The sequence below is a fragment of the Promicromonospora vindobonensis genome, from assembly GCF_042685865.1.
Lineage (GTDB): Bacteria > Actinomycetota > Actinomycetes > Actinomycetales > Cellulomonadaceae > Promicromonospora > Promicromonospora vindobonensis.
The window spans coordinates 56,644-170,187 of the sequence record NZ_JBHUOG010000001.1 but is presented as its reverse complement, the minus strand read 5'-3'; the positions used below and the strand labels follow the sequence as shown (position 1 = coordinate 170,187).

Sequence of the window (113,544 nt, the reverse complement as noted above, 5' to 3'; positions counted from 1 at the left end):
CATCGACGTCCGCAAGGCCCACACCCTGCTGCGGTCCGCAGCACAGCTCACCGCCACCGAACGGGCCGAGGCCATCGCCCGGTACCTGCCCCAGGCACCCCACCGAACCTGGAAATGGTTACAGACCCGGATGCTCGCGTTCGCCAAAGCCCGCCACGGCGCCGCCCAGACCGCACGCACGGAAGCACAACGCCGGTGCGTACAGCTGGACCGCGCCGAGAACGACATGGGCTGGCTGTCCGCCTACCTCCCCGCCGTCGACGCCGCCGCCGTGTGGGGTGTCGTGGACGACATGGCCCATCAGTTACGCCACACCACCGGTGAGGACCGCACCCTGGGACAGCTGCGCGCCGACTCCCTGACCGGCATCATCACTGGCCGCCTCCTCCCCGCCGACCGCTACACCGACACCACCGAGCCCGACGACAACGAGCCGGACGACACCACCAGCACGAGCACCGACCACGAGGTAGCACGCGACACCGACCACGGCACGCATCCCACCGCCGGCACGACCACGACCACGGGCGCGAGCACGAGCACGGGCACGACGACGGGCACGGGCGTCGACAGCCGAGCGACGGGCACCGGTGCGAGCAGCGGTCCGCACGACGATGCGGCGAGCGGCGCTGAGGACAGCAGCGTCGGCGGTGCAGGTACCGCCCACGAGGCAGCCGACGACACCGAGGCCGCCCACGCCCCCAGCACAGACACCGACGTGTCCGTATGCACCTGTGGTGGCCGGGCGCCCGTCCAGGTCGTGGTCCAAGAGATCGTGCGGCCGGTGCGGATCACACCGACCCGCCCCGTCGTACGCGTCACCGTCCCCGCCTCCACCCTCCTCGGCCTGGACGACGCCCCCGGACACCTGACCGGCTACGGACCCATCCCCGCCGACACCGCCCGCCTGATCGCCCAAGACGCCACCTGGCAACGCCTCCTGACCGACCCCGTCACCGGGATCCTGACCGACTACTCCACCACCACCTACCAACCCGGCAAGGTCCTCCGCACCGCGGTCGAGACCAGAGACGAGACCTGCACCTTCCTGTGGGGCTGCGACACCCCCGCCACCCGCTGCGACCTCGACCACATCCAACCCTTCGACCACGAACACAGGAACGAACGCAACGACAGCGGACAGACCAACGCCCACAACCTCCACCCCCTGTGCCGCAAGCACCACCTGCTCAAGACCCACGCCGGCTGGGGCATCGTCCGCGACCCCCTCACCGGCGTCACGACCTGGACCACCCCCACCGGCCGCACCCACACCCGACCACCCACCGTCCTGGACACCCACATCGACCTCGACCACATCGACCCCGACACCAGCCACGACCTCACCCTGCACGCCCTGACCGGCCAACACCTACCCCGCAGCTACCAGACCACCGAACCCGGAGCCGTACCGACCGACCCGACACCGACCAACCCCACAACACCGCACGACCCGGGCCAGCCACCCTTCTGACGGGCGGCCACGGTCGGTGAGCCCACATAGCAGCATCCTGATCCCAGGGTTCTGGCGGGATGGCTCGGCGTGGGGCGAGGTCGTGCCTCCGTTGGAGGCAGCCGGGCACACCGTGCGGGCGCTGACGCTCCCGGGCCTGGAGTCGGTGGACGACGGCCGCTCGGCCGTCCATCTGAGCGATCACGTCGACGCCGTCGTGGCTGCGATCGACGCGGTGCCTAGGCTCGCCAGGGTCGTCCTCGTGCGGTGGGGCACTCGGCCGGAGCCCAGGGGCGATCAATGAGGGCGTGCCGGCGGATGTCGTGGACCACGTGCCGCCGTCGTAGGAGGAGGACAGGGATGAGGACCTCGTGGGCCTCACCGACGAGTTGCGCGTCCGGTTCCGTGCGCGGGCGATCCCGCAGCCGGGCGCGACGGTGCACGAGAGCCGCACCATCAGGCCGATGCTGCGCTGCGGGCCATCCTGGCCACGATCATCGCGTGCGAGTTCCCCGGCGAGCCCATTGGCCATTGGCCCATGTTCACGAGACCGAGGGAACTGGCGGTCGGGGGAGCAGCTGGTGCAGGTTATCCGGCATGCCGCCGGCAGAACTCGCGCAGCGGACCGGTCGGAAGCACGTCGAGCAGCTCACGGTAGCGGCCTGCCGCTTCGTCGGTCCGGCCGGTGCGCCGGGCCAGGTCCGCGAGGGCGAGGCTGGCGTCCCGGGCGGCATACGGCGGTCCGTCGGCGACCAGCTCTTCGAGGTCGCGTTCGACCGGGCCGAGGTCTCCGCCGTCGCGCACGGCGAGCCGGCCCAGCACGACGAGGCGCGCCACCCGGGTCGCCGGGGACGGCCAGACGTCCAGCAGTGCGTCGTAGAGCTGAGCCAGCCGGGGCCAGTCCGTGTCGGCCGCGTCGCGAGCCGTCGCGTGCACCCCGGAGACTGCGGCCTCCAGGGCGAAGCGGCCCGGCGGGCGCTCAGGCGGCTCCGCTCGGGCGATCGCCGCCGTGGCGTCGCCCAGGCCGGCGGACAGGAACCGCTGGTCCCACGCCGACCGGTCCACCTCGTCGAGGGGCAGCGCGACGCCGTCACGCACGCGGCCGGGGCGTCGGGCCAGGCCCAGGCGGCATACGGCGCGCAGGCCGAGCACCTCCGGTTCGTCCGGGTACTGGGCGACGAGTGCCTCGGCGAGCGTCAGTGCGTCGCGGGCCGGATCTTGGGTGGCGTCAGCGGGCTGCATCGCGTCCCGCTGTCCCACGGTGAACAGGCCCGCGACGCAGGCCAGCACGACGGGCAGGCGGTCGGCGCGGGCGGGGCCGTCGGGCACCGCGAACTCGCCGCGGGCACGAGCCAGCGCGGACTTGGCCCGGGTGAGCCGTGCGGCGGCGGTGGCGTCCGCGACGCCGAGGTGGCCCGCGATCTGCCGGACCGTGAGCCCACAGACCACCCGCATCGCCAGGACCAGCTGTGCACCCGGTGCGATCGCGTCGTCGCAGGCGACGAAGAGCAGGGCGAGGCGGTCGTCGAGGTCGTCGCCGGGTTCGGCCGGTACGTCCACTGGGGCCACCTCCGGGCGGGCGAGCTGAGGCTGGATCCGGACGAGGACCGCCTGCCGGCGCACCGCGTCGAGCCAGGACCGGCGTCCGACCTGGACGCACCAGCCGACCAGGTCGTCGATCACGCCGTCGGGCTGCGCCGCGGCACGCGCGAACGCCTCCGCGGCGTACTCCTCACCGCTGTCCAGGCTCCGCGTGGTCACGGCGAGCGACCGCACCACCTGGGGCCAGGCGGTGCGGAACGCCGCGGGGTCGATCGGCACTCAGGAGCCGAAGGTCATGACCTTGCGCCACTCGACCACGTTCGTGCTGGGGACGAGCGCCGCGATCTTCCGTGCGGTGGCCTCGTCGCACTCGACGATGTAGTAGCCGGTGATCACTTCGTTGGTGTCCGTGAACGGTGCGTCGGTGTAGACGGGCTCGGCGCCGTTCCTGCCGGGCGTCACCCATCCGCCGTACTTGGCGTTCTGCAGGGCGTTGCTCTCGGTGATCTTGACACCCAGAGCGGCCACCGCCTCGCCGAAGCGCTCGTGGGCCGCCATGTCCTCGGAGAAGTCCTGCTGGTTCTGACCCTGCAGGTTCTCCGGGAGGTAGGCGTCCGAGTCCCAGTCGGTCTCGCGGATCAGAAATACCCAGTGGTCGGTCATGTCGAGCTCCTCGTCTCTGGAATGTTGACACGCCTTGGACGGGCGAGCGACGCCAGAATCGACAGTCTCGACAGAGTTAGTTCCGCCGGGTCAGCCGATCACTGCGACCGGCGCCGCGATCGGGGTGCCGGACCCGTCACGTCGCTCGTCCACGTCGGGCAGCTCGACCGGCTGGCCGCCGGCGCCGAGCGCACGTGGGGGAGTGGCGCCCACCCAGGCCAGGATGAGGCCGTCCTCGCCCTTGAGCAGGCGCTGGGACCGCACACCACCCGTCGCGCGGCCCTTGCCGGGGTAAAGCGCGAACGGAGTCACCTTGCCCGCGCCGGGCTCGACCCCCGGCAGCGAGTCGGCCGCACCGGCGATGGTCACGACGGTGGCGTCGACCCCGGCCGGAACCGCGCCGAAGAACACGACCCGACGGTCGGCGGCGAGCTTGATGCCGGTCATACCGCCTGCCGCGCGGCCCTGCGGGCGCACCGCGGAGGCCGGGAAGTGCAGCAGCGACGAGTCGTCGGCCAGGAAGACCAGCTCGTCGTCGTCCGACACGACGGCAGCGCCCACCACGGTGTCGCCCTCCTTGAGGGCGATCACCGGCCACTCGTCGCCCTTGGCGGGGGCGTCCGCCGGGGCGATGCGCTTGACGATGCCCTGCGCGGTGCCGACGGCGATGGTCGGCGCGTCCGGGCCGAGCGCGGTCACGGTCTGTACGGTCTCGCCGTGCTCCAGCTCCACGAGCTCGCTGACCGGGATGCCGCCGGACAGCGACGGCGCACCGTCGGTGGGCGGCAGTGCCGGCAGGTCCAGCACGGAGACGCGCAGCATGCGCCCGGCCGACGTCACGAGACCTATCTGGCTCCGGGTGGTGGCGGCCGCGTCGCCACGCAGGGCGTCGTGCGCCGCGCGGTTGCCGACGCGGGGCACCGGGACGTCGTCCGGGAGCCGCGCCAGCAGACCCGTCGCCGACAGCAGCACGCGCGTCGGCAGGTCCTTGATCTGCAGGTCCAGCGGATCGGGCTGGCTGCGACGGCCGTTCGTCCGCCCGTTGGCCGGTGCGACCGCGACCGAGCCGACGGACCCGCCCGCCGCGTCGAGCAGCACGGTGCGGCGCGGCGTGCCGTAGGTGCGGGCCACCTCGCCCATCTCGGTGCTGACGACCCGGCGCAGCAGCTTCTCGTCGCCGAGGATCTGCTCCAGCTCGGCGATCTCGCGGCGCAGCTCCTCGGCCTCCTTCTCCAGCTCGACGCGGGAGAACCGGGTGAGGCGGCGCAGCTGCAGGTCCAGGATGTAGGAGGCCTGCGGCTCGGACAGGTCGAAGATCTCGCGCAGGCGGTCGCGGGCGATCCCGGCGTCGTCGGACGTGCGGATCACCTGGATGACCTCGTCGATGTCGAGGATCGCGACGAGCAGGCCGTCCACCAGGTGCAGCCGCTCGACGCGCTTGTCCAGGCGGTGCTGCGACCGCCGTCGGACCACGGAGATGCGGTGGTCCACCCAGACCCGCAGCATCTCGAGCAGGCCGAGGGTGCGCGGCTGGCCGTCGACGAGGGCCACGTTGTTGATGCCGAACGAGTCCTCGAGCGGCGTCACGCGGTACAGCTGCTCCAGTACGGCGTCCGGGTCGAAACCGGTCTTGACCTCGATGACCAGGCGCATACCGTGCGTGCGGTCGGTGAGGTCCTGCACGTTGGTGACGCCCTGGATGCGCTTGGCCTTGACGCCGTCGGCGATCTTCTCGATCACCTTCTCCGGGCCCACGAGGTAGGGGAGCTCCGTGATGACGATGCCCTTGCGGCGCGGCGTGACGTTCTCGATCCGCGCCGTGGCGCGGGTGCGGAAGCTGCCGCGGCCGGTGCGGTACGCGTCGCGCACGCCCTCGAGACCGACGATCTTGCCACCGGTGGGCAGGTCAGGACCCGGCACGAACCGCTGCAGGTCCTCGAGCGTGGCCTCGGGGTTCTTGATCAGGTGCTGCGCAGCCGACACGACCTCGACGAGGTTGTGCGGGGCCATGTTCGTCGCCATGCCGACCGCGATGCCGGACGCGCCGTTGACCAGCAGGTTCGGGATGGCGGCAGGCAGCACCTCTGGCTGGGTGAGCTTGTTGTCGTAGTTCGGCACGAAGTCCACGACGTTCTCGTCGAGACCCGTTGTCATCGCCATCGACGACGCCGCCAGGCGCGCCTCCGTGTACCGGGGCGCCGCGGGGCCGTCGTCGAGCGAGCCGAAGTTGCCGTGCCCGTCCACGAGAGGCAGGCGCAGCGAGAAGCTCTGCGCGAGACGTACGAGGGCGTCGTAGATGGGGGCGTCACCGTGCGGGTGGAGCTTTCCCATCACCTCGCCCACCACGCGCGACGACTTCACGTGCGCGCGGTCGGGACGCAACCCCATGTCCGACATCATGTAGAGGATGCGGCGCTGGACCGGCTTGAGGCCGTCGCGCGCGTCCGGGAGGGCCCGCGAGTAGATGACGGAGTAGGCGTACTCGAGGAACGAGGCCTCCATCTCCGAGGCGACGTCGATGTCCACGACCTTCTCGTGGATCTCGCTCTCGTCGAGCGGCTGCGACGGCTTGCGCGCCATGGTTCGTGGGGCTCCTGGACTGTGGGGGTGGTTTCGGACAGGCAAACCGTACCGCGCGCCGCCGACACTCCGGTGGCACCTCGCTGACGTCGGGCCGGACCTCCCGTCGACATCGCACGAGGTCAGGGGCCGAGGCATGTGCCTTTTCGTGGCGTACCTGGCACTATTCGGGTATGCCCGAAATGCCGCTGGTCAGCAGGTCGACCACCCTGCCTGGGTGGCTGGTCCGCATCGGGCTCGCCTACGGCGTCGTCGGCCTCAGCGTCGTGCCCGTCCTGGTGCTCGGCGCCCTCGTGACCTGGTGGATGCAGTCCTGGCAGTGCGCCCAGCAGGAGTGGGGCTGCCTGGAGGAGGGCATCACCACGTGGGCCGGGCTCTCGGTGCTCGCCGCCGTGCTCCACATCGTCGTCTCGATGCGGTTCGGCCTCGGCGTGGTGCACGGCCTGGTGGTCGTGGCGGTCGCAGCGGTGTCGGCGAACGTGGCACCCGCACTCGGTGCGTGGCTCCTGCTCGCGGCGGGTCCCGCCGTGGCAGCCATCCTCACCGCGTCCGGCCCGAACCGCCGCCAGCGGCTGGTGCTCGTGGGCTTCGCCGTGATGCTCCTCGCCGGCATGGTGCTGGTGCGCTGACGCCGCCCGGACCCCGATCTGGATAGCCTTGGTCCCGTGGACCAGCCAGAACGGGTCGGCAGCGTGCGCCTGCCCTACTCGACGCAGTACCCGGTCGAGTGGGAGGCGGACGTGGTGCTGCGCGACGGGTCCACCACGCACGTGCGCCCCATCCGCCCCGAGGACGCCGACGCGATCCAGCGCTTCCAGATGGCCCAGTCGGAGCGCTCCACGTACCTGAGGTTCTTCGCCGCGCTCCAGCGCATCCCCGACCGGATGCTCACCCAGCTCGTCACCGTCGACCACGTGCGCAGGACGGCGCTGGTCGCCGTGCGGCCGGGGGCGGCGGACGGCGCCGACGGCGCCGACGGCGCCGACCCGACAGAGGACGTCGTCGGGGTCGCGCGCTACGACGTCACCGACGACCAGCCGGGGCGCCGCACCGCGGAGGTCGCGTTCAACATCGCCGACGCCCTCCAGGGCCAGGGCCTCGGGTCGGTCCTGCTGGAGCACATCGCCGCCGCTGCACGCGAACGGGGCGTGCACCGCTTCATCGCGGAGGTGCTGCCGCAGAACCGCGCGATGCTCGGCGTGTTCAGGGAGGCCGGCTACGCCGTCGAGCAGCACCTGGACGACGGCGTCGTCACCGTCTCCGTCGACCTCGACCCCACCGACCGGTCCCGCGAGGTCATGGCCGACCGTGAGCACCGCACCGAGGCGCGGTCCATGCAGGGCCTGCTCTCGGCCCGCCGGGTGCTCCTGGTCGGTCCGGCGCAGGGCGGCACCGTCGACGAGCTGCTCGCCGCGCGCGTCCGCGACGCGCACGCCGCCGACCCCGGCGACACCGAGCTGATGGTGCTGGGCGACGACGTGACCTGGGCGGACCTCGGCTCGGGCGGGTCGAGCGCGTCGGGAGAGGGCGGAGCCGCCGAGGTCGACCTCGCGGTCGTCGCAGCGCCTCCTGACGAGGTGCTCGACGCGGTCCGGCGCCTCCGCGGCACCGGCGCGCGGGGCGTCGTCGTGCTGTCGGCGGGCTGGGCCGAGGCAGGGCCCGACGGCGTCGCCCGCCGCCGCGAGCTGCTGCGCACCGCGCACACCGAGGGCATGCGGGTGGTGGGCCCTGCCAGCTACGGCCTGCTCACGAACGTCCCGGGTGCGAGCCTGCGCGCGAGCCTCGCCCGCACGTCCCCGAAGCCCGGCCGCGTCGGCCTGTTCAGCCAGAGCGCGCCGGTCGCCGTCACGGCGGCCGAGACCGTCAAGCGTCGCGGCCTCGGGCTGTCCACGCTGGTCTCCGCGGGACACCGTGCGGACGTGTCGGGCAACGACGTCATGCAGTACTGGCAGGACGACCCGCACACCGACGTCGTGTGCCTGTACCTCGAGACGCTCGGCAACCCCCGCAAGTTCTCGCGGATCGCGCGACGCCTCGCCCTGGTGAAACCGGTGATCGTGGTCGTGGCGGGCCGCCACGGGAGCGTCGTGCCGCCAGGGCACACGGTGCGTGCCACGCGTGCGCCGCGGCGGATGCTCGACGAGGTGCTGCGGCAGTCCGGCGTGATCCGCGCGGAGAACACGCACCAGCTCATGGACGTCGCGCAGGTCCTTGCGCACCAGCCGCTCCCGGCAGGCGGCAGGGTCGGGATCCTCGCGAGCTCGCCGTCGCTGGCGGCGCTCGTGGCCGACGCCGTCGTGGCGGCCGGCCTGACCGTCGTCGGGCCGCTGGAGCCGCTGTCCGCCGGCGCGCCGGACGACGAGATCTCCGCCGCCGTCGACGCCCTCTACGCCCCCGGCGCGTGCGACGCCGTCGTCGTCGTCTCGGTGCCCGTTGTGCTGCCGCGGACCGACGCGCTGGCCCGCGCAGTGGCCGACGCCGCCGCACGGAGCGGCCGGACCACCGTCGTCAGCGCGCTGGGCCTGCACGGCATGCCCGACGAGCTCGCGTCCGGCGACGTCCGCGTCCCGGCGTTCTCCACGCCGGAGGACGCGGTCTGGGCCCTCGGTGAGGTCGTGCGGTACGCGCAGTGGCGCACGCAGGACCACGGCGCACCGGTCCGTCCGGCGCTCCGGGAGGGGGTGTCCGACGGCGCCGCGCGCGCCCAGGCGCGGACGCTCGTCGAGGATCTGCTCCGCTGCGCCGAGTGGCCGGACGACGGCATGGTCCTGGACCAGGACGCGGCCGCCGAGCTGCTGGCCTGCTACGGCCTGACCCTGTGGCGCGCAAGGAGCGTGCGCACGGCGGACGACGCCGTCGCCGCCGCCGAGCAGCTGGGCTGGCCGGTGGCGCTCAAGATCGCCGCACCCGCGCTGCGCCACCGGGCCGACCTCGGCGGCGTGCGCCTCGACATCGCCGACGCGGAGGACCTCAGGGAGGACGCCGAGCGGATGCTCGCGGCGGCGTCGTCCCTGCTGCCGGCGCCCGACCCGGTGCTGGAGGTGCAGGCCATGGCGCCCACCGGCGTCGCGTGCGTGGTGCGGTCGGTCGAGGACGAGCTGTTCGGTCCGGTGGTGTCGTTCGGGCTGGCCGGCGACGCCGTCGACCTGCTCGACGACGTGACGCACGGCGTGCCGCCCCTGACCGACGTCGACGTGGCGCGCATGGTGCGCGGCGTCCGGGCGGCCCCGCGCCTGTTCGGCTACCAGGGCGCACCCGCCGCCGACGTCGCAGCGCTCGAGGACGTGCTGGCGCGGGTCTCGGTCATGGCGGAGGACCTGCCGGAGCTGGCGTCGCTCGAGCTGTACCCGGTCGCGGTGGCGGAACGCGGCGCGGCCGTGCTGCACGCGACGATCCGGCTGCGGCCGGCCGAACGCCGGACGGATGCCCTGCGAAGGGCGCTCCCGGGCTAACGGCGAAGGCCCCTCTCATGGGATGATGCCAACCGTGCCCCATGCCCCTACCGATGCCCGTGACGACCTGACCGCCCACCTGCACCGGGCCGGCTACTACCCGGAGCTGGTCGCGGACGTGCTCGACGTCGCGCTGGCCGACGAGGAGGTCGTGGCCCACCTCGTGCAGGCGGAGACCACGTTCGACTCGGAGGTGCGCCGCCACCTCACGGTCCTGGTGCTGACGCCGACCCGCCTGGTCACCGCCCACGTGGACGACCACTCCGGCGAGGACCCGGCCCGACCGGGCTCCGCATCGGCCACGACCGAGGTGGTGCCGGTCCGCGAGATCCGTTCCGTGGCGCTCACGCACGTGATCGCGGACCCGGAGCAGTACCCGCGGCGCGCCGCGACGCGAGAGGTCACCCTGGCGATCGGCTGGGGCGCGGTGTCCCGCGTCGACCTGGAGCCCGCAACGTGCGTGGACCCGAACTGCACCGCGGACCACGGCCTGACCGGCCAGGTCACGCCCGACGACGTGGTGGTACGGGTCTCCAGCGAGGCAGAGGGAGACGCAGCGGTCCGCGCGGCGGTCAGCTTCGCCGGCGCACTGTCCCGGGCCACGTCTGCGTGACGGCGCCGAACCTGCCCGACGGCCTGGTCGCGCCGTCCTACGACACCACGAGCCTCGCCGCGGTACTGCCGGCCGTCGCCGGCGCGCTCGGGCACGACCTCACCACCGCCACGGGCCTCGCCGCTGCGGGGTGCCGCACGGCGCTCGGCCTGCCCGACGCCGACCGGGTGGTGGTCGTGCTCGTGGACGGGCTCGGCATCCGCAACCTCGCGGAGCGCGGCGGGCACGCCCCGTTCCTGCGCGGCCTCCTGCGTGAGCGGGACGAGGCCGCCGCGACCCTCACCTCGAGCTTTCCCTCCACCACGGCCGCAGGCCTGAGCACCTTCGGCACCGGCACCGCTCCCGGCCGTACCGGCATGCTCGGCTACACCCAGCGCAACCCGGAAACGGGCCGGCTGGCGTCCCTCGTGCAGTGGCGGGAGCTCGGCGATCCGGCCGACCTGCAGCGCGAACCCACCGTGTTCGAGAAGCTCGCCGCGGTGGGCACGCGCGTCACGGCGCCCGGCCCGGGCAAGTTCGCCGGGTCCGGCATGACCCAGGCGGCGCTGCGCGGCCCTGCCTACGTCGCAGCGGAGACCTTCGAGCAGCGCGTGGACGCCACCGTCACGGCGCTGCGGCAGCCCGGGGACGCGCAGCGTCTGGTCTACCTGTACCAGGGCGACGTCGACAAGACGGGCCACGGGCACGGCTGGGACTCGTGGCAGTGGGGCGACGCGCTGGAGTCCACCGACCGCGAGCTGCGCAGGCTGCTGCGGAGCGTCCCGCGCGGCACTCTTGTGGTGATCACCGCCGACCACGGCCAGATCAAGGCCGACCTGGCGACCCAGTGGGACGTGGCCTCCGACCCGGCGCTGAAGGCCGGCGTCGCGATGGTCGGGGGCGAGCCCCGTGCCCTGCACGTCTACGCCGACCCGGCCACCGACCCGGCCGACGTCGCACGCCGGTGGGCCGAGCGGCTGGGCGAGCACGCCGTCGTCCTGCTGCGGGACGACGCGGTGGCGGGCGGCTGGTTCGGGCCGGTCGTCCAGCACGTGCTCCCAGCGGTCGGGGACGTGGTGGTCGCGATGACCGGCGCCGCGACCGTCGTCGACTCGCGCGTGCACTCCGCGAACGCGCGCGCCCTGCCCGGCGTGCACGGCTCGCTGACCCCGCACGAGATGCTCGTACCCCTGCTGACCGCCGTCGCATGAGCCGCCAAGACGTAAGGTAGCTCCGTGGCCGAGCTCGTCTTCTTCTCCGGGACCATGGACTCCGGAAAGTCCACCCTCGCCCTCCAGACCGACCACAACTACCGCGCCCGCGGGCGCGAGGGGCTGATCTTCAGCCGCGGTGACCGGGCGGGTCAGGCCAGGGTCTCCAGCAGGCTGGGGCTCGACGTGGCCGCCCACGAGGTGACGGACGACACCGACTTCTGGGCCGAGATCAGCAGCAGGCGCTCCAGCGGCGAGGCCGTCGACTACCTCGTGTGCGACGAGGCGCAGTTCTACTCGCCCGAGCAGGTGGAGCAGCTCGCGCGGCTGGTGGACGAGATGGAGATCGACATCTTCGCGTTCGGCATCACCACCGACTTCCGCACCCGGCTGTTCCCCGGCTCGGCCCGGCTCATCGAGCTCGCCGACCGCATCGACGTGCTCCAGGTGCAGTCGCTGTGCTGGTGCGGTGCGCGCGCCACGCTCAACGCGCGCACCGTCGACGGCATCATGGTCACCGAGGGGGAACAGGTGGTGATCGGCGACGTCGGCCGTGGCGAGGTCGCCTACGAGGTGCTGTGTCGCAGGCACCACATGCGCCGGATGACCGCACTCACCGCGCGCCGCCGCTCAGCCGACGAGTCGCTCTGGGGCTAGCCCGGCTAGACCTCCGGGCGCGAGCCGAACACGATCTCGTCCCAGCTCGGCACCTGCGCGCGTGACTTACGGCCGCGCTTCGCCGCCGGACGCTTGGGTGGCGCCGGGTCGGCCGGCGGCTTCTCCGGCACCTTGTCCGGCAGGGGTTCGGGCGCCTGCTCCTGCTCGGCCTGCGGCGCCGACCTGGTGTCCTGCCCCTCACCGGTGTCCGGCTGCTGCTCGCCGCCCGGCCCGGAGGCGGCGCCAGGGGCGGCGATCTCCCACTGGCTCGGCGCCTCCCACTCGAGGCCGGCGGGGGAGTCGGGCACCTGGACCGACGGCATCTTCGGGCGGGACGCGCCGCGCCGCGCACCGATGTCGACGACGGCGGCGGAGGGCTCCGGCTCCGGCTCGTGCTCAGGCGGCGCGTCAGGGCCGTCCAGGTCGAGCTCCATCATGTCGGGCAGGTCGGTGTCAGGGGTCTGGCGCCGCGCGGGGCGCTGTCCGCGCCGCTCCGACAGGTTGTCGAGCAGGAGGTCGGTGTCGTCCTGCTCCGGCGGGGCCGGCCGCGACGACGGGTGCTGGTTGCTGCGGTGCGGCGGCAGGGACGACACCCCGGCGAGGGCCGGACCGTCGTCGTCCTCCGGGAGGCCGAGCCAGCGCGCCTCGTCGTCGAGCGGCGTGACGAAGCCGCCGCGCGGCTCCAGGGACCAGCGGGCCACCCTCGGCCGCTCGGCGGCCTCGAACTCGACCTGCACCAGCCACGGGTGGGTGCCCTCGCGGGTGGCGCTCCACCGGGCGTCGGCGGGCCGCACACCGCGCGAGCGCAGGCGCTCGTCGGCGACCTCGCCGAGCGTGGTGGCGCCGTCGTCGTCCGTCAGGACGGCCTTGGCCCGGACCCGCGCGATCGAGTGCTCCCGCTCGGAGATCACCGGGTACTCGAAGCGCCGGACATGGTCGATCGGCAGACCCGACGCCTCGGCGAGGGCCTCACAGGTCTCGCCGGCGCGCAGGCGCGCCTGGATCTCGCGGGGGCGGAGCGTCGACTCCTCCTGGGCGCGGATCGACTCCATGCGGGGTCGGTCACCCCTGATGGCGGCACGCAGGGCATCGGTGATGGGCAGGGTGCTCTGGGCGCCGTCGCGCGCAGCAAGGACGAGTCGTTCACCGTCCTCGTGCAGCCGTACCAGCTCCAGCTCGTCCATGCCAGTCCTCCCGGGGTAGTCCTGTGGCCCGAGCCTGCCACCGCTGGGCGGCCGCGCGGCGCAGGCTCGTCGGTGTGCCGCCGGATAGTCGCCCGCCGAAGGGTGCGGCAGGATGGGTGCGTGATCTCACCCGCACTGCCCGAGCTGCCCGACGGCGTCACCGTCACCGCCCTCCGCGACCTCGCCGTCCGCCTCGCGACAGCCGCGGGTGCCCTGGTCCGTGAGGGTAGACCGGATCGCGTGGTGGTGGCGGCCACCAAGTCGAGCGCCGTCGATCCGGTCACGGTCATGGACCGCGCCTCGGAGGAGCTGCTGCGCGAGATGATCGCCGCGGAGCGCCCCGACGACGCGATCCTCGGCGAGGAGGGCGACGACGTCGCGGGCACCAGCGGCCTCACCTGGGTGCTCGACCCGATCGACGGCACGGTGAACTACCTGTACGGGGTCGCCTCGTGGGCCGTGTCCGTCGCGGTGGTGGCCGGTACGCCGGAACCCGCGACGTGGACGGTCCTGGCCGGGTGCGTGCACAGCGTGGCCGACGGCCGTACGTGGTCGGCAGGGCTCGGCGAGGGGGCCACGCGGGACGGCGCCCCCGTGCGCGTGGGGAGCGCAGGGTCCCTCGGCGCCTCGCTGGTGGGGACCGGCTTCGGGTACGACGCCGGGCGCCGCGCCGACCAGGCAAGGGTGCTGGCAGAGGTGTTGCCGAAGATCCGGGACATCCGGCGGCTCGGTTCGGCCGCGATCGACCTGTGCCTGCTCGCGGACGGTTCGATCGACCTGTACTACGAACGTGGGCTCAACCCGTGGGACATGGCGGCGGGAGCCGTGGTGGCCACCGAGTCGGGTGCCGTGGTGACCGGCCTGCGCGGTGGTCCTGCCGGCAACGCCATGACGGTCGCGGGACCGGCCGATCTGGTCGCGCAGCTCGCCGAGATCCTCGAGGCGGCGGACGCGGACGGAGCCGGATCCGCCGAGATCCGGTGATTATTTTTCTGACACGACTGTGGGAGAGCCGTCACTGCCGAAGGTGACCTGAACCCAGTCGACACCCTGTCAATGCAGGTCAGAGCGTACGTGACGGGGGTTACACCGGTAGATGTAGCGCGCCGATGCGAAATGGTGCACAATCCGTGGGCCGACTCGGGAACAAATCCGGGGCCGTGTGCATTATCTGCGCGTACACCCGCAACGGACGCCGTTTGACGGCGCGTGCGGTGACCCGGCCGGGGCGGCGTCGAATCCCCGGATGTCCCGAAACCTTCCGGCGCGACCACCTACCGACGGAGAACACCACATGGCAACTGACTACGACGCCCCACGCAAGACCGATGAGGATGTCGAGCAGGATTCGATCCAGGAGCTGCAGGCACGTCGATCTGACAAGTCCTCGGGCGTTGTGGACGAGGACGAGACCGAGGCGGCCGAGGGCTTCGAGCTCCCGGGTGCCGACCTGTCCGGCGAGGAGCTCGCGGTTCGTGTGCTGCCGCGACAGGCGGACGAGTTCACGTGTTCCAGCTGCTTCCTCGTGCACCACCGCAGCCAGCTGGCCTACGAGAAGTCCGGCCAGATGATCTGCACGGAGTGCGCCGCCTGATCCACCAGGCGTTTCGGCACTGACGACACGACCGGGCTGTCATGCATCGCGTGGCAGCCTTCGTCGTGTCCGGGGACGGGTCTCCCTCAGCTCTGCTTGTATCGCCTGAACCTGCGGTTCCGCTCCGGCTCAGTCGAGCAGCGCCTGCACCAGCAGCTGCGGGCGACGGGTGGAGATCAGCCAGTAGGGGGTGGGGTCGGCCGGGTCGTCGAGCGCGACCCGCACCCCGGTCCTCGCCCATGCGCGGAGGCAGACGTAGGCGCGCGCGTCGAGGCCAGGACCCAGCTCGTACCGCATCGCTGCGACGTCGAGGTCCTGCGCGGGGCCGAGCAGCGTGACCGGCACCCGGGCGCGCCCGGCGCGCAGGACGCCGTCGGACACCTCGACGACGGGGGAGGTCACGGCCAGGGCGACCGCCGACCCGACGCAGACCAGCAGCCCGGCCACGATCGCCGCGGGCACGTGCAGCGGCCACACCGCGATCGCCGCGATGGCGCCCAGACCGACCGTGCCGAGCCAGCCACCGGGACCGGGGAGAAGACGCTCGTGGAAGGTGAGGGTGGTCGCCGTCATGAGGACATCATTCCAGGCCCGCGCATGCGTCCGAGCACTCTTGCGGCGTCGCGCGCCGAGGTGGCGTACTCTTCCGGCGTGCCCACCCCTGCGCCAGGCGACGACGGCAGCACGGTCGACGTGCTCATCCGCCTTCTCGACGACGTCCCCGTCCCCTCCTACGCGCATCCCGGCGATGCCGGTGCCGACCTGGTGACCACGGTCGACGTCGAGATCCCGCCGCAGGGACGGGTGGTGGTGCCGACGGGGGTGTCCATCGCCCTGCCGGACGGCTACGCGGCGTTCGTGCACCCGCGGTCCGGGCTCGCGGCCAAGCACGGTGTCACCATCGTGAACGCTCCAGGGACGGTCGACGCGGGCTACCGCGGCGAGATCAAGGTCACGCTGCTCAACACCGACGCCGCCGAGGCAGTGAAGCTGGTCCGCGGCGACCGGGTGGCGCAGCTCGTGATCCAGCAGGTCGAGCGGGCACGGTTCCTGCCCGCCGAGACCCTGCCGGGCTCGCACCGGGGCGACGGAGGCTTCGGTTCCAGCGGCGGTTTCGCCGGGCGCTGAACGCCCGGTACCGAGCTGTTCCGACCGTCCCGGATCTGCCCCGGACGGGTCTAGTCTGTAAGTAACGAGTGGATAACGCTGTCGTGCGCGCCAATCGCGGGCGCACGCAGGACGACGAACGACGTAAGGAGCGTGGCTGTGGGTCTGTTCAGCCGACGAGGCACGGCGAATGAGCCCGCACCGGTCGAGTGGGCGTCGGTGGAGGCCGAGCAGCAGAAGCGGCCGCACGGACCCTTCGACCGGTCGCAGGTGGGGGAGATGGGTCCCCGCGTCGATCTCGGTGCGATCTGGCTGCCGGTGATGCCGGGCCTCGAGCTCCGCATGGAGATCGACAAGAAGACGCAGAAGGTGACGGGGGTGACGGCCGCGCTGGAGGGGTCGAACCTCCAGATCCAGGCCTTCGCCGCGCCGCGCACCGAGGGCATCTGGGACGAGATCCGGCACGAGATCGCGCAGTCGGTGGGCGGACAGGGCGGGATCGTCGACGACGTGCCCGGCGTGTTCGGTCGCGAGCTGCTCGTCCGGATGCCGGTGAAGGGCCCGGACGGGCAGGCCGGCCAGCGGCCGGCACGGTTCATCGGGGTGGACGGCCCGCGCTGGTTCATCCGTGGTGTCCTCGCGGGCAAGGCCGCGCTGGACGCGGAGGCGGCCAAGGCGCTCGAGTCCGTGTTCGCGAACATCGTGGTGGTGCGCGACCAGAGCCCGCGCCCGCCGCGCGACCTGCTGCCCCTGGCGCTGCCGAAGTCGGCGCGCAAGGATGGTGCACAGCCGGCAGCAGCAGTCGCCGGACCGGAGGGCGCCGTACCGCAGATGGCCGACATCGACCCGCTGCGCCGCGGCCCCGAGATCACATCGATCGGCTGACGAGGTGAACCACTGATGTCGCTGCGCTCCCGCATAGCGGAGTCGCTGGCCTCCAACGAACAGGTGCGGGACACGGAGGAGCGCGCCGACGCCTCCCGGAACGTCGGCTGTGCGGCGGTCACGTCCCTGCCGGTCCGCAGCCGCGGCAAGGTGGCCGGCGTGCTGCGCTCGGTGGTGCTGCGCCCTCGCGAGGGCGTGCCCACCGTGGAGGCGGAGCTGTTCGACGGTTCCGGCGCGCTGGACCTCGTGTGGCTCGGACGGCGGACCATCGACGGCATCGAGCCGGGGCGGCGTATCCGCGTCGAGGGCATGGTGTGCGACGTCGACGGGCGCCGCACCATGTTCAACCCGCGCTACGAGCTCCGGCCGCGTCCGGGCGAGTGACGTACCGCGCGACCGGGTGGATGAGCACCCGTGCGAGCACGGCACAATGAACCCATGAGCGAACCCGCACGTCCCGACGTTCCGCCGCAGCCCGCAGAAGCCCCCGCGCGCGGTGTGCGTGCCCTCGCCGGCGAGGAGTTCTCCGCAGCCCAGGCCATCGGTGGTGTCCGCGGCCTGGTGGAGGCGGTGCTGCCCGGCCTGGTGTTCGTGGTCGCGTTCGTGATCTTCACGGACCTGACGATCCCGCTCATCGCCTCAGTGGTCGCGGCGCTGGTGCTCGTGGTGGCGCGCCTGGTGCAGCGCACGCCCGTCACGCAGGCCCTCGGTGGCCTGCTGGGCATCGCCGTCGGCGTGCTCTGGGCGTGGACGTCGGGCGAGGCGGAGAACTACTACGCGGGCGGCCTGCTCGTCAACGCCGGCTACCTGCTGGTGCTGCTCGTCTCCATCGTCGTGCGCAGGCCGGTCGTCGGCTACGTCGTGGAGGCGCTGCGCGCCGGCCTGACGCCGGACGCCGTCAAGGCCGAGGCGAACCGGGCCGCCGAGCGTGCAGGGGAGAGCGACGGCATGTCGGCGAAGGACGAGCCGTCGCCGTTCGCCGCCCTGACCGCGTGGCGGGACGACCCGGCCAAGATGCGGACCTATGGACAAGCCACCTGGCTCTGGGTGGGCCTGTTCGCCCTGCGCCTCGCGGTGAAGACCCCGTTGTACTTCGCCGGCGACATCGCGTGGCTCGGCACGTTCCACCTGCTGCTCGGTGTGCCGCTGTGGGCGCTCGTGCTGTACCTGACCTGGTACGTGGTGCGCCGGCCGAAGACGGCGGCCGCCGCATAGCCCTGCCGGCCTAGCCCTTCGGCACCAGCAGCTCCTGCAGGGCGTCGGTGTCGGCGTCCGCTCCGGCGACCAGGAGCAGCTCGTCGCCGGCCTCCAGGGTGTCGTCGGGGCTGGGCACCAGCGGCCGGCCGTCGCGCACGATCGTCGCGAGGGTGACGTCCGACGGCCAGACCACCCGGCCCAGGCGCGTCCCGGCGACGCGGGAGTCGGCGGGCAGCGTGAGCTCGAGCAGGTCGGCGTGCGACTGGCGGAAGCTGAAGATGCGCACCAGGTCGCCCACCGCGACGGCCTCCTCGACCATCGCCGTCATGATGCGCGGCGTCGAGACCGCCACGTCCACGCCCCACGACTGGTCGAACATCCACTCGTTCTTCGGGTTGTTCACGCGCGCGACGGTGCGGGGCACCCCGAACTCCGTCTTGCCCAGCAACGAGAACACGAGGTTCACCTTGTCGTCGCCCGTGGCACCCACCACGACGTCGGCCTGCTCCATCTCGGAGGCCTCGAGCGCCGGGAGCTCGCACGCGTCGGCGAGCACCCACTCGGCCTCGGGGACCTGCGAGACCCGCATGGCCGAGGCGTTCTTGTCGATCAGGGTGACCTCGTGGTCGTGGCTCAGCAGCTCGCGGGCGATCGAGCGGCCGACGGAGCCCGCCCCGGCGATGACGACGCGCATCAGTCCTCCTCGGTGGTCGGGGCCGCGGTGAGGATCCGCTCGACGTCGGCCGAGGCGTCCGCCGTCATGAGCATGTGCAGCTCGTCGTTCTCCTGGAGCACGATGTCGGACGTGGGCAGCACCGCGGAGGTATACCGGGTCAGGAACGCGACGCGCGCGCCGGTGGCGGCCTCGATGGTGAGCACGGGCCGGCCCACCCACCGTCGGTGGTAGTCGATCTGCGCCAGCCGTACGGTGCCGGACGGGTCGCGGTACTCGTCGGTGGCGCCGAGCGGCAGCATGCGGCGCAGCACCTGGTCGGCGGTCCAGCGCACGGTGGCGACCGTGGGGATGCCCAGGCGCTGGTAGATCTCCGCGCGGTGCGGGTCGTAGATGCGGGCCACGACGTTGTCCACGCCGTAGGTCTCGCGCACCACACGGGCCGACAGGATGTTCGAGTTGTCGCCGTCGGACACGGCAGCGAACGCGTACGCGTCCTCGATCCCCGCCTGGACGAGCGTGTCGCGGTCAAAACCCACGCCGGTCACCTTCTTGCCCGAGAAGTCCGCGGGCAGGCGGCGGAACGCGTCGGGGTTCTGGTCGATGACGGCCACGGAGTGTCCGCGGCCCTCGATCTCCTGAGCGAGGCTGGAGCCCACGCGGCCGCAGCCCATGATCACGAAGTGCACGAACGGAACGCTACCCCCATGCGGGCGGGTGCGGAGCGCGCCCGGTCATGCGCGTCGCGCGCGCCGGTGCGCTGCCGACCATCCGCGGGCATAGAGTCTTCCAACGTGTCGGACATCGTCGATGCGGCCAAGCGACTACTCGTCGGCCGTCCCAAACGTAGCGAGAACCTGGGCCGCACGTTGCTGCCCAAACGGATCGCCCTGCCCGTGTTCGCCTCGGACGCCCTGTCGTCCGTCGCCTACGCGCCCGACGAGATCCTCCTGACCCTCTCCCTGGCCGGAGTCGCCGCCCTGGCCTTCTCGCCGTGGGTCGGCCTGGTCGTGGTCGCGGTGCTGCTCATCGTGGTGGCGTCGTACCGGCAGAACGTGCGGGCCTACCCGTCCGGCGGCGGCGACTACGAGGTCGTCACCACCAACCTGGGCCGGACGGCGGGCATCGGCGTTGCGTCCGCGCTGCTCGTCGACTACGTGCTCACCGTGGCGGTGTCGATCTCGGCGGCGGCGCACTACGCGTCGGCGGCGGTCCCGGGGATCCGCGGGCACGAGGTGACCGTGGCGGTCGTGGCGATCGCTGTGCTCAGCCTGGTCAACCTGCGCGGCGTGCGGGAGTCGGGCCGGGCCTTCGCGATCCCGACGTACTGCTACATGGCGATCATCGGTGCGCTGGTCGTCACGGGCGCGGTCCGCTACTTCGCGGGCGACCTGCCCCAGGCCGACAGCTCGGGGTTCGAGCTCACGGGCGAGGTCGCGTTCGACCAAGGGCTGGTCGGCATCGGCGGCGCGTTCCTCCTGGCCCGCGCGTTCGCGTCCGGCTGCGCGGCCCTGACCGGTGTCGAGGCGATCAGCAACGGCGTGCCGTCGTTCCGCAAGCCCAAGTCGCGCAACGCGGCGACCACCCTGCTGCTGCTCGGCGTCATCTCGTCGACGATGATCATCTCGATCCTGCTGCTGGCGCAGGCCACCGGCGTCCGGTTCGCCGAGGACCCGCACTCCCAGCTCACGGTCGACGGCGAGCCGGTCTCCGAGGAGTACGTGCAGATCCCCGTCATCGGGCAGCTCGCCGAGTCCGTCTTCTCCGGATTCCCGCCGGCCTTCTACGCGGTGTCCGCCGTCACGGGCCTGATCCTGGTGCTCGCCGCCAACACGGCGTTCAACGGGTTTCCCGTGCTGGGCTCGATCCTCGGCCGCGACGGCTACCTGCCCCGCCAGCTCCACACGCGCGGCGACCGCCTGGCGTTCTCGAACGGCATCGTGACCCTCGCCGTCGCGGCGATCATCCTGATCGTCGCCTTCGATGCCTCGACGACGCGGCTGATCCAGCTCTACATCGTCGGCGTGTTCGTGTCGTTCACGCTGTCCCAGCTCGGCATGCTCCGGCACTGGACCCGGGAGCTGCGCACGGAGCCGAACCCGGCGGTGCGCGGCCGCATGAAGCGCTCGCGCGTGGTCAACGGCATCGGCTTCGGGCTCACCGGCACCGTCCTGATCATCGTGCTGGTGACCAAGTTCACCCATGGTGCGTGGATCACGTTCCTGGCGATGGGAGTCCTGTTCGTCCTCATGCGGGCCATCCGCAAGCACTACGACCGGGTCCGTGACGAGCTCGCGCTCGACGACGTCTCGGCCGCCCGTGCGCTGCCGAGCCGGGTGCACGCCGTCGTGCTGGTCTCCAAGGTGCACAAGCCGACCATGCGGGCGGTGGCGTACGCGCGCGCCGCGCGGCCCAACGTGATCGAGGCCGTCACCGTCGGCGTGGACCGGGAGGACATCGACGGGCTCGTTGCCGAGTGGGAGGCCCTTGATCTGCCCGTTCCCCTGCGTATCCTCGACTCGCCGTACCGGGAGATCACCCGCCCCGTGCTCAAGTACGTGCGCTCCGTGCGCCGTGAGTCGCCGCGCGACCTCGTGATCGTCTACATCCCCGAGTACGTCGTCGGACACTGGTGGGAGCAGCTGCTGCACAACCAGTCGGCGTTGCGCCTCAAGGGCAGCCTCCTGTTCACGCCGGGGGTCGTCGTGGCGTCCGTGCCGTGGCAGCTCGCCTCCTCGCGCGGTCAGACGGGTCTCGAGGACGACACCTTCCTGCGCGGCAGGCGGCTGTAGGCGGGGGATACTGGGTGCATGCCCCGCAACCCCGACCGTCGCTCCGCGCCCGCCGACCCCTCCTCGGGCGCACGCCCGCGCCGTCGTCCGCAGCGCTCCCCGCGACCGGGCCGAGGCCGCAGCGTGAGCGACGTCCCCGCCCCCGAGGTGGGTCTCGAGGTCGAGCTGGAGATCGGCCCCGTCGCGCACGGCGGGCACTGCGTCGCCCGTCTCGACGGCCGGGTCGTCTTCGTGCGGCACACGCTGCCGGGCGAACGGGTCCGCGCCCGCGTCACCGAGGGTGGGCCGAGCTTCTGGCGAGCCGACGCCGTCGAGGTGCTGCAGGCATCGCCGGACCGGGTGGAGCCCGCCTGGCCCGCTGCGGGGCCTGACGGCGTGGGCGGCGGCGAGCTCTCGCACGTCGCCCTGCCGGCCCAGCGCCGCTGGAAGACCGACGTGCTCGTCGAGCAGCTGCAGCGCCTGGCCCGGATCGATCCGGAGTGGCTGGCCCGCGAGGTCACCGTCGAGGGTGCGCCGGGCGACGACGAGCGCCGCGGTCTGCACTACCGCACCCGGATCGACCTGGTGGCCGACGCGAACGGGCACGCGGGGATGCGCAAGCACCGCTCGCACGACGTCGTCGCGCTGAAGAAGATGCCGCTCGGCACGGCGGAGGTCGCGGCGTTCGCGGTGGCGGAGGACGTGTTCACGCGCACCTGGACGCCGGGCGCGCAGCTCACGCTGGTGTCGCCGTCCGACGGCGAGCCGGTGCTGCTGGTCGACGGCGAGCCGTGGCGCCGCGGGAAGCCCGACACCCGGCCCAACGCCCGCCGCTCCGTGAGCGAGTTCGTGGCGGGGCCGTGGGGTACGCATCGCTACCGCGTGGCCGCGGGCGGGTTCTGGCAGGTGCACCGCGAGGCGCCGTCCGTGCTGACGGGTGCCGTGCTGGAGGCGGCAGGCGCGACGTCGGGCGAGCTGGCCGGGGCCACCGTCCTCGACCTGTACTCGGGCGCCGGGCTGTTCACGCTGCCGCTCGCCGACGCCGTCGGGCCGGAGGGGCGGGTGATCGCCGTCGAGGGCGACGAGCAGGCGTCCAAGGACGCCCGCCGCAACGCGCACGCGGCCGGGCAGGTGACGCTCGAGGTGGGCACCGTGGAGCAGGTGCTGGCGGGTGCGCGGGGCGAGGAGAGCACCGTCCCGGACGCCGACGTGGTCGTGCTGGACCCGCCGCGGTCGGGCGCCGGGCGGGCCGTGGTCGACGCGATCGCCGCCAAGAACCCACGGCGCATCGTGTACGTGGCGTGCGACCCTGCTGCTCTCGCCCGGGACGTGGGCTACCTCGCCGCGCACGGCTATGCGCTCTCGCGGGTGCGGGCGTTCGACCTGTTCCCGCACACGCACCACCTCGAGGCGGTTGCCGTCCTTGACCGGAAGTCCTGACCTTCCGGGCGCACCGGACGGCCGGTCCGGCAGCGTGGACAAAACGCTCTCTTCGGGGCGCATAGGATGCGCCTCGTGAAGCGATGGCTGGTGGGTGGCGGGCTCGTGGTGGGCGTGACGGCGGCGTTCGTCCTGGCGGTGGCCGTTGGCATGCTCGTGGGCGCCGGTGGGCTCTCGGTCGGCGGCGGGATGACGACGGTCGCCGGTTCCGCGCCCACGCACACCCCCGCGCCTGCCCCCGCCCCGACGCCGCCCGGCCCTGCGCCGACCCCGACGTCCGCTCCTGCGCCGTCCGGGACGCCGGCCGTGGTGGGCGTCGATGCGGAGCCGCCCGTCGCGCTGTTCGTCGGCGACTCGTACACGGTGGGCCAGCGTGCGTCGTCCCCGGCGAAGCGGTGGAGCACCCTGGTCGCGCGTGAGCTGGGCTGGGTCGAGCGCAACGTCGCGGACGGCGGGACCGGGTTCGTGAGCAGGAACCCCGACAGGGGCCTGCTGTCGTACGAGGAGCAGCTGCGGTCCGTGCGCGAGCCCAGGCAGATCGACGTCGTGGTGATCGCCGGAGGGCAGAACGACTTCCCCGAGCTGCGCGAGACGCCCGCCGAGGTCTTCCGGGCGGTCGCCGACACGTACGAGCTGGCCGCACGACGCTTCCCGGACGCGCAGATCGTCGCCGTGGGTCCGTCCACGCCGTGGGAGATCGGGCTGGAGGCCCGCGCGCTGGACAGCGCCGTGCGTGCGGCGGCCGAGCGGCACGACGCGACGTACGTCTCGATGATCGACCCCGACGTGGTGCCCGACCGGCACGTCGACGCGGACGGCGTGCACGTCAACGACAAGGGTTACGGGGCCATCGCCCGCCGGGTGGTCGCGCAGATATCTTGACGTCAAGATATATGCGTTATGCTGGCCTGAGCAGCCCGGCTTAGGCTGGGTGAAGCCCCCTGGAACCCATGCGAAGGCTCCATTGCGCGATGACCGCGCCTGTGAGAGCCGACGCACCGTCAGCCCCGCAGAAGGAGCCACAGTGAGCACCGTGGACACGTTCGGATCGAAGGGAACGCTGGAGGTCTCCGGCAAGTCCTACGAGATCTTCCGGCTCAGCGCGGTCGAGGGAGCCGAGCGCCTCCCGTACTCCCTGAAGATCCTCGCCGAGAACCTCCTGCGCACGGAGGACGGCGCCAACATCACCGCCGACCACGTGCGCGCCGTCGCGTCCTGGGACCCCGACGCGCAGCCCGACACCGAGATCCAGTTCACGCCGGCGCGCGTGATCATGCAGGACTTCACCGGTGTGCCCTGCATCGTGGACCTCGCCACCATGCGTGAGGCGGTCGCCACGCTCGGCGGCGACGCCACGAAGATCAACCCGCTCGCCCCTGCCGAGATGGTCATCGACCACTCCGTGCAGATCGACGTCGCCGGCCGGGCCGACGCCTTCCAGCGCAACGTCGAGTTCGAGTACCAGCGCAACCACGAGCGCTACCAGTTCCTGCGCTGGGGCCAGACGGCGTTCAACGACTTCAAGGTCGTCCCGCCGGGCACCGGCATCGTGCACCAGGTCAACATCGAGTACCTGGCCCGCACGGTCATGACCCGCGAGGTGTCCGTCGACGGGGAGGCGCCTGTGCTGCGCGCGTACCCCGACACCTGCGTCGGCACCGACTCGCACACCACCATGGTCAACGGCCTGGGTGTGCTGGGCTGGGGCGTCGGCGGCATCGAGGCGGAGGCCGCGATGCTCGGCCAGCCGGTCTCGATGCTCATCCCGCGCGTCGTCGGCTTCAAGCTGAGCGGCTCCATCCCCGCCGCCGTGACGGCCACCGACGTCGTGCTCACGATCACGCAGATGCTGCGCCAGCACGGTGTGGTCGGCAAGTTCGTCGAGTTCTACGGCGAGGGCGTCGCCCAGGTGCCGCTCGCGAACCGCGCCACGATCGGCAACATGTCGCCGGAGTTCGGCTCCACCGCCGCGATCTTCCCGATCGACTCCGTCACCATCGACTACCTCCGCCTGACCGGCCGCTCCGACGAGCAGGTCGCGCTGGTCGAGGCGTACGCGAAGGAGCAGGGCCTCTGGCTCGACTCCGACACGCCGGAGCCGGTGTTCTCCGAGTACCTCGAGCTGGACCTGTCGACGGTCGTCCCGTCGATCGCCGGCCCGAAGCGCCCGCAGGACCGCATCGAGCTGACGAACGCGAAGAGCGCGTTCATGCGCGACCTGCCCACGTACGCGCCCGAGGTCATGGACCGGGTGGACGAGGCAGAGAAGGAGTCGTTCCCCGCGTCCGACTCGCCGGCCATCACGCCCAACGGTCGCAAGCACGTGCACGTCACGAACAGCGAGGGCAAGGAGTTCGAGCTGTTCCACGGCGCGGTCGCGATCGCCTCGATCACGTCCTGCACCAACACCTCGAACCCGTCGGTCATGATGGCCGCGGCGCTGCTCGCGAAGAACGCGGTGGAGAAGGGCCTGGTGTCGAAGCCGTGGGTCAAGACCTCCATGGCTCCCGGCTCGCAGGTCGTGACCAACTACTACGAGAAGGCCGGTCTCTGGCCCTACCTCGAGAAGCTGGGCTTCCACCTGGTGGGCTACGGCTGCGCCACCTGCATCGGTAACTCCGGCCCGCTCGACGAGAAGGTCTCCGAGGCGGTCAACGAGCACGACCTGTCCGTCGTGTCCGTGCTGTCCGGCAACCGCAACTTCGAGGGCCGGATCAACCCGGACGTCAAGATGAACTACCTGGCGTCCCCGCCGCTGGTCATCGCGTACGCCCTGGCCGGCACCATGGAGTTCGACTTCGAGCACGACCCGCTGGGTCGCGACGAGTCGGGCGCCCCGGTCTTCCTCCGCGACCTCTGGCCCACGCCGGAAGAGGTCGAGAAGACGATCGCCTCCTCGATCGACCGCAAGATGTTCGAGGCGGACTACGCCGACGTGTTCAAGGGCGACGAGCGCTGGGCCGCCCTGGAGACCCCCGAGGGCGACACGTTCGCCTGGGACCCCGAGTCCACGTACGTGCGCAAGCCTCCGTACTTCGACGGCATGGGCATGACGCCGGAGCCCGTCACCGACTTCCGCGGAGCCCGCGTGCTCGCCAAGCTCGGCGACTCGGTCACCACCGACCACATCAGCCCGGCCGGTTCCATCAAGCCGGACAGCCCTGCGGGCAAGTACCTCGCCGAGCACGGCGTGGGGCGTCGCGACTTCAACTCCTACGGCTCGCGCCGTGGTAACCACGAGGTCATGATCCGCGGCACGTTCGCGAACATCCGCCTGCGCAACCAGCTCCTCGCCTCGGAGAACAACGGTGCGGGCGTCGAGGGCGGCTTCACCTTCAACTTCGTGAAGGACGCGCAGGACACGATCTACGACGCCGCGCAGGACTACGCCGCTGCGGGCACCCCGCTCGTGGTGCTCGGCGGCAAGGAGTACGGCTCCGGCTCGTCGCGCGACTGGGCCGCCAAGGGCACTGCGCTCCTGGGCGTCAAGGCCGTCATCACCGAGAGCTTCGAGCGGATCCACCGCTCCAACCTCATCGGCATGGGCGTGCTGCCGCTGCAGTACCCGGCCGGCCAGAGCGCCGAGTCGCTGGGCCTCGACGGCACGGAGACCTTCGACGTCACCGGCGTCACCGCGCTCAACGAGGGCACGACGCCCGAGACGGTCAAGGTCACCGCGACCAAGGGCGACGGCTCGCAGGTCGAGTTCGACGCCGTGGTCCGTATCGACACCCCCGGTGAGGCGGACTACTACCGCAACGGCGGCATCCTGCAGTACGTGCTGCGTTCGCTGGTCGCCTGAGACTGACCGTTGCCGGCCGGACGCCCCGTCGCTCTTCGAGCGGCGGGGCGTCCGGCGTCTCGCGGCAGGGGGAGACGCGAAGTGGACCGCCTGCCGAGGCAGACGGTCCACTTCCCCTCAGGTCCTGCGTCGGTACCGACTACTTGCCGACGTCGGACTTCCTGGCGGCGTTGACCAGCGTCCTGCGGTCCTTCGCGTCGATCGTCCCGTCCGCCTCGAGCCGCTCGGCGATCTGGGTGACATGGCTGACGAAGGCCTTGTTGCTGACCCACAGGCCGTCCGCGTCCACGAGGTCGGCGATCGTGCACCCGTTACCGGTGTCCACGTTCGCCACCCCGCTGTCCACGCCGCCGATGATCACCGTCGGGCGCTCGTCGGACACCGGGCAGGCGTCGGTCGCGTCCCGCGAGACGGAGAACCGGAGGGTCCCCGTCCGGGTGACGTTCCCGGCGTTGTCGGTGGCCCGGTACTGCAGCGCGTGCGCCCCCGGGTCCGTGACGTCGAACGAGCCCGTGTACGCCCGGAAGATGAAGTCGTCGAGCGCGTACTCGATGAACGCGACCCCCGACTCGCCGTCCCGTGCGTTGATGGTCACCGTCGCCGAGTCGATGTAGGCGCCGTCGTCGTCCTGGTCACCGTCGACCTGCGCGGACGCGATCGGTGCCGTGGTGTCCGGCGGGTCACCGCCCCCGACGATGACCAGCTCCACCGTGCCCGGCTCCGAGACGTTGCCGTCGTTGTCGGTGGCCCGGTAGGACACCGTGTGCGAACCCGTGATGTCGACGACCACGGGGTCCGTGTAGGGCGTGTAGCCGGCGCCGTCGAGGTTGTACTCGACGGTCGCCACGCCCGATCCGGCGTCCTCGGCCAGGATCTGCACCGTGGCGGAACCGATGTAGGCACCGTCGGCGTCCTGCTCACCCGTGACCTGGGAGGTGACGGTCGGGGGAGTGGTGTCCTCGACCGGCGCCTCGACGACGGTGAACGTCGCCGAGCCGGGTTCGGAGACGTTCCCGGCGTTGTCGGTGGCCCGGTAGGTCACCGTGTGCTCACCTGGCGTGTCGACGACCACGGGGTCCGTGTAGGCCGCGTAGCCGGCGCCGTCCAGGTCGTACTCGACGCCCGCCACGCCCGATCCGGCATCCATCGCCGCGAGGTTCACGGTCGCTGACCCGACGTAGGCGCCGTTGTCGTCGAGGTCGCCGGTCACCTCGGCAGTGACGACGGGGGCCGTCGTGTCCTCCCCGTCGGCGGCCACCACCACGACCTGCACCGTCTCCGGTGCCGAGGTGTTGCCCGCCACGTCGGTCGCCCGGTGCTCCAGCGTGTACGTGCCGGGCGTGTCGAGGACGACGGGCTCGGTGTACGGGACGTACTCGCCGCCGTCGAGCGCGTACTCGATGCTCTCGACGCCGGAGCTGTCGTCCTCGGCGCTGAGGTTCACGGTGGCCGAGCCGATGTAGGCGCCGTCCGCGTCCTGCTGGCCGGTGACCTGTGCCGTGCTGACCGGGGCAGTGGTGTCGTCGCCCCCGCCGGCCTCGGTGACCACGAGCTCGCCGGCCATCGTGCCGTGGCCGGGGATCGCGCAGAAGTACCGGTACGTGCCAGGGGTCAGGACGACCTCTGCCTCGTACTGTCCGCCGTTGTTGTCGAACGGGTTGGCCAGGATGTCCAGGTCGACGTCGTGGTTGTACCCCGGCGTGCTGGTGTCGAACGTCAGGGTGTGCGACATGCCGATGTTGTTGCCGGTGGCCGCGCTGTTCTCGAAGACCACCGTGGTGGCCCCTGCGGTCGCCGTCGCGGGCGCCGAGGCGTACTCCGTGACGCTGGCGTCAGCGGTCCAGGTCAGTACCTGTTCCGCCGCTGCCTGCTCTGTCGCGGGGGCCTCGGCCGACCCGGCCGCCTGGGTGGCGGACGGGCTGGACGGTGCGTCGCCGCGGTACTCCACCGCGGCGGCCCCCGCCGGGGCCAGCGGCAGTGCCACGAGGGCACTGACCGCTGCCCCGGCGAGAAGCCGGGAGAGTTTCTGTCGGAACATGGGGGCGCCTCTCATCTTCTCGGACGTGGTCACAGGTCTCGCACCCGGATGTTGCGGAACTCCATGGCGTCGGCGTCGCTGTGGTTCTGCAGACCGATGAAGCCGCTGAGGAACTGCCGCATGTCGGTCGGCGGGTCACCGGCGCGCGAGGATTGCTTGCCCGGCGAGTTCTCGAACTCGTTGATCACCACGCCGTTGCGGATGATCGTGTACTGCTGGCCGACCACCTGGATCTCGTACTCGTTCCACTCGCCCTTGGGGGTCACCCCGGCCTCGGCCAGGCTGTTCGAGTCGAAGTTGTACACCGAGCCGGTCTTCTGCGGCTCGCCGCTCGCGCCGTCGTAGAGCTGGATCTCGTGGCCGCAGTAGATGGCCACCCAGGCCTCGGCGTCGGTCAGCTGACCGCACTCCGGGCGTTCGTCCTTGGGAACTCGCGGGTCGGGGAACCGGGTGAAGACACCGCTGTTGGCGTGCCCGTCACCGGGGGCGACGTCCTTGAACTCCAGCTTCAGCGAGAAGTCCTCGAGTTCCTCCCCGGGGTACCAGAGCATGCCCAGGCCGCCCTGGGCCTTGATGGACCCGCTCGGCAGGTGGTCGAAGTTCCCGCCAGGAGCCTGCCGCCAGCCGGCGAGCGACTGGGCGGTACCGTCGTAGAGCCACCGGTAGCCGGTGCTGCCGTCGGCGCCGATGCCGGACTCCGAGGCTGCCCGGAGCAGCTTCTTGTGCTCCGTGCGGGTGATGACCTTGTCGGCAAGGAGCTGGTCGGCCACGTCGGTCACGTGGTTGACGAAGCGGCCGTTGGTGTCGTACTCCTTCTCGTCGTTGATCAGGTCGTTGATCGTGCAGCCGCCCAGGGCGTCGTTCTGGACCCGGGTGTCGGTCTCCCCGAACCAGACGGTGTCCCGGTCGTCCGGGATGGTGCAGGTGGTCTCGACCGGTACGTCCACCGTGCTCGTCTCGCCGTCGGCGTAGGTCACGGTGACCGTCGCGTCGTAGCTGCCGACCCGGTCGTAGGTGTGCCGCGGGTTGGCCTCGGTCGACGTGGAGCCGTCCCCGAAGTCCCAGGCGTAGGAGACGCCGCCCGACGTGTCCCCGGTGAAGGCGACGGTGAGCGGGTCGCTCTGCACGCTGGCTCCGGCAGCGGCCGGTACCGGCGTGGCCGGTCCGCCCGTGTAGCTGATCCGGGTGAGCTTCTGGCGGTCGGTCAGGGAGAAGAAGCCGCCGCCGTAGTCCAGCAGGTACAACGCCCCGTCCGGACCGAACTTGGCGTCCATCCACTGGTCGACGCGGTCGTCGCCGTTGCCGCCCCGGATGATCTGGCGCAGGTCCTCTGCGAAGACCGGGGGACCTGCCTCCTCGACCGTGTCCGGGTTCACCGTGACGGCGATCCGGTTGTTGGAGTTCGACTGGTCACCGATGAACCACTTGTTGTCCCAGTAGGCGGGCCAGGCGGAACCGCTGTCGGTGTCCACCTCGGAGCGCTGGTAGGTGGGACCGTTCATCACGGCCTGACCGCCACCCCGCAGGTACGGCAGGGTGTAGGTCGCCTCGGAGTCCACGTAGGACGGGATGCCGTTCTCACCCTCCGGGAAGACCGGTCCGCCACCGCTGGGCGAGTACCAGATCATGTTGTCGCGCACCGGCGGCAGGTCGACCAGGCCGGTGTTGCGCGGCGACGTGTTCTTCGGGTTGTCGCAGTCGTACCAGCCCGTCAGGACGGACGCGTCCTCGTTGCTGCGGTCACGGTAAGGCTGCCCGTTGCCCATGCAGTAGGGCCAGCCCTGGTTGCCCGCCGACGTTATGATCGTGGCGGTCTCGTACTTCGCCGGCCCGAGCTCCGGGTCGGGCAGCCCAGCGTCCGGCCCGACCCATGCCGCGGTCAGCCAGTCGTTCTTCTTGTCGTAGGCCAGGCGCGAGATGTTGCGGACGCCCATGACGTAGATCTCCGGGCGCGTCTTGTCGCCCGGGTCGTCGGCCTCGGGGAACAGGTTCCCCTCCGGGACCGTGAACGTGCCGTCCGGCTCCGGGTGGATACGCAGGATCTTGCCGTTCAGGCTGTTCGTGTTGCCGGCGGTGCGGCGCGCGTCCTGGAAAGAGATGCCCGCGTACTCCTGGGTCCAGTTGTTGCCGGAGTAGCCACCGGAACCACCGGAGGAGTTAGCGTCACCGGAACCGATGTACAGGTTGCCGTCGTTGTCGAAGTCCATGCCGCCGCCCGCGTGGCAGCAGCTGTGGATCTGGGTCTCCCAGGACAGGAGGTCCTTGCGGGTCGACTGGTCGATGGTGTTCGCCTCGGCGTCGTACGTGAAGCGCGACACCGTCCGCTCACCGACGCGCCGCTCGGTGTCGATCGACTCGTGCGGCATCCAGTACAGGTAGATCCAGCTGTTCTCGTCGAACTTCGGGTCGAGGGTGATCCCCAGCAGACCCTCCTCGTTCTTGACCAGCTCGCTGCCGCTGCCACGGTTGCCCATGACGTCCAGCGTGGTCAGCAGCTTGGTCTCCGCGGACTCCGGGTCCCAGCGGTGGACGGTGCCACAGCCGAGCCCGACGTCCGGGTCCTCCCAGGACTCGACCGGGCCGGACGGGCACGCCGCCTTGCCGATGTAGAAGACGCCACCGTCGGGGGCGACCGTCAGCCCGTGGGGCTCACCGATCTGGTCGAGCGTGCCCGCGGTGTTCTTGACCGTCAGGCGCTCGGTCTTGTAGTTGTCCGCGATCGTCGCCTGGCAGTCGCCACGTGACATGCCGGTGGACCAGAGCAGACCGCCCAGGAGGTGGCTGCGGAACTCGTCCTCGGAGTAGCTGGCGGTGGTGCCGCCCATGCCGGTGTAGAACGAGCGGCCGCCGTCGTAGTCACGGCACCACGAGATGGGGTGGAAGGCGCCGTTGGCGCTCTCACCTGCGTCGTAGTCCCACTCCTGGACCTGCGCGACGGTGTGCACGTCGCCGACCGGGTTCGGCGACCAGTTGAGCCACCGGTCGGAACGGGTCCAGTTGAGGGGGAGACCGTCGTTGGCCGGGTGCTCGCGGTCGACGACGTTGACCGTCGCCTCCTGCACCTTGACCTCCGGCTCCGGCACGTCGTCGGCCGCCGCGTCGAAGAGCTGGATCTCGGCGAGCTGGGTGAGGTCGTCGCCCGCGTTCGCCGTGATGTCGAGGCGGTAGTGCTGGTAGGCCGTCTCGTTCTCGAACCGGTAGTCCATCGGGGTGAACCGGTCGGGGAACTCCTGGTCCGTCTGCGCGTCCAGGTCGGTCCACGTCTCACCGTCGGTGGACGCCTCCAGCGTCCAGCTCCGCGGGTCGCGGCCCGCGAAGTCGTTCGCAGAGGTGAGCGCGTACCGGGAGGCCACGACAGGCTCTGCCATCTCGAGGCTGATGGTCGCCGTCGACTCGAAGGCGAGCCACTTGGTGTTCGAGTCGCCGTCGATCAGGTTCTCGGCGTCCTCGTTCGGGGGGTTCTCCGCGGTCGCGGTCACGCTCGCGACGGCCAGCGGGTCCGGCAGGTTGCCGGCCGGCCGTGTGCCGATGAGGCCCGTGAACCACTGCGAGCGGGCCTGCACGCGTGCGGCGTCGCGGATGCCGAGGAACCCGCCACCGCCCTGCATGTACGCCTTGAGCTGGGCTTCCTGCTCGGTCGACAGCTCCACGCCGTCGGCGGAGAGGAAGACCACGCCGCGGTAGTTCGCGAGGTTCTTCGCGGTGAAGGCCTTCGGGTCGCTGGCCGTGTGCACGGTGAACCCGTGCTCGGCGCCCAGCTCCCTGATGGTCCTCGTGGCTGCCGCCACGGGGTCGTTCTGCTTGTCCGGTGCGCCGTGGAACACCAGCACGTTGACGTCCGCCGCGTCCTGGGACACGTCGAGGGCCGCCGGTGCGAGGGCCGCTGGTGCTGTGTCGACGGTGCTGCGCTGGGCCTGCGCCGGGACCGTCGCCAGCCCGACGACGAGGGTGGCACCTGCGACTGCCGCGAGGGTGCTGCGTACCGTTCTGCGCGGGGCCGCTGCCCCGTGGATCCTGCGTCTTCCTATCCGTTCCATCACTGCTGCTCCTTTGCGCGTGATCAATGCGTCCGGGGCTCGTCCCCGCCCGCGACGCCGTGTCGTCGCCGACGCGGCGTGTCCGGCGGTCAGTGGCCTGCGTGGCCCGCGTCGGTCTTGGTGGCGGACTCCGTGCTGCTGCCGGCGATGTGTCCGCCGTGCTCGTGGAACCGGTCGATGGCCTCCTGTGCTCCGTCGGGCATGGATCCGTCGGCGTTGCGGACCAGGAAGACCCCGGCCATCCCGCCGTCCGAGTGGAACTGGACGTGGCAGTGGTACATCCAGGCGCCGGCGCCGACCTTCTGCCCGGCCTTGACCTGGAAACCGAAGGAGGAGCCGGGGTTGAGGTCGGCGTTGTCCACGACCTGGCTGGGGTCGTCCGGGCCGGTCAGGTAGCCGGTCCGGTTGTTCGCCCAGCGGTGGGCGTGCACGTGGAAGGTGTGGAGCTGGTCGCCGTGCCCGATCGCGAGGAACTCGACGGTCTCGCCGAGGTTGGCCTCGAACATCGGGGTGTCGGGCGCCGACTTGTTGTTGATGGTCATGTCGTTGAACACGACGGTGAAGGTGCGGTCGGGCAGGATGTCGCCCTTGCGGCGCACGATGAGCCCGCCGTAGAGGCCGGCGCGCAGCCCGGCCGTTCCGTGCTCGCCGCCCAGCGCGTGGTCGTGGTAGTGCCAGTAGCCCGCGGAGCCGGGCAGCCAGTGGCCGTCGTCCAGCTGCTGCTGCGCGTGGGTGCTCCACGTGTAGGTGCGGGTCTCGCCGGGCTCGTTGAACGAGTCGTTGAACGGGCTCCCGTCCGACTCGGTCTTGTAGTCGACGCCGTGCGGGTGGATCGACAGACGCTTGTCGGTGTTGTTCACCAGCTCGATCTGGAGGGTGTCGCCCTCCCACATCTCCAGGAGCGGACCGGGGATGCTGGCCTTGCCGGGGGTGAGGCCGTAACCGTACTGGCCCCCGGGCAGGGGCTCCGCGAAGATCGTGATGTGCCGGGTCGTGCCCAGCGGTCGGATGGCCCCGGGGCCGACGGCTGCGGCGGTGTCGGCGCCGAGCGCCAGCACCGCCGTCGGCGCGACGAGACCCGCGAGGGTGCCGGTCAGGATCGAGCGGCGCGACAGGCCGTTCTTCTGGGATCGAATTTCAGCTGTGTTCTCAGACATGCGTCTCCGTTCGACACCGTCGGGCAGGCCTGTGGCCGTCCCGGCGAGGCAGGGATCAGGAGGGACTGGGGGGCTCAGGCGCGCGAGGCCGTAGGCGGCGACGCCGCGGGTGACAGCGGTGTCACGATTGTCACGAAGGTGGACCACATCGTCGTTCCCTCCAAGGACGTCGGCTCGTGACCGTCAACGGCGGCGGACACGCCCTCATGACTCATACGGCCGTCTTGTCGGTTAGACCTTAGATGGCTCGCATGCGTGTTGTGCACCACAAGGTGGCTTTGTGAACCTATGGGGACTTCTGTCGAGTGTCAAGCAAAAGATGAAGGAACAACGTCATACTTCCTCTATCCGTCTAGGTAAAGATGCGGCGCCCCGCCCCGCGTGAGTGCGGGACGGGGCGCCGGTGCGCGAGGGGCGACGGGGCCTACGGCGGCGGCAGGAGCACCCACGCCGCGGTGCCGAGCAGGACCGCACCGGTGAGCAGCCCGGTCAGCGGGTGGGCGAGCCCCGCCGTCGTGCGATGGCCCCGCGGGCGGGTGGTCACGCGGAGCGCCCAGCCGAGCGGCCAGGCCAGCACGGCGGCGAGAAACCCTGCGGCGGCGCCGAGGTAGAGGTCGGGCACGTCGAGGGTGTTGGCGATGATCGCCACCTGGATCGCCGTCGACACGGCGACGACCGTCGGGATCAGGTGGAGCCGCGGCTTCCCGGTCGTGACACCGGCCTTGGCGTCGTCCTTTGCCGCCGCGACCGCCCTGCGGTACCTGCTCGCGATGAGCCCGGTGCACCAGCGCGTCAGGGTGCCGTGGGCGAGGAGCGCCGCCACGTAGATGCTGACCACCTGCCCGGTCACCACGGTGCCGTCGGGCCAGGCGCCGACGGCGGCCAGGATGCCCAGGACCACGACGGCGACGGACAGCGCGACGCCGAGGTACGGGACGAGCCGCGTCACGGGGCCGGAGTGCCGGACGGTCCAGGCGAACCACAGGGCGGCCAGTACGCCGACCGCCGTCGCCGCGAGGGCGTGGTCGCTCACGTGCTCCATCGTCGTCCCCCCTGCGGCACCGGATCGGACCGAACCGGACGCAAGAATAGGGTGTTTTTGCAGGTCAGGGAAGGATCCATGCATCCGGGTGGTGATGCGCCGCTGCGCGCTACGCGGACGCCGGTGCCGCCAGGTGGTCCTGGATCCTGGACCGGACCGGTGGGTCGCCCAGGATCTTGTTGTGCCCCAGGCCGGTGGTGGTGAACAGCTCGCTCGACGCCGCGTGGGCCTCGTGCAGCTGCTCCGACAGGTGATGGGGGTTCACGCGGTCCCCGGCGTCGTGCACCCAGAGTGCGGGGACCGACGCGGGGACGGTGCGCCGGAGCAGGTCGAAGCGCTCGTAGACGTCAGGGTGGTCGGGCAGGGCGTAGCGCTGGGCGCCCGCCGCGAAGCGGTCCCGTAGCGCCCATGGGATCCCCGCCGTGCGGACGAACCCGTCGGTGGTGACGCGGGCCGACGTGAGGCCCGAGATCGCGGTGAACCGCTCGGCCTCGAGCCCCTCGTGCAGGGCGATCCCCGCGGCCAGGACCCCGAGCGAGTGCCCGATCACCGCGGCCCAGGGCGCGTCCTCGGCGTCGGACAGACGGCGGATGATGGCGAGGTCGTCCAGCCCGGTGCGCCGACGCCCGCCGGAGGCGCCGTGGCCTGGTGCGTCGTAGGCAACGGCCCGGAGTCCTGCGCCCGTCAGGTCCTCGATGATCCGCCCGAACGCCGACGCACGGGAGCGCCAGCCGTGGACCAGCAGGACTGCAGGGGCACCGGGCTCGCCCCAGCTGTACGTGGCGACCGTGACGGTTCCCGCCGTGTCGGCACGCGGGTCCCGGCCGCGGTGGGCCGTTGGGCGGTGTGCGAGCGGGGCCTGGCGGGCGGCGTCGTGGACGGCCCGGTCGGCGGGCCGGACCGGTGCCGGTGCGCCGGTCCTCCAGTAGAGAGCCGAGCCGAGGGCCACGGCGGCCGGCGGTGCGGCGCGGCCGAGGACGCGGAAGGTGGCGCGGGTCGCGCGCTGTGTCAGGGGCACGGGGACCTCCGGTGAGTGCGAACAATCTGTACGATCGTTCGCACACTATCGGATGTGCGAACGGTCGTACACTCTCTTTGTGGACGACTCGACCGACCTGCGCCGCGCCCGCGGCGACCGCACCCGCCGCGCCGTGCTGGACCATGCGGTGCAGGAGGCGTCTGTGCGCGGGCTGGACGCGCTGTCCTTCGGCGCGCTGGCGGCGTCGGCGCCCGTGAACAAGAGCGCGATCGCCGGGCTGTTCGGCTCCAAGGAGAAGCTGCAGCTCGCCGCCGTGGAGCGGGCGACGGAGATCTACGCGGAGCACGTGATAGCCCCGGCGCGGTCCGCCGAGCGCGGGCTGGCACGCCTGTGGGCGCTGGTGCTGGCCTGGATCGAGTACTCCCGTTCGCGCGTGTTCCGCGGCGGATGCTTCTTCCGCACCGTCGAGGTGGAGTTCGACATGCGCGAGGGTGCCGTGCGGGATGCCGTCGTGGTGGCGCAGCGGTCCTGGGAGTCCTACGTCGAGCGCCACGTGCGGACGGCGGTCGACGCCGGTGAGCTGGCCCCGGGCACCGACCCCGACCAGGTGGAGTTCGAGATCAACGCGCTCCTGAACGCCGCGAACGACCGCTCTCTCCTGTTCGCCGACGACCGCGTGTACGGGCGTGCCGAGCAGGCGGTGCGGGCCCTCCTGGCGGCGCACGGTGCGGACCCGGCCGTATTGCGGTGAGCCGGCGAACGTCGAGAGAGTTCGAATGTTTCAGACCTGTATAGATCTGGTTTCAGACCGTATACACCTGATCGTTACTCTCTGTTCATGGTGAAGTGGTCATGGTGATGTGGCACGAGGTTCCCGACGGCGCGTCCGAGCCGCCGGCGTCCGTTGCGCTCGCCACGACCCGCTGGGGCGCCGGGCCCGGCCGGGCCCTGCTGCTGCACGGCATCGGGTCGGCGGGCGCGACCTGGTGGCGGCTCGCGGAGGCCCTCGCCGAGGACGGCTACGAGGTGGTCGCCCCCGACCTGCGCGGCCACGGCACGAGCCCGCGCGCCGACTCCTACCTGCTCGCCGACCACGTCGCCGACGTGCGCGCCCTCGGCACCGGCTGGGACGTCGTGGTGGGACACAGCCTCGGTGGCCTGCTCGGTGCGCTGGCCACGGACGCCGACCGCCGGTTCACGCGCCGCCTCGTGCTGCTCGACCCGGCGCTCGACATCCCGGACGACCGCTTCGAGACGGGTGCGGTCGAAGAGATCGCCGAGGCCACCCACCCGCCGTCGGCCCAGGCGGTGCGGGCGGCGCACGTGGCATGGGACCGCCGCGACGTCGCGGCGGTCGCGGCGGCCGCGAAGGCCGCCGACGCCGGAGCGGTGGCCCACACCCTGCGGGACAACGCGCCGTGGCGGCACACCGACGTCATCACCCGGCTCGTGGTGCCGACGCTCGTGCTGGGGGCCGACCCCGCCCACGGTGCGCTGTTCCGGCCCCGCACGGGTGTCGAGCTCATGATCCGCAACCCGAGCGTGCGGGTCCGCGTCGTCGTGGGCGCTGGCCACGCGGTGCACCGCGACCGGCCCTCGGCGGTGGCGACCGCCGTCCGGTCGTTCCTCTGGTGAGACCTCCGGACGGGCGCTTCCACCGGCAAGCGGTTGTCTTCTCGCGAGGAGAGCCTTAACGTGCCTGTCATGGACCCGACGCAGGGCCCGCCGCGACCTACCAGCCCGACGATCTACGACGTCGCCAAGGCGTGCGGCGTGGCGCCGTCGACGGTATCGCGGGCCTTCTCCCGACCCGGCAGGGTGAACGCCGAGACGGCCGAGCGGATCCGCAAGGTGGCCGCCGAGCTGGGGTATCGCACCAACCCGTTGGCCAGAGGCCTGCCGACGGGCAAGACGTCGCTCCTCGCCCTGATCGTCGCCGACGTGACCAACCCCTTCTTCTTCCAGATCATCCGCGGTGCGGAACAGGTGGCCCGCAAGGCCGGGTACACGATGCTCGTCGCCGACGTCGAGGAGTCGATGGAGACGGAGCGGGAGGCGCTCGACCGGGTCATCCCGCTGGTGGAGGGCATCGTCCTGGCGACGTCGCGGCTCTCGGACTCGTCCATCCGCGTCGCCGCCAAGCAGCGGCCCACCGTGGTCCTCAACCGAGTCATGACCGACATCCCCAGCGTCGTCACCGACAACGCCCGCGGGATGCGCCGAGCGGTCGAGCACCTGGTCGAGCTGGGGCACACGACGATCATGTACGTCGCGGGACCGGAGGCCTCGTGGGTCGACGGGATGCGGTGGCGATCGCTGCGGGAGGCGACCTACGAGCTCGAGCTGCGTCCGCGCCGGATCGGGCCGTTCCCGCCGACGGTCGACGGCGGTCTCGCGGCTGCCCGCGCGTTCGGCGACAGCCCGACGAGCGCGGTCATCGTCTACAACGACCTCATGGCGATCGGGATGATGCGTGGCCTGACCGAGATGGGCACCCGCATCCCCGAGGACGTCAGCGTGGTCGGCTTCGACAACATCTTCGGTTCCGACTTCTGCACGCCGCCCCTGACGACGGTCGCGGCCCCGCTGCACAACCTCGGCGCCTTCGCGATCAAGACGTTGCTCGGCCGGCTGGGTACCGACACGCCACGAACCCTGCGTCCCGCGCTGCTCCCGTCCCAGCTCATCGTGCGAGGTTCCACCGCACGCAGGCACTAGCCCCGTCCGATCAGGCGCGGTCGATCCGCCCTGCCTCGCTCAGGACGGCGGCGACCAGGCCGGCGTCCTCGGCCAGCTCGGGGTCGAGCTCGCCGAGGACGCGAGGAACCGCCTCGTCGAGGCCGCCGGCAGCGAGCCCGACCAGCTCCGCCGCCCGCACGTCCGTCACGGAGGCGCCGGCCCGGAGGTGGAGGATCCAGGCGGCCAGGACGCGGGCCCCACCCTGCGCGAGCCGGCCGGCGGCCCGCTCGGCGCGGACCGTCGGGACGATGCGCACAGGGAGCTTCTGCGAGCCGTCGGCGGCGATCTGGTCCAGGCGGTGGCGGATGGCCGGGTTCCTGAAGCGGGCGAGCAGCGCCGTGCGATAGGCCGCGATGCCGTCCGCAGGGGCGGCCAGGTGGGCCGAGGCCTCGTCCCACCACTGCTCGACCCAGGCCAGGCAGACCTGGTCGCCCACGGCGTCCGCGACCGTGGTGTGCCCGCGCAGGAGCCCGCCGTAGGCGAGGAGGGAGTGTGCGCCGTTGAGCAGGCCCAGCTTGCGCGCCTCGAACGGCCGGACGTCGTCGGTGAACGTCGCCCCTGCCGCCTCCCAGCGCGGCCTGCCCGCGCGGAAGCTGCCGCTGAGCACCCACTCGCTGAACGGCTCGGTCACGACGGGGGACGAGTCCAGCACGCCCGTCGCGATGGCGACGGACGTGACGTCGCCGTCGGTCGGCTCCGGGGTGATGCGGTCGACCATCGTCGTGACGTAGGAGACGTTGTCGTCGATCCAGCCGGCGAGGGCCGGGTCGACGAGTCGCGCGGCCTCACGGACGACACGAGCGGTGGCGGCGCCGTTGTCGGGCAGGTTGTCGCACGGGACGACGGTGAGCGGCCCCGCCCCACCGGCCCGCCGGGCGGCCAGCCCCGCCACCAGCCGGAACGGGACGGTGCTGACGAGGGCCGACGGGTCCGCGAGCAGGGCGGCCAGGTCGGCGGCCACCCGGTCGGTGCCGGCGAGACCGCCGTCCGGCCCGCGGGAGTACCCCGCCTCCGTGACGGTCAGCGAGACCAGGACGACCTGCGGGTCGGCGAGGTACCGCAGCCAGGCGCCGTGGTCCCGCGCCGGGTGCGTCGCGGCGACCGACGTGATGACCTCGAAGTGGTCGCCGTCCGCGCCCCGCGTGTCGAGCGTGAAGAGCCCGTCCTGCTCGTGGAGCGCGTCGGCAAGGTGCGGGCTCCGCCCGGTGAACGCGGCGATCCCCCACTGGTCACCGTCCGGCGCGCGGTGGGTGTACCAGGCCTGGTGGGCCCGGAAGAAGTTGCCCAGGCCCACGTGGACGTGGCGTACCGGGGGAGCCGGCCGCGTGCGCCGCAGCGGCACGGGGGCGGCGTCGAGCGCGGTCACAGGCCGAAGACTTCCGACGGCTGCGTGGTCACCAGGTCGACGGCGGCGTCGAGGGCCTCGTCCTCGTCGAGGCGGCGTTCGGCGACGAGCCGGGCCAGGTATCCGCTGTCCAGCCTGCGCGCCATGTCGTGGCGGGCCGGGATGGAGCAGAAGGCCCGCGTGTCGTCGATGAACCCCGACGTCCTGGTGAAGCCCGCGGACTCCGTGACGGCGGACCGCCAGCGGCGCACCGCCTCCGGTGCGTCGAGGAACCACCACGGCGCGCCGACGTAGACCGAGGGGTAGAAGCCGGCGAGGGGCGCGAGCTCGCGGGAGAAGACCGTCTCGTCGAGGGTGAAGAGCACCAGCTTGAGGTTCGGGTGCGTCCCGAAGCGTTCCAGCAGGGGCCGCAGGGGGTCGGTGAAGTCGCCACGCAGCGGGATGTCGTGGCCGGTGTCCGGCCCGAAGGTGCGCAGGGTCGGCGTGTGGTGACCGCGGCGGACACCCGGGTGCAACGTCATCGTGAGCCCGTCCTCCGTGGCCATCCGCGCCATCTCGAGCAGCATGTGCCTGCGCAGCGCGACGGCGTCTCGCGGCGCGGCGCGGCCCGCTACGGCCTCGCGGTAGATGCGCTCGGCATCGGCCGGCTCGAGCGGGTCCGTCCGGACGTCCTCGTGGCTGTGGTCGCTGGAGACCGCTCCGTGCGCCCTGAAGTGAGCCCTGCGGGACTCCATCGCCTCGACCCAGCCCGCGAACCCCGTCGTGTCGGTCCCCGCGACGGAACCGAGGCGGGCCACGTCCTCCTGCCAGGTGGGCGAGCCGACCTCCAGGTAGCGGTCCGGACGGAAGGTCGGGACGACACGGCCCGACCACGTCGGGTCGTCGGCCAGCGCCCGGTGGACCGTCAGGTCGTCCGTCGGGTCGTCGGTCGTGGCAAGGACCTGGATCCGGAACTGCTCGAAGAGCGCGCGGGGCCGGAACTCCGCCCGGGTCAGCCGGTCGGCGATCTGGTCGTAGATCTGGTCGGCGGTGGCGGCGGAGGGCCGGACCGTGATGCCGAAGATCTCGGCCAGCTCGGACTCCAGCCAGTAGCGGACCGGCGTCCCGCGAAAGACGTGCCAGTGCGAGCACAGCAGCCGCCACGCCTCGCGGGCCGCCGACGGGTCGAGCCGGCCCTGCCCGACCCCGAGCTCCGCGAGCTGGACCCCCGACGCGTGCAGCAGGCGCGTCACGTAGTGGTCGGGCGTCACGAACAGGGCGGCCGGGTCGCTGAACGGCGTGTCGTGCAGGAGCACGGCGGGATCGACGTGCCCGTGCGGGGAGATGATCGGCAGCTCGCGCACCGCCGCGTACAGCCGGCGGGCGATCTCGAGCACACCGGGGTCCGCGGGCAGCAGCCGGTCGGCATGCAGGACAAGAGGGGCGGCAGGTCGGCTCATGCCGGCGAGTCTGTTCGGGGCCGGACCTGTCGACAACCGTTTGCCATCAGTTGTCGCGCTTTGCCAGGAGAGGTCGCCAGGAGAGCCGGTCGCCCCTGCGGCGAGAGTTAAGGTCGGGCAGTGAGCTCCTCCGCATCCGCACGCAAGCAGCTGGTCGCGCTCGCCGAGCAAGGTTTCGAAGGGCCCTGGCGGCACGCACGCGGTGACTTCTCCGGTGACGCGCGCCCGGCGTCGGTCCTCGTGCTGTTCGGCGTCCTGGACGGCCTCGCGGCCGACCGGGAGGACCACGACCTCGCGGTGCCCGCCGACCTCGACGTCCTGCTCCTCGCGCGCGCGAGCACGCTGCGCAGCCATGCCGGCCAGGTCGCGTTCCCCGGCGGGCGCGCCGACGACGGCGAGGACGCCGTCACGGCAGCCCTGCGCGAAGCCGTCGAGGAGACCGGGCTCGACCCGTCCGGCATCGAGGTGCTCGGTGCGTTCGACGCGCTGCCCATGCCGGTCAGCAACCACGTCGTCACGCCGGTCCTCGGCTGGTGGGCCCGCCCCACCCCCGTACGTGTGGTCGACGTCGCCGAGTCCGCACACGTCTTCCGCGCCCCCGTGGCCGACCTGCTCGACCCCGCCAACCGCTTCACCGTCGTCGCGCGCCGCGGCAACCAGACATGGCGCGGCCCGGGATTCCACGTGCACGACGGCGCCGTCACCCACCTCGTGTGGGGGTTCACCGCAGGGGTGCTGGACGCGATGTTCGACCAGCTCGGCTGGACCGAGGACTGGGACAGCACCAAGGAGCTGGGGCTCTCGTGACGTCCACCGGCCCGACGATGCCCGACGACCCGAACCTGTCCGACGCCCCCAGGAGGACCCGATGACCGAGGTGACCCGCGCCGCCATCCGCGCCGCCGAGACCCTGATCCGCCCGCACGTGCGGCACACCCCCGTGCTGGAGGTCGACCTGGCCGACTTCGGCCGGCCCGCGCACCCCGTGGCGCTCAAGCTCGAGCACCTGCAGCACTCCGGCTCCTTCAAGGCGCGCGGCGCGTTCACGAGCCTCCTGACCCGCGAGGTGCCCGACGCGGGCGTGGTCGCCGCCTCGGGCGGCAACCACGGGGCCGCTGTCGCCTACGCAGCGGCCCGGCTCGGCGTCCCGGCGACCATCTTCGTGCCGAGCGTGACCTCGTCGGCCAAGGCCGACCGCATCCGTGGCTACGGCGCAAAGCTCGTCGTGGGCGGCGACCGGTACGCCGACGCCCTCGCAGCGAGCGAGGAGTTCGTCGCAGGAACCGGCGCGCTGACCGTCCACGCCTACGACCAGCCCGAGACCCTGATCGGGCAGGGCACGCTCGGGCTGGAGATCGGCCAGGACCTGCCCGGCCTCGACACGCTCCTCGTCGCCGTGGGCGGCGGCGGGCTGATCGGCGGCATCGCCGCCTGGTTCCGCGGCGACGTCAAGGTCGTCGCCGTCGAGCCGGAGGGCGCGCCGACGCTGCACCGGGCGCTCGCAGCCGGAGAGCCGGTGGACGCGCCGACCGAGGGCATCGCCGCAGACTCGCTCGCCCCCCGGCAGGTAGGGCGGCACATGTTCCCGATCGCCCAGCAGTTCGTCGCCGAGTCGGTCCTGGTCACGGACGATGCCATCGCGTCGGCGCAGCGCTCCCTCTGGGACACGGCCAGGGTGGTGACCGAGCCGGGCGGCGCTGCGGCCCTCTCCGCGCTCCTGTCCGGCGCCTACGTGCCGCGGCCGGGGGAGCGCGTGGCCGTGCTGGTGTGCGGGGCGAACACGACGGCCGTGCGGTTCTGACCGCACCCTCGTGGCTCAGGCGCCGACAGCGACCGGGGCCTCCTCGTCCTCGTCCTGGCCGTCCTCGTGGTCGGGCCCGGCGACCAGGAGGTCGATGTGCACACCGAGGAGCGTCCCGTCGGCGGCGTGGGTGCTGACCACCGGGTAGAAGCCGTCGCCCCAGCCGGAGTGGCTGAGCACGACGTTCTCGCCGGCGGTGGCCAGCGGCAGGGTGACGTTGGCGCAGCCGTTCCGGTAGTGGTCCGGGTCGTCCTGGAGCGCGAACCAGGACTGCTCGGTGCCGTTGTCGAAGATGTCCTCGTACCAGTCGCCGTCCCGTGGCGGCATGCAGGTGATGACCGCCCCGGCGTCCGCGAGGGCGACCGTCCCCGCGTCGACGCCGACGCCGTAGAACTCGTCGGCGGTCGGCGGCTCGGCACCGTCCGGCGAGACGAGCCGCACGTCGGCGACGGGGGCGGCGTCGGAGACCACCAGGGACAGGTACGCCTCCCGCGGGTGGCTGCCGTCCCGGGCGTCCGAGACGTCGGCGACGGTGACCCGCACCGGGTAGGAGCCAGGCGGCACGGTGGCCACGAGGCCGTCGCCGAGGGTCACGTACGGGTCGGACGCCTCGACCCGGCCCGACGGCACGTGAAGGACGCCGAGGTCGTGCACCGTCTGGGGGTACGGCGTGCCGTCGGGCGTGCCGGAGCACAGGGCGAAGAGGGGCCTGAAGTAGGACATGCGAGGAACCTACCGACGCTCACCGACACTCAGCCGAAGAGCTGCTCGATCGCGTGCTCCCCTACCCCGACCATGATCGGGTGCGTGTCCGGGTAGGAGAAGCAGATGGTCGTGTACAGCAGGGCCCAGCCCCGCGCCCTGCGCCACATCCCGGCGTCACAGCCACGCCCGTCCCGCGCGTGCGTGTCGACCACGCGGCGAAAGCGGTCCCGGCCCTCCGCGTCGAAGACGAGCCACATCGCGCCGAGGTCCGACGCCGGGTCGCCGCTGGTCACGTCCCCGAAGTCGATCACGGCGGAGAGCCGGCCGCCGTCGGCCACCAGGTTGGCGGGGTGCGGGTCACCGTGCAGCCACACGGGGACGCCGTCGTACCCAGGGGCGTCCGCCGCGTCGGCCCACAGGTCGCGGGCGCGCACGTGCAACCGCTCCGGGAGCAGGTCGAGACGGTCGTCGAAGGTCGCCGACCGCTCCGCGACGGGGATCCCGCGGAACCTGTTCCCCGGGGCGTCCTCGGGAGCCGGCTGGTGCAGCGCCACGAACACCCGCGCCAGGTGCTCGGCCCACGGGGTGCGCTCCGCCGCGGGGACCGTGGCCGCAGGGACGCCGTCGGCCCACCGTACGACGCCCCACGGCCAGGGGTAGCCGAGCGCCGCGCTGGGCGCGCCGGTACGCACGGGGGCGGGCACGGCGACCGGCAGCCGCGGGGCGAGCAGCGGGAGCACGCGGTGCTCGTTGCGCATGAGCTGCGCCCCGAGCTCACGCCGGGGGAGACGCAGCGCGAGGTCGTCACCCAGCCGGACCATCACGTTGTCCCAGCCGTTCGCCACCAGCTCGAGCGGCCGGTCGGCGAGATCGGGATGCTGCTCCTCCAGGAGAGCTCGGGTGAGGTCGACGGTGACGTCGAGGTCGGCGGCGACCACGGCGGCCTCCTTTGTCCTGTACGGGTGTCCGGTGTGGATGTTCGGTGCCGGGCGGGCGGTCAACGGTACCGGTGTGCCCATACTGGAGCATGGCCACCACCTGGACCGACGGCGACCCCGTCGCCTACCTCGACGCCGTGACGCCCGCCGGCCGGCGGCGCGACGCGCGGACGCTGTGCGACCTCATGGAGCGGGTCACGGGCGAGGCGCCGCGCATGTTCGGCACGTCGATGATCGGCTTCGGCGAGTACCGGTACGTGTACGCGAGCGGCCACTCCGGGCACGCCCCTGCGGCGGCGTTCGCGCCACGGAAGGCAGCGAGCACGGTGTACCTCGCGGACGGCGTGGGCGCGCACGAGGACCTGCTGGCGCGGCTCGGCCCGCACACCACCGGCGTCGGCTGCCTGTACCTGAAAGACCTCGAGCAGGTCGATCTCACCATGCTCGAAGAGCTGGTACGCCGCTCGTTCGCCACGGTCACCGCAGGCACGTTCGGGCAGCGCGCCGCGGAGTCCTGAACGCGGCCGCGTTGACGTCAGGCCCGACCACGAGGAGACCCGGTGCAGCGACGCGAGATCGAGCAGTCCGCCGAGCAGGAGTACGTCGACGCCCTGTATGCCAGGCTCGACGGCGAGCTGGCGCGGGTCCGCGCGGACCTGGACTCCGCTGCACGCACCTCGTCGGGCGACCCGGAGGAGGCGTTCACGCGCGAGGTGCGCGTCGGCATGCTCACCCGCCGGGCGCGCACCCTCGAGGCTGCCGAGCACCACCTCTGCTTCGGCCGGATCGACCACGTCGACGGCCCCTCGCTGCGCATCGGCCGCACCGGCCTGAGCGACGGCGACGACCAGCTGCTCGTCGACTGGCGCGCGGACGCCGCCCGCCCGTTCTACGCCGCCACCGCAGCCCATCCGATGGGGCTGCACCGGCGCAGGCACCTCGGCCTGGACGGGCGCAAGGTCGCACGGGTCAGCGACGAGATCCTGGACGGTGCGGAGCCGGGTCCCGAGGACGTCATCGGCGACGGGCCCCTCCTCGCGGCGATCAGCGCGCGGCGCACCGGCCGCATGCGCGACGTCGTCTCCACGCTGCAGTCCGAGCAGGACGCGATCATCCGCTCCGCGCACCGCGGCGTCACCGTGGTGGAGGGCGGGCCGGGCACCGGCAAGACGGTGGTCGCCCTGCACCGCGCCGCGTACGTCCTCGCCGGGTTCTCCGAGGCCCGGGCCGACGGCGTGCTGGTGCTCGGCCCGGGCTCGCGCTTCCTCGACTACATCGCGGAGGTCCTGCCGTCCCTCGGCGAGAACGACGTGGTGATGAGCACCGTCGACCGGCTCGTCGCCGACGCCCTCGGCCTGGACACGCCACCCGGCGCCGGACACGAGCTGCGCCGCGCCGCCGGCGACGTCCGGCTGGCCGACCAGCTCGCCGAGGCCGTGCGGCGCTACCAGGCGCCGTCCGGCACCCTCGTCGTGGTCGTCGACGGCGACGCGGTCACCCTCGACGAGCACGCCCTCGCAGAGGCCCGCGACACGGCCGCGAGCAGCAGCCTGCCGCACAACCAGGCCAGGGCGCTGTTCAAGGACCTGGTCGTGGACTTCGTGGCCGACGAGGTCCAGGCCCGCGCCCGCGTGCTGCTCGCGAGGCTCGACGAGGACATCGAGGTGCTCACCGGCGGCGTGGACGTCGACAGGGCCGCGGCGAAGGACCTGGAGAGGCTGGGCTTCGGCCCCGACGCGGGCGGCGCCTTCGGGCATGCCGCCGCCGTGGCGGAGCTGGACCCCGGCGCGCTGCGGGCCGAGCTCGTCGACGACCTCGCGCTGGAACAGGCCGTCGAGTCCGCCTGGCCGCGGCTCACCGCTGGCGACGTCGTGCTGGACGTGCTCGACGAGCACACGGCGCTCGCCGTGGAGGCCGACGGCGCGTGGACGTCCGCGCACCTGCCGCTCCTCGACGAGGCCGAGCACCTGCTGAACGGCCCGCCGGCCACGATCTACGGACACGTGGTCGTGGACGAGGCCCAGGAGCTGACGCCGATGCAGTGGCGTGCGGTGCTGCGGCGCTGCCCCGGCCGCTCGATGACCGTGGTCGGGGACCTGGCCCAGGCAGGGCCGGCGACCGGCGCCGGGTCCTGGGCCGATGCGCTGGGCAGCGACCTGGCGAAGCGCGCTGACGTGCGCACCCTGACCGTCTGCTACCGGACGACGGCGGAGGTGCTCGAGGCGGCGGCCCCGCTGCGCGAGCTGATCGCGCCCGGCCAGGAGCCCGCCGTGGCGGTACGGCACGGTGCCCCGCCCCGTCGCGTCGCGGCGACCGGAGACCTGGTCCGGGCCGTCGTCGAGGAGGCGGCGGCGCAGGCAGCCGCCGAACCGGACGAGCTGGTCGCCGTCCTCGCGGCCGACGCGGCGGTCCCGGGGCTCGCCGAGGCGCTGGCGGGCACCGACGTCCGGGTCGTGCCGGTCTCCCAGGTGCGCGGCCTGGAGTTCGACGCCGTCGTGGTCGCCGATCCCGACGGGATCACCTCCGCCCGGCCCGGCGGTGAGCGCGACCTCTACGTCGCGCTGACCCGCCCGACCCAGCGCCTGGTGATCGTCGGCTGAGCCGGAGGTGAAGCGAAGGGTGAGGGGCGCAGCGAAGCAAGGCACTCGCCCGTAGTGGAACCGCGCCGACGGGGCGGGTCACCAGCTCGTGGCCTGCGGCATGCCCTCCTGGTAGCCGGCCGCCGACTGGATGCCCACCACGGCACGCTCGGAGAACTCGGCCAGCGACCTGGCTCCTGCGTAGGTGCACGAGGACCGCAGGCCGGACGTGATCTCGTCCAGCAGGTCCTCGACGCCCGGCCGTGCCGGGTCGAGGTACATCTTGCCGGTGGAGATGCCCTCCTCGTACAGGGCCTTGCGGGCACGGGCGAACGCGGTCCCCGCACCGGAGTTGCGGGCTGCGACCGCCCGCGCCGAGGCCATGCCGAACGAGTCCTTGTAGAGGCGGCCCGAGCCGTCCGACTTCAGGTCGCCCGGCGACTCGTGCGTGCCCGCGAACCAGGAGCCGACCATCACCTGCGACGCGCCGGCAGCCAGCGCAAGGGCGACGTCGCGGGGGTGGCGCACGCCGCCGTCGGCCCAGACGTGCTTGCCGAGCTCGCGCGCCGCGGCCGCGCACTCCAGGACCGCCGAGAACTGCGGCCGGCCCACGCCGGTCTGCATCCGCGTGGTGCACATCGCGCCGGGGCCCACGCCGACCTTGAGGATGTCGGCGCCCGCTGCCACGAGGTCGCGCACCCCGTCGGCGGTGACGACGTTGCCGGCCACCACCGGCACCGTCGGGTCCACCGACCGTACGGCCTCGAGGGCGGCGAGCATCCTGGTCTGGTGACCGTGCGCCGTGTCGACCACGAGCACGTCCACGCCGGCGGCGAGCAGGTCCTTCGCCTTCGTGGCGACGTCGCCGTTGATCCCCACCGCCGCCCCGATCCGCAGCGCCCCCGACGCGTCGAGGGCGGGGCCGTAGATCGACGAGCGCAGCGCGCCCTTGCGGGTCAGCACCCCGGCGAGTCTTCCGTCGCGCACCACGGGCGCCAGGTCGAGGCGCGCGGAGTGCAGCACGTCGAAGGCAGCCTCCAGCCCGCCGGGGCCGTCCAGGAGAGCGGCGTCCAGCAGCCGGGGCTCCGCGGACATCACCTCGGCGACCCGGGTGAACCGGTCGACGTCGGCGCAGTCCGACTCGGTCACGACACCGACGGGCCGGTCGTCCTCGACGACGACGGCTGCGCCGTGCGAACGCTTGCCGAGCAGGTTCAGCACGCTGTGCACGGTGTCGTGCGGCGAGACGATCACCGGCGTCTCGATGACCGGGTCCTTGGCCTTGACGTCGGCCACCACGCCGGCGACGACGTCGGCGGGTACGTCCTGCGGGATGATCGCCAGGCCGCCGCGCCGCGCGACGGTCTCCGCCATGCGGCGTCCCGCCACGGCGGTCATGTTCGCGACGACCACGGGGATCGTGGTGCCGGTGCCGTCGTCGGACGCGAGATCCACGTCGAACCGCGACGTGACGTCCGAGCGGGACGGCACGAGGAAGACGTCGCCGTAGGTGAGGTCGGTGGCAGGGCTCTGCTCGGGGAGGAAGCGCACGTTCACCAAGGGTAAAGAGTTCTTCTCGCCCTGCATATGAGTCCGGCCACATCGTTGTGGAGGTATCGCAGACAGGCGTGGCAGGCGAGGCTCTCGTGGCACAGTGGAGAGGTCGGTGCCCCTTAGAGTGGGGCCCCGATTCCCCCGCTGGGGGCACGACGAAAGGACGAGCATGGGCCTGCTGAGCGACATTCGTTCGCCCAAGGACGTCCGGGCGATGACGCCCGGCCAGATGCCGGAGCTCGCAGAGGAGATCCGCAGATTCCTCGTGGAGAGCGTCTCGCGCACGGGTGGCCATCTCGGGCCCAACCTCGGCGTCGTCGAGCTGACGATCGCCATGCACCGGGTCTTCGACTCGCCACGCGACTCCATCGTGTTCGACACGGGCCACCAGGCCTACGTCCACAAGCTGCTCACCGGCCGCCAGGACTTCTCCGAGCTGCGCAAGCGCGGCGGCATGTCGGGCTACCCCAGCCGCGTCGAGTCCGCGCACGACATCGTCGAGAACTCCCACGCCTCCACGGCCCTGTCCTGGGCGGACGGCATCGCCAAGGCCAACCAGGTACGCGGCAAGGACGACCACGTCGTCGCCGTGATCGGCGACGGCGCCCTCACCGGCGGCATGGCCTGGGAGGCGCTGAACAACATCGCCGAGAGCCGCGACCGCAAGCTCGTGGTCGTGGTCAACGACAACGGCCGGTCCTACTCGCCGACCATCGGCGGGCTCGCCAACCACCTCGACACGCTGCGCACCACCAGCGGCTACGAGGCCTTCCTCAGCTGGGGCACGCGCGCCCTGCACCGCTCCGGCCCGCCCGGACGCTTCGCCTGGCGCTGGCTGCACGGCCTGAAGAAGGGCCTCAAGGACGTCGTGGCACCGCAGGGCCTGTTCGAGGACCTCGGCATCAAGTACATCGGCCCCGTCGACGGCCACGACACCGAGGCACTCGAACGAGCCCTCGGCCGCGCCAAGGCGTTCGGCCGCCCCGTGATCGTGCACGCGATCACCGAGAAGGGCCGCGGCTACACCCCTGCCGAGGAGGACATCGCGGACCGGTTCCACTCGGTCGGCGCGATCCACCCGGAGACGGGGCTGCCGGTCGCCCCCAGCCGGTTCGGCTGGACCAAGGTCTTCGCGGACGAGATAGTGCAGATCGGCCGCCGCCGGCCCGACGTCGTCGCCATCACCGCCGCCATGCTGCACCCCGTCGGGCTGGCGCCGTTCCAGCAGCAGTTCCCGGAGCGGACCTTCGACGTCGGCATCGCCGAGCAGCACGCGGCGACGTCGGCCGCCGGCATGGCCTTCGCGGGGCTGCACCCCGTCGTCGCCGTCTACGCGACGTTCCTGAACCGGGCGTTCGACCAGGTGCTCATGGACGTGGCGCTGCACAAGGCCGGCGTCACCTTCGTCCTGGACCGCGCCGGTATCACCGGCGACGACGGCGCCAGCCACAACGGCATGTGGGACATGGCGATGCTGCGGATCGTGCCCGGCCTGCGCCTGGCCGCACCCCGTGACGAGACGACCCTGCGTGCTGCCCTCCGCACGGCTGTCGACGTCGACGACGCGCCCACCGTGGTCAGGTACCCCAAGGGCGCGCTCGGCGACGACATCCCGGCCGTCGAGGAGCTCGACGGCGTGGACGTCGTCGGGCGGTTCGAGGGCTCGACGGGCTCGACCGGCGGGCCGGCCCGCCGGGTGCTCGTGGTCGGCGTCGGTGCCATGACGGGCTGTGCCATGGAGACCGGCGAGGCGCTCGCGGCGCACGGCGTCGAGGTGACGGTCGCCGCACCGACCTGGGTGCTGCCGATCCCGGCGAACCTGGTCAAGCTCTGCGGCGAGCACGACCTCGTCGTCACGCTGGAGGACGGTGTGGTCGACGGCGGTGTGGGCGACATGCTCGCGCAGCGCGCGGGGGAGCAGGGCATCGGCGCGCCGCAGGTGCACGTGGGTCTGCCGGTGGAGTTCCTCGACCACGCGAGCCGCGACCACATCGTCAGGGCGCAGCGCATGACCGCGGCCGACGCCACGCGCGACGCGCTCGCCGCCCTGGCACTGCTGTGACCGGGACAGCGCGCTCGGTCGGTGTCGAGGAGGAGCTGATGCTGGTCGGGCACGACGGGAACCCGGTCCCGCGTGCCCGCGACGTGCTCGACAGCGCCGAGCCGGCCGACGGTCCGCTCGAGCACGAGCTCATGGAGGAGCAGCTCGAGACCGCCACGCCGCCGCTGACCACGCTCGAGGAGATCGCCACCGCGATCCGGGAGGGCCGCGCGGGCGCGCAGGCGGCGGCAGACCGGCACGGCGCCCGTATCGCGGCGCTCGGCACCTCGCCGCTGGTGTTCGACGGCACGACGGTGGACAAGCTCCGGTACCTTTCCGCACGCGCGGAGTTCGGGCTGACCGCCCGCGAGCAGCTCACCAGCGGTTGCCACGTGCACGTCGCGGTGGCCGACGACACCGAGGGCGTCGCGGTGCTGGACCGCATCGGGCCATGGCTCGCGCCGCTGCTGGCGCTGTCGGTGAACTCGCCCTACTGGACGGGTGTGGACTCGGGGTACGCGAGCTTTCGCTCCCAGGTCTGGTCCCGCTGGCACACGGCGGGCCCGACGCGGCGCTTCGGCACCCCGGAGGCGTACCACGCCGCGGTCGAGAGTCTCCTCGCGACCGGCACCATCCTGGACGAGGGGATGATCTACTTCGACGCCCGCCTGTCGGCCCGCTATCCCACCGTGGAGATCCGGGTCGCCGACGTGTGCCTCTCTGCCGACACCGCGACGCTGCTCGCCGCGCTGGCCCGCGGGCTCGTGGAGACGGCGGCGCGTGCGGCGGACTCGCCGGCACCCGACGTGCCGGTCGAGATCCTGCGCACCGCACTCTGGCGGGCGGGTCGATCGGGCCTCAGCGGCGACCTCGTGGACCCAAGGACCTGGCGGCCGGCCCCCGCGCACGACGTCGTCGGGGCGCTGGTGGACCACGTGCGTGACGCGCTGGTGGACCTGGGGGACCTCGACGCCGTCACCGAGCTGCTGGGCGGCCTCTGGTCCGGCGGGGACGGCGCATCGCGCCAGCGCTCGTGGGCGGCCGAGGCGGATGGCGATCTCGCGGTGGTCGCTCGGCGCGCCGCGGACGCGACGCTGGAGTGAGCTCTCACGAGGCTCCGTAGTTCCCGGCCACGTCCCCCACGGGCTTGCGCGGCTCGCTGACGAGCAGGGCTGGTTCGCAGCCGAACAGCAAGGCGATGATGCCGACCTGGTCCAAGGTCCAGGCGGTCCGACCTCGGAACCGGTAGGAGACCGCGGCCCTGGACAGCCCGACCTCGGCCGCGATCTGTCGCTGGCTGAGGCCCCGGCGGGCGGCCTCGAACCGGACGGCGGATGCGCACACGAGGGCGAGGCCGTCGCGCATCAGCGTGGGGGCCGGGCGGGGCTGGATCGAGGGCCGGTCCTTGTCCCGGTCGTCGTCCAGGTCGGGGTCGAGGGTGCCGTCGAACAGCGGGTCGAGGGCCAGCGGGTCGTAGTTGGTGCGTGCCATGTCACCAGCGTGACCTGACCGCCGGCCGGTCGCCCGCGGCTGTCCACAGGGCTGGAGGTCTGTGCGGGGTGAGGTAGACCCGCACGAGGGGTGTCAGGTGGCGTGAATTTCGTTCACCGGAGCCCCGCGTGGTTCAGCACAGCCGAACAATTCAGCTGATACGAACTTGTCGGTGCCCAGGTGAACGAAATTCACCGCACGTGGCACCCCTCGCCTGGTACATGTCGCCCCGACGCCGAGCCCGGATCAGCCCAGCCCCGACTGCTGAGGCGGTCGGTCCCGGGCCCTACTTCTTGGCGACCGCCCACCAGATGATCCCGGCGATCAGGAGCAGGAAGCCCAGCCCGCCGACGAGGAACCCGACCAGGACGACGAGCCCGCTGGAGCCGATCCCGGCGACGCTGTCCACGTTGAGGGGTCCGCTCACGGCGAGGCCGACGTCGGGGGAGGCCACGGCCCCGTCGACGACGAGGGTGTGCGGGCCGGTCTCCTGGGGTACGACTACCCCGACGGGGAAGACGGACCAGCCGTTGGTCGGCAGGGCACCCGTCTGGTCGGGGGGCTCGATGCCGACCGGTCCGTTCGGCCCCTCCGCGGTCACCGCGGAGGCGGGCAGGCGGGCCGACTGGTCCTGCGAGACCTCGAAGACGAGATAGGCGCCCTCGTCCGAGGCGTCGAACGTGAGGGGCTCCGTGCTCGTCTCGAGGGCGATGGCGTCGCTGCCCGCCGTTCCCTCGGTCGTGACGAGGTCGGTGGGGAGCAGGTCGGCGATCCCGCCGGCGGCTCCCACGACGCCGACGATGCCGGCGATCACACCAGCCACCAGGACGGCGACTCCGGTGAAGGTGAGGACCTTTGGCCCGGTCTTCCGCGGCCGGGGTGCCGGGGCGTACTGAGCGGGATACCCGTACTGCGCGCCCGTCGGGGGTGGCGGCAGCGCGGGTCCGGAGGCGTAGTCGTGCCCGGGTCCAACGGGTGGTGTGGTCATGATGGCATCGTGCCGGGGGCCCGGTGCTCCGCCAAGGAAAAGCCCGTGATTTCACCCGTGCAGCTCGCCGGCGCCGGTGCTCCCGGCCGGCTCTGGCGGAAGAGAAATCAAGTTGTTCAGGCCGGGGGGTACCGGCAACGGTAGGTGCATGGACCTCGCCAGCGCCTTCCCGCCGTTCGGCCTCCGGGTCGTCAGCGGCGACCTCGAGCTGCGCCTGCCCGACGACGCCGAGCTGACCCGCCTGGCCGACGTCGCACTGGCAGGCCTCCATCCGCCGGAGCGGAGCCCGTTCCTCGTGCCGTGGAACACCGGCGAGCCCGACACGGTGCGCAGGGGGTTTCTCCAGTACCACTGGTCGTCACGCGGCACGGTGTCGCCCCAGGCGTGGGCGCTGGAGCTCGCCGTCTTCCGGAGCGGCGAGCCGATCGGGGTGCAGAGCGTGGGGGCCAAGGCCTTCGGCGTGACGCGGTCCGCCGGGACCGGCTCCTGGCTCGGCCTGCCGCACCACGGCCAGGGCCTCGGGAAGCGGATGCGGCTGATGGCCCTGCACCTGCTGTTCGAGGGGTTCGACGCGGCGGACGCGACGACCGAGGCGTTCGACGACAACCCCGAGTCCAACGGGGTGACGCGGTCGCTCGGCTACGCCCCCAACGGCGTCGTCCTGCAGGACCGGCAGGGTGCGGCGGCGACCGAGAACCGGTACCGCATGACCCGCGAGGCGTGGGCGGCACGGCCGGACGTGCACAGGCTCGACGTCACGTTGGAGGGTGTGGCACCGGTCCGGGCGATGCTGGAGATGGATCCGCCGCCGAAGGCGCTTCAGCCGTAGATCGTGTCGGCGTACCGGGGACCGTAGTGCTCCTCGACCTGTTCGAGCGTCTGGTCCCGCCGCTCCAGGGTGTGGGCGAGCACGGCGCGGCGGGGCACGGTCTCCAGGTCCCACGTGTCGGGGTCCCAGGTCCTGGAGCGCAGGAACGCCTTGGAGCAGTGGTGGAAGACCTGTTCGATGTCGACCTCCAGCGCCAGCACCGGAAGGTTGCGCCGCACCTGGAGCTCGGCGAGGTACGGCGCGTCGCGCACGATGCGGGCCGAGCCGTTGACCCGCAGCGTGTCGCCGCGGCCCGGGATCACGAAGATGAGTCCCACGTGCGGATTGGCGAGCACGTTGAGGTACCCGTCGGTGCGGCGGTTGCCGGGCCGCTCGGGGATCGCGATGGTGCGGTCGTCCAGGATCCGTACCAGGGAGCCGGCCGGGTCGCCCTTGGGGGAGACGTCGAGGTTGCCCTCGGCGTCCGACGTCGCGACCAGGCACAGCGGCGACGCCGCGAGCCACTGCCGGTCGAGGTCGTGCAGCGCGGTGCGCACCTTGCCCGCCGCGGGTCCGAGCGGCGGCGGGATGATCTCGCGGAGCTCCTCGACGGTGGTCACGGGAGTCCCGCCGAACCTGTTCGGCCGGTCGCTCAGCTCGTTGGTCATGACCTCAACCTAATCCGGTGTGCGCTCAGCGACCAGCGACCGGGCACGTACGCCGCGAACGGGGCATGTCAGACCATCCGGGTACGCTCGCAGCGCCATGACCGAGCAGACGACCCTCCCCAGCCCAGCAGACGCCCCCGCCGGCCCGCCCCGGCCCTGGAAGGCCCGCGCGGCCCGTCGCGTCGTCGGACAGGCGCAGACGCTGCTCGACGACGCCCGGCTGCTCACCACCGCCGACGCCGGCCTCCGCGAGCGCGTACGCGACGCCTACACGGCCACGCGCGAGGTGCGCGTCCACGCCGACCTGCGCACGGTCGGCGTCGCGGCCCTGGAGGACCGGCGCAAGAAGCTGCGCGTCGCCGTCCTGGAGAAGGCCGGTTTCAAGCACGTCGCCCAGGTGCTCGTCGCCGGCACCGACCGCCTCGTCGAGGCGGGCATCGGCGCAGGCACCGCCAAGCTCGCCACGTCCGCCGCCCGCGAGCTCGCTGCCGACGTCGACGCCGAGCTGCGGTTCCGCATCGACGTCGACCCCGACGACCCCTACGCCACCGTGCTCGTCCAGTCCCTGTATGCCTTCGGGCTGGCTACCGACGCCAGGCACCGGCACCTGGACGAGGCGCGACGCGTGACCGCCGTCGTGCCAGGGCACCTCGCGCCCGCCGCTCTCGCCACCAGCGTCTGGCGGCGCCTGGTAGCCCCCGCCGACCGCAGGGTCGCCGCCTTCGCTGCGCTCTCCGCGCTCGCGGACCAGGTGGCGGCCGCGCGGCTGACCGACGACGCGCGAGCGGTGCGCGCCGCCGTCGGGCAGCCGCCGGACGGTGCGGAGGTGTGGGCGGACTTCGAGGCCCGGTCCGCCGAGTACTACGGCCTGCTGTCGCAGGTCGTCGACCTGGGCGACGACCACGAGGCCGCAGAGGGCGGCCTGCCCGCCGACGTCGTGCGGCGGGTCGAGGCGCAGCCCCTCGACCGCACGCTCCTGCGGGCCAACCTCCGCGGCTACCAGCAGTTCGGTGCGAAGTACGCGCTCGTGCAGCGGCGCACGATCCTCGGCGACGAGATGGGCCTCGGCAAGACCATGCAGTCCATCGCCGTTGCCGCGCACCTCGTCGCGACCGGCGGCACGCACGTGCTGGTCGTGTGCCCGGCGAGCGTCGTCACCAACTGGCAGCGCGAGGTCGAGCAGCACTCCGACCTGACCGCCGTGGTGATGCACGGCAGCGACCGCGAGAAGGCAGCGGCGGCCTGGCTCGACGGCGGCGGCGTCGCGGTCACGACGTTCGAGGTGCTCGGACGGCTCGACCTGCCGCACGACCTGCGGCCGGCGCTCCTGGTCGTGGACGAGGCGCACTACGTGAAGAACCCCGAGACCATCCGAGGCCGCGAGGTGCGGCGCTGGGCCGACCGGGCCGACCGCGTCCTGTTCCTGTCGGGCACCCCGATGGAGAACAAGGTCGCCGAGTTCAAGAACATGGTGGGCTACCTGCAGCCCGAGGTGGCGGGGCAGCTCGACCCCAACGCGGACCTGTCCGGGGCCAGGGCGTTCCGCCGGATCGTCGCGCCGGCCTACCTGCGACGCAACCAGGAGGACGTGCTCACCGAGCTGCCCGAGATGGTGCAGGTCGAGGAGTGGGAACAGTTCGGCCCGGTCGACGGCGCCGCCTACCGCTCCGCCGTGCTCGCCGGGAACTTCATGGCCATGCGGCGGGCCGCGTTCGCGGTGTCGGACGCCGCCGACTCCGCGAAGCTCGTGCGCCTGCGGGAGCTCGTCACCGAGGCGGTCGACGGCGGCCGCCGCGTGATCGTCTTCTCCTACTTCCTGTCGGTCCTCGAGCAGGTGATGGACCTGCTCGGCGAGCTCGCCGTCGGCCCACTGACCGGATCGGTGCCCGTGCCCGAGCGGCAGACGATGGTGGACGCCCTGTCCGACCCGGACGGACCTTCCGTGCTGGTCAGCCAGATCACCGCCGGGGGAGTCGGCCTCAACGTGCAGGCCGCGAGCGTCGTCATCTTCTGCGAGCCCCAGGTCAAGCCGACCATCGAGGCGCAGGCCGTCGCCAGGGCGCACCGGATGGGCCAGACCCGCACCGTCCAGGTGCACCGGCTCCTGGTCGAGCACTCCGTGGACCAGCGGATGATGGAGATCCTCGGTTCCAAGTCGGCCCTCTTCGAGGAGTTCGCCCGCCAGTCCGAGATCACCGACGCCGCGCCGTCGGCGGTGGACGTCGCCGCGCCGTCCGAGACCTCGCTGTCGCGCACCATCCTCGCCGAGGAGCAGGAGCGCCTCGGACGCACACCATGAGCGGACCATCGGCACCCTTTTGGGTGTGATAACCGGTTCGATCGGAATTGCGGTTCACTGACCTCGTGTCCCTGTTGACGCCACACCCCGGCACGGTCGTCACCCACGCCGGCTCGCCCGGACGGCTGCTCTCGCCGGCCCGCCGCATCGTGCCGTTCGTCGGCCGGACCGCCGAGCTGACCTCGCTCGTCGACTGGTGCCACGGCCCAGAGGACGTAGCGGTCCGGCTGGTCAGCGGCCCGCGCGGCGTCGGAAAGACGCGCCTGGCGCGTGAGGCGGCCCACCAGCTGGCGCACGCCGGCTGGACCTGCCTCGACGTGCCCGACGGCGCCGAACCCGCCGCGCTGGCGGCCGTGCCCGACGGCGCCCCCGCGCTCCTGCTGATCGACGACGCCGACACGCGCGGCCCGGCGCTCGCGGACCTGCTGCGTGCGGCGGCCCCTGGGCGGGCCGGGGCGCTGCGTGTCCTGCTGGTCGCCCGTGGCGCCGGGCAGTGGTTCAGCCGGCTCGCCGCGGACGACCTGACCGTCCGCGTGCTGCTGGAGCCCGCCAGGGACGGGGAGGACCTTGGTGCCGAGGTGGTTCAGGGCCAGGTCGACGCGCGGCTGGTAACGGTGTTCGTCGAGCCGTACGCGCGGGCGCTCGGGATCGCCCCGCCCCGGGTGGCCGTCGCGTCGGTCGCGGGCGGTGGCGCCAGGATGCTCGACCTGCACGCGGCGGCGCTCTGCGCCGTCATGCGCACGCAGGTGCAGCAGGGCGACGTACTGCCGGTCGACGTGTCCGACGCCCTCGACGAGCTGCTCGAGCACGAGCGCTGGACGTGGTTCCGCTCGGCGGAGGAGGCCGGCCTGCTCGGCGAGGACGGCTTCCTCCCCGAGGCCATGGACGGACTGGTGGCGGCCGCGACGCTCACCGGCGTGCGCACACGGGATGCCGCCGAACGTCTCGTGCGTCGGGTCGCCGCCGTCGTGCCCGGCGTGCGGCGGGGCGCCGAGCCCGACGTCGCGCGGTGGCTGGTCGACCTGGACCCGCACCGGACGCTGCCCGGACGGCTGGTGGACCCCCATCTGCTGGCCGAGCTGACCGGTACCCCTGGGCTGCTCGGCGCGTGCCTGGCCGGGGCGGGCGTACCCGTTGGCCGGCGGGCCGCCCTGCGCGCCGCCGGGCTCGTCGTGGAGCGCCTCGACGGACGGCCCGGCGACCTCGGCTTCGCCCTCGACCAGCTCGGCGCAGCGGTCGCCGAGCTCCCGGACGACGGTGACCTGCTGCGCTCCGTCGCCGGAGCGCTCCCGCGGCCGTCGCTCGCGCTGGGTGAGCTGCGCGCCGAGCTGACGCTGCGCGCCCTCGCCGCGACCCCGGCCGACGACGCCGCGCGCCGGGCCGAGGCGCTGTACGACGCCGTGACCGCGCTCGGCGAGCTGGGCCGTGCCGACGATGCCGAGCGGTACGAGCGGCAGGCCGTCGTGCTCTTGCGGAAGCTGGCCGAGTCCGACCCGGCCCGGTTCCGGCCACGGCTTGCTGCCGTGCTCGCGAACCTCGGCGCGACCTTGTCCGGCCACGGGCGGCCCCAGGAGGCGCTGCGGTACGCGGAGGAGGCGCTCGGCCTGCTTCGACGGATCGACGCCGGCCGCCCCGGTGTGGTCACGCTCGACCTGGCGATGGCTGAGTCGGACGTGGCCCGTGTGCGCGCAGAGCTGGGGCAACCGCCGGTCGAGCCCCGGCAGGGCTTCGAGGCGGGCAGTCCCTGGCGGGAGCTCGCCGGCCGCCGCCCCGGCCGGTCGGACCGGATGCTGGCCCGGTCCCTGACGAACGAGGCGCGGCGGCTGCTGGAGCTCGGCCGGGGCACGGCGGCGCTGCCGGCGGCCGCTGAGTCGCTGCGGATCCAGCGCCGGCTGGCCGCCGTCGCCCCGGACGAGCACCTGCCTGCCCTGAGCGACACGCTGCAGGTCATGGGCACGGTGCTCACCATCGGGGGCCAGGGCGAGGAGTCGCTGCCCTACCTCGAGGAGGCCGTCGGGATCCGGCGCCGGACCGCCCAGGAGAACCCTGGGCGGTACCTGGCGGACCTCGCGCACTCCCTCCTGGCACTGGGCACGCAGCTCTCCGGGCTCGGCAGGCGGGACGAGGGCCTCGCGCTGCAGCAGGAGGCGGTCGAGGTGCAGCGGCGGCTCGCCGTCCGTGACCCCCGACGGTACGTGCCGGAGCTCGCCGCCGCGTTGTCGTCGCTCGGAGTCACCCACGCCCGGCTGGACCGCACGCAGGACGCGCTCGATGTGGAGCGCGAGGCGACCAGGACCTGGCGCGAGCTCGTCGGCGCCGAACGGCACGCCTACGGGCCCCTGCTGGCGCAGTCGCTGATGAACCTGAGCGCGATCTTCGCCGTCCTCAAGCTCGGCGACGAGGCGGTGGCGCCCGCGACCGAGGCGGTGCAGCTCCTGCGTGCCCTCGCCGCGCAGAACCCTGCGAAGCACCGCCCGAGGCTGGCGGAGGCGCTCCGGACGCTGGCGCTCGCGCTGCACGACCAGGAGCGGTTCGACGAGGCGCGGCAGGCCAGGTCCGAGGCGGACGAGCTGGCCGGAACACCCGGATCCCCCGGCGGCGGCGCGGTCGCGATCGCGGTGGTTGCCAGGCGAAACCGATGCTCCAATATTAACTAGACTTGACTGATTTGTTGCCTTAGCATCGGATTACTGGTACCAGGTCGTGCGCGAATCCTGGGGGTGGTCCACATGCAACGTTTGGCTCGGGGAAGTCTCCTGGTCGTCGCGCTCGGTGCGACGTCGAACCTTGTTCTGACGTTCATTCCCGATGTGATGCCACGTCGGGTGGCGATCCCGATCGTCTGGTGCACGGCCGTCGCGACGGTGGTCATCGCCGTCGTGTACCTGTTCGAGCAGACCATCGCAGCCCGTCAGCGGGTGGAGCGGACCGCCGAGCTGGAGCGGGCACGCCTGCTGAACGAGCTGCGCCAGTACCGGGGCATCGAGTGGGTGAGCGCCGACCGCGAGCACCGGAACGCATCGCTCGACATCTGGAGGGCCGCGCAGCGGCAGGTGGTCGTCTTCGGCTTCGGCATGACGAGCGTCGCGCGCGACCCCAACCTGATCTGGGCGATGGTGAACCGGGGCGTGGACGTCGACGTCATCAAGGTCGACCCGGAGTGGCTCGTCGACCAGCCCGCGATCGCCGCGACCATCGACGGGTACTACGACCGGGACGAGGCGTTCATCGGGCAGGTGCGGCAGGCGCACCAACGGCTCGAAGGGCTGGCCCGGCAGATCAACGCCGAGGGCAGGGGCCAGCTGAGCATCCACACCTACCGGACGACGGTCCAGTACAGCGGCTCGATCCGGGATCCGGGCACGCCCGAGGCCTCCGGGTACGTGGAGTTCCACCTCTACCGGAAGTCCATCGAGCGGCTCGGCATCGGCCTGACGCAGTACGACGACGATGACGACCTCAATCCGCCGATCCTGCACCATGTCCTGCACTCGCTCTCGCTCGCCGTCGGGCACCCGGTGCCGACCGAGCGCCGTCCACCGGCTCTGGGGCGCGGCGACGAGGGTCAGGCGCTGGGCGAGGAGGGCGAGCGCCCGGGTGCGGCGGCATGACGGACCGCGGGGGATGGGCGCGTGGCGGCCTGGTCGTCGTGGCGCTCGGGTTGGCTTCCAACCTGGCTCTGACCTTTGTCCCTGACATCGTGCCCGACAGTGCGGCACAGGTCATCGTCTACTGCATGACGGCGGTGATCGTGGTCGTGGCGCCGTTGTGGGTGTACCGCGAGCTGGTCGAGTCGTCGCGCAGACGGGAGGTCGAGCGGCGGCGGATGCGGGGTATCGAGGCGGTCGGTGGCGACTACAGCCGGGAGGGCGACACGTACGAGGTGTGGGGCGCCGCCAAGCGGCGGGTGCTCTGCATGGGGTTCGGGCTGACCGGAATCTCCGCGGACGAGGACCGCATCGTGGAGGCCGTCGGGCGGGGGGTGCGGGTGGACTTCGTCATGGTGGACCCGCACTGGCTGCGTGAGCAGCCTCAGGTGACGGATCTGGTCGGTGCGTACTACGACGAACAGGTCTTTCTGGCGCGGGTGGAGAAAGCCCACGTCACGCTCAGGTCGTTGGCGAAGCGGCTCGACGGAACCAAGCCCGAAGGGTCCGTTCACGTGCATACCTATCGGTCCTGGACGCAGCACAGCGCGACGATTGCCGACCCCTGGTCGCCCGACCCCAGCGGGTACCTGGAATTCCATGTGTATCGCCGGCATGCGGCCTGGATTCGGCTTCGTGTGTCGGGGTTCGACGGACCTCCGGGTGACCAGCCCTATGTGTCGCACATCGTGCGCGAGGTTGATCGGTTGCTCGGATACCAGCTTGAAACGGCGTGACACCAAGCCGACATGTGGCACTATCCGGGGTGTGCCTTTGGAGAAAATTGCCCTGATCAGCGACGTGCACGGCAACCTCACCGCACTTGACGCGGTGCTCGATGACATCGAGTCGCGCGGGGTTGATCAGATCATCAATCTCGGGGACTTCGTCGGAAAGGGCCCGCGGGGCAGCGCGGCGGTCGATCGTTGCGACAAGGTGTGCGACATCAATATCCGCGGCAACTGGGACGACCGCCTGCCGGTGTGGAGCGACGAGTCGGCGGTCGAGATGACCTGGTGGCGCGACGAGCTGCGTCAGGACCAGCGTGACTGGCTGAAGGCGCTTCCCCTGAGCCATGACCTGCTGGTCAGCGGGCGGCACATCAGGCTCTTTCACGCGTCCGCGACCAGTCCGCACGTGCGGGTGCACGCCAAGCACACGGCCGAGGAGTTCGCCGGGATGTTCGCCAACACGGCGATGACGGGGGAGGGCCCCGTGCCGTCCATGGTCGGGTACGGCGACATCCACGACGCCTTCGTCGAGGTGGAACGCGGCCGCACGCTGTTCAACGTCGGCAGCGTGGGAAACCCGCTGGATGAGCCGGTCCCCAGCTACGCGATCCTGGAGGGGGTTGTCGACGAGCCCGGCCAGGCGCCGTTCGGGCTGCAGTTCATCCGGGTGCCGTACGACGTCGAGGCCGAGATCGCGGCGGCGGCGAGCCTCGGGATGCCGGCCCTTGCGCCCTACGCGGTCGAGCTTCGTACCGCGGTCTACCGCGGGTTCCAGGAGGTGTGATCAGGCCGGCCGGTGCACGACGACGTCGATCCAGAGCTTTCCGTCCGAGTCCGGGTCGACGACCACCCAGGGCTGCACCGGGACCTTGGTCCCGTAGATGTCGCGTGCGGCTTCCTGGACGAGCCACACGAAGTACTCGAGCGTGTAGTGGTTCCGCCAGCGGCGCGTCACCCGGCCGTCCGCACCGGCCTTCATCTCGAGGCCCTGCCGTGGGGACAGCGCGGCGGTCGTGGAGATCAGTGCCGTCCCGCCCGGCGCGACGTGGGCGAGCACCTTGCGCACGGCATCCTCGTCGGCCTCCGGCGGGAAGAGGTGGACGAACGCGGTGGCGAGGACGAGGTCGAACAGCGACCCGTCGAGCGAGGCGCCGGCACCGGCCTCGTCGACGTACCGGCCCGCCAGGAACTCGCCGTGCAGCAGCACCGGCTTGTTCGGCAGGGTCGGGTCCTGGCCCAGCTCGCGGGCCGCGGCGATCATCCGGGTCGAGAAGTCGACGCCCGTGACCGCGTACCCGAGCGCGGACAGGACCCTGGAGTGGGTGCCGTCGGCGCAGCCGATGTCCAACGCGGTCGGGTGCGCGCCCGCGGTCAGCTGCGGCAGGCGCTGCGTGAGCCATTTCTTGGCATTCTCTTGACGCACCCCGGTTGTGCCCTTGTACGTGCCGGCCAGCACGTCATAGGCGGCGCGATTGATGTCAAGAATCACCTGGAGATCGGGAGGGGCGCTACTACCGACGGCCGGAATCAGTACGGGCACTGCGGACGGCGCTGCCACCCATCCCCCTCGCGCGCGATGGATCGTTTCGATCCGCCAATTGACAGGAATCCTCCGCGCCGCATTCGGGACCGGCGGAATGGCGCTTATCGTGTCACACCTTGCGCGGCCGCGCGTTCACACGCTCGGCGGTGAGCGAGAGCAATCTCGGCGTTGAGCGAGAGCAATTGCCGCGACTGCGGGTCTCGCGGAGAAAAGAATCACCGATGGATAGCGAAACTCGCACCGATTCGACTGGACTCCGGCGGCATCGACGCGCAAGACTGGTCGTGTGAACGAAATCACATTGGAAGCTGAAGTCAACAGGCCGCACAAGGACCTGACCGCGCTCGAAGCGGCAAGGTTGCTGGGGGTGTCGAAGCTGCACGTCATCGATCTCCTCGAGGCAGGTGAGATCGACTACCACATGGTCGGGGCGGACCTCATGTTCAACGCAGCAGAGATCGCGTCCTACAAGTCGGACCGTGAGCACCGCGACTCGGAGTCCCTCGTATCCGCATGAACCCCGCGCGGCGGGCGCCCTGGCGCTTCCGCTGACGCAGTGCGTGCGCCTCGCATACCGAGGACGCCGCGCACCCTGACGCCTGGGCGCACGTTCGTCACCTGAGAACGTGCGCTCTTGTCGTGTCAGGGTCCAACCAGGTCGGGCCTCCAGCCACGTCAGGTCCAGCCCAGCGGCGCGAGGTCGCGAGGGCCGCCGGCGAGCAGCCCTGCGATGGTCTCGGCAGGAACCGGCCGCCCGCCCCAGGCGTCGACGCCGACGTTGATCTGCCGCCCACGCTGACGCCACGTGTCGTGCACGTGGCCGTGCACCACCCACCCGCCGTCGTCCACCGGCCGGTACTCGACATACCGGTCCTCGCCGTGGGAGTCACCCTCGAACGGGAAGTGCGACAGCGCCGCACGCTGCCCGCCCACGGCCACCGGACGGGGCCGGTCGTGGATCTCGGCGAAGCCTGCGGCCAGGTACAGCTCCCGAGCCGCGGCCCGGCGCTGCTCGCGGGCCTCCGGGTCGCCCTTGCGCAGGGCCCGGTCGCCCTCCCAGCAGCGGTCGTGGTTGCCCGGTACGAGGATCTTGCGCCCGGCCAGCCGTCCGATGCAGGCCAGTGACTCGCTGAGGGCGCCGAGGGCCACGTCGCCCAGCACCCAGACGGTGTCGTCGTCGGTGACCGTCTCGTTCCAGAGCTGGACGAGCCGGTCATTCATCGTGGAGACGCCGGGGAACGGGCGGTCGCAGAACCGAATGATGTTCAGGTGTCCGAAATGCTGGTCGGACGTGTAGTACGTAGTCATGTCGGAATGTATTCAAGCGGCTCCGCCCGGCCGGGGGAAGGGAACAGGGCGCAGGGGGACGGCCGTGCTGCTCGGGTCCAGCAGGAACGGCGGACGGCGAAGGGCGGGATGGGCCATGATCGGCAGGTGGACCTCGCCGTCGACCTCAGCCAGCGCACGGGGCGTACCGACGCCATCTACCGCGCGTTGCACACGGCCCTGACCGCTGGCCGGGTCCGGGCAGGGGAGCAGGTTCCCTCGACCCGCGACCTCGCCAGGGATCTCGGGGTCTCGCGCGCGAGCGTCGCAACCGCCTACGAGCGGCTCGTCGCAGAGGGTTTTCTGGAGACGCGGACCGGTTCGGGCACGTTCGCCACGGCGGCCGCGAGCGACACCCCTGCCGTGCGGCGCCGGGACCCGGGCGCCCTGCGTCCGCGTGCGGGCTGGCACTGGACCGCGCGTCCCACGAGCGGCGACGTGCCGGTCCCTGCCCATGACTTCCGGGTGGGCCTCCCCGACGCGGGTCTCTTCCCGTTCGACACCTGGCGCCGGCTGCTGGCGGCGGAGTCGCGGGCGGGCGGTCCTGCCGCCGGCTCGTACGCCGGCCCGGCGGGCCTGCCGCGGTTCCGGGAGGCCGTCGCCCGGTACATCGCCGGTTCCCGTGGGGTCCACGCAGGGGCGGACGACGTGATCGCGACGACCGGTGCGCAGCAGGCGCTCGACCTCGTGGCGCGGGTGCTGCTCGAGCCAGGGGACGTCGTCGCCATGGAAGACCCCGGCTACCCCGACGCGCGGGAGCTCTTCGCGCTGCACGGGGCGCGAGTCGTGCCAGTGCCCGTCGACGCGGACGGCCTCGTCGTGGACCGGATCCCGCCGCGAGCCCGCCTCGTCTACACCACCCCGTCGCACCAGTTCCCGCTGGGCATGCCGCTGTCGCTCGCCCGACGCCGTGCCCTGCTCGCGCACGCCGTGCGACACAGGGCAGCGGTGATCGAGGACGACTACGACAGCGAGTTCCGCCGCGCCCGCCGGCCGCTGGAGTCGTTGCAGGCCCTCGACAGGGACGGCCACGTGATCTACGTCGGGACCTTCTCGAAGTCGCTGCTGCCCGGCCTGCGCGTCGGGTACCTGGTCGCGCCGCCGTCGCTGCGCGACGCACTGCTCGCGGCCCGCCAGCTCACCGACGGCCACGGGGCCGTGCACGTGCAGGCAGCGCTCGCGCGCTTCATCGACGACGGACTGCTGGCCCGGCACGTCCGGAAGGCCTCAGCGCACTACGCGGAACGGCACGAGATCCTGCTGGACGCACTGGCGGAGCTTCCGGTCGAGCCCGTCCCGTCGGCTGCGGGCCTGCACGTGGCTGCCTACCTGTCCGGGGACCCTCCGGTGGACGCGCGAGCGCTGGTGACCCGTGCCCGACGGCGGTCGGTCGCGTGCGAGTCCCTCGCCGCCTTTGCGGTGGGTCCCCACCGGGACGGGGTGGTGCTCGGGATCGGTGGCGCGGTCACGAGCTCGATCCGGCCAGGCATTCAGGCGCTGGGTCGTCTGCTGGCACCGTGACGGCTGCCGCCGTCCGCGCCCGGCGTCGCCGCCACGTCGACCAGGCCAGACCGCCCAGCGCGGCGAGCACCGGCCCGGTCATGTGGGCCCCGGTCATGACGAGCAGCCCCAGCGCGGCCACCAGCGACACGGCCGCGCACCACCAGGCGATGCTCCGGCGGGGCAGGAGGCGCAGGGCCGCCGCCGCGCCGACCAGGTACAGGAGCGAGAACGTCGCGGAGGCCATCAGGACCACGACGTCGGTGGGCAGGCGCAGGGCGGCGAGCAGCGCGGTCGTCCCGAGGCCCAGCGTCGTGAGGACGGCCAGGGACCTACGGGGCGGCCGTTCCGGTCGGGCGGCCAGCCAGCCGGGGAGGCCACCGTCGCGAGCGAGGGCGGCGCCGATCCGGCTGCCGCCCGCGAAGTAGACGTTGATGGCGCCGATGGTCAGCAGCACGGCCAGCACCGTGGTCACGGGACGGGCGTGCGCACCGAACCCCAGCACCAGCAGGTCCGAGAGCGGAGCGGGCCCGGGCTCCGGACCGAGCACCGAGACCGTGGCGAAGGCGACGCCCAGGTAGAGCGCCCCCACGACGGCCACGGCGATCGCGGTGGCCCGCGGGATGTCCCGGGCCGGACGGCGGTACTCCGCCGACAGGGAGCCAAGGATCTCCCACCCGGCGAAGGCCCAGACCAACAGCGCCGCCGCCGAGCCGACCGCGGCCCAGCCGTGCGGCGCGAACGGCGCGAGGTGGCTGGGCTGTGCGTGCGGCAGCGCCACCACGACGGCGACGGCCAGCAGCAGCGCCACCGCCCCCGCGATGGCGAGCTGCACCGTGCCGGACACCCGCAGGTCGAACCAGTTCATCGTGGCGCACACCGCGATGATCGCGACCGTGGTGGCCAGGGCGGTGCCTTGCCCGCCGCCGGTCGCGTCGGCGACGTAGGCACCGGCGAAGCCCGCTGCGGCGGGTGCACCGACCGCGATGGTCGCGTAGAACGCCCAGCCGACCATCGTGGACGCCCGCTCGCCGAACGCGAGGCGGGCGTAGGTGGCGACGCCGCCGCCGTCGGGGTGCCGGGCACCGAGGGCCGCGAACGTCGTGGCGAGCGGGATCGACAGGAGGACGAGGGCCGCCCAGGCCACCAGCGAGGCGGGACCCGCCACGTCGGCGGCGAGTGCTGGGAGCGAGATGACACCCGTGCCGAGCATGGCGCCGAGGGTGAGCGCGGCGCCCTGCGGCACGCTGAGACCGTTCTGCATGACCATGACGCTATGCGCCCGGTGGACCGGTGAACGGGCCGATCCCGGGCCGGTCGTTCAGTCCGGTTCGGCCGGGCTGCCCGACCTCGACGGTGCTCATCGGTCGTCCACGGCTGCCGCCGGTGGACCGGTGGGGGCCGGGTCGGGCTTCGGCCGTGCACGCGCCTCCTCGCGCAGGTGATGCAGCCCTGCCGTGGTCGCGATGACGAACACCCGGTCCCGTGGCTGCAGGTAGCGGCCCTCCGACGGCTCGATCTGGTGACCGCCGCCACCGCTCTCGAACGTGAGCGTGTGGACCGCCAGCAGCCGGCTCCGGATCTCCTTCTTCCTGGTGTCGTGCCCCGTGGCGGCGGCGCTCCGGGCGCCGTTGTGGAGGTTGACGGAGTCGGAGTGCTGGCCGACGAGGCGACTGTGCTCGCCGATCTCGAGCTCGGCGAGCACCAGCACCCGGTCCCGGTACGGGATGGTCGCCTTGACCTCCTGGCCGATCATCGCGGCGGCGAACCACGGCGCGGCGAGGAAGGAGGAGCTGAGCCCGACCGAGTCGGGGATCTCTCGCCGGATGCGGCGGGACAGGTCCCTGTCGTAGACCCGCAGCACGGTGCGCAGCGGAGCCTGCTCGTCCTTCTGCCGCGCGATCGAGCGCGCGGCGAAGCCGATGCCGATCGTCGTGGCCCCGCCGCTCGTGACCACCACCACGGCCTGGGCGGTATCCACGTACGCGGCGTGCAGCGTCGCGGCCCGGCGGGCGTCGCCGACCACGACCGGGACGTCCCGAGCGCGGGCGACGGCGATACCGCGCGCGGACTCGTCGATGTCGACGGCGACCACCGGTACGCCACGCCGGTCCAGGGACCGCACGATGCGGGTACCGAGGTCGCCGAGCCCGATGACCACGACATGGCCGGCCATCGCGTGCAGCGGGGACCCGGTGTCGAGCAGGCGTTGGGTGCGCACCACGCCGTCGACCACCACACCGGTGACCCAGGGGATGACGGCGACGCTCACGATCGTCAGGACCACCTGGGTGGCCTTGACGACCGGCTCGGCGCCATGGTCGGGGTCGCTGCCTGCCAGCGAGGGCAGCACCGCCTCGTACAGCGCCCCTGCCCAGGTCGACCCGGTCGCGAGCTTGATCGTCGCCGCCCCGATGAGCACCACCACGAGCAGGACACCCGCTGCGAGCAGGAGGTTCCACCCCGAGGTGATCGCGAGGGTGCGGAGGTACTCGCCGAACCGGCGTCGGCGGCGCGGGTCCACCTCGTCCTCGTCGGGCTCGAGGTCGGCCCTGATCTCCGGCAGGACGTCGTCCTCAGCTGCGTCCGCCAGGTAGACCTTCGGTGTGGTCCGCGCGAGCTCGGCGGCGCTCGGCAGGGCCTCGACGACGTCGCCAGGACCGGTGGCGAACAGCACCATACGGGTGGGCACCGAGGTCTCGGCGTCGGAGACGACGAGCCGGCGGTGCCTTACCGGAAGGCGGATCAGGCGCCGCAGCGCGGCGCCGACGATCTCGGGGGCAGCGAACGCAGACGCGGACAGGACCGTGCAGCGGTCACGCTCCAGGTGCCGGCCGAGCGACTCGTCGAAGATCCGGACCACCACGTGCAGCTCGGGCCAGCGTTCGCGCAGCAGGAGCGCCAGGGCCACGTTGGCGCCGTCGTCCTGGTCGACGAGGGCCGCCGCAGCGGCGTGGCCGGCGCCGGCAGACGCGAGCGCGGCCTCGTCGACGCGTTCCGCCTCGACCAGGTCGACCCCCGTCAGGGCACCCATGTCCTGTGCGTAGCGGGAGGTGCGGTCCGGTACGAGCACCGTCACGGTGCCCTTGTAGCGCGTGCTGAGCGCCCGAGTGAGGCGGTAGGCGAGGGGATTGTCGCCGATGACGACGTAGTGCGCGTTGGTGCCCGGCCCGGCAGCTGTCATGTTCGAAGAGCGTAGCGGGACCCTCCGACAACGAGCGCTCGCTCGCCGTCGGAGGGCCGGGTGCTGCTGTGGTCCGCCCCCGGGTTCAGGAGGGGACGTTCGCCACCCCGTCGGGCAGGAACCGCTTGCCGAGGACCTTCTCGCTGTAGCCGGTGCGGTCGAGGTACGGCGTGATGCCGCCCGTGTGGAAGCCCCAGCCGGCGCCGAGGATCATCGCGAGGTCGATCTGCTGCGGGCCGGGCACGACGCCCTCGGAGAGCAGGAGACCGATCTCGGTGGTCAGCGCCGTGAGGACCGAGTCGAGCACGCCGTCGGCGTCGAGCACGCTCTGCCCGTTCCTGCCCGGCTCGCCCGGGCTGAGTGCTGGGCCGAAGTACTCCTGGATCGCCGGGTCGACCGGCTTGGGCAGGCCCTTGGCGGGAGCGTCGAGCACCACCCTGGTGCCGTCCTCGACGATCTTGGCCAGCCCGGGCGACGCAGGGATGCGGTCGCCGAGGTTCTCCCGCAGCGAGGTGAGCACGTGCTGCGCGACGGCGGGACCCACCAGGTCGGTCAGCTCGAAGGTCGGCATCGGGAAGCCGAGCGGGGCGAGCGCCCGGTCCGCCACCTCGACGGGCGTCCCTGCCTCGATGGCGTCGACGACCTGGCCCATCACGAGGAGCAGCAGGCGGTTCACGATGAAGCCGGGACGGTCGGCCGACATGATCGCCGTCTTGCGGAGCTTCTTCGTGATGGCGAACGCGGTGGCGAGCGCATCGTCGGAGGTCTGCTCCGCGTTGATCACCTCGACCAGCGGCATCTGGGCCACCGGGTTGAAGAAGTGGATGCCGACCACGCGCTCGGGGTGGGCCAGGTCAGCGGCCATCTCGGTGACGGACAGCGCCGAGGTGTTGGTCGCAAGGATCGCCTCGGGGTCGATGATGCCCTCCAGCTCGGCGAACACCTTCTTCTTGAGTCCCATGACCTCGGTGACGGCCTCGATCACGAAGTCGCACGACGCGAACTCGGCGATGTCGGTGGTGCCCGAGACCGACGCAACGATGCGGTTCGCCGCGTCGGGGGCCAGGCGCCCGCGGGCAGCGAGCTTCTCCGCGGTCTCGCGCACGAACGCGAGGCCCTTGTCCACGCGCTCCTGGTCCAGGTCGCGCATCACGACGGGCACGCCGAGCCGCTGCGCGAAGAGGAACGCCATCTGGGCTGCCATCAGTCCTGCGCCGACGACGCCCACCTTGGTGATGGGCCGGGCGAGGCCGGGGTCCGGCGCGCCCATCGGCTTCTTGCCGCCGCCGACGAGGTTGAACGCGTAGATGCTGGCGCGCATCTCGTCGGTCATGATCAGGTCGGCGAGGGCCTGGTCCTCGGCGTCGAACGCGTCGGTCCTGGTCGTGCTGCGCGCAGCGGCCAGGAGCTCGAGCGCCCGGTGGGGTGCTGGGCGAGAGGTGCCGACGACGGCGTCCAGCCGGTCCTTCGTCGCGGCGACGACGGCGTCCCACACGGGCTGCGGGTCCAGCTCACGGCGGGAGACCTCGACCTCGCCGGTGACGACCTTGGCGGCCCAGACGATCGACTGCTCCAGGAAGTCGGCCGCCTCGAACAGCTCGTCGACCAGCCCGATCTCCAGCGCCTCGGCCGGCTTGTACGGCTTGTTCGCCGCCGGCCGGGTGAGGATGACGTCGACGGCCTTCTCGATGCCGACCAGCCGCGGCACCAGGTACGCGCCGCCCCAGCCCGGGATGAGACCGATGCCGGTCTCGGGCAGGCCGAGCGCGGCGGCGTCGGACGCCACGGTGCGGTAGTCGCAGTTGAGTGCCACCTCGAGGCCGCCGCCAAGGGCCAGGCCGTTCACGAACGCGAAGGTCGGTACCCCCGTCGTCCCGTGCAGGTCGCCGAGGATGGTGTACGCGGAGTGGCCCATGCGGCCCAGCTCGACGGCCTGCTCGTGGCTGCCCACGGCGGTGATGCCCTTGAGGTCGGCGCCGGCGGCGAGGAAGTACGGCTTGCCGGTCACGCCGACCGCCGCGATCTCGCCCGACTCGGCGCGGGTGCGGACCACCTCGAGGGCAGCCTTCAGCTCGGCCAGACCGGCCGGCCCGAGCGTGTTCGGCTTGGTGTGGTCGAGGCCGTTGTCGAGCGTGACCAGGGCGAGGATGCCTGCGCCGCCCGGCATCCGCACGTCGCGGACCAGGGAGTGGGTGACGCGCTCGGCGGGAGCGGTCGGGGTGGGGGTCTCAGACACTGGTCAGTTCTCCTCGTCCGTGTGGCCGGAGTAGTCGGCGTGGTGCGGGTTCTCCCAGATGACGCTGCCACCCTGGCCCAGGCCCACGCACATGGCGGTGAGCCCGTAGCGGACCTCGGGGCGCTGCTCGAACTGTCGGGCGAGCTGCGTCATCAGGCGGACGCCCGAGCCGGCCAGGGGGTGGCCCATGGCGATGGCGCCGCCGTACGGGTTGACGCGCGGGTCGTCGTCGGCGATGCCGTAGTGGTCGAGGAAGGACAGCACCTGCACGGCGAACGCCTCGTTCAGCTCGAACAGGCCGATGTCGTCGATGGTCAGTCCGGCGGCCTTGAGGGCCTTCTCGGTGGACGGCACCGGGCCGTAGCCCATGATCTCCGGCGGCACGCCGGCGTACCCGTAGGACACCAGGCGCATCTTCGCGGGCAGGCCCAGCTCGGCGGCGACGTCGCCGGCCGCGAGGAGGGCGCCCGTGGCGCCGTCGGTCAGGGGAGAGGACGTCGCGGGGGTCACCCGGCCGCCCGCGCGGAACGGCGTCTTGAGGCCCTGGATGGACTCGAACGTGGTCTCAGGGCGGGGCAGCTCGTCGCTGGTGGCCAGACCCCAGCCCTGCTCGGACGAGCGGACGGCGACCGGGACGAGGTCCGGGTCGATGTCGCCGTTGGCCAGCGCCTTGGCGTACTTGGCCTGCGACTCGACGGCGAACCGGTCGGCGCGCTCCTTGGTGAGGTGCGGGAACTTGTCGTGCAGGTTCTCCGCGGTGACGCCCATGTTGAGCGACTGCGGGTCCACGAGCTTCTCGGCCACGAAGCGGGGGTTGACGTCGGCGTCGAAACCCATCGGGTGGCGGCCCATGTGCTCGACGCCGCCGGCGATGGCGATGTCGGCGGCGCCCATGGCGATGCCGGCGGCGGTGGTCGTCGCGGCGGTCATGGCACCGGCGCACATGCGGTCGATGGCGTAGCCAGGCACGGACTGGGGGAGACCGGCGAGCATGCCGACGGTGCGGCCGAGCGTGAGCCCCTGGTCGCCCTGCTGGGTGGTGGCGGCGATGGCGACTTCGTCGATCCGCTCCGGGGGGAGCTCGGGGTGGCGCCGCAGCAGCTCGCGCACCACCTTCACGATCAGGTCGTCGGCACGCGTCTCCGCGTAGAGGCCGTCGGGCTTGGCCTTGCCGAACGGGGTGCGGGCGCCGTCGACGAAGACGACGTCGCGTACCGCACGGCGGGCACGCGGTGTTTCCGGGGCTGCGGTCATCAGCAGGACTCCTGGGGTTTGCGGGACGGCGACGTCCATGAGCGACGTCGCTGGATCGAGATACACGCTACCGCGAGTACCGGTAAAAAGCACGTACGAAGTGAGACCCGGTCCGGGTGCATCTGAAACGCAGTCTCGCAGTGCGTGGCGAGGGTGCCCGGCGACCGCACTACCCAGCGATTCGGCCCGGGACCGGCGGGGCCATGGGGCCGAATCGCTGGGTACGCGCTAACTCCGCGGCGAACGCAGAAAGCCCGCCCCTACGCAGTGATTCGGCCCGGATCTCGCGGGGTTGACGGGCCGAATCGCTGGGTAGGGGCGGACTTCTGGTGCGCGCTCGGGTCAGCCGTTGCCGCGGAGCCTGCGAACCACGCGCTTGGCGGTCGGCAGGGCGGTGTTCCAGGTGTTGTACCAGCGCGAGAACGCGACGTCGATCGAACCGACGAGCTCGTCGGTGTGCTTCGCGAAGCTCTTCTTGAAGTCGCTGATGCCGTCGTTGAGCAAGCCGTTCATGTCGTACCGCACGAGGCCCTGCTCCTGGGCGATCTCGATGGTGCGCCAGTAGGTCGGCGCGGTGGCCGTGGCCTTGCGGCCGGCGTCGTTGCCGCCGCCGTACAGGAGGAACGACGTGCTGGCCGAGTTGACGCACCACGCGAAGCACGCGGGCACGTCGTCGACATAGGTCGCCACGAGCACCGAGTGCTCGCCGAGCGACCGGTGGATGTCGAGGTAGTACTCGTCGGAGTGGATCGCGAAGCCGGCGCGCTGGGCGGTCTCCTTGTAGACGTCGAGCACGCGCAGCACCTCCTTCTCCTCCGTCACCCGGCGGATGTCGAGGCCCGAGCGCCCGCCCTTGCGGATCTCGTAGCGCGTGGACTTGCGCATGTCCGCCAGCAGCTCGTCACCGGACTTGGTGAGATCGAGGATCAGCGTGCTCGGGATCAGGATCTGGTTCGGCGCGTACCGCCGCCCGGCCAGGTCGAGCTGGGTGCCGGCCGGCCAGTCCGGCTCGATGGTGATGCCGACGCCGCCGACGTTCTCGCGCGCCCACTCGACGACCGTGTTCGTCACGGCGTTGCGGGTGGCGCTGTCGCCGACGCCGAAGACCGCCTGCGCCGTCTCGCCGTCGTGGTGTGCGACGACGGGGCCGCGCGGCACGTACGAGAGCGCCCGGAACTGAGCGGGCAACGGCCGCACGAGCAGCTGTGCGAGGCCGACGGTGGTGCCGTCCTCGGTCACCCGCAGCCGGTGCGCGCGCCAGTTGCCTGCCGCCTTGACCTCGCCCCATCCCCACAGCTGGAGCGGGTGCCCGCCCAGGGCGAGGACCTCGCGGTCCCAGGTCGAAGGTTCGGTGACGACGTCGACGGCGAGCGTGATGGGCTCCGACAGGGCTGGCATGGGGACGACTCTACTGGTGCGAGCGTCGCGCTCTCACACCTGTTCCGGCACCACGTCCGCGAACGCCCGCTCCAGGCCGCCCGCGAGCAGGCTGACCTGCCACGCCCGCGCACCGCGGCCACGCAGGAACTCGGCGATCCCTGCGGCGTCGGCGGGGACCGGCGGCGTCCAGCACAGCCGGCGCAGCGCGTCGGGCTGCAGCAGGTTCTCCACCGGCACGCTCAGCTCCTCGGACAGCGTGGTCACGAGCTCACGTGCCGCCGTCAGCCGGCGGGCCGCTGCCGCGTCACGGTCGCCCCAGGTGCGCGGAGGCGGCGGGCCGTCGGAGCGTGGGCCGCGCACGCTGGGCAGCTCGGCGTCGGGGAGGGTGCGTGCCTCGTCGATCGCGTTCTGCCAGTAGGCGGCCCGGCGCTTGGTGCCCTTGCCCGCGAACTCCGGCAGGGCCACGAGCTGGCCGGCGGTCTTCGGCATGGCCTTGGCCGCCGCGACGATCGCCCGGTCGGGCAGGACCCGGCCGGGGGAGATGTCCCGTGCCTGGGCGCTGGCGTCGCGCGCGGTCCACAGCGCGCGGACGGCGGCGACCTGGCGCGGGTTGCGCAGCACGTGCATGCCGGACGTACGGCGCCACGGGTCGACCCGTGGCGCCGGCGGGGCGGCGGTGCGCACCGCCTCGAACTCCTGCGCCGCCCACTCGGTCTTGCCAGCGGCCTCGAGCTGTTCGGCGAGCCGGTCGCGCAGCTCCACGAGAACCTCGACGTCGAGGGCGGCGTACCGCAGCCAGTCCTCCGGCAGGGGGCGCGTGGACCAGTCGACGGCCGAGTGCTCCTTCGCCAGACCGAGGCCCAGCACCTCCGCGACGACGGCGGCGAGTCCCACCCGCTCCATGCCGAGCAGCCGGGCGGCCAGCTCGGTGTCGAAGACGCGCGCTGGGCGCAGGCCGTGCTCGGCGAACCCCGGAAGGTCCTGCGAGGCGGCGTGCAGCACGAACTCGGCATCGCCGACGGCCTCGCCGAGCGGCGAGAGGTCGGGGACGCCGACGGGGTCGATCAGTGCGGTGCCTGCGCCCGCGCGCCGCACCTGGACCAGGTACGTCGCCTGGCCGTACCGGTACCCGGAGGCGCGCTCGGCGTCGGCGGCGACCGGCCCCGAACCTGCGGCGAACGCCTCGACGACACGCGCGAACGCGGCATCGGTCGCCACGACATCGGGCAGCCCGTCAGCGGGCTCGGTCAGTGGTGTGACGGGGGCCGGCACGGGCGTCGATGTCTCCGCAGGGACTCCTCGCTCCGTGGTGGTCATGGACCTACCGTATGGCGTTGCCTGGAACGGTCGGTAAACCGCCTGGTGAGGGCCGCGACGCCGTCGGGAAGCGGGGGCACGCCCGCCGCCATGGTGAGCAGGGCCGCCCACGCGCTCAGGTGCGTGCCGAGCTGGGTGTCGAGCGGCGTCCACGACGCCCGGATCTCCAGGTCCACCGCGTCGGGCGTGCCGTCCAGCGCTCCGTAGCTCTGGGACAGGACCCGGGTGACCGTGCCGCCGTCGGCCACGGTGTCGGTCCCTGGGACGAGCCCGGCGTTCTCGAGGCACTCGCCGACCCAGGACCAGGCGACGTCGGCCAGCATGGGGTCGGCGGCCATCTCGGGCTCGAGCGTCGCGCGCACCAGCGTCACGACCCGGAAGGTGCCGTGCCAGGCCTCCTGGCCGGCCGGGTCGTGCAGGACGACGAAGCGGCCCGTGGCGAGCGGCTCTTCGGAATGGTCGTGGTCTTCGGGGTGGTCCCGGTCGGTTCGCCCCGGCGGAGTGCCGGGCAGCACGTCGCCCGAGAGCGCCACGCTGAACGGGGCCACCCGGCGCGGGGCCGGGATCTCCGTCAGGCGCACCTCGGCGCGCAAGGCCTGACGCCGCAGGTCGGCGAGGGCTGCTGCGAAGTCGACGGGGACGCCGGTGGGCGGGCCGCTTGTCACCACTTCACGGTACGTCCGCGTGGCGGTCACCCGGCGGAGGCGCGCGGCCGTCGCCGGATCGTGACCTGCGTCGCCTTGTGTTCTCGTCGACTACTAGGCTGGCGGCGGGTCACGGCGCGCCCTGCGCGTACGCCGGTCCGTTTCCACGTCAGAAGGAGCAAGAACGTGTCAGGCACAGCACAGATCGGCGTCACCGGACTGGCGGTGATGGGGCGCAACCTCGCGCGGAACTTCGCACGTCACGGCTACACGGTGGCGGTCCACAACCGTTCCTACGCGAAGACCGAGTCGCTCGTCACCGAGCACGGCAGCGACGGCGAGTTCATCCCGAGCGAGACGATGGCCGACTTCGTCGCGTCGCTCGAGCGGCCCCGCAAGGTCGTCATCATGGTCAAGGCCGGCGGCCCGACGGACGCCGTCATCGACGAGCTGATCCCCCTCCTCGAGGAGGGCGACATCGTGGTGGACGCCGGGAACGCGCACTTCCCGGACACGATCCGGCGTGAGGCCGCCCTCAAGGAGCACGGCCTGCACTTCGTGGGCACCGGCGTGTCCGGCGGCGAGGAGGGCGCGCTGAACGGCCCGTCCATCATGCCGGGCGGCACCCCCGAGTCGTACGAGTCGCTCGGCCCCATCCTCGAGGACATCTCCGCGAAGGTGGACGGCGTCCCGTGCTGCACGTACGTGGGCTCCGACGGCGCCGGGCACTTCGTCAAGATGGTGCACAACGGCATCGAGTACGCCGACATGCAGCTCATCGCCGAGGCGTACGACCTGCTGCGCCTTGGCCTGGGTGCCTCGGCGGCGGAGATCGGCGAGATCTTCGCGCAGTGGAACACGGGCGACCTGGAGTCGTTCCTCATCGAGGTCACCGCCGACGTGCTGCAGCACGTGGACGCGGAGACCGGCAAGGCGTTCGTCGACATCGTGCTGGACCAGGCCGAGCAGAAGGGCACCGGCCGCTGGACGGTGCAGAACGGCCTGGACCTCGGCGTGCCGATCACGGGCATCGCCGAGGCGACGTTCGCCCGCGCGCTGTCCGGTTCGGTGCCGCAGCGTGCCGCCGGCCGTGCGGCGCTCCCTGCCCACGCGGCCGAGTGGGAGGTCCCGAAGGACGACGCCTCCCGTGCTGCGTTCGTCGAGGACGTCCGCCAGGCCCTGTACGCCTCGAAGGTCGTGGCCTACTCGCAGGGCTTCGACCAGATCGCGGCAGCGGCCACCGAGTTCGGCTGGGACATCGACCGCGGTGCCATGGCCCGGATCTGGCGCGGCGGCTGCATCATCCGCGCCCGGTTCCTCAACCGGATCACCGAGGCCTACGAGCGCGACCAGGACCTGCCGCTGCTGCTGGCGGACCAGTACTTCACCGACGCCGTCGCGAGCGGCCTGCCCGCGTGGCGCCGCATCGTGGCCGGCGCGGCGCAGAACGGCGTTCCCACGCCGGCGTTCTCGTCGTCGCTGGCGTACTACGACGGCGTCCGCGCCGAGCGGCTCCCCGCGGCCCTCGTGCAGGCGCAGCGCGACTTCTTCGGTGCGCACACCTACAAGCGTGTCGACCGCGAGGGCACCTTCCACACCGAGTGGTCCGGAGACCGCACGGAGTCCGAGGCGTGACGGGAATCCCCGCGGAACAGGGGCAGACCGGCGCGGGCGGGGAGGTCCCCGTCCCGGACATGATGGTGGTGGGGGTCGGCGGCGACGTCGGGATGTACGCCCTGGTGCGTGCGTTCCACGAGCAGTACGGCACCCGCTCCGTGGTGCTGTCGAAGGTCGCCACCCGTGCGATGCAGGACTCGGCGATCGCCGAGAACGTCGTGGTGCCCGGCCTCGACGAGGTCGAGGTGTTCCTCTCCACGCTCGAGGGCATCGCACAGCAGCACCGGGACAAGGTCCTGATCCTGCTGACGAACGCGGACTGGCACGTGCGCACCGTCATCCTGAACCGCGAGCGGCTGGAGGCGGCGGGCTATGTGACGCCGTACCCGTCGCTGCCCGTGCTGGAGCAGGTGAGCAGCAAGGAGGGCTTCGCGCAGGTGTGCGACCAGCTCGGCATCCCGACGCCGCGCACGGTGGCGGTCGACATCGCCAAGCTGGTGGCCGACGGCGGCCGGGCCGCCGTGCCCGCCCTCGAGGTGGACCTGCAGTACCCCGTGGTGGGCAAGCCGTCGAACAGCGCCGAGTGGTACTACGTGGACTTCCCCGGCAAGGCGAAGATCCACCACCTCGACTCCCGCGCGGAGCTCGAGGAGGTGCTGGGCAACCTTGCCGACGCGCAGTTCCCCGGCACGTTCCTGGTGCAGGAGTTCATCCCGGGCGACGAGACGCAGATGCGGTCCCTGACCGCCTACCGCGACACGACGGGCGAGGTGACGCTCCTGGCCACCGGCCGGGTGCTCCTGGAGGAGCACACGCCCGGCACGCTGGGCATCCCGGCGGCCATCCTGGTGGAGGCGTACGACGACGCCATGGAGGCGGCCACCCGGTTCCTCGACGCCACCGGCTACGTGGGGTTCGCGAACTTCGACTACAAGCTGGACCCGCGCACGGGGCAGCACGTGTACTTCGAGGTGAACCCCCGGATCGGGCGGAACAACTACTACGTGACGGCGGGCGGGGCGAACGTGGCCCGCGTGCTGGTCGAGGACTGGGTGCTGCACCGGCCCATCCGTCCGGTGCGCGCGGTGCGGGACGTCCTGTACACGGTGGTGCCGTTCGGCCTGCTGTCGAAGTACGTCCTCGACCCGGAGCTCAAGACCCGGCTCAAGGCGCTCAAGGCGAGCGGCGACGTGATCAACCCCCTGAAGTACGACCGCGACTCCGGCCTCAAGCGCCGGCTCATCGTCGAGGCGATCACGCAGAACTACCGCCGCAAGTACGCGCAGTACTACCCGGAGCCCACGGCCACCGGATACTGATCGGCGCGGCCCCGAACGTGTCAGGCGCCCAGGCCACCGAACGTGACCTGGGCGTTCGGCACGTCCGGGGCTTTTCCGCGATGGGTACTTCTCCCCGCCCCAGCCCTTGTGCGTCCTGTGGGTGACCGGGACACTATGTGTGCACTTGCTGGAGATTTCCGGCACAACACGTGAGAGAGGTTTTCAACCGATGTCGTTCATCGAGTCGATCAAGACCGTGCTGTCCAAGTACGCGGTCTTCAACGGGCGCGCCCGTCGCTCCGAGTTCTGGTGGTACATGCTGGCGTACGGGATCGTCTACACGGTCCTCTACGTGGCGCTGGTGGCCCCCGGCCTGGCCCAGTTCTCGGCGGCCACCTCGGAGTGGGTGGCGGCCGGCGACGCCGCGGCGCCGATGCCCGCCATGCCCGGCTCGCTGACGACCGGTTACGTCATCCTGTCGATCGTCGGCCTCGCGCTGCTCCTGCCGACCCTCGGTGCCACCGTGCGCCGCCTGCACGACACCGGCAAGTCCGGGTTCTTCGTCCTGCTCCACCTGATCCCCTTCGTCGGTCAGATCATCCTGATCGTCTTCACGGCGGCCAACGGCACCCCCGGCCCGAACCAGTTCGGCCCGGACCCCAAGGCCGTGGCGCAGGCGCAGGCCGTCTGACCTAGCCTGAACGCATGATCAGCCCCCGGCCCGTCCTCGTTGTCGGGGCGAGCGGGTTCGTCGGCAGCCGGGTCGCACGCGGCCTGGCTGCCGGCGGCCGGCTCGTGCTCGCCTCCACACGCCACGAGCTGCCCGACCGGGTCACGGTCCAGGCCGGGGTGGTCCCCGTCCACAGCCCCGATACGGCAGCCCTGCCCGACGCCGTCCGCGCCGCCTGCGCGCACGCCGGGGTGCCGCTGCCCGGCGCCGTCGTCGCCTCGATCGGCGGCTGGGACAAGGGCGCCCCGCTGCTCGAGTCGGACCGGGACCACTGGTCCGAGACGCTGGCCTCCCACCTCACGGCCCACCTCGACGCCGCGCGCGCGCTCGTGCCGCTGCTGGAGCCGGGCGACCCGTACGTGGTGCTCAACGGAGCCGCGTCCCGCGAGGCGATGGCCGGATCGGGAGCGATCAGCGTCACCGGCGCGGGGCTCGCCATGCTGGTCCAGGTGCTGCGCCTGGAGTCGACCGGTCCAAGGTTCCACGAGCTCGTCATCGACCACGCCGTCACCGGCGACGGCCGCAACGAGGACCCCGCCCAGGTCCGGACCCCCGCACAGGTGGTCAGGGCGCTCTGCGAGCTCCTGGACGACCCCGCAGCACCCGCCGTCCGGCACGTGTGACGTTGCTCTCCCGGCACCCCCGCTGAGCGGCCGCGCCGGTAATCTCTTGCTTCGTGACGACCGCGACCACCACCGACAGCCAGACCGCGACGAGCGCCCTGTGCGCCGTCCGACCACAGGTTCCTGTCGACCGGCTCGTCACCGATCTCGTGCCGCCGCGCCACTTCGCGAAGGCCCGGTTCGCCACCTACCGCGCCAACCCGGCACATCCCAGCCAGGGCCGCGCGCTCGCCCGGCTCCAGGAGATCGCCCAGGAGATCGTCGCCCCGAGGCGCGCCCTGTTCGCCCGCCGCAGGCCCGCACCCGCCGTGTACCTGGACGGCGGTTTCGGCGTCGGCAAGACGCACCTCCTCACCTCGCTCGCCCACGCCGTGGGTGAGGCGATCGGCTCGGACAAGGCTGCGTACGGCACGTTCGTCGAGTACACCAACCTCGTCGGCGCGCTCGGGTTCCTGCCGACCGTCGAGGCGCTGGCCGCCAAGAAGCTGGTCTGCATCGACGAGTTCGAGCTCGACGACGCGGGCGACACGACCCTCATGTCCCGCCTCATGCGCGAGCTCGCGGACCGGGGCGTCGCGCTCGCCGCGACGTCGAACACGCTGCCCGACGCGCTCGGCGAGGGCCGGTTCGCCGCCCAGGACTTCCAGCGTGAGATCAAGGCCCTGTCCGACCGCTTCGAGACCCTGCGGGTCGACGGCGAGGACTACCGCCACCGGGACGTCGTCACGGACTCCGAGCCGCTGACCGAGGACCAGGTCGCCGCCGCGGCGGCCCGTCCCGGGGCCACCCTCGACGGGTTCGACGACCTGCTGGCCCACCTCGCCACCGTGCACCCCAGCCGGTACGGCGCGCTGCTCGACGGCGTCTCCGTCGTCGCGCTGACCGGTGTGCACACCGTGACGGCGCAGGAGGTCGCGCTGCGCCTCGTCGTGCTGGTGGACCGGCTGTACGACCGGGACGTGCCGGTGCTGCTCGGCGGCTCTGAGGACGGCCTGTTCACCTCCGATATGCTCGCCGGCGGCTACCGCAAGAAGTACTACCGTGCCCTGTCCCGCCTCGGCGCCCTGGCGGAAGAGGGCCGCAAGCTCGCCTGAACGGCTCGGGGTCTCGACAGGCTCGACCAGCGGATGGCGGGCTCGACCGCCCACCCGTCCGTGCGCAGCCTGCGTCCCGCGCGCAGCACCGTCGCCGGGCCAGCTCGTCGAGCACGCCGACGAGCGTGCCCCCGGCCCCGGCCCCGGCCCCGGCCCCGGCCCCGGCGTCTGGCGCGCCGCCGTCAGGAGACGTCACGCTCCGCGGACGGGAGGGACTCCCCGGCCCCGGACCGCCCGGGCACGCCGCCCGGTTCCTGCAGCGGGTGGTGCTGCGAGAACTTGCGCACCTGGTTCAGCTCGGCGAGACGTACCCAGGCGTCCCGGCGCGGCGACACGTCCCGGCCGTACTTCAGCGGGTGCACGACGCGGGCGCCGCGCACGGCGGCACGCACCGACTCGTCGTGCACGTACCTGTCCAGGAGGAAGCCCGGGACTATCCGGTACAGCACCTCCAGCGGCTCCATGAGCGGCCAGCGCCCCGTGAGGTGGTCCGCCATCCAGAAACCGGCGGGATTCAGCCCGCTCGCCGTCAGGTAGTAGTTCGACCGCCCGGTCCGGGGATTCAGCTCCAGGAAGTGCCCGACGCCGGTACGCGGGTCCACCTTCACGTCGAAGTTGGCGAACCCCGTCCAGCCCAGGTGCTCCACGAGCCGGCGGGCGTCCGCCTCGACCTGCGCGAGCCGACCGGTGAGGATCGCCGCCGCGTTCCCCAGCGTCCCTGGCGTGTGCTCCTCGAGCAGCACGCGACCGCCCCACGCCATGCGCACCTCGCCCGCCTGGTCGGAGTACGTCGTCATGATCCGCATCTGTGAGTCGTCGCCCGGCACGTACTCCTGGACGATCATCGGCCTCCGGTACCCCGCGTCGCCGGCCGCGTCCAGGAGTGCGGCCAGCTCGGTGCGGTCCCGCGCCAGGTGCACCTTCGCCTTGCCGCGGAACGACACCTGGTGCCAGGCCGTGTTGTCGCCCGGCTTGGCGATCACCGGGAAGCGCAGGTCGAGGTCCCCCACCGGCTCCCCGCCGTCGCGCACCTCCGTGCGCGGGTGCGGGACCCCGATCTCGTGGCACAGCTCCGAGAACCGCCGCTTGTCCATCACGCGGTCGAGCAGGCCGACCGAGGGGTAGGGGACGACCGCCACGTCCGCCAGGCGCTCGCGGTGCTCCGCGAGGGCCCGTACGTACCAGTCCGCGCAGGTGAGCGCCATGACCGGGCCCGGGGCGGTCGCCGCGAGCCGGCGGATCAGCTCGACCATGACGGCGGGGTCGTCGAGGCGCGGCTCGACGACGTTCCGGATGATCGTGGAGTGCGCGACGTTGGGCGTCGGCCGGATGGACACGACGGTCGACCTGACGCCGTAGCGTTCGTGGAAGGCACGAGCGAGGCTGTAGGCACCGGCGTCGCCACCGAGGATGACCGGGTGTACCGCTGCGTGGTTCCTCATGTCAGGTAAGACGGGTGCCGGACGAGATATGTTGTGTCCCCGAGCGGGTGAACTGCAGGTCAGCTGGCCGCGAGGCGGGCCTTCTCCGTCTCTACGTCGAAGTCGGCCGGGGGCCAGCCCAGCTCCAGCGACCGCAGGGCGCCGGTCAGCAGCTCGGTGACCGCGAGGCGCGCGTACCACTTCCGGTTCGCCGGCACGACGTACCAGGGCGCCACGTCGGTCGAGGTGCGGTCCAGCATCTCCTGGTAGGCCGCGATGTACTGCGGGAGCTTCGAGCGGACGTCGATGTCGCCCGGGTCGTACTTCCAGTGCTTGTCCGGCCGTTCGAGCCGCTCGGCCAGGCGCTCCTTCTGCTCCTCGGCCGACACGAAGAGCGCCACCTTCACGATCAGCGTGCCCGACGCCGCCACCTCGGCCTCGAACTCGTTCAGCTCGCGATAGTGCTTGCGCCAGGTCTTCTGCGGCTCGAGCCGGTTCACCCGGACGACCAGCACCTGTTCGTGGTGCGAGCGGTCGAAGACGCCGAGGTAGCCGGGGCGGGGGAGCGCGTTGCGGATCCGCCAGAGGTAGCCGTGCTCCTTCTCCTCCTCCGTCGGCACCCCGAACCCCGTGTGCTGCACGCCCTGCGGGTCCACCATGCCGACGACGTGCCGCACGATCCCGCCCTTGCCCGCCGTGTCGAGGCCCTGCAGCACCAGCAGCACCGACCGGTCGCCGCCGGTGCGGCCGTGCGCGAAGAGGCGCTCCTGGAGGTCGGCGAGCTCGGGCGCGCGTGAGGCCATCAGCTCCTCGCCGTCGCGCCGCTTGCCGGCCCAGCCCGGCGTCGCGGACTCGTCCAGGGCGTCCAGGTCGGTGCCGCGCACCCAGCGCAGGGCGTCGTCCGCAGGGGTCTGCCACAGCTTCTCGGGCTTCTTCGCCATCGGTGCCTCCTTCGGACGACCGGCGCGCACCGGTCCAAGGACCTCAGACTCCCAGGTCAGCCCTCCGCGCGCAGCACGGCGGTCATCCGGGGCGGCACCGTGAGGGTGTCGCCCACCAGGCGCGTCGCGCCGGGCTCCCAGGCGGCAACGAGCCGGAACGCCGCGGGCAGCGGCGCCTTGCCTGCGCCCTCGGCGGGCCGCAGCAGGCTCCCCAGGCGCAGGGCGGCGAGGCCGTGGCCCGTGTTGAGCACGAACGCCAGGCTGCCGCGCAGCACCGCGATGACCGAGCGGTCGGCCGTCGACCGGATCTCCAGCGGCAGGTCCAGCTCTTCGGCCACGCTCAGCCGGATGGCGATCACCTCGCGCGCCCAGCGCACCAGGCGCTGCTCGCTCTCGTTGCGCGGGACCACCGGCACGTGCACCGTGTCGAGCACGAGCGGGTTGCCCGCGAGGAGGACGGTGGCGAGCACGCTGGCCCGGATGTCGACGTCGTCCACGCCGAGGAGCGCCGTCGCGGGGCTCTCCTCGCCCGCCCAGGGGGCGGTGAGCTGGGCGCCGGGGAGCCGGGTGATGTCCTCGACGACGCTCGCGCCGGCCCGGACCCGGTTGCGGCGGCCGCCGTTCTGGCGGGTGGCCCGGCGCACCGACGGGTGGACCAGGTCGGCGAGCATCTGCAGCGCCTGGATGTCTTCCGACCGGCCGGGGCCGGACAGGATGCGGAGCAGGATGGTCGTCAGCCGGTCGCTCCTGCCTGGGCCGTCCACCAGGAGGCTGAAGCGTCGGTCGAGCTGCTCGCCCATACCGACCACGTAGTCGGCCAGCTCGCCGAGGAACGGGGTGGGGGCGCGGTCGACGAGCGCGTCCACGTCGAGCACCAGGCCGTCCACGTGGTACTCGCGCAGCCAGTGCCGTGCGTCGTCGACGAGAAAGTCGCGCGGGCCGCGGCTGCCGCTGCCGTCGAGGTTGATGCGGTCGCCCACGAAGTCGGTGCGGACGGTGGGCGCGGACGGGACCTTGCCCGCGCGCGTCCCGATCGACGGCACCTGTCCGGTGCGGAGCTGGATGGGGCCGGTGCGCGGCCGGTCCAGCGGCACCTGACCGGTCCGGGGGCGCATCGCCTGCAGTGCGTGCTCGCCGGCGTCGCCGACGTCGGGCCGCGGAGCGCGCGCCCGGCCGGCCCCGCCCGTGAGGTAGGGCCCGTAGGCCTCCAGCCCGAGCTCCTCGGCCACGGCCCAGCGGTAAGGGATGTCCAGCACGACAGCGAGGCCGGCGGCGTGCGCTGCGTCGACGAAGCGCTGGAGCGCGCGGGGGCCGCCGTACGGCTCGTGCACCGAGTAGAGGCGCACACCGCGGGCGGGGCCGAGCGCCGGGTCGAACGCGGCGACGGGTGCGAGCTCGATGCCGTGCACCCCGAGCTCGGCCACGCGCGGCAGCAGCGCCGCGGCGGCGTCGAGGGTGCCCTCCGGGGTGAACGTCTCGACGTCGACGTGCATGAGGACGCTCGTCGAGAGCTCTGGCGGGGACCACGTGCCGTCGGTCCACTCGAAGGCCGGGTCGAAGACCCGGGTGGGTCCGTGGATGCCCTGCGGCAGCCACACGCTGCGCGGGTCGGGCAGCAGCGGGCCACCGTCGATGGAGTAGCCGTAGTCGGTGCCGTGCCCGAGCACCCTGTCGGCACCCCAGTACCCGGGCTCGCCCGCGCCGACGAGGCGCAGCGGCATGTGCTCCGGCTCCTCGTACGGGTCGTAGGGCACGAGCACCTCGATGATGCGTGCACGCGGGGCCCACACCACCGGTCGCGGTCCTGGCACAGGCATGTCAGGCCCTGGTCGGGGCGGTGGTGTGGTTCCCCCGGTTCCACTCCTCGGTCCGGTCACGGCGGACAGCCTAGCCCGGTGTTCCGGCTGGGCGGGTCAGCACCACGACACTGTGCCCCGTGACGGAGAGGCTGGTGCCCGCGTCCAGCACCGTTCCAGGCTCCGCGCTGCCGTCGGTGTCCAGCACCACCGTCCACGCCGCGCCGTAGGAACCGGGCGGCAGAGTGAAGTCCAGGGCCCCGGAATGGGCGTTGAGCAGCAACAGGAACGAGTCGTCGACCACTGCCTCGCCGCGTCCGCCGGTCTCCGTGATCGCGTCCCCGTTGAGGAAGACCGCCACCGTCCGGGCGTACGACTGGTGCCAGTCCGTCTCGTCCATCCGGGCGCCGGTGAGGTCGAGCCACTCGATGTCGGCGGGGCCGTCGGCCGCGTTCGGGCCGACCTTCCCGTCGAAGAACCGGCGGCGGTGCAGGATCGGGTGGTCCCTGCGCAGCCGGACGGCGTGGCGGGCGAACTTCAGCAGCGCCGCCCGCTCGTCGTCCAGCTCCCAGTTCATCCAGGCGAGCTCGTTGTCCTGGCAGTAGGCGTTGTTGTTGCCGTCCTGGGTGCGCCCGATCTCGTCGCCGTGCGCGATCATCGGCACGCCCTGGCTCAGCATGAGCGTCACCAGCAGGTTGCGGCGCTGGCGGGCGCGCAGCTCGCGCACCTCCGGGTCGTCGGTGGGACCCTCGACGCCGCAGTTCCAGGACCGGTTGTGGTTCTCGCCGTCCTTGTTGTCCTCGCCGTTGGCGTCGTTGTGCTTCTCGTCGTACGACGTGAGGTCCGCGAGCGTGAAGCCGTCGTGGGCCGTGACGAAGTTGATGGACGCGCTGGGCAGCCGCCCGCTGTCCTCGTACAGGTCGCTGGACCCGGTCAGGCGGGAGGCGAACTCGGGCAGCGTGGCCGGCTCACCGCGCCAGAAGTCGCGGACCGTGTCCCGGTACCGGCCGTTCCACTCGGTCCACAGGGGCGGGAACCCGCCCACCTGGTACCCGCCGTCGCCCAGGTCCCACGGCTCCGCGATCAGCTTGACCTGGGAGATCACCGGGTCCTGGTGCACGATGTCGAAGAACGCGCTCAGCCGGTCGACCTCGTGGAACTGGCGGGCGAGGGTGGCCGCCAGGTCGAAGCGGAACCCGTCGACGTGCATCTCCTCCACCCAGTACCGGAGCGAGTCCATGATGAGCTGCAGCACGGCGGGGGAGCGCATGAGCAGCGAGTTGCCGGTGCCGGTCGTGTCGAAGTAGTGCGCGTCGTCGCCGTCGACCAGCCGGTAGTAGGCGGCGTTGTCGATGCCGCGGAACCCCAGGGTCGGGCCGAGGTGGTTGCCCTCGGCGGTGTGGTTGTAGACGACGTCGAGCAGTACCTCGATGCCCGCCTGGTGCAGCGCCTTGACCATGGCCTTGAACTCCATGACCTGCTCGCCGCGCCTGCCGTAGCCCGCGTACCCGTTGTGCGGGGCGAAGAACCCGATCGTGTTGTAGCCCCAGTAGTTGCTCAGGCCCTTTGCCGCCAGCGACGGGTCGGTGACGAACTGGTGCACCGGCATCAGCTCGATCGCCGTGACGCCCAGCTTGGTCAGGTGCTCGATCACCGCGGGGTGGGCAAGCCCCGCGTAGGTGCCCCGCAGCTCGTCGGGGACGTCCGGGTGGCGCATCGTGAGGCCCTTGACGTGCGCCTCGTAGATCACGGTCTCGTGGTACGGCGTGGCAGGCGGCCGGTCGTGCCCCCAGTCGAAGAACGGGTTGACCACCACGGAGACCATGGTGTGGCCGAGGGAGTCGGCGGGGTCCGGCGTCGTGCCGGTGGTGGCCTGCTCGACGTCCGAGAACGAGTAGGAGAACAGGGACGGGTCCCCGTCGAGGTCGCCGTCCACGGCCTTGGCGTACGGGTCGAGGAGGAGCTTGGCCGGGTTGCAGCGGTGGCCGGCGGCCGGGTCGTACGGCCCGTGCACGCGGTACCCGTACCGCGTCCCCGGGCCCACGCCGGGCAGGTAGACGTGCCACACGTGCGCGTCGGTCTCGGTCACCTCGATGCGGGTCTCGGTGTCGTCGTCGGCCAGCAGGCACAGCTCGACCCGCTGTGCCACGGACGAGTAGAGCGTGAAGTTGGTGCCGGTACCGTCGAACGTCGCGCCGAGCGGGTAGGGGCGCCCTGGCCAGGTCTGCATCGGACGATCATCACACCCCTGCGGGGTACGTGGGGGGAGATCTGCGTGCTGGGCGTGCCGTCGTCGTGGAGGCTTCGAGGTGATTCGAAATACTGTGCCAAGCGGATGCGCCGAGGCCCGCCGTTCTGCGAGAATGAGACCATGATCACGGGGGAACCCCAGCCCGCTACCGACCCTGTCGATTCCGGTCCGACCGATCTGGTCGACGAGTCGAATGCTTCTTACGCGCACATCGCGCCGCCGGCCCATCGCCGCGCCGCAACCCGCCGAGGTCTGCTCGGCGGCGGAGATGTCTCCAAGGCACCACGCAACCTTGCCGGCTGCGAGCTCGACCCGATCTCTGGCGCGTCGAGCGGCGTGTCCTGGGACGACCCGGAAGAACTCTGACGACACCGCAGTCCTCGGCGCTGCACCCGCGGGCCTGCTGACGTTCACCGTCGGCAGGCCCGCGGGTGTTTTGCGCTCTCGCTCGGCCCGGCGCGCACCATGGCACGCCCATGATGAAGCCGGCCGCACTGCTGCCGGTGCTCGAACCGTTCCTCAGCGGGGCAGCCGCTCCGGGTCCACGGGGATGATGCGGGGCATGCCAGCGGGCGCCACCTGGCTCAGCGCCAGGTAGCGGGCCTCTGCCCGGTGCAGGCGGATGTGCTCGTCCAGCGACCACTGAGGCCCGTTGGTCAGCGTCATGCCGCACGAGCAGTCGATCTCCGCGCGGTCGCCCGGCAGGTTCCGCACCAGACCCACGGTCACGTGGGAGGCGCGGGCGTCGGCCTTGGCGCGATGCATCGCGGCGCTCACGGGGGCGTGTTCGGTCACGCGGGCCAGGTTAACCGCCCGGTCAGTGCGTGTGCGCGATGCCCTGCTCGTGCAGGCGCTCGTGCTCCTCGCGCTCCTTGATCCGCTGGGCGATGCGTGCCTGGACCTCCGCGCGCCGCAGCGGCGGCACCGTCTTCGGCGGCTGGCGGCGTTCCGGCAGCGCGTCGAGCAGGCGCGTCACGATGTCGGTGATCTCCTGCGTGGCCTGCTCCACCGGCTCGCGCGTGGCGTCGCTGACCTTCGTCACGCCGGTGACCTTGCGCACGAACTGCAGGGCCGCCGCAGTGATCTCTTCGTCGGTGGCGGGCGGCTCGAGCCCGCGTAGCGTCGTGATGTTTCGGCACATGGTCCGACCGTACGCCGGACGACGGCCCCGCGGGAGGGGGCCGCCGGCCTCCGGCGTCCGGTCAGTCGCTGCCCGACGGCGTCCCTGCCGCCCGCACCGGGATCGCCGCCGCCAGCGCGGCCGCCCCCATCGCGACGCCGCAGCCGAGCAGCAGGGCCACCCGGAACCCGGACTCGGTGGGCAGGGTGTGGTCGCCGTACGAGGTGCTCATCCGGGCGAGGACCACGCCGATCACGGCGGCCGCTGCCGAGGTGCCGATGGAGCGCATGAGCGCGTTGAAGCCGTTCGCCGCCGCCTTCTCGTCGGCGGGGACGGAGCCGAGGATGAGCGCCGGCATGGCGCCGTAGGCGAACCCGACGCCCGCCGAGGCGACGAACGCCGTGGCCGTGAGGCCGACGAGGCTGTCCATGGCGAGCGTCGACAGGCCGTAGCCGAGCGACATGACGAGGCCGCCGAGGACGAAGGTCGTCTTGGGACCCCGTGCGCGGGTGATGCGGGCGCCGACCGGCGCCATGAGCGTCATGGCGATGCCGGCGGGTGCCATCCAGAGGCCCATCTGGAGCATCGACTGGCCGAGGCCGAACCCCGTCTCGGTGGGTGCCTGCATGAGCTGGGGCAGGATCAGCGACTGCGCGTACATCGCGAAGCCGACCAGGATGGACGCGAGGTTCGTGACCAGCACGGCCGGCCGTGCGGTGGTGCGCAGGTCCACGAGGGGAGCCGGGGTGCGTAGCTCCCACCAGCCCCAGCCGAGGAGGGCCAGGACGGAGCCGGTGAACAGGCCCAGCACGAGCGGGCTGGTCCAGCCCCACTCGGCGCCCTTGGAGACGGCGAGCAGCAGGGCCACGAGGCCGGCGCTCAGACCGAGCACGCCGACGTAGTCGAACGGGGTGCGGACCCTGGCTCGCGCGGCGGGGGCGGGGATCGTCCGCCAGATGATCACGGCCATCAGGCCCGCGCAGACGGTGATCAGCCAGAACAGGAAGCGCCAGCTCGCGAACTGTGCGACGGCGGCGGCGAAGGGAAGGCCGAAGGCGCCACCGATCCCGAGCGACGAGCTCATCAGCGAGATCGCGCCGGCCGTGCGCTCCTTGGGCAGCAGGTCGTGGAGCATGCTGATCCCGAGCGGGATGAAGCCGGTCGCCAGGCCCTGCAGGCCGCGGCCGGTGACCATCACGGGCACCGTGGTCGCCACTGCGCAGACCGCGGAGCCGACGGCGAGCGGCAGCAAGGAGATCAGGAGCATCTTCTTCTTGCCGTACAGGTCGCCCAGCCTGCCCGCTACGGGGGTCGAGACGGCGGCGACCAGCAGGGTGACCGTGATGATCCAGGACGTGTCCGACGCGGGGGCGTCGAAGATGGCCGGCAGGGTCGCGATGATCGGGACCACGAGGGTCTGGGTCATCGCGACGACGATCCCCCCGATCGCGAGGACGGCGACGATGCGGTTCGGGGGCACCGTCGGGGCGGTGCCGCCGTCCGGCAGGGGCGTGGGGTGGGACGAGGTGGTCGTCACGAATCTCCTCGAAATAGTTGCTGTGCATCATGCACATTAGGCCGTCGGGCTCAGAGTGCCATATCTTGTGCATGATGCATAGCGCCGGTCGGCGCATGCGACCCGGAGGTAGCCGATGACGTCCCCGATCGACCGGATCGAGTACGAGGCCATGCTGTTCGGCCGCCACCTCGCCATGCTCCCCGCCGGCCGTTCGCGCCGGCACGGGGGGCTCCTCGACCAGAGCGCATACACCCTGCTCAGCCTGCTGGACGCCGGCGGGCCGGCCAGTCTGTCCGAGCTCGCAGGCGCCACCGGCCTCGACGTCTCGACGCTGAACCGGCAGACGGCGGCCCTGCGCGGCGCCGGGCTCGCGGAGCGGTTCGAGGACCCGGAAGGGGGTCAGGCCCGCAAGCTTCGGCTGTCGGACGACGGCCGCCGTCTGCTCACCGAGGAGCGCGAGGCGAGCCAGGCGCTGCTCGCCGAGCTGCTCACCGACTGGCCGGAGCAGGACCGGGCGAAGTTCGCCGAGCTCCTGACCCGGTACAACCGGGTGATCGAGGAACGGTCCGGGCGGCACTGGCCGCGACCGTGACTCGTGGGTACCCGGACCCGTGGCGGGTACCCGGGCCGGTGCGGCAGGGTAGGGGCATGGACACACCTGTCGAGGCCCTGCCCAGCCGCCGGACCGCTGTCACCGTCCGGGTGGTTCGCGACAGGGCTGGTGCCTGATGCGGTACTCGGTGAACATCCCCAACTTCGGCGACTTCGCCGATCCCCGCACCGTCGCGAGGGTGGCCCGGGCCGCCGAGGACGCCGGGTGGGACGGCCTCTTCGTCTGGGACCACGTCGTGCACAGCAAGGCGATGCGTCGCGGTCTGCCGTTCGGCGACCCGTGGATGCTGCTGACCGCCGCGGCGCTGGCGACGTCCCGGATCCGGCTGGGCACCCTGGTCACCCCGGTGGCCCGACGGCGCCCCGAGCAGCTCGCCCGGCAGGTGGCGACGCTCGACGTCGTCAGCGGCGGCCGCGTGATCTTCGGTGCGGGTCTCGGCGGGCCGGTCGAGGACGAGTTCGGCAGCTTCGGCGACGAGACCGACCCGGTGGTGCTCGCGGCGAAGCTCGACGAGGGGCTCGGCCTGCTCGCCCGCTACTGGGCGGGGGAGCGCGTCGACCACGACGGGCGGTACTACCGGGTGCGGGACGTGGAGATCCTGCCTGCGACGGTGCAGCGCCCGCGGCCGCCGGTGTGGGTGGGCGGGTTCTGGCCGAACCGCCGGCCGTTCCGGCGCGCGGCGCGGTGGGACGGCGTCGTGCCGCTGTTCGCCTCCGGGCACGGCGTGCCGCCGACGCCGGACGAGGTGCGGCAGGTCGCCGCGTACGTGGCCGAGCACCGGACGGCCGGCGGCCCGTTCGACGTCGTGGTCGGCGGGTCGACGACGCCGCAGCTGGCGGCCGACGCCGTCGGGCCGCTGGCCGAGGCCGGGGCGACCTGGTGGGACGAGCGGGGGCTGTACGCGTCGCCGGACCTCCACTCGCTCGGGCCGGTGCTGCGCCGGGTGGAGGCAGGGCCGCCGCGACCCTGAGCCTCAGCCGCCCTGCCTGGCGCCGCCCCAGCGTGCGATGTCCTCGTCGGTCACCTCCACCGGACCGGTGGCCGGCTGGGTGATCCGGATGTGGTTGCCGAACGGGTCGCGCAGGGCGCAGTCGATCCCGTACGGCTGCTCGACCGGTTCCTCGGTGAACTCGACGCCCTTGGCGCTGAGCTCGGCGTAGGTGCCGCGGCAGTCGTCGGTGGTCAGGATGCACGCGACCCCGAGCGCCCCCTTGGTCAGCAGGTCCCGGACCTGGGCCGCGACCTCTTCGCTCAGCGCCGGGGGACCCGGTATCTCGAGGAGCAGGTGGCGGTCGGGGTCGTTCGGCAGGGAGACGGTCAGCCAGCGCATGAAACCCATGTCGACGTCGTTGCTGACGGCGAACCCGAGCTTGCCGACGTAGAAGTCGAGGGCCTCGTCCTGGTCGATGACGTGCACGGCGGTGATGGAGATGGTGTTGAACATGTCCGCCACGCTACGGCGGGCCCGGTGCCGTGCGCTTCTCCGAAACTGCTCGGCTCCGAGACCGCTCAGCTCGCGGGGCGCAGCCAGCTCTTCGTGAAGCACACCGGAGCCGCGACCGGGCGCGTCCGGCGCCGGTACTCGGTCGGCGAGACGCCGACGATGTCCCGGAAGGTCCGGCTGAACGTCCCGAGGCTGTTGGACCCGACCATCAGCGCGACGTCGGTCACCGGGGTCGCCGTGTCGCGCAGCAGCGCCATCGCACGCTCGATCCGGCGTCGTTGCAGGTAGCGGTGCGGCGTCTCCCCGAACGCGGCCCGGAAGCCGCGGCTGAAGTGTGCGGGTGAGACGTGGGCGATGCGGGCCAGCGCGGGAACGTCGAGCGGCGTGCCGTAGTCGCGGTCGATGGCGTCCCTGGCCCGCAGCAGCCGGCGGTTGTCCTGCTCGCGTGCGGACATCGCCTGGCTCGCGCTCCGGCGGATCGCCGTACTGGCAGTCACGCGGTCAGCCTATGGCGGGGACGGTGTGTCGCCAAGGAAGACCGCGAGTTCGAGACGGCGCTCGCGGGCCGGCCTTGACGGAGTAATCACTAAGTGATTTAGTCACTTCTATGACTCAAGGTAGAGCCTCGTTCTCCGAGCAGCTTGCTGACGACATCGTCCAGCTGATCCGCTCCGAGAGCCTCGGACCGGGCGACGTGCTCGAGTCCTCACGCGACCTGGCCAAGCGGTTCGCCGTCACCACCCCGACCGTCCGGGAGGCGCTGCGGCGGCTCGAGGCCACCGGCGTCGTCGAGCTGCGGCACGGCTCCGGCACCTACATCGGCCCAGGCCTCGAACGGACCGTCCTGGCCAACCCGCACCGGCCGCACATCACCCGCGCGTCGGTGATCGAGCTCGTCCAGGCCCGCCTGGTCATCGAGCCCGGCATCGCCGCGCTGGCCGCGAGCGCCCGCGACGCCGCGGGGCTGCAGCGCCTGGAGGCCGCGACGGCGACGGCGCTGCAGCCGCCGGTGCACGGGTTCCGGCCGGCGCTCAACTTCCACGTGGAGCTGGCGGCGGCGTCGGGCAACGGCCTGCTGCGCGAGACCGTGGAGGCGCTGCTGCACGTGCGCGCCTCGGAGCAGACGGAGATCCGGTTCCGGTACGACGACCGCAACCGGGACCACGCGGAGCACCTGGAGATCCTGGCGGCGGTGCGTGACGGCGACGCCGCGGGGGCCGAGCGGCTGACGCGGGAGCACCTGACCACGATCCGGGCCTCGCTGGAGGCCGCGGACTTCGGCGGGGAGGCACCATGAGCGTGCCGGACCGCCTCGCGGAGATGACGACGTCGGAGGCCGCCGACGCCGTGTCGCGCGGCACGATCGTGCTGATCCCGGCCGGTGCCCTGGAGCAGCACGGCCCGGGCATGGCACTCGGCACCGACCTGGTGCGGGCCGAGGCCGTCGTGTCGCAGGTCGCCGCGAACCTGACCGGCCGCGTGGTGGTCGGTCCGTCGATCCCCGTCGGGGTGTCACCGCACCACATGGCGTTCCCCGGCACGGTGACCCTCACGACGGGCACGTTCGCCGCCGTCGTGCGGGAGTACGTGACCAGCCTGCACCGGCACGGCTGGACGCGGTTCCTGGTCGTCACCGGGCACGGCGGGAACAACGCCACGCTGACCACGGTGGCGCAGGACCTCCTCGTCTCGCACCCCGGCGTCCAGCTCGCCTGGTCACCCCTGACCTCGTTGGCGAGCGACGCCGTCGCCGCCATGCACCCCAGCGCCGTCACCGGGCACTCCGGTGAGGCCGAGACCGCGCAGATGCTGCACCTCGCACCGCACCTGGTGCACACCGACCGCCTCGAGCCGGGCACCACCACCCCGGACCAGCTCGACGACGTCTCCCGGACCGCGCGCCACCACGCCCAGCCCGCACTGACCCTGCCGTACGACCGGCTCAGCCCCAACGGTGTGCTCGGCGACCCGCGCCGCGCCACCGCAGAGGACGGCGCCGCGATCGTGAAGGCCATCGTCGGCCGCATCTCGACGTTCCTCGAGGAGTGGCTGGCCGCATAGGCCCGGCCCCGCACACCCACCCGGCACGAACCCTCGACGCACCTGGCCCGCCGGGTGTCCGTTCCGTCATGCCCGCACCCGCGGGCGGGCACCAGAAAGGACTCGCATGTCAACGACGACAGCATCATCCGCGCACGGCGGCACAGGGGGCGCTCGCCGGCGACCCGGCCAGCGTGCCGCACTCCTCACCGCACTGGCGCTCGTGGTCTCGGGCCTGGCAGGCCCGGTCGGTGCCACCACGGTGTCCGCCGCCCCGGCGCTGCCCGGTGCGGCGACCCAGCCCTCTGGCGCGGCCGCCCCTGCCGCCGCCGACCACCCGCTGCGTTCCGCCGGGTGCGGCACCGATCCGGGCCAGGAGCCCGGAAGCAGCGTGCTGCGCACCCTGACCAGCGACGGGCGGGAGCGGAGCGTGCAGCTGCACCTGCCCGACGGGTACCGCAGCGATCGTGCCTGGCCCGTGGTGCTCGTGTTCCACGGTCGTGGCAACACGGGTGCGGGAACCGAGGCGTTCGCCGGGCTGGACGCCCTGCCCGCCATCGTGGCCTACGGCAACGGCGTGATCGGCACCGGGAGCGGAGACCGGCAGGCCTGGGAGGGCGCGCCGTACTCCGCACCGGGGGTCGACGACATCGCCTACACGAACGACGTGCTGGACACCCTCGAGTCGGACCTGTGCGTGGACACGCGGCGGGTGTACGCCACCGGAAAGTCCAACGGCGGAGGGCTCGCCGGGATCCTGGCGTGCGAGCTGTCGGACCGGGTCGCCGCTGTCGCGCCGGTGGCAGCGGCGTTCTACGGGACCGGCCACCCGGACTGCGTCCCGGAGCGACCGGTGCCCGTCATCGAGTTCCACGGCACCAACGACGTGACCATCCCGTACGTCGGGGACGTCGACAGGGGCCTGCCCGCCATCCCGCACTGGGCCGGCGAGTGGGTCGAGCGCAACGGCTGCACCACCGGGCCCGACGTCGAGGCGACCGCCGCCGACGTGACCACCTACCGCTGGACCGACTGCGCCGCCGGCGCAGAGGTCACGCAGGTGGCCGTGCTCGGCGGTGGCCACACGTGGCCGGGCGAGGACAGCTACTCGGGCGGCGGGTACGCCACGCACAGCATCGAGGCCCACGAGGTGATGTGGGAGTTCCTGCGGGACGAGCGGCTGCCCGTCCGGTTCCTCGACGAGCGTGGTCAGGGGGCGACGTCATGACCACCACGTCCAAGCCAGGTACCGCCGGAGGACCAGGGACCGAACCGGACCGCCTGCCACGCGTCCTGCGCGCACTGGCCGTCGTCGAGCGCCTCGGTAACGCGCTGCCGCACCCGTTCTGGCTGTTCTGGATCCTCGCGGCGATCCTCGGGGTGGCCAGCGCCGTCCTCGCGGCCGCAGGCGTCTCCGTGGTCTCGCCGGCCGACGGCGAGGAGGTGGTGGTGCAGAACCTGTTCAGCGGCGAGGGCCTCGCGATGGCCGTGGAGACGGCCGTCGACAACTTCGCCGGGTTCGGTCCGATGGGCACCATCGTCGCCGTCATCATGGGCGTCGCGATCGCGGAGCGCACCGGCTTCCTCGCGGCGGCCATGAAGGTCTCCGTGTCCCGCGTGCCGGTGTCGTGGGTGGTGTTCGCCGTCGCGTTCGCCGGCACGGTCTCGCACGTGGCGAGCGCCGCCGCCTACATCATCCTGGTGCCGCTGGGCGGGCTCGCGTTCCGGGCGGTGGGCAAGTCGCCGATCCTCGGCATCGTCGTGGCCTACACGTCGATCGCGTCCGGGTACGACGCGAGCCCGATACCGACGCCGAACGACGCGATCTTCGCGGGCATCACCACGGAGGCCGCGCGGATCATCGACCCGACGGCCTACGTGTCGCCGGTGAGCAACTGGTACTTCAACATCGGGTCGTCGCTGCTGCTGGCGATCGTGATCACCCTGGTCACGAACCTGGTCCTGGCCAAGCGCCCGGACCTCGACGCCGACCCGGACGCCAACCTGGACGACGTCGCGAGCCTGGAGCTCACGCCGCGTGACCGGTCCGCGTTGCGCAGGGCGATGCTGGCCGGCGCGGTCGCCCTCGCCGCCATCGTCGCAGCGGTGCTGCCGTCGTCGTCCCCGCTGCGAGGAGAGGGCGGGAGCCTGACCGAGTCACCGTTCCTCGGCGGGATCGCTGCCGTCGTGGCCGTGATGTTCGCCCTGGTGGGCACGGTCTACGGAATGCGGTCCGGGTCGATCGCCACGGCTGCGGACGTGCCGAGGCTGATGGCGGAGGGCGTGCGCCAGATGGCGCCGGTGCTGGTGCTGTTCTTCGCGATCGCCCAGTTCCTGCAGTACTTCACGTGGACCCGCATCGGCGACGTCATCGCCGTGAACTCCGCGAACGCCCTCGAGACGACCGGCGTGCCGATCTGGATCGTGTTCCTGGGGATCCTGGCGCTGCTGTCCCTCGTCAACGTGCTGGTGACGAGCGGTTCGGCGATGTGGGCCATGGCGGCGCCCGTCGTGGTGCCGATGCTCATGCTGCTGGACGTGCCTGCGGAGACCACGCAGGCACTGTTCCGCATCGCCGACTCCGGGTCCACGGCGATCACGCCGATGAGCCCGTACTTCATCATGGCGCTCGGGTTCCTGCAGCGGTACCGCAAGGACGCCGGCATCGGCACCCTCGCGTCGTACACGCTGCCGCTGGCGGTCTGCATGACGATCGCCTGGACGCTGCTGTTCTTCGCCTGGTGGGGTCTCGGCATCCCGCTCGGGCCCGGGGCGCCGGTGCGCTGACCCGTCGGACCCGGTCCGTGACCCCGTCGGCGAGCGTGCCGGCGGGGTCACGGTGAGGATGAGCGGTGATGAACGCCATCCTGCTGCTGCCCCTCGGCATCGTCCTGCTCAACGTCTACGCGCTCGCCCTGGTGCTCCTGCGCGCGCCGCTGTTCCGTCTGCCGGTCTACTGGCCGATGGTGCTCAACGTCGGGCTGTCCGTCGCCCCCGCAGCGGTGCTGGGGATCGGGGTGCTCGTGGTGATCGCGGTGGTGAGCCTCGTCCCGAGCCAGGCGCTGCTGCTCGGGGTGATCGCGCTCGTACTCGTGCTGTGGGTCCTGCTGCTGCCGAACTCGGCCTACCTCGTGACCGAGCTGAACTTCTCGCACCGGCGGCCCTCGGGCGACCCGGCGCCCCTCTGGTACGACATCGTGATGGTGCTGTCGCTGGCGCTGTCCGGCGTGCTGAACATGCTGATGAACGTGCTGCTGGTGCAGTTCGCCTACGTGCTGCTGGTCCGGCCGAACGACAACGACCCGTACCGCCAGCCCGACTCCTGGGTGCTGGTGGCGGTCACCCTCGTGCTGGTGAGCGTCGGCATCTACCTGGGCCGGTACATCCGCTTCAACTCCTGGGACCTGCTGCACCCGTCGTCGTTCGTGCGCAAGCTCGTCGAGCACCTCCGGGTGCCTGCGCACCTGCGGACGCTGGCCGGCTTCGTCGTCGTGCACACGCTGTTCTTCGGGCTGACGTACCTGGTCGTGGTCGCGCCCGTGGTGCTGATGGTGGCCGCCGTGAACCAGTGAGCCGGTCCACGGCCCTGACCCGGCGTACCGGTACGCCGGGTCAGGGCCGTCGGCCCGCAGGGTTACCGGGTCAGTCCGGCAGGCCGGCGACCGCGAAGTAGGTGGTGCAGGTGCCGCCCTCCGCGTCGTACCCGGTCGCGAGCTCGAGCAGCTCGCCCCGCTCGGGCATGGCCAGCAGGCTCGAGCTGTAGTTGGGGCAGTAGTTGTTCCACGGCTCGAGGATCCGGACCGGGGCGTCGGCCGTGCCCCAGGGAGACTCCGGCGCCGCGTCGTTGGTCATGATCGTCGACCCGTTGCCCGGCTGCACCGTCCCGTCGGCGCCGTACAGCATCTGCCCGACGCCGAGCAGGCGCCCGTCACCGGTGCCATCGTTGTACCAGCTGATCGTCGGGGCGTGCCGGAAGTGGGCGCCGTCAGCGGTGCGCACCGGCTTGCCGAGGTGGTCGGCGGGCCCCCAGCTGACGCCGTCGGGCGACCGGCGGGTCAGGTGACGGCAGTCCTGGCCAGGGCCGCAGATCTCGTAGCTCATCAGGTACGTGCCACTGGGCAGCCGACGGACCACCGGCATCCCTGGGCGCAGCGCGGGGTCCTGCGCCGCCACGACGTTCTCCAGCGGGGACCAGGTCACCCCGTCGGCCGACGCAGTCTGCACGATGGTCTGGCTGTGCGTCGGCTGCTGGTTCTCGTCGGAGACGTAGAGCATCAGGTCACCGCCGGGCGTGACGGCGAACTCCGGCTCCCACAGCCCCTTGACGCCGGCGGCGGTGGCCGCGGTGGACACGTACTCCCAGGTCCGGCCCTGGTCCTTGCTGGCCCAGATCGGCAGCGTCATCCGGCGGGTGGCAGGGTCGGCCTGCTGCCCCACCGAGGCCGACCAGAGAAGCGTACCGGCCGGTAGGTCGCCCACCTGGCGGGGCAGCTCGTACAGCGTCGAGCAGCACAGGCCCTCGGCCGCACCCGGGTCGGAGACCGTTCCGATCCGGTCGAACGTGCGGCCGTCGTCGGTGCTGGAGAAGATCGCGCCGTGCCCGACGTCGCCGGTGAAGGTGACGGTGCTGGCGATGATCGTGCCGTTGGCCTCCCCGGAGTGCTCCAGCCGGATGGCGCGCGGGTAGAGGGCCGGGCCGTCCATCAGCCGGGTCCCGTTCTCCGCCCCGCCCGGTGGCGTCCCGGTAGGGCCTCCGGCGGTCGCTGGTGCGACGGCGGTGGTCAGCGTGAGGGCGGCGAGCGCCAGGGTCGTGAACAAGCGTCGTGCGACTGACATGCGTGTCACCTCTCGGATCGGCTCTGATCTCGAACAGTGGGTGGGCCGGCCCGCCGCGTCGAACGGGCGACCGCCGTCACCGTAGGCGCCGATCACGCGTGAGTCAACGTTGCATCAGTCCATTGTGGACAGAGAACCCCAGACGTTCGTAGAACGGCACGGCCGCGTCCCGGGCGTCCAGCGTGAGCTTCCGGACCCCCAGGCTGTCGGCCGTCGCACAGATCGCCTCCATCAGCAGGCGCCCGATGCCGCCGCCCTGGTGCTCCGGCAGCACGAAGACGCTCTGCACGTCACCCGAGCGACGCACGAGGTCGCCGGGGTTGGGCGCGCGCTCGAACACCGCCAGCCACGCCATCCCGACCAGGTCGCCGTCCAGGACCGCGATCTGGCAGACCGACCGTTCGCCGCGCTCGTCCATCCACCGCCGGAGCGCCCCGGCGAACTCCCTGGCCTCGTCGTCGCTCGGCGTGCGGTCGGGGACCGCCCAGCGCCAGCGCAGCGCGGCCAGCGCGGGCGCATCGTCGGGGGTCGCGGTCCTGACGAAGAGGTCTGCTGCCATGGCGCCAGCCTGGCACGAGGCGGCGCGGGGCGGCGCGGGGTGGCACGGGGCGGCACGGGGCGGCGGGCGCCGCATAGGATCGCGAGCGTGACCGCGTCGCGCCGGAGGAACCACCAGATCGCCGTCCTGGTGCTCGAGGGTGCCAAGCCGCTCGACGTCGGCATCCCCGCGCAGGTGTTCTCCAACCGGCCGAGCATGCCCTACGAGGTGCGGGTCTGCGGCGCCGCGCCCGGGCTGGTGACCGGCGGAGACGGCCTGTCGTACCACGTGGCCGAGGGGCTCGACGCTCTGGAGCGGGCCGACACGGTGTTCGTCCCCGGCTATCGGACGCCGGCCGCCGCCGACCCGCCCGCCGTCGTCGTCGACGCGCTCAAGACCGCCCACGCTCGCGGGGCCCGGCTCGCCGCCATCTCGACCGGAGCGTTCGCACTGGCCGCGACGGGCCTGCTCGACGGCAAGCGGGCGACCACCCACTGGCACTACACGAAGGCGCTCCGCGAGCGGCACCCGCTCGTGCAGGTGGACGAGAACGTGCTGTTCGTGGACGAGGGCGGCGTGCTGACCTCCGCGGGTGCGGCGTCCGGCATCGACCTGTGCCTGCACCTGGTGCGGCGCGACCACGGGGTGGGTCTGTCCAACCACGTGGCCAGGCGGCTGGTGGCCGCGCCGTACCGCAGCGGGGGACAGGCGCAGTACGTCCCCCGCAGCGTTCCCGAGCCGCTCGGCGACGTGTTCGCCGACACGCGGGCGTGGGCCCTGGAGCACCTGGCCGAGCCGCTGACGCTCGACGCGCTCGCGCGTAACGCGCGGGTCTCTGCGCGCACGTTCTCGCGGCGGTTCGTGGAGGACACCGGCTACACGCCGATGCAGTGGGTGCTCCGGGCCCGGGTGGACCTGGCGCGGGAGCTCCTGGAGCGCAGCGACCTGAGCGTCGAGCAGGTCGCGCACCGGGTGGGGCTGGGCACCGCCGCCAACCTGCGCCTGCACTTCCACCGGATCCTCGGCACGTCGCCGACGGAGTACCGGCACACGTTCTCGGCCTGAGGATCGGGGCCTGGCGAGATCCTTGCGGGCGGTGGCGGTATGTCTGGCGATTTACTTGCGCACCATGGCCTTCCAGCCGCTTTCGACGGTGCGCTCGACCGCCGAGCATTGAGGTATGACTCGCATCGCCATCAATGGCTTCGGCCGAATCGGCCGCAACTCCCTCCGTGCCCTGCTCGAGCGCGACAGCGACCTCGAGGTGGTCGCGATCAACGACCTCACCGCCCCGGATGCCCTGGCGCACCTGCTCAAGTACGACAGCGCGCTGGGCCGCCTGGGCCGCTCCATCGCGGTCGAGGGCTCCGACCTCCTCGTCGACGGACGGCGGATCAAGGTGCTCGGCGAGCGGGAGCCCGCCAGGCTGCCCTGGGCGGAGCTCGACGTCGACATCGTGCTCGAGGCGACCGGCCGGTTCACCTCGGCCGACGCCGCCCGCGCGCACCTCGACGCCGGCGCCCGGAAGGTGCTCGTCAGCGCTCCCTCCGCCGGCGCGGACGTCACGCTCGCCTACGGCGTGAACACCGACGCCTACGACCCGGCGACGCACGTGATCGTCTCGAACGCCTCGTGCACCACGAACGCGCTGGCTCCACTGGCCTCCGTCCTGGACGACCTGGCCGGGATCGAGCACGGCTTCATGACCACCGTCCACGCCTACACGCAGGAGCAGAACCTGCAGGACGGGCCGCACCGGGACCTGCGCAGGGCCCGCGCCGCCGCGGTCAACATCGTCCCGACGACGACGGGTGCGGCCAAGGCGATCGGCCTGGTGCTGCCGAACCTGAACGGCAAGCTGTCGGGCGACTCGATCCGCGTGCCCGTGCCGGTGGGCTCCCTCGTAGAGCTGAACACCACCGTCGCCCGCGAGGTCACCCGCGACGAGGTGCTCGCTGCCTACCGCACCGCGGCCGACGGCCGGCTCAAGGGCATCCTCGACTACTCCGCCGAGCCGCTGGTCTCCAGCGACATCACCGGCGAGCCGGCGTCGGCGATCTTCGACGCCGCGCTGGTCCGCGTCGATGGGAAGCACGTCAAGGTCGTGGCCTGGTACGACAACGAGTGGGGCTTCTCCAACCGCGTGATCGACACCCTGGAGCTGCTCACCCGCGACTGAGCCACTGCTCCGGGGAAACATGTACCGCTCGGGCTGTGTTGCCGGGAGTAGACACCGTCTACTCCCGGCAACACAGCCCGAACGCGTGGTGTCTCCCCGCGCGGACGTCAGGGCGAGACGGACGCGGCGACGGACTCGACCCACTGCCGCTGGCGCCGCGTCTCGACCGCGCGCGGCCGGTAGTGCGCGCGCACCCACGCCACGGCGTCGTCGGGTGCCACCCCGCTCAGGATGGCAAGGAACGCGAGTGCGGTTCCGGTCCTGCCGACCCCGCCGCCGCAGGCGACCTCGACCCGCTCGGACGCCGCCCGCGAGTGCGCCTCCCGCAGGGCGGCGACGGCCTGTTCCGTCGAGTCGGGCAGCCGGAAGTCGCGCCAGCGGACCCACCGGTACTCCCACTCGGGCCGCGGGTCCCTGCCGAGCAGGTAGACCGCGAGGTCCGGGGGAGGGGCGTCCCGCCGTGGACGGCGCAGGCCCGCGCCGCGCACCCGCCTGCCGTCCGGCAGCTCGACGACGCCGTCGATCAGGTCCCACTGGCTCATCGCCCCAGCGTAGTGAGCCGTCCGCAAGGACGTCACCATCGCGAGCGCGAGCATCGCCGTCCAGGGGCGGTGCGCCCTTCACCTGAGACCCGGTGCGCCGCTGAGCCACGGCCCGATGTGGGTGGTGCGTGCCAGGATGGATGACATGGCGACAGGCTCTCGCATCCAGGCAGTCGAGCGCGCGACCGGCAGGAGCTGGGACGAGTGGCTCGAGCACCTGGCGCGCATCGGTGCGAGCGAGCTCACGCACCACGAGATCGCCTCGGCGGTCCTGGGTGAGCTGGACGGAAAGATCGACAACCCCGGGTGGTGGGCCCAGTCGACCACCGTCGCCTACGAGCAGTACATCGGCAGACGTGTGCCCGGCCAGCAGACCGACGGCACGTTCCAGACGAGCGTGAGCAGGTCGACGTCGCTCGGCATGGAAGCCCTCATGCGCGCCTGGACCGAGTTCGCCGCCGGCAACGAGGGCGTCCGCGGGCTCATCACGGGCGAGCCACGGGTCAGCGGAACGGTCAAGCGCATCACCTGGCGCGCCAAGGCACAGGAGGGCGAGTCCGTGATCGTCATCAGCGAGCCCAAGAAGGACGGGACTGCCTCCCTGGTCGTCCAGCATCTCGGATCGCCGACACCCGAGCGCAACGACGAGGTCAAGGACCTGTGGCGGGGGATCGTCTCGGGTTTCGTCGCCGGACTCTGAGGCCGGCCGCGAGGGGCCGGTACGACGAGAGCGACCCCCGGCCGGCTGGCCGGGGGTCGCTCGCCGCAGGACTCAGAAGGTCCAGCGCTGCGCTTCCGCACCCGAGCAGGTACGGATCTCGAGGCGCTGGCCGTCGTGCAGCGGCGTGCCCCCGACCGCCGTCAGGCACTTGCCGGACTGCGGGTTGACGAGGGCGCGAGAGGCGGACCGGTAGGTCCAGCTCTGGGCACCCGTGCCGTTGCAGGTCCACAGCTGGACGGCGGCGCCGTCGGCGGTGCTGCCGCCCGAGATGTCCATGCACCTGCCCAGCGCGCTGATGGTCGACCCGGACCGCGTCCAGGTCTGGGCGGCGTTGCCGCTGCAGTTGACGATCTGCAGCGGGTTGCCGTCGTGCGAGTCGGCCCAGGGGACGTCCACGCACATGCCGTTCGCCGCGTGCACCGGGCTGGTGCCCTGCGGCAGAGCGTCACCGCTACCACCACCGCCGTCGCCCCCGCCGCCGTCGGACCCGGCGATGGGCGTCGCGGCACCCTGGAACGGGTCGAGCTGCATGTAGGCCGCCAAGGGGTTGCCGTCGTGGACCAGCGACTCCTGCGCCAGGACGTCGTCGAACGCGAAGCCGTAGGCCTTGCCGTTCGCCATCTGCTCGTGGATGTACTTGGCGTAGTAGTCGGTCACGGACTCCTGGTAGAAACCGGACGTGCTGGTGCCGGGCTGAGTGGTGGTGGTCAGCAGGGTGGTGCGGTGGAAGCCTGCGCACAGCGTGCGGGCGATGGCGCCGATGTCGTTGTTCGGCGCCGCCAGGTCCTTGTAGCAGCCGAAGATCGAGTCGCTCGACGGCTTGCGGAACTCCGTGACGTAGGCGCCCGACGCGTTGGTGAACCGCATGACGCCGTTGACCACGCGGCCCGTGAACCGGGCGGCCGGGTCGTACGAATAGGGCGCGACGGTGAGGGGTTCGTTCGCATACTTGGCCCAGACGCGGTCGACGTAGCCGGCCATCATGTTCGCGTCCATCTGCCCGGTCTCGATCGCGTGGCCGGGGGCCAGGATCCGCAGGAGGGAGCCGTCGGGCGCCCGCTGGGCGAGGTTTCCCCACCCGGGTGTCGCGGCCAGGGCGTTGAGGACGTTGGGGTAGCCGTCGGGCTTCAGCATGCCGGTGCTGATCACCGTGCCGTCACCCTTCTTCAGGCCCGTCTGGTAGGGCGCGGAGAGGAAGTCGACCTGGGTGCTGTTGATCCACAGGCCGTCGTCGTTGAGCGTGAACTCGGTCCAGGCGAACAGCTTGTTGCGGTTCGGGTCGTTCGGGTTCTGCACCGCTGGCTGGACCAGCTGCCCGTTGTTGACGATCTTGAACGACAGCTTGCTGCTGTACGAGAAGTACACCCGGCCGGACAGCTTGGGCAGCCGGATGGTCATCGACTGCCCGTCCCGCGGGCCGGCGATCGAGGCGTCGGGCGCGTCGACGGGCGTTCCGCCCACCGTGGGCCACTGGTGGAATGCGCCACCCGCGTCGGACCAGCCGAGCCGGCCTTCACCGGGAGTACCGAGGACATAGATGAAGATCTGGTCGCCGCGACCGGAGTCGTTGGTGATGGTCATGGGGATCGTGGCGGGGACCGCGGTGGCGGGCGTGGGCTGGGTGACGACGAGGGCGGTCGCGGTGATGGCGAGCGCGCCGAACGCGGCGATCGCGTTCACCAGCCTGCGGAGTCTGGGCCTTCGGGTACGTGACCGTGCTGATGACATGGGGAGATCTCCTCGGTTCCGGTGGTACGTCGTTGTACTTACTGGACTGTCAGCAAAACGGATATTAGTGAGGAATCCTGCCTATGTCACTAGCCGGGCGCGATCTCGTGAGTCGGCAGGCCCCCGGTTAGTGTCGATCGGAGTGGAACAACCGACTCCGACCAGCCGAGGAGATGGTCCCCGTGCAGGCGACCAGCAAGCCGCGCCACCGCAGTATCGATGTCGACGGGCTCGAGATCTTCTACCGGGAGGCCGGTGCGCGGGACCTGCCCTGCGTGCTGCTGCTGCACGGCTTCCCCAGCTCCTCGCACAGCTTTCGGCAGGTGCTCTCGCCGCTGGCTGAGGTGAGTCGCGTCGTCGCGCCGGACCTCCCGGGCTTCGGGTTCTCCGCAGCGCCGGGCGTCGACGAGTACGACTACACGTTCGCCAACCTGGCGGACACGATCGAGGCGTTCCTCGACCAGATCGGGGTGGACGAGTTCTTCGTCTACCTGCACGACTTCGGCGCCCCGGTCGGGTACTACCTGGCTACCCGGTACCCCGAGCGTGTGCTCGGGCTCATCGTGCAGAACGGCAACGCCCACGAGGACGGGCTGGGCAGCCAGTGGGACGGTGCGAAGGCGTACTGGGCCGACCCCTCGGAGGCCAACCGCGCGCGGCTGCCCGAGTGGCTCAACTTCGAGGGCGTCCGCGACGAGTACGTGAGCGGGGTGCCGGAGCGGGTGCGGGTGCACCAGCCGCCCGAGTCCTGGCACCTGGACTGGGAGCGGATGTCGCGGCCCGGAAACCTCGAGGCCCAGTTCCGGCTGTTCCGCGACTATGCGAACCACGTCGCCCGGTTCGGCGAGCTGGCCGACTACCACCGGACCCATCAGCCGCCGTGCCTGGTGCTCTGGGGACGCCACGACGCGTACTTCGACCTGCCCGAGATCATGGGCTACGCCCGGACGCTCGACCGGCTGGAGATGCACGTGTACGACGCCGGTCACATGCTGCTGGAGACGCACTCGGCGGAGTGCGCGGCGGTGATGGGGGCGTTCGTCAGGGACGTGAGCACTGCCACCGGGGTCGGAGGCCCGCTGTGAGATGAGGGTGCGCGTGGCCCGGGGTGCCGTTGCGGCTTGACCGGCGGGGAGCGCGGGCGCGGGCGAGTGGCCTGTGGGCGCCGAACCGCAAGGTGTGAGTCGGTCGGGCGGTCTGCGGGCGCCGAACCGCAACTTGCTGGTCGACCTGGGCGCCGAGCCGCAAGAAACACGTGCCAGCGCGCTCGGATCGACATGCAACGTTCGGCTCGACACCTGGAGTGACCATCAGCTTGCGGTTGGACGTCGGTGACCGGTCGGCTGGACCGCTAGCCTGCGGTTCGGCGATGGCAACCGACTGGCAGGACCATCAACCTGCGGTTCGACGTCGGCGGCCGACGCCTGGACCATCCGAGCGAAGTCGCGTAACACAGTCCCAGTTCGTCCGGGCGCATCCCTGCTGGTTCCGGTAGTGCTGCAGCTGATGCAGCGCCTTTGGTCTGGGATGTGGTGCGCCGTCATCCGAGTTCGTCCCGAGGGTTCGGGCCTCAAGCAGCGCTTCCGCGACGCTGCGAACCTGTTCGAATTTGACGGTCGGCGCGTCGGGCACCTTGTCGTGTGTGATCTTGTCTCGGAGCCGATAGATGTCGGAAGAGCTTGGGGCACTGGACGGCGGTAGCCACTCGTGGATATCACCCTTTGTGACCGTCAGTGATGTGCAGACTCGCTGACATACTTGCGCGATGACCAAGGCAGGTAAGAAGCAGACGTGTTTCATCGCGATGCCCATTACGACGCACCCGGAACATGCCGAGCGGTATGGCGGTGACCCGGACCACTGGGCTCACGTCATGGACAGCCTCTTCGAAAAGGCGATTGAACAGGCGGGGTTCGAGCCAATTAAGCCGGTCGCTGACGGTTCACATCTCATACACGGCCTAATCATCCAGCATCTTAGTACGGCGGACCTGGTCCTGGTGGATCTCAGCGTCCATAATCCGAACGTTTTCTTTGAGTTGGGGATTCGCACGGCGCTCAATCTCCCGATCGCCTTGGTGCGAGACGAGTTTACCGTTCCACCATTCGACACTTCGGGTATCAACACTCATCCATACGATTCGAACCTGCGGGGCTGGGAGCTTGAACAGCAACAGCACTCCCTTGCGCAGCACATCCAGGCCAGCTATCTGAGCTGTGGTTCGCAAAATCCTCTCTGGCGGCGGTTCGGCTTGACTATCAAGGCCTCAGAACCAGATGCAAACGAGTCGCCCCTCGAGGCAAAGGTGGATCTTCTCATGAGCCAAATCGGGCACATGCAGAGTCAGATGGATCGTGATCGGGCAGTGTTGCGCGGGTCGTCGGTCGAGTCGGACAGGCCTCGGTCTCTCGGGTTTCACGATTCCCCGCAGAGCGAGGCCTACCAGGCCTTGGTCGACAATGTGCAGAACTTGCTGGCGGTTCGCCACCCCGATGGGTCAGCGGTTATGGATTTCGAAATGGTCGGCCCTGGCGTGGGCCAGATAGTTGTGGATCGCAGGGTGACCGAGAGGGAGATTCTGCAGATCCAGGAAGTCGCAGCGCACCTCGGAGTCAACGTCCTGGTTCGTCGGAGTGGATTCGACCACAGGGAACCTTCGGACCATGAGGCTGCCTTGGCGGGGCAGTCGAGTTCCGCGGGTTCCGCCTCGGACCGGGCACGCCGTAAGCGCGAGCACGAGCGTCGTGAGCGTGAGCTGCGTGCGCGTCGTCAGCACGAGCGTCGTGAGCGTGGGCTGCGTGAGCGGGCGGAGCGAGGAGAGCCCAGTCCGTAGCTTCAGCGCGCAGCGCCCGGCGTGGGTTGCGGCCGGCTCGCAGCGGCGGAGTGGTCGTGTAGTGCAGCGGCCGGCCATCACGGGTTCTCTAGAACAATCGAAAAGGCCCCCCGCTCAGCGTTTCCGCTGGTCGGAGGGCCTTCTGACACGGTGGGCGATACTGGGATCGAACCAGTGACCTCTTCGGTGTGAACGAAGCGCGCTACCCCTGCGCCAATCGCCCGTGCTGCCTGCCCCGTAGGGCGTGCGTGGACGATATTAGCCTGGTTCGAGCGCGGATGCGAAATCCAATCGCCCGAACGGGTCAGGGATCGATCCGCTCGCGCATGTTCCGCTCGAACAGGTCGCGCGCGGCGCTCGAGAGCTCGCCGACCTCCAGGTCGACGCCGTCCAGCCACACCGTCGGCTGCACGTTCCGCACCGACCCGGTCAGCAGCATCCGTGCCTCCCCTGCGGCTACCTGGTCGAGCACCGTGAACGGCAGCTCGCCGTCCTTCGCCTCGCGCACGGGTAGCCCTGCCTCGGCGCCCCACTCGAGCAGCAGCTCGCGCGTGATCCCGGCCAGGCAGCCCACGCTGAGCGGGGGAGTGACGAGCTCGCCACCGATCTCGACGAACACGTTCGAGCCGGTGCCCTCGCACAGCTCGCCCCGCGTGTTCGCGAACACGGACTCGTCGCCGCCCTTGGCGATCGCGTCCGCGAGCGCCACGACGTTCTCGGCGTAGGACGTCGTCTTCAGGCCCGCGACCGCGCTGTTCTCGTTGCGGGTCCACGGGGAGCGTGCGGCCCGCCCGGTGGGTACGACGACGGCGGGGGTCGCTGCCACGATGACGGTCTGCGGCCCGGACGACCGGCCGGAGCCGAGCGGTCCGACGCCGTCGGTCACGGTGATGCGCAGGCGTCCGGCGTCGGGCGCCGCGGCGAGGACGGCGTCGACGCCGCCGCGGACCTTGCGCAGGTCGAGGGGCGCCATGCCCATGCCGGTCGCCGACCGTTCCAGGCGCGCGAGATGTCGGGTCAGGGCGAAGGCGTGGCCGCCGAGAACCGCGCAGGTCTCGAAGACGCCGTCGCCGACAGTGATGCCGTGGTCGACCGCGCTGAGCGCGGCTTCGTCGGGCGCGACCATGCGCCCCTCTGTCCAGATGACCGTCATGGCGCCCAGTCTGTCACCGGCGCAGCGTCACGTGGGTGACCTCCGGCGTGTGCCGCACGGACGTGGAGCCGAACTCGATGGGCGGGACGCCGTCGAACACGCGGGTGCCCGAGCCGAGCGTGAACGGCACGACGTGCAGCCGCAGCTCGTCGACGTGCCCGGCGGCGAGGTACTCGTTGAGGGTGGTGGCCCCGCCGGTGATGGAGATGTCGCCGTCGCCGGCGGCCGCGCGTGCCTGCTCCAGGGCGCTCTCGATGCCGTCGGTGACGAAGTGGAACGTGGTGCCGCCCTCCATCGGGATCGGGTCGCGCGCGTGATGGGTCAGGACGAAGACGGGCCCGTGGTACGGCGGGTGGTCGCCCCACCAGCCCTTCCAGTCCAGGTCCCACGGCCCGCGGCCGGGGGAGAACATGTTGCGCCCCATGATGTACGCGCCCGCACCGACGATGGCGTCCACCTCGGCCTTGTGCGCGTCGCCGTACTCGAACATCCAGGTGTGCAGCCGCTCGCCCGCGAGCGGCCCGAACGGGTGCTCGAGGCTCTGGTCGTGCCCGGCGGAGTAGCCGTCGAGCGACACTGCCATATCTGCTTTGACGATTCCCATACCGGTCCGACGACGGCGGTGGCGCGGACTCATCGGTGCCCGGCGGACTCGGTGCCGGTCGACGCCAGCGCGACCAGCCGCTCCGCCTTGAGCTCGGTCTCGTGCCACTCCGCCGTCGGGTCGGAGCCCCAGGTGATGCCGGCGCCGGTGCCGAACCGGAGCACGCCGCCGGCCCCGTCGTCGGCCCACCAGAACGTGCGGATGCCGACGGCGAGGGAGGCCTCGCCGTCGGCCACCCAGCCCACGGCGCCGCAGTACGGGCCGCGCGGCACGGGCTCCAGCTCGCTGATGATCCGCAGCGCGCTGGACTTCGGGGCGCCCGACACCGAGCCCGGAGGGAACGTGCCGGCCAGCAGGCGGCGCCACAGCTCGCCGGAGCGGACGACGTCGTCGGACAGGGTGCCGCGTACGCGGGAGACGAGGTGCACCAGCCCGGGGTGCTCCTCGACCTCCAGCAGCGAGGTGACCTCGACCGTGCCAGGGCGGCAGACGGTCTGCAGGTCGTTGCGCACGAGATCGGTGATCATCACGTTCTCCGCGCGGTCCTTCTCGGTGAGCCCTCCGGGTGTCCTGGCGGTGCCCTTGATGGGGCCGGACTCCACGACGGTCCCGGTTCCCTGCTCGTCCCGGACGGACAGGTACAGCTCGGGGGAGGCGCTCACGACCCACACCGGGTCCAGCCCCGTACGTGCGGGGACGTGGACGGCAGCGGCGTGCGGTGCAGGGTTGCCCGCCGCGAGCCGTGCGGCGAGCGCCCGGGCGTCGGGCTCGGCGCCTCGTTCGGTGTCGGACGAGCCCGTGAGCGGCGCCGACAGCACCCTGCACACGTTGGCCTGATAGACGTCGCCCTCGCGCACGTGCTCGCGGACCCGTGCCACGGCGGCCTCGTAGGTGGCCTGGTCCATGGAGGAGGTCCAGGCGTCGTGCGGCGGGCCGTGCCAGGTGGTGGCGGACGGCGCCGCGGCGTCGTGCACGCGGGCGAAGCGCCACGCGCGTGCCCGACCCTCCGGGTGCGTCCCCGAGCCCGCCTCGAAGTCCGCGACGACGAACCACGTCCCGGTCGCGAGCCGTTCCGGCTCGGCCAGGACGTCGATGCACTCGACCGCGTCGGTCGCGAAGCGCCCGGCGAACTGTGCCCAGCCGGTGTCCCCGGTCACGTCGGACCGAGATGTGGCGGAGACTGCGTGGGACGGAACCGGTGGAATCGTGCGGTTTGCGGGCGGATGGGCCGGGCTGGGGGACACGGCACAACCGTACGGCGGCGCACGCGATTGGACGGTTCGCCCTCCCGTCGATTAATGTTCAGATCACGCCGGAACACCGGGGGAAACCCCAGGATGCCCGGCTTCGCGGATGTAGCTCAGTGGTAGAGCATCACCTTGCCAAGGTGAGGGTCGCGGGTTCAAGTCCCGTCATCCGCTCGGAAACGCCGCTCTCGTAGAATCTTCGGCTGAAGAGAGCACCCAGCACGGTGGGTTGGCCGAGTGGCGAGGCAGCGGCCTGCAAAGCCGTATACACGGGTTCGAATCCCGTACCCACCTCGCATGCAGCATGGGCGATTGGCGCAGCGGTAGCGCGCTTCCCTGACACGGAAGAGGTCACTGGTTCGATCCCAGTATCGCCCACCATGCCCGAAAGGCCCTCTGGTCAGCACACGCTGATCCGGGGGCCTTTCGCCTGTTCGGCGACGGTGCACACCCGGCCCTGTCGCGAGCGGGAGCGGCCGTCGGTAACGTCCTGAGCACAGTGCGCAGCACAAGAATGCAGCGGCGATGCGTCGTCGGCTGCCGGGCGGGATCGCCGTACCGCGTGCCGAGCTGAATCCAGAACTCTCCGGTCGGGTCCGAATCCGCCTCCGCCAGTTCTCGGCGGACCTCCATGCAGCCGAACATGTCTTCGTCACTGGTGACCCTCAGGAGGCAGTCATGAGGTTCGTCCCCAGCAAGCAAGGCCACCGTTCCGCGTGGAGGGCCCGTCTGACGGCTCTGGTTGCGGGCGTCGGGCTGGCGTCAGCCCTCTGGGCCGGTCCGCCGGCCGCGGCAGAGCCCGACAGGCCCTCGGCCGCCGACCTGGCTGCGGTACACGCCGCCGTCGACCAGTCGGGCGTCGACGGGGTCGCGTGGTTCACGGACGCGGCCATCGGCAAGGTGGTCGTGACGGCCGACTCCACCGTGTCCGCGGCCGATCGCGCCCGGATCCGCGACGCGGCCGGCGACGACCCGGACGCGTTGACCATCAGGCGCACCGACGGCGTCTTCAGGCTGTTGCTGGATTCCGGCGACGGGATCTACGGCCCGGACACCTCGTGCTCCGTGGGGTTCAACGTCCGAGGCGGCGGCGAGTACTACCTCCTCACGGCGGGACACTGCGGCGACAAGGAACCCACGTGGTACGCCGACTCGTCCGAGACGAAGCGGATCGGCCCGACCGTCGACTCCGTGTACCCGGGGAACGACTACGCCCTCGTCCGCTACGACACGTCGCTGAAGCACCCCGGCGGCTTTTCCGCAGGGAAGGCGCACGTGGGCCAGAACGCGAAGCGGGACGGCGCGGCGAGCGGCGAGCACTCCGGCTCCGTCACCGCGATCAACGTCACCGTCAAGTACGAGGGGGGCGTCACGATGCGCGAGATGATCCAGGCGGACATCTGCGCCGAGCCGGGCGACTCGGGCGGGGCGCTGTACTCCGGTTCCACCGCGCTGGGCATCACCTCCGGCGGCAGTGGCGACTGCTCCTCCGGAGGCACCACCTTCTACCAGCCGATCCTCGAGGTGCTCCGTGAGTACGACGTCCGGATCTACTGACGGCCGCCGGCTCCCGGCGGCCGTCGGGCACGGGGTCTCTCGCGTGCCGCGAGCGCTGCTAGCCGGACGCCGCGTCGCGCTCGTTCCTCCGGGCGACGCTCCGGGCCTGTCCCTCGTGGATGTCGCTCACCCACTCCCAGCCGGGCTCGGGCGAGTCGATCCGCGGGTCGTCGGGGGCGCGCCCTTCCCGAAGGGCGCGCAGGTACGCGCGGTCCAGCTCTATCCGTGCGCGTACCCGGTCCGCGCCGCCGCCGGCGGACCCGTGGCCCGGGACGAGCGCGTCGACGTCGTCCGCCACGCCCTCGAGGAGCCGCAGCCCGGTGAGGTACTCCTCGACCGGGTCGTGGGTATCCGTGAAGGTGTCGAGCATCGGGACGAAGACGTCGGACAGCATGTCGCCGGCGACGAGGACGCCACTCTCCTCGACCAGCAGCGCCGCATGGCCGGGGGAGTGCGCCGGATGCTCGATGATCCGGACGCGGGGGCCGTCCCACGGAACCACCTCGGTCCCGGTGGGCAGACCGGTGACGAGGCCGAACAGGTCCAGCGGCACGTCCTCGGCGATCTCCGGCGGCAACCCCTCCGCGACCTGAGACTTCCAGCCCGGGTCTGACCGCAGGTCCCGCAGGTCGGCCGCGCAGCGGGCCGTGCCGTAACGAGTCGCGTCCCCGAGCTCGGCGTGCCAGAGCACGTGGTCCCAGTCAGGATGCGTCGAGAACCCTGCCACGACGGGCAGGCCGAGCTCACGAAGGTCGTTCGCGAGACAGGCCATCTCGGAGCCCTGTATCCCGGCGTCGACGACCAGCGCGCCGGACGGGCCCTGCACGACGACCGTGTTGTTCCGGAGCAGCTCGCTCCGGTGGACCAGCACACCCTCAGCGACCTGCGTCAGCATGGGAGTCCT

Annotated in this window: 99 protein-coding genes and 4 tRNA genes (1 of these 103 only partly in view); 56 read left to right on the top strand and 47 right to left on the bottom strand. The window is 71.9% G+C overall.

The features are described 5' to 3' along the window. Together ACFS27_RS00820 and ACFS27_RS00815 are read left to right on the top strand one after the other, a co-directional pair. On the top strand, nt 1-1,474 hold the 3' portion of the coding sequence (locus tag ACFS27_RS00820; protein ID WP_377179370.1) for an HNH endonuclease signature motif containing protein. 653 nt of this gene lie to the left of the window's left edge; 1,474 of the gene's 2,127 nt are visible here — the last part of the coding sequence; its start codon lies off the left edge, out of view; it ends in the stop codon at nt 1,472-1,474. Between the two features lie 82 nt (nt 1,475-1,556). After that, complete coding sequence (locus ACFS27_RS00815; RefSeq protein ID WP_377179368.1) at nt 1,557-1,757, top strand: hypothetical protein; 201 nt, start codon at nt 1,557-1,559, stop codon at nt 1,755-1,757. A gap of 284 nt (nt 1,758-2,041) precedes the next feature. Here the strand turns inward: ACFS27_RS00815 and ACFS27_RS00810 are convergent, their stop codons facing one another. The 3 genes from ACFS27_RS00810 to ACFS27_RS00800 form a co-directional block, all read right to left on the bottom strand. Then, nucleotides 2,042-3,274, bottom strand: a complete 1,233-nt coding sequence (locus ACFS27_RS00810; RefSeq protein ID WP_377179366.1) for a DUF6596 domain-containing protein — start codon at nt 3,272-3,274, stop codon at nt 2,042-2,044. Further along, nucleotides 3,275-3,658 carry a YciI family protein gene (locus ACFS27_RS00805; protein WP_377179364.1) on the bottom strand — a complete coding sequence of 128 codons (384 nt, stop codon included), beginning with the start codon at nt 3,656-3,658 and terminating at the stop codon, nt 3,275-3,277. It abuts the gene before it with no gap. Between the two features lie 90 nt (nt 3,659-3,748). After that, nucleotides 3,749-6,238: a DNA gyrase/topoisomerase IV subunit A gene (locus tag ACFS27_RS00800; RefSeq protein WP_377179362.1), complete on the bottom strand. Its 2,490-nt coding sequence runs from the start codon at nt 6,236-6,238 to the stop codon at nt 3,749-3,751. 173 nt (nt 6,239-6,411) lie between these two features. Here ACFS27_RS00800 and ACFS27_RS00795 point away from each other — a divergent pair, with 173 nt between their 5' ends. The 5 genes from ACFS27_RS00795 to ACFS27_RS00775 are packed head-to-tail and all read left to right on the top strand — an operon-like array spanning nt 6,412 to nt 12,150. Beyond that, on the top strand, nt 6,412-6,867 hold the full coding sequence (locus ACFS27_RS00795; RefSeq protein ID WP_377179360.1) for a hypothetical protein: 456 nt from the start codon (nt 6,412-6,414) through the stop codon (nt 6,865-6,867). A gap of 36 nt (nt 6,868-6,903) precedes the next feature. Beyond that, complete coding sequence (locus ACFS27_RS00790) at nt 6,904-9,690, top strand: bifunctional acetate--CoA ligase family protein/GNAT family N-acetyltransferase (RefSeq protein WP_377179358.1); 2,787 nt, start codon at nt 6,904-6,906, stop codon at nt 9,688-9,690. A 34-nt stretch (nt 9,691-9,724) separates the two neighbouring features. Further along, the gene (locus tag ACFS27_RS00785; protein WP_377179356.1) at nt 9,725-10,303 is read left to right on the top strand and encodes a DUF5998 family protein; all 579 of its coding nucleotides are present in this window, start codon (nt 9,725-9,727) and stop codon (nt 10,301-10,303) included. Continuing rightward, complete coding sequence (locus ACFS27_RS00780) at nt 10,300-11,493, top strand: alkaline phosphatase family protein (RefSeq protein ID WP_377179354.1); 1,194 nt, start codon at nt 10,300-10,302, stop codon at nt 11,491-11,493. The genes ACFS27_RS00785 and ACFS27_RS00780 overlap by 4 nt, the downstream gene beginning before the upstream one ends. Nucleotides 11,494-11,517: 24 nt before the next feature. Next, entirely contained in the window at nt 11,518-12,150 is a 633-nt protein-coding gene (locus ACFS27_RS00775; protein WP_377179352.1) for a thymidine kinase, read from the top strand. A gap of 5 nt (nt 12,151-12,155) precedes the next feature. Here ACFS27_RS00775 and sepH read toward each other — a convergent pair whose 3' ends face one another. Next, nucleotides 12,156-13,334, bottom strand: coding sequence for a septation protein SepH (gene sepH / locus ACFS27_RS00770; protein ID WP_377179350.1), 1,179 nt, complete (start codon nt 13,332-13,334; stop codon nt 12,156-12,158). A 120-nt stretch (nt 13,335-13,454) separates the two neighbouring features. On the opposite strand from sepH, the gene ACFS27_RS00765 reads away from it, so the two are divergent. Further along, entirely contained in the window at nt 13,455-14,318 is an 864-nt protein-coding gene (locus ACFS27_RS00765) for an inositol monophosphatase family protein (protein ID WP_377179348.1), read from the top strand. Nucleotides 14,319-14,628: 310 nt separating this feature from the next. Then, complete coding sequence (locus ACFS27_RS00760) at nt 14,629-14,928, top strand: DUF4193 domain-containing protein (protein ID WP_253871289.1); 300 nt, start codon at nt 14,629-14,631, stop codon at nt 14,926-14,928. A gap of 129 nt (nt 14,929-15,057) precedes the next feature. Here ACFS27_RS00760 and ACFS27_RS00755 read toward each other — a convergent pair whose 3' ends face one another. Next, nucleotides 15,058-15,501, bottom strand: coding sequence for a DUF3093 domain-containing protein (locus ACFS27_RS00755; RefSeq protein WP_377179346.1), 444 nt, complete (start codon nt 15,499-15,501; stop codon nt 15,058-15,060). 24 nt (nt 15,502-15,525) lie between these two features. Between ACFS27_RS00755 and dut the strand changes: the two genes are divergently transcribed. The 4 genes from dut (at nt 15,526) to ACFS27_RS00735 (ending at nt 18,135) form a co-directional block, all read left to right on the top strand. After that, nucleotides 15,526-16,056: a dUTP diphosphatase gene (dut, locus tag ACFS27_RS00750; protein WP_377179344.1), complete on the top strand. Its 531-nt coding sequence runs from the start codon at nt 15,526-15,528 to the stop codon at nt 16,054-16,056. A gap of 138 nt (nt 16,057-16,194) precedes the next feature. Then, the gene (locus ACFS27_RS00745) at nt 16,195-16,920 is read left to right on the top strand and encodes a DUF3710 domain-containing protein (protein WP_377179342.1); all 726 of its coding nucleotides are present in this window, start codon (nt 16,195-16,197) and stop codon (nt 16,918-16,920) included. A gap of 15 nt (nt 16,921-16,935) precedes the next feature. Continuing rightward, nucleotides 16,936-17,304, top strand: coding sequence for an OB-fold nucleic acid binding domain-containing protein (locus ACFS27_RS00740; RefSeq protein ID WP_377179340.1), 369 nt, complete (start codon nt 16,936-16,938; stop codon nt 17,302-17,304). A 54-nt stretch (nt 17,305-17,358) separates the two neighbouring features. Beyond that, nucleotides 17,359-18,135, top strand: coding sequence for a DUF3159 domain-containing protein (locus ACFS27_RS00735; protein WP_377179338.1), 777 nt, complete (start codon nt 17,359-17,361; stop codon nt 18,133-18,135). Between the two features lie 10 nt (nt 18,136-18,145). On the opposite strand, the gene ACFS27_RS00730 is transcribed toward ACFS27_RS00735, so the two are convergent. Then, a complete protein-coding gene (locus ACFS27_RS00730; RefSeq protein ID WP_377179336.1) occupies nt 18,146-18,811 on the bottom strand; it encodes a potassium channel family protein in 666 nt (221 codons plus the stop codon). Then, on the bottom strand, nt 18,811-19,464 hold the full coding sequence (locus tag ACFS27_RS00725; RefSeq protein WP_377183558.1) for a potassium channel family protein: 654 nt from the start codon (nt 19,462-19,464) through the stop codon (nt 18,811-18,813). The genes ACFS27_RS00730 and ACFS27_RS00725 overlap by 1 nt, the downstream gene beginning before the upstream one ends. 120 nt (nt 19,465-19,584) lie before the next feature. On the opposite strand from ACFS27_RS00725, the gene ACFS27_RS00720 reads away from it, so the two are divergent. The 4 genes from ACFS27_RS00720 to acnA all read left to right on the top strand — a co-directional run bounded on the left by ACFS27_RS00720 (nt 19,585) and on the right by acnA (nt 26,803). Continuing rightward, a complete protein-coding gene (locus ACFS27_RS00720; protein WP_377179334.1) occupies nt 19,585-21,582 on the top strand; it encodes an APC family permease in 1,998 nt (665 codons plus the stop codon). Between the two features lie 18 nt (nt 21,583-21,600). Beyond that, complete coding sequence (locus ACFS27_RS00715; protein WP_377179332.1) at nt 21,601-23,001, top strand: class I SAM-dependent RNA methyltransferase; 1,401 nt, start codon at nt 21,601-21,603, stop codon at nt 22,999-23,001. A gap of 75 nt (nt 23,002-23,076) precedes the next feature. Continuing rightward, a complete protein-coding gene (locus ACFS27_RS00710) occupies nt 23,077-23,883 on the top strand; it encodes an SGNH/GDSL hydrolase family protein (RefSeq protein ID WP_377179330.1) in 807 nt (268 codons plus the stop codon). Nucleotides 23,884-24,025: 142 nt separating this feature from the next. Further along, entirely contained in the window at nt 24,026-26,803 is a 2,778-nt protein-coding gene (acnA, locus tag ACFS27_RS00705) for an aconitate hydratase AcnA (RefSeq protein ID WP_377179328.1), read from the top strand. Between the two features lie 139 nt (nt 26,804-26,942). On the opposite strand, the gene ACFS27_RS00700 is transcribed toward acnA, so the two are convergent. The 5 genes from ACFS27_RS00700 to ACFS27_RS00680 form a co-directional block, all read right to left on the bottom strand. Further along, a complete protein-coding gene (locus ACFS27_RS00700; RefSeq protein ID WP_377179326.1) occupies nt 26,943-28,841 on the bottom strand; it encodes an OmpL47-type beta-barrel domain-containing protein in 1,899 nt (632 codons plus the stop codon). A gap of 29 nt (nt 28,842-28,870) precedes the next feature. After that, nucleotides 28,871-32,878 carry a ThuA domain-containing protein gene (locus ACFS27_RS00695; protein WP_377179324.1) on the bottom strand — a complete coding sequence of 1,336 codons (4,008 nt, stop codon included), beginning with the start codon at nt 32,876-32,878 and terminating at the stop codon, nt 28,871-28,873. A gap of 89 nt (nt 32,879-32,967) precedes the next feature. After that, the gene (locus ACFS27_RS00690) at nt 32,968-34,035 is read right to left on the bottom strand and encodes a multicopper oxidase domain-containing protein (protein WP_377179322.1); all 1,068 of its coding nucleotides are present in this window, start codon (nt 34,033-34,035) and stop codon (nt 32,968-32,970) included. 424 nt (nt 34,036-34,459) lie between these two features. Beyond that, nucleotides 34,460-35,068 (bottom strand): hypothetical protein, encoded by a 609-nt coding sequence (locus ACFS27_RS00685; RefSeq protein WP_377179320.1) that lies wholly within the window; start codon nt 35,066-35,068, stop codon nt 34,460-34,462. Between the two features lie 118 nt (nt 35,069-35,186). Then, entirely contained in the window at nt 35,187-36,095 is a 909-nt protein-coding gene (locus tag ACFS27_RS00680) for an alpha/beta hydrolase (protein ID WP_377179318.1), read from the bottom strand. 79 nt (nt 36,096-36,174) lie between these two features. On the opposite strand from ACFS27_RS00680, the gene ACFS27_RS00675 reads away from it, so the two are divergent. The 3 genes from ACFS27_RS00675 (at nt 36,175) to ACFS27_RS00665 (ending at nt 38,774) form a co-directional block, all read left to right on the top strand. Continuing rightward, a complete protein-coding gene (locus ACFS27_RS00675) occupies nt 36,175-36,807 on the top strand; it encodes a TetR/AcrR family transcriptional regulator (protein ID WP_377179316.1) in 633 nt (210 codons plus the stop codon). A 101-nt stretch (nt 36,808-36,908) separates the two neighbouring features. Continuing rightward, entirely contained in the window at nt 36,909-37,691 is a 783-nt protein-coding gene (locus ACFS27_RS00670; RefSeq protein WP_377179314.1) for an alpha/beta fold hydrolase, read from the top strand. A gap of 69 nt (nt 37,692-37,760) precedes the next feature. Beyond that, nucleotides 37,761-38,774, top strand: a complete 1,014-nt coding sequence (locus ACFS27_RS00665) for a LacI family DNA-binding transcriptional regulator (RefSeq protein WP_377179312.1) — start codon at nt 37,761-37,763, stop codon at nt 38,772-38,774. A 10-nt stretch (nt 38,775-38,784) separates the two neighbouring features. On the opposite strand, the gene ACFS27_RS00660 is transcribed toward ACFS27_RS00665, so the two are convergent. Both ACFS27_RS00660 and uxaC read right to left on the bottom strand, forming a co-directional pair. After that, on the bottom strand, nt 38,785-40,161 hold the full coding sequence (locus ACFS27_RS00660; RefSeq protein ID WP_377179310.1) for a mannitol dehydrogenase family protein: 1,377 nt from the start codon (nt 40,159-40,161) through the stop codon (nt 38,785-38,787). After that, nucleotides 40,158-41,579 carry a glucuronate isomerase gene (uxaC, locus tag ACFS27_RS00655; RefSeq protein ID WP_377179308.1) on the bottom strand — a complete coding sequence of 474 codons (1,422 nt, stop codon included), beginning with the start codon at nt 41,577-41,579 and terminating at the stop codon, nt 40,158-40,160. Before uxaC ends, ACFS27_RS00660 begins: the two co-directional genes overlap by 4 nt. A gap of 120 nt (nt 41,580-41,699) precedes the next feature. On the opposite strand from uxaC, the gene ACFS27_RS00650 reads away from it, so the two are divergent. Then, nucleotides 41,700-42,386: an NUDIX hydrolase gene (locus tag ACFS27_RS00650; protein ID WP_377179306.1), complete on the top strand. Its 687-nt coding sequence runs from the start codon at nt 41,700-41,702 to the stop codon at nt 42,384-42,386. Nucleotides 42,387-42,447: 61 nt separating this feature from the next. Then, nucleotides 42,448-43,380, top strand: coding sequence for a threonine/serine dehydratase (locus ACFS27_RS00645; protein WP_377179304.1), 933 nt, complete (start codon nt 42,448-42,450; stop codon nt 43,378-43,380). Between the two features lie 15 nt (nt 43,381-43,395). Here ACFS27_RS00645 and ACFS27_RS00640 read toward each other — a convergent pair whose 3' ends face one another. Further along, the gene (locus tag ACFS27_RS00640; RefSeq protein ID WP_377179302.1) at nt 43,396-44,103 is read right to left on the bottom strand and encodes a DUF4241 domain-containing protein; all 708 of its coding nucleotides are present in this window, start codon (nt 44,101-44,103) and stop codon (nt 43,396-43,398) included. Between the two features lie 29 nt (nt 44,104-44,132). After that, a complete protein-coding gene (locus ACFS27_RS00635; RefSeq protein ID WP_377179300.1) occupies nt 44,133-45,023 on the bottom strand; it encodes an aminoglycoside phosphotransferase family protein in 891 nt (296 codons plus the stop codon). Nucleotides 45,024-45,112: 89 nt separating this feature from the next. On the opposite strand from ACFS27_RS00635, the gene ACFS27_RS00630 reads away from it, so the two are divergent. Beyond that, complete coding sequence (locus tag ACFS27_RS00630; RefSeq protein ID WP_377179298.1) at nt 45,113-45,541, top strand: DUF1801 domain-containing protein; 429 nt, start codon at nt 45,113-45,115, stop codon at nt 45,539-45,541. Nucleotides 45,542-45,583: 42 nt separating this feature from the next. After that, nucleotides 45,584-47,623 carry a HelD family protein gene (locus ACFS27_RS00625; RefSeq protein ID WP_377179296.1) on the top strand — a complete coding sequence of 680 codons (2,040 nt, stop codon included), beginning with the start codon at nt 45,584-45,586 and terminating at the stop codon, nt 47,621-47,623. 78 nt (nt 47,624-47,701) lie between these two features. Here the strand turns inward: ACFS27_RS00625 and ACFS27_RS00620 are convergent, their stop codons facing one another. Next, on the bottom strand, nt 47,702-49,153 hold the full coding sequence (locus ACFS27_RS00620; RefSeq protein ID WP_377179294.1) for a GuaB1 family IMP dehydrogenase-related protein: 1,452 nt from the start codon (nt 49,151-49,153) through the stop codon (nt 47,702-47,704). Nucleotides 49,154-49,325: 172 nt separating this feature from the next. On the opposite strand from ACFS27_RS00620, the gene dxs reads away from it, so the two are divergent. Then, nucleotides 49,326-51,218 (top strand): 1-deoxy-D-xylulose-5-phosphate synthase, encoded by a 1,893-nt coding sequence (gene dxs, locus ACFS27_RS00615; protein ID WP_377179292.1) that lies wholly within the window; start codon nt 49,326-49,328, stop codon nt 51,216-51,218. Continuing rightward, nucleotides 51,215-52,300 (top strand): carboxylate-amine ligase, encoded by a 1,086-nt coding sequence (locus ACFS27_RS00610; RefSeq protein ID WP_377179290.1) that lies wholly within the window; start codon nt 51,215-51,217, stop codon nt 52,298-52,300. The genes dxs and ACFS27_RS00610 overlap by 4 nt, the downstream gene beginning before the upstream one ends. Nucleotides 52,301-52,304: 4 nt before the next feature. Here ACFS27_RS00610 and ACFS27_RS00605 read toward each other — a convergent pair whose 3' ends face one another. Both ACFS27_RS00605 and ACFS27_RS00600 read right to left on the bottom strand, forming a co-directional pair. Continuing rightward, entirely contained in the window at nt 52,305-52,688 is a 384-nt protein-coding gene (locus ACFS27_RS00605) for a helix-turn-helix domain-containing protein (protein ID WP_377179288.1), read from the bottom strand. Nucleotides 52,689-52,974: 286 nt separating this feature from the next. Next, nucleotides 52,975-53,676: a hypothetical protein gene (locus ACFS27_RS00600; RefSeq protein WP_377179286.1), complete on the bottom strand. Its 702-nt coding sequence runs from the start codon at nt 53,674-53,676 to the stop codon at nt 52,975-52,977. 148 nt (nt 53,677-53,824) lie between these two features. On the opposite strand from ACFS27_RS00600, the gene ACFS27_RS00595 reads away from it, so the two are divergent. Further along, the gene (locus ACFS27_RS00595) at nt 53,825-54,505 is read left to right on the top strand and encodes a GNAT family N-acetyltransferase (protein ID WP_377179284.1); all 681 of its coding nucleotides are present in this window, start codon (nt 53,825-53,827) and stop codon (nt 54,503-54,505) included. On the opposite strand, the gene ACFS27_RS00590 is transcribed toward ACFS27_RS00595, so the two are convergent. Continuing rightward, nucleotides 54,496-55,152, bottom strand: a complete 657-nt coding sequence (locus tag ACFS27_RS00590) for an MSMEG_1061 family FMN-dependent PPOX-type flavoprotein (protein ID WP_377179282.1) — start codon at nt 55,150-55,152, stop codon at nt 54,496-54,498. The genes ACFS27_RS00595 and ACFS27_RS00590 overlap by 10 nt on opposite strands. A 97-nt stretch (nt 55,153-55,249) precedes the next feature. On the opposite strand from ACFS27_RS00590, the gene ACFS27_RS00585 reads away from it, so the two are divergent. From ACFS27_RS00585 to ACFS27_RS00565, 5 genes are all read left to right on the top strand, one after another. Next, nucleotides 55,250-57,451 carry a DEAD/DEAH box helicase gene (locus ACFS27_RS00585; protein ID WP_377179280.1) on the top strand — a complete coding sequence of 734 codons (2,202 nt, stop codon included), beginning with the start codon at nt 55,250-55,252 and terminating at the stop codon, nt 57,449-57,451. Nucleotides 57,452-57,516: 65 nt separating this feature from the next. After that, nucleotides 57,517-60,108 carry a tetratricopeptide repeat protein gene (locus ACFS27_RS00580; protein ID WP_377179278.1) on the top strand — a complete coding sequence of 864 codons (2,592 nt, stop codon included), beginning with the start codon at nt 57,517-57,519 and terminating at the stop codon, nt 60,106-60,108. A gap of 72 nt (nt 60,109-60,180) precedes the next feature. Beyond that, the gene (locus ACFS27_RS00575) at nt 60,181-61,062 is read left to right on the top strand and encodes a hypothetical protein (protein ID WP_377179276.1); all 882 of its coding nucleotides are present in this window, start codon (nt 60,181-60,183) and stop codon (nt 61,060-61,062) included. Beyond that, nucleotides 61,059-61,835, top strand: a complete 777-nt coding sequence (locus ACFS27_RS00570) for a hypothetical protein (RefSeq protein WP_377179274.1) — start codon at nt 61,059-61,061, stop codon at nt 61,833-61,835. The genes ACFS27_RS00575 and ACFS27_RS00570 overlap by 4 nt, the downstream gene beginning before the upstream one ends. 31 nt (nt 61,836-61,866) lie before the next feature. Continuing rightward, on the top strand, nt 61,867-62,613 hold the full coding sequence (locus ACFS27_RS00565) for a metallophosphoesterase family protein (RefSeq protein ID WP_377179272.1): 747 nt from the start codon (nt 61,867-61,869) through the stop codon (nt 62,611-62,613). Here the strand turns inward: ACFS27_RS00565 and ACFS27_RS00560 are convergent, their stop codons facing one another. Next, complete coding sequence (locus tag ACFS27_RS00560; protein ID WP_377179270.1) at nt 62,614-63,318, bottom strand: class I SAM-dependent methyltransferase; 705 nt, start codon at nt 63,316-63,318, stop codon at nt 62,614-62,616. 340 nt (nt 63,319-63,658) lie between these two features. On the opposite strand from ACFS27_RS00560, the gene ACFS27_RS00555 reads away from it, so the two are divergent. Next, nucleotides 63,659-63,889: a helix-turn-helix domain-containing protein gene (locus tag ACFS27_RS00555; RefSeq protein WP_377179268.1), complete on the top strand. Its 231-nt coding sequence runs from the start codon at nt 63,659-63,661 to the stop codon at nt 63,887-63,889. Between the two features lie 158 nt (nt 63,890-64,047). Here ACFS27_RS00555 and ACFS27_RS00550 read toward each other — a convergent pair whose 3' ends face one another. Further along, the gene (locus tag ACFS27_RS00550) at nt 64,048-64,680 is read right to left on the bottom strand and encodes a metallophosphoesterase (RefSeq protein ID WP_377179266.1); all 633 of its coding nucleotides are present in this window, start codon (nt 64,678-64,680) and stop codon (nt 64,048-64,050) included. Between the two features lie 126 nt (nt 64,681-64,806). Between ACFS27_RS00550 and pdxR the strand changes: the two genes are divergently transcribed. Further along, the gene (pdxR, locus tag ACFS27_RS00545; protein ID WP_377179264.1) at nt 64,807-66,219 is read left to right on the top strand and encodes a MocR-like pyridoxine biosynthesis transcription factor PdxR; all 1,413 of its coding nucleotides are present in this window, start codon (nt 64,807-64,809) and stop codon (nt 66,217-66,219) included. Here pdxR and ACFS27_RS00540 read toward each other — a convergent pair. From ACFS27_RS00540 to ACFS27_RS00510, 7 genes are all read right to left on the bottom strand, one after another. After that, nucleotides 66,164-67,462, bottom strand: a complete 1,299-nt coding sequence (locus tag ACFS27_RS00540; RefSeq protein ID WP_377179262.1) for an APC family permease — start codon at nt 67,460-67,462, stop codon at nt 66,164-66,166. The genes pdxR and ACFS27_RS00540 overlap by 56 nt on opposite strands. 96 nt (nt 67,463-67,558) lie before the next feature. Continuing rightward, entirely contained in the window at nt 67,559-69,382 is a 1,824-nt protein-coding gene (locus ACFS27_RS00535; protein WP_377179260.1) for a potassium channel family protein, read from the bottom strand. 85 nt (nt 69,383-69,467) lie between these two features. Further along, the gene (locus tag ACFS27_RS00530; RefSeq protein WP_377183556.1) at nt 69,468-71,549 is read right to left on the bottom strand and encodes a 3-hydroxyacyl-CoA dehydrogenase NAD-binding domain-containing protein; all 2,082 of its coding nucleotides are present in this window, start codon (nt 71,547-71,549) and stop codon (nt 69,468-69,470) included. Between the two features lie 72 nt (nt 71,550-71,621). Then, complete coding sequence (locus ACFS27_RS00525) at nt 71,622-72,872, bottom strand: thiolase family protein (RefSeq protein WP_377179258.1); 1,251 nt, start codon at nt 72,870-72,872, stop codon at nt 71,622-71,624. Between the two features lie 342 nt (nt 72,873-73,214). Further along, nucleotides 73,215-74,270 carry a lipid II:glycine glycyltransferase FemX gene (locus ACFS27_RS00520; RefSeq protein ID WP_377179256.1) on the bottom strand — a complete coding sequence of 352 codons (1,056 nt, stop codon included), beginning with the start codon at nt 74,268-74,270 and terminating at the stop codon, nt 73,215-73,217. A gap of 33 nt (nt 74,271-74,303) precedes the next feature. Then, nucleotides 74,304-75,569: an HRDC domain-containing protein gene (locus ACFS27_RS00515; RefSeq protein ID WP_377179254.1), complete on the bottom strand. Its 1,266-nt coding sequence runs from the start codon at nt 75,567-75,569 to the stop codon at nt 74,304-74,306. Then, nucleotides 75,566-76,234 carry a DUF3000 domain-containing protein gene (locus ACFS27_RS00510; protein ID WP_377179252.1) on the bottom strand — a complete coding sequence of 223 codons (669 nt, stop codon included), beginning with the start codon at nt 76,232-76,234 and terminating at the stop codon, nt 75,566-75,568. The genes ACFS27_RS00515 and ACFS27_RS00510 overlap by 4 nt, the downstream gene beginning before the upstream one ends. 165 nt (nt 76,235-76,399) lie before the next feature. Here ACFS27_RS00510 and gndA point away from each other — a divergent pair, with 165 nt between their 5' ends. The 5 genes from gndA (at nt 76,400) to zapE (ending at nt 81,557) form a co-directional block, all read left to right on the top strand. Then, a complete protein-coding gene (gene gndA, locus ACFS27_RS00505; RefSeq protein ID WP_377179250.1) occupies nt 76,400-77,848 on the top strand; it encodes an NADP-dependent phosphogluconate dehydrogenase in 1,449 nt (482 codons plus the stop codon). Next, nucleotides 77,845-79,149 (top strand): carboxylate--amine ligase, encoded by a 1,305-nt coding sequence (locus ACFS27_RS00500; protein ID WP_377179248.1) that lies wholly within the window; start codon nt 77,845-77,847, stop codon nt 79,147-79,149. Before gndA ends, ACFS27_RS00500 begins: the two co-directional genes overlap by 4 nt. Before the next feature lie 190 nt (nt 79,150-79,339). Then, a complete protein-coding gene (locus ACFS27_RS00495) occupies nt 79,340-79,801 on the top strand; it encodes a DUF805 domain-containing protein (protein WP_377179246.1) in 462 nt (153 codons plus the stop codon). 14 nt (nt 79,802-79,815) lie between these two features. Continuing rightward, nucleotides 79,816-80,463 (top strand): hypothetical protein, encoded by a 648-nt coding sequence (locus ACFS27_RS00490; RefSeq protein WP_377179244.1) that lies wholly within the window; start codon nt 79,816-79,818, stop codon nt 80,461-80,463. A 53-nt stretch (nt 80,464-80,516) separates the two neighbouring features. After that, entirely contained in the window at nt 80,517-81,557 is a 1,041-nt protein-coding gene (zapE, locus tag ACFS27_RS00485; protein ID WP_377179242.1) for a cell division protein ZapE, read from the top strand. Nucleotides 81,558-81,739: 182 nt separating this feature from the next. Here zapE and ACFS27_RS00480 read toward each other — a convergent pair whose 3' ends face one another. The 4 genes from ACFS27_RS00480 to glgX all read right to left on the bottom strand — a co-directional run bounded on the left by ACFS27_RS00480 (nt 81,740) and on the right by glgX (nt 87,945). Then, nucleotides 81,740-82,999 carry a carboxylate--amine ligase gene (locus ACFS27_RS00480; protein ID WP_377179240.1) on the bottom strand — a complete coding sequence of 420 codons (1,260 nt, stop codon included), beginning with the start codon at nt 82,997-82,999 and terminating at the stop codon, nt 81,740-81,742. 59 nt (nt 83,000-83,058) lie between these two features. Further along, on the bottom strand, nt 83,059-83,919 hold the full coding sequence (locus tag ACFS27_RS00475) for a PPK2 family polyphosphate kinase (protein ID WP_377179238.1): 861 nt from the start codon (nt 83,917-83,919) through the stop codon (nt 83,059-83,061). A gap of 56 nt (nt 83,920-83,975) precedes the next feature. Further along, nucleotides 83,976-85,736, bottom strand: coding sequence for a hypothetical protein (locus ACFS27_RS00470; protein ID WP_377179236.1), 1,761 nt, complete (start codon nt 85,734-85,736; stop codon nt 83,976-83,978). A gap of 70 nt (nt 85,737-85,806) precedes the next feature. Further along, nucleotides 85,807-87,945, bottom strand: a complete 2,139-nt coding sequence (gene glgX, locus ACFS27_RS00465; RefSeq protein ID WP_377179234.1) for a glycogen debranching protein GlgX — start codon at nt 87,943-87,945, stop codon at nt 85,807-85,809. A 45-nt stretch (nt 87,946-87,990) separates the two neighbouring features. On the opposite strand from glgX, the gene ACFS27_RS00460 reads away from it, so the two are divergent. Continuing rightward, nucleotides 87,991-88,332 carry a hypothetical protein gene (locus ACFS27_RS00460; RefSeq protein WP_377179232.1) on the top strand — a complete coding sequence of 114 codons (342 nt, stop codon included), beginning with the start codon at nt 87,991-87,993 and terminating at the stop codon, nt 88,330-88,332. A 153-nt stretch (nt 88,333-88,485) separates the two neighbouring features. On the opposite strand, the gene ACFS27_RS00455 is transcribed toward ACFS27_RS00460, so the two are convergent. The 3 genes from ACFS27_RS00455 to ACFS27_RS00445 form a co-directional block, all read right to left on the bottom strand. Further along, nucleotides 88,486-88,761 carry a hypothetical protein gene (locus tag ACFS27_RS00455; protein ID WP_377179230.1) on the bottom strand — a complete coding sequence of 92 codons (276 nt, stop codon included), beginning with the start codon at nt 88,759-88,761 and terminating at the stop codon, nt 88,486-88,488. A 22-nt stretch (nt 88,762-88,783) separates the two neighbouring features. Continuing rightward, nucleotides 88,784-89,107: a DUF2277 domain-containing protein gene (locus ACFS27_RS00450; RefSeq protein ID WP_377179228.1), complete on the bottom strand. Its 324-nt coding sequence runs from the start codon at nt 89,105-89,107 to the stop codon at nt 88,784-88,786. Between the two features lie 61 nt (nt 89,108-89,168). After that, nucleotides 89,169-90,623, bottom strand: coding sequence for an MFS transporter (locus tag ACFS27_RS00445; RefSeq protein ID WP_377179226.1), 1,455 nt, complete (start codon nt 90,621-90,623; stop codon nt 89,169-89,171). A 115-nt stretch (nt 90,624-90,738) separates the two neighbouring features. Between ACFS27_RS00445 and ACFS27_RS00440 the strand changes: the two genes are divergently transcribed. Both ACFS27_RS00440 and ACFS27_RS00435 read left to right on the top strand, forming a co-directional pair. Continuing rightward, nucleotides 90,739-91,197, top strand: coding sequence for a MarR family winged helix-turn-helix transcriptional regulator (locus tag ACFS27_RS00440; protein WP_377179224.1), 459 nt, complete (start codon nt 90,739-90,741; stop codon nt 91,195-91,197). Between the two features lie 136 nt (nt 91,198-91,333). After that, a complete protein-coding gene (locus ACFS27_RS00435) occupies nt 91,334-92,188 on the top strand; it encodes an LLM class flavin-dependent oxidoreductase (protein WP_377179222.1) in 855 nt (284 codons plus the stop codon). Nucleotides 92,189-92,191: 3 nt separating this feature from the next. Here ACFS27_RS00435 and ACFS27_RS00430 read toward each other — a convergent pair whose 3' ends face one another. After that, nucleotides 92,192-92,662: a VOC family protein gene (locus ACFS27_RS00430; RefSeq protein WP_377179220.1), complete on the bottom strand. Its 471-nt coding sequence runs from the start codon at nt 92,660-92,662 to the stop codon at nt 92,192-92,194. Between the two features lie 65 nt (nt 92,663-92,727). Next, a complete protein-coding gene (locus ACFS27_RS00425) occupies nt 92,728-93,117 on the bottom strand; it encodes a helix-turn-helix domain-containing protein (RefSeq protein ID WP_377183554.1) in 390 nt (129 codons plus the stop codon). A gap of 152 nt (nt 93,118-93,269) precedes the next feature. Here ACFS27_RS00425 and ACFS27_RS00420 point away from each other — a divergent pair, with 152 nt between their 5' ends. The 5 genes from ACFS27_RS00420 to ACFS27_RS00400 all read left to right on the top strand — a co-directional run bounded on the left by ACFS27_RS00420 (nt 93,270) and on the right by ACFS27_RS00400 (nt 98,274). Next, complete coding sequence (locus ACFS27_RS00420) at nt 93,270-93,959, top strand: FadR/GntR family transcriptional regulator (protein ID WP_377179218.1); 690 nt, start codon at nt 93,270-93,272, stop codon at nt 93,957-93,959. After that, the gene (locus ACFS27_RS00415) at nt 93,956-94,723 is read left to right on the top strand and encodes a creatininase family protein (protein ID WP_377179216.1); all 768 of its coding nucleotides are present in this window, start codon (nt 93,956-93,958) and stop codon (nt 94,721-94,723) included. Before ACFS27_RS00420 ends, ACFS27_RS00415 begins: the two co-directional genes overlap by 4 nt. A 106-nt stretch (nt 94,724-94,829) precedes the next feature. Continuing rightward, nucleotides 94,830-95,930, top strand: a complete 1,101-nt coding sequence (locus ACFS27_RS00410; protein WP_377179214.1) for an alpha/beta hydrolase family esterase — start codon at nt 94,830-94,832, stop codon at nt 95,928-95,930. Further along, nucleotides 95,927-97,489 (top strand): AbgT family transporter, encoded by a 1,563-nt coding sequence (locus tag ACFS27_RS00405; RefSeq protein ID WP_377179212.1) that lies wholly within the window; start codon nt 95,927-95,929, stop codon nt 97,487-97,489. Before ACFS27_RS00410 ends, ACFS27_RS00405 begins: the two co-directional genes overlap by 4 nt. Before the next feature lie 68 nt (nt 97,490-97,557). Beyond that, entirely contained in the window at nt 97,558-98,274 is a 717-nt protein-coding gene (locus ACFS27_RS00400) for a DUF1361 domain-containing protein (RefSeq protein ID WP_377179210.1), read from the top strand. 70 nt (nt 98,275-98,344) lie between these two features. Here the strand turns inward: ACFS27_RS00400 and ACFS27_RS00395 are convergent, their stop codons facing one another. Together ACFS27_RS00395 and ACFS27_RS00390 are read right to left on the bottom strand one after the other, a co-directional pair. Then, the gene (locus ACFS27_RS00395; RefSeq protein ID WP_377179208.1) at nt 98,345-99,538 is read right to left on the bottom strand and encodes a sialidase family protein; all 1,194 of its coding nucleotides are present in this window, start codon (nt 99,536-99,538) and stop codon (nt 98,345-98,347) included. Between the two features lie 103 nt (nt 99,539-99,641). Beyond that, entirely contained in the window at nt 99,642-100,097 is a 456-nt protein-coding gene (locus ACFS27_RS00390; RefSeq protein WP_377179206.1) for a GNAT family N-acetyltransferase, read from the bottom strand. An 87-nt stretch (nt 100,098-100,184) separates the two neighbouring features. Between ACFS27_RS00390 and ACFS27_RS00385 the strand changes: the two genes are divergently transcribed. Together ACFS27_RS00385 and gap are read left to right on the top strand one after the other, a co-directional pair. Continuing rightward, nucleotides 100,185-101,141: a GlxA family transcriptional regulator gene (locus ACFS27_RS00385; protein WP_377179204.1), complete on the top strand. Its 957-nt coding sequence runs from the start codon at nt 100,185-100,187 to the stop codon at nt 101,139-101,141. Between the two features lie 115 nt (nt 101,142-101,256). Then, nucleotides 101,257-102,255, top strand: coding sequence for a type I glyceraldehyde-3-phosphate dehydrogenase (gene gap, locus ACFS27_RS00380; RefSeq protein WP_377179202.1), 999 nt, complete (start codon nt 101,257-101,259; stop codon nt 102,253-102,255). Between the two features lie 107 nt (nt 102,256-102,362). Here the strand turns inward: gap and ACFS27_RS00375 are convergent, their stop codons facing one another. Continuing rightward, complete coding sequence (locus ACFS27_RS00375; RefSeq protein WP_377179200.1) at nt 102,363-102,797, bottom strand: protein-tyrosine phosphatase family protein; 435 nt, start codon at nt 102,795-102,797, stop codon at nt 102,363-102,365. Nucleotides 102,798-102,942: 145 nt separating this feature from the next. Between ACFS27_RS00375 and ACFS27_RS00370 the strand changes: the two genes are divergently transcribed. Continuing rightward, complete coding sequence (locus ACFS27_RS00370) at nt 102,943-103,497, top strand: hypothetical protein (protein WP_377179198.1); 555 nt, start codon at nt 102,943-102,945, stop codon at nt 103,495-103,497. A gap of 72 nt (nt 103,498-103,569) precedes the next feature. Here ACFS27_RS00370 and ACFS27_RS00365 read toward each other — a convergent pair whose 3' ends face one another. After that, entirely contained in the window at nt 103,570-105,198 is a 1,629-nt protein-coding gene (locus tag ACFS27_RS00365) for a beta-1,3-glucanase family protein (protein ID WP_377179196.1), read from the bottom strand. Between the two features lie 230 nt (nt 105,199-105,428). Here ACFS27_RS00365 and ACFS27_RS00360 point away from each other — a divergent pair, with 230 nt between their 5' ends. Together ACFS27_RS00360 and ACFS27_RS00355 are read left to right on the top strand one after the other, a co-directional pair. Next, on the top strand, nt 105,429-106,331 hold the full coding sequence (locus tag ACFS27_RS00360) for an alpha/beta fold hydrolase (RefSeq protein ID WP_377179194.1): 903 nt from the start codon (nt 105,429-105,431) through the stop codon (nt 106,329-106,331). 680 nt (nt 106,332-107,011) lie between these two features. Continuing rightward, nucleotides 107,012-108,079, top strand: coding sequence for a hypothetical protein (locus ACFS27_RS00355; RefSeq protein WP_377179192.1), 1,068 nt, complete (start codon nt 107,012-107,014; stop codon nt 108,077-108,079). A 151-nt stretch (nt 108,080-108,230) separates the two neighbouring features. On the opposite strand, the gene ACFS27_RS00350 is transcribed toward ACFS27_RS00355, so the two are convergent. The 4 genes from ACFS27_RS00350 to ACFS27_RS00335 form a co-directional block, all read right to left on the bottom strand. Beyond that, a tRNA-Val gene (locus ACFS27_RS00350) sits at nt 108,231-108,302 on the bottom strand. An 81-nt stretch (nt 108,303-108,383) separates the two neighbouring features. Beyond that, nucleotides 108,384-109,232, bottom strand: coding sequence for an aminotransferase class IV (locus tag ACFS27_RS00345; RefSeq protein WP_377179190.1), 849 nt, complete (start codon nt 109,230-109,232; stop codon nt 108,384-108,386). Between the two features lie 13 nt (nt 109,233-109,245). After that, nucleotides 109,246-109,836: a dihydrofolate reductase family protein gene (locus ACFS27_RS00340; RefSeq protein ID WP_377179188.1), complete on the bottom strand. Its 591-nt coding sequence runs from the start codon at nt 109,834-109,836 to the stop codon at nt 109,246-109,248. Between the two features lie 29 nt (nt 109,837-109,865). Next, nucleotides 109,866-110,993, bottom strand: coding sequence for a chorismate-binding protein (locus ACFS27_RS00335; protein ID WP_377179186.1), 1,128 nt, complete (start codon nt 110,991-110,993; stop codon nt 109,866-109,868). A gap of 192 nt (nt 110,994-111,185) precedes the next feature. On the opposite strand from ACFS27_RS00335, the gene ACFS27_RS00330 reads away from it, so the two are divergent. From ACFS27_RS00330 to ACFS27_RS00315, 4 genes are all read left to right on the top strand, one after another. Beyond that, nucleotides 111,186-111,257 (top strand) — tRNA-Gly (locus ACFS27_RS00330). A gap of 49 nt (nt 111,258-111,306) precedes the next feature. Continuing rightward, nucleotides 111,307-111,377: transfer RNA gene (locus ACFS27_RS00325), tRNA-Cys, on the top strand. Between the two features lie 12 nt (nt 111,378-111,389). After that, nucleotides 111,390-111,464 (top strand) — tRNA-Val (locus tag ACFS27_RS00320). Between the two features lie 297 nt (nt 111,465-111,761). Further along, entirely contained in the window at nt 111,762-112,640 is an 879-nt protein-coding gene (locus ACFS27_RS00315; protein WP_377179184.1) for a S1 family peptidase, read from the top strand. 58 nt (nt 112,641-112,698) lie between these two features. Here ACFS27_RS00315 and ACFS27_RS00310 read toward each other — a convergent pair whose 3' ends face one another. Further along, nucleotides 112,699-113,535: an MBL fold metallo-hydrolase gene (locus ACFS27_RS00310; RefSeq protein WP_377179182.1), complete on the bottom strand. Its 837-nt coding sequence runs from the start codon at nt 113,533-113,535 to the stop codon at nt 112,699-112,701. Nucleotides 113,536-113,544 lie beyond the last annotated feature (9 nt).

Excerpts from the sequence above, each read along its gene's own strand:
- ACFS27_RS00480 (WP_377179240.1), bottom strand. The coding sequence starts at position 82,999 with ATGAGGAACCACGCAGCGGTACACCCGGTCATCCTCGGTGGCGACGCC.
- ACFS27_RS00390 (WP_377179206.1), bottom strand. The coding sequence starts at position 100,097 with ATGGCAGCAGACCTCTTCGTCAGGACCGCGACCCCCGACGATGCGCCC.
- glgX (WP_377179234.1), bottom strand. The coding sequence starts at position 87,945 with ATGCAGACCTGGCCAGGGCGCCCCTACCCGCTCGGCGCGACGTTCGAC.
- uxaC (WP_377179308.1), bottom strand. The coding sequence starts at position 41,579 with ATGAGCCGACCTGCCGCCCCTCTTGTCCTGCATGCCGACCGGCTGCTG.
- ACFS27_RS00700 (WP_377179326.1), bottom strand. The coding sequence starts at position 28,841 with ATGTTCCGACAGAAACTCTCCCGGCTTCTCGCCGGGGCAGCGGTCAGT.
- sepH (WP_377179350.1), bottom strand. The coding sequence starts at position 13,334 with ATGGACGAGCTGGAGCTGGTACGGCTGCACGAGGACGGTGAACGACTC.
- ACFS27_RS00590 (WP_377179282.1), bottom strand. The coding sequence starts at position 55,152 with ATGACCAACGAGCTGAGCGACCGGCCGAACAGGTTCGGCGGGACTCCC.
- ACFS27_RS00415 (WP_377179216.1), top strand. The coding sequence starts at position 93,956 with ATGAGCGTGCCGGACCGCCTCGCGGAGATGACGACGTCGGAGGCCGCC.
- ACFS27_RS00375 (WP_377179200.1), bottom strand. The coding sequence starts at position 102,797 with ATGAGCCAGTGGGACCTGATCGACGGCGTCGTCGAGCTGCCGGACGGC.
- ACFS27_RS00490 (WP_377179244.1), top strand. The coding sequence starts at position 79,816 with ATGATCAGCCCCCGGCCCGTCCTCGTTGTCGGGGCGAGCGGGTTCGTC.
- ACFS27_RS00340 (WP_377179188.1), bottom strand. The coding sequence starts at position 109,836 with ATGGGAATCGTCAAAGCAGATATGGCAGTGTCGCTCGACGGCTACTCC.
- ACFS27_RS00395 (WP_377179208.1), bottom strand. The coding sequence starts at position 99,538 with ATGTCAGTCGCACGACGCTTGTTCACGACCCTGGCGCTCGCCGCCCTC.
- ACFS27_RS00520 (WP_377179256.1), bottom strand. The coding sequence starts at position 74,270 with ATGCCAGCCCTGTCGGAGCCCATCACGCTCGCCGTCGACGTCGTCACC.
- ACFS27_RS00665 (WP_377179312.1), top strand. The coding sequence starts at position 37,761 with ATGGACCCGACGCAGGGCCCGCCGCGACCTACCAGCCCGACGATCTAC.
- ACFS27_RS00595 (WP_377179284.1), top strand. The coding sequence starts at position 53,825 with ATGGACCTCGCCAGCGCCTTCCCGCCGTTCGGCCTCCGGGTCGTCAGC.
- ACFS27_RS00540 (WP_377179262.1), bottom strand. The coding sequence starts at position 67,462 with ATGCAGAACGGTCTCAGCGTGCCGCAGGGCGCCGCGCTCACCCTCGGC.
- ACFS27_RS00470 (WP_377179236.1), bottom strand. The coding sequence starts at position 85,736 with ATGCCTGTGCCAGGACCGCGACCGGTGGTGTGGGCCCCGCGTGCACGC.
- ACFS27_RS00805 (WP_377179364.1), bottom strand. The coding sequence starts at position 3,658 with ATGACCGACCACTGGGTATTTCTGATCCGCGAGACCGACTGGGACTCG.
- ACFS27_RS00600 (WP_377179286.1), bottom strand. The coding sequence starts at position 53,676 with ATGACCACACCACCCGTTGGACCCGGGCACGACTACGCCTCCGGACCC.
- ACFS27_RS00495 (WP_377179246.1), top strand. The coding sequence starts at position 79,340 with ATGTCGTTCATCGAGTCGATCAAGACCGTGCTGTCCAAGTACGCGGTC.
- ACFS27_RS00425 (WP_377183554.1), bottom strand. The coding sequence starts at position 93,117 with ATGTCCGCACGCGAGCAGGACAACCGCCGGCTGCTGCGGGCCAGGGAC.
- ACFS27_RS00630 (WP_377179298.1), top strand. The coding sequence starts at position 45,113 with ATGGCCACCACCTGGACCGACGGCGACCCCGTCGCCTACCTCGACGCC.
- ACFS27_RS00420 (WP_377179218.1), top strand. The coding sequence starts at position 93,270 with ATGACTCAAGGTAGAGCCTCGTTCTCCGAGCAGCTTGCTGACGACATC.
- ACFS27_RS00430 (WP_377179220.1), bottom strand. The coding sequence starts at position 92,662 with ATGTTCAACACCATCTCCATCACCGCCGTGCACGTCATCGACCAGGAC.
- ACFS27_RS00605 (WP_377179288.1), bottom strand. The coding sequence starts at position 52,688 with ATGGCACGCACCAACTACGACCCGCTGGCCCTCGACCCGCTGTTCGAC.
- ACFS27_RS00315 (WP_377179184.1), top strand. The coding sequence starts at position 111,762 with ATGAGGTTCGTCCCCAGCAAGCAAGGCCACCGTTCCGCGTGGAGGGCC.
- ACFS27_RS00755 (WP_377179346.1), bottom strand. The coding sequence starts at position 15,501 with ATGACGGCGACCACCCTCACCTTCCACGAGCGTCTTCTCCCCGGTCCC.
- ACFS27_RS00440 (WP_377179224.1), top strand. The coding sequence starts at position 90,739 with ATGACGTCCCCGATCGACCGGATCGAGTACGAGGCCATGCTGTTCGGC.
- ACFS27_RS00800 (WP_377179362.1), bottom strand. The coding sequence starts at position 6,238 with ATGGCGCGCAAGCCGTCGCAGCCGCTCGACGAGAGCGAGATCCACGAG.
- ACFS27_RS00450 (WP_377179228.1), bottom strand. The coding sequence starts at position 89,107 with ATGTGCCGAAACATCACGACGCTACGCGGGCTCGAGCCGCCCGCCACC.
- ACFS27_RS00515 (WP_377179254.1), bottom strand. The coding sequence starts at position 75,569 with ATGACCACCACGGAGCGAGGAGTCCCTGCGGAGACATCGACGCCCGTG.
- ACFS27_RS00570 (WP_377179274.1), top strand. The coding sequence starts at position 61,059 with ATGACGGACCGCGGGGGATGGGCGCGTGGCGGCCTGGTCGTCGTGGCG.
- ACFS27_RS00690 (WP_377179322.1), bottom strand. The coding sequence starts at position 34,035 with ATGTCTGAGAACACAGCTGAAATTCGATCCCAGAAGAACGGCCTGTCG.
- dut (WP_377179344.1), top strand. The coding sequence starts at position 15,526 with ATGCGTCCGAGCACTCTTGCGGCGTCGCGCGCCGAGGTGGCGTACTCT.
- ACFS27_RS00760 (WP_253871289.1), top strand. The coding sequence starts at position 14,629 with ATGGCAACTGACTACGACGCCCCACGCAAGACCGATGAGGATGTCGAG.
- dxs (WP_377179292.1), top strand. The coding sequence starts at position 49,326 with ATGGGCCTGCTGAGCGACATTCGTTCGCCCAAGGACGTCCGGGCGATG.
- ACFS27_RS00345 (WP_377179190.1), bottom strand. The coding sequence starts at position 109,232 with ATGACGGTCATCTGGACAGAGGGGCGCATGGTCGCGCCCGACGAAGCC.
- ACFS27_RS00400 (WP_377179210.1), top strand. The coding sequence starts at position 97,558 with ATGAACGCCATCCTGCTGCTGCCCCTCGGCATCGTCCTGCTCAACGTC.
- ACFS27_RS00670 (WP_377179314.1), top strand. The coding sequence starts at position 36,909 with ATGGTGATGTGGCACGAGGTTCCCGACGGCGCGTCCGAGCCGCCGGCG.
- ACFS27_RS00310 (WP_377179182.1), bottom strand. The coding sequence starts at position 113,535 with ATGCTGACGCAGGTCGCTGAGGGTGTGCTGGTCCACCGGAGCGAGCTG.
- ACFS27_RS00585 (WP_377179280.1), top strand. The coding sequence starts at position 55,250 with ATGACCGAGCAGACGACCCTCCCCAGCCCAGCAGACGCCCCCGCCGGC.
- ACFS27_RS00645 (WP_377179304.1), top strand. The coding sequence starts at position 42,448 with ATGACCGAGGTGACCCGCGCCGCCATCCGCGCCGCCGAGACCCTGATC.
- ACFS27_RS00410 (WP_377179214.1), top strand. The coding sequence starts at position 94,830 with ATGTCAACGACGACAGCATCATCCGCGCACGGCGGCACAGGGGGCGCT.
- ACFS27_RS00550 (WP_377179266.1), bottom strand. The coding sequence starts at position 64,680 with ATGACTACGTACTACACGTCCGACCAGCATTTCGGACACCTGAACATC.
- ACFS27_RS00370 (WP_377179198.1), top strand. The coding sequence starts at position 102,943 with ATGGCGACAGGCTCTCGCATCCAGGCAGTCGAGCGCGCGACCGGCAGG.
- ACFS27_RS00530 (WP_377183556.1), bottom strand. The coding sequence starts at position 71,549 with ATGCCGGGCGGCGCAGGCATCCTCGCCCTGGTCACGCTCGACAACGGC.
- ACFS27_RS00695 (WP_377179324.1), bottom strand. The coding sequence starts at position 32,878 with ATGGAACGGATAGGAAGACGCAGGATCCACGGGGCAGCGGCCCCGCGC.
- ACFS27_RS00640 (WP_377179302.1), bottom strand. The coding sequence starts at position 44,103 with ATGTCCTACTTCAGGCCCCTCTTCGCCCTGTGCTCCGGCACGCCCGAC.
- ACFS27_RS00575 (WP_377179276.1), top strand. The coding sequence starts at position 60,181 with ATGCAACGTTTGGCTCGGGGAAGTCTCCTGGTCGTCGCGCTCGGTGCG.
- ACFS27_RS00795 (WP_377179360.1), top strand. The coding sequence starts at position 6,412 with ATGCCCGAAATGCCGCTGGTCAGCAGGTCGACCACCCTGCCTGGGTGG.
- ACFS27_RS00355 (WP_377179192.1), top strand. The coding sequence starts at position 107,012 with ATGACCAAGGCAGGTAAGAAGCAGACGTGTTTCATCGCGATGCCCATT.
- ACFS27_RS00405 (WP_377179212.1), top strand. The coding sequence starts at position 95,927 with ATGACCACCACGTCCAAGCCAGGTACCGCCGGAGGACCAGGGACCGAA.
- ACFS27_RS00730 (WP_377179336.1), bottom strand. The coding sequence starts at position 18,811 with ATGCGCGTCGTCATCGCCGGGGCGGGCTCCGTCGGCCGCTCGATCGCC.
- ACFS27_RS00525 (WP_377179258.1), bottom strand. The coding sequence starts at position 72,872 with ATGACCGCAGCCCCGGAAACACCGCGTGCCCGCCGTGCGGTACGCGAC.
- ACFS27_RS00740 (WP_377179340.1), top strand. The coding sequence starts at position 16,936 with ATGTCGCTGCGCTCCCGCATAGCGGAGTCGCTGGCCTCCAACGAACAG.
- ACFS27_RS00535 (WP_377179260.1), bottom strand. The coding sequence starts at position 69,382 with ATGACAGCTGCCGGGCCGGGCACCAACGCGCACTACGTCGTCATCGGC.
- gap (WP_377179202.1), top strand. The coding sequence starts at position 101,257 with ATGACTCGCATCGCCATCAATGGCTTCGGCCGAATCGGCCGCAACTCC.
- ACFS27_RS00725 (WP_377183558.1), bottom strand. The coding sequence starts at position 19,464 with ATGGGCTGCGGCCGCGTGGGCTCCAGCCTCGCTCAGGAGATCGAGGGC.
- ACFS27_RS00715 (WP_377179332.1), top strand. The coding sequence starts at position 21,601 with ATGCCCCGCAACCCCGACCGTCGCTCCGCGCCCGCCGACCCCTCCTCG.
- ACFS27_RS00435 (WP_377179222.1), top strand. The coding sequence starts at position 91,334 with ATGCGGTACTCGGTGAACATCCCCAACTTCGGCGACTTCGCCGATCCC.
- ACFS27_RS00475 (WP_377179238.1), bottom strand. The coding sequence starts at position 83,919 with ATGGCGAAGAAGCCCGAGAAGCTGTGGCAGACCCCTGCGGACGACGCC.
- ACFS27_RS00735 (WP_377179338.1), top strand. The coding sequence starts at position 17,359 with ATGAGCGAACCCGCACGTCCCGACGTTCCGCCGCAGCCCGCAGAAGCC.